The following is a 98,135-nucleotide window of genomic DNA, read 5'->3' on the forward strand; positions in this document are numbered from 1 at the left end:
AGCGGGGGTAGGCTCGGAATCGCGCCGGTGCACCGTTCGTCACCGGGAACAGACATGTGGAGAGGAGCCCTGACCCACGGTGAGCACCAAGCCGACGACCACAGAGCTCGAATGGACCGAACTGGACCAGCGGGCCGTCGACACCGCCCGCATCCTGGCCGCCGACGCGGTCCAGAAGGTCGGTAACGGCCACCCCGGCACGGCCATGAGCCTCGCCCCCGCCGCGTACACCCTCTTCCAGAAGGTCATGCGGCACGACCCGGCGGACCCGGAATGGGTTGGCCGTGACCGTTTCGTGCTTTCCGCGGGTCACTCCTCCCTGACCCTCTACACCCAGCTCTACCTCGGCGGCTTCGGCCTGGAGCTGGACGACCTCAAGGCGTTCCGCACGTGGGGCTCGAAGACCCCCGGCCACCCGGAGTACGGCCACACGGCCGGCGTCGAGACCACCACCGGCCCGCTCGGCCAGGGTGTCGCCAACGCGGTGGGCATGGCCATGGCCGCCCGCTACGAGCGCGGCCTGTTCGACCCGGAGGCCGCCCCGGGCACCTCCCCCTTCGACCACATGGTCTACGCCATCGCCGGCGACGGCTGCCTCCAGGAGGGCATCTCCGCCGAGGCCTCCTCCCTCGCGGGCCACCAGAAGCTCGGCAACCTGGTGCTGCTGTGGGACGACAACCACATCTCCATCGAGGGCGACACCGAGACGGCCGTCTCCGAGGACACCCTCAAGCGCTACGAGGCGTACGGCTGGCACGTCCAGCGCATCGCCCAGCAGCCCAACGGCGACATCGACCCCAAGGCCCTGTACGCGGCGCTGGCCGCCGCCAAGGCCGAGACCGAGCGCCCCTCCTTCATCGCGATGCGCTCGATCATCGCCTGGCCGGCCCCGCACGCCCAGGGCACCGAGGCCTCGCACGGCTCGGCCCTCGGCGACGACGAGGTCGCGGCCACCAAGCGCGTCCTCGGCTTCGACCCCGAGCAGACCTTCGAGGTCTCCGAGGAGGTTATCGCCCACACCCGCAAGGCCCTCGACCGCGGCCGCGAGGCCAAGGCCGCCTGGGAGAAGGACTTCTCCGCCTGGCGCACCGCCAACCCCGAGCGGGCCGCCGCCTTCGACCGCATCCAGGCCAACGAGCTGCCCGAGGGCTGGGAGGACAAGCTCCCCGTCTTCGAGCCCGGCACGGGCGTCGCCACCCGCGCGGCCTCCGGCAAGGTGCTCCAGGCCCTCGGCGCGGTCATCCCGGAGCTGTGGGGCGGCTCGGCCGACCTGGCCGGCTCCAACAACACCACCATCGACAAGAACTCCTCGTTCCTGCCGAAGGGCAACCCGCTGCCGGAGGCCGACCCGTACGGCCGCACCGTGCACTACGGCATCCGCGAGCACGCCATGGCCGCGGCCATGAACGGCATCGCCCTGCACGGCCACACCCGTATCTACGGCGGCACGTTCCTGGTGTTCTCCGACTACATGCGCAACGCCGTGCGCCTGTCGGCCCTGATGCACCTGCCCGTGACGTACGTGTGGACGCACGACTCCATCGGCCTCGGCGAGGACGGCCCGACGCACCAGCCGGTCGAGCACCTGGCCTCGCTGCGCGCCATCCCGGGCCTGAACGTGGTCCGCCCGGCCGACGCGAACGAGACCGCCATCGCCTGGCGCGAGATCCTGCGCCGCCACACCAAGGTCTTCGGCAAGGGCGCCCCGCACGGCCTGGCGCTGACCCGCCAGGGCGTGCCGACGTACGAGCGCAACGAGGACGCGGCCAAGGGCGGCTACGTGCTGTTCGAGGCGACGGGCCCCCAGGGCGAGACCGCCGACGCGCAGGTCGTCCTCATCGGCACCGGCTCCGAGGTCCAGCTCGCCGTCGCCGCGCGCGAGGCGCTGCAGGCCGAGGGCATCCCGGCCCGGGTCGTCTCGATGCCGTCCGTCGAGTGGTTCGAGGAGCAGGACCAGGCGTACAAGGACAGCGTGCTGCCGCCGTCGGTGAAGGCGCGCGTCGCGGTCGAGGCCGGCATCGGCCTGACCTGGCACCGGTACGTCGGCGACGCGGGCCGGATCGTCTCGCTGGAGCACTTCGGCGCCTCGGCCGATGCGAAGGTCCTCTTCCGCGAGTTCGGCTTCACCGCCGAGGCCGTGACCGCCGCCGCCAAGGAATCCCTCGAAGCCGCCGCGCGCTGACGCCGGTACGCAACCAAGTAGGAGATGCAATTCCCATGACAGACGCACTCAAGCGCCTCTCCGACGAGGGCGTGGCGATCTGGCTGGACGACCTGTCCCGCAAGCGCATCACGTCGGGCAACCTGGCCGAGCTCATCGACCAGTCCCACGTGGTCGGTGTCACCACCAACCCGTCGATCTTCCAGAAGGCGATCAGCAGCGGTGACGGCTACGAGCAGCAGCTCGCCGACCTCGCCGCCCGCAAGGTCACCGTCGACGAGGCCATCCGCATGATCACGACGGCGGACGTCCGCGACGCCGCCGACATCCTGCGCCCGGTCTTCGACCGGACCGACGGCCAGGACGGCCGCGTGTCCATCGAGGTCGACCCGCGCCTGGCCCACGACACGGTGGCCACGGTCGCCGAGGCCAAGCAGCTCGCCTGGCTGGTGGACCGCCCGAACACGCTGATCAAGATCCCGGCGACCAAGGCCGGCCTGCCGGCGATCGCCGAGGTCATCGGCAAGGGGATCAGCGTCAACGTCACGCTGATCTTCTCCCTGGAGCGCTACCGCGCGGTCATGGACGCGTACCTGACGGGCCTGGAGAAGGCCCGGGCCGCGGGCCTGGACCTGTCCGAGATCCACTCCGTCGCCTCCTTCTTCGTGTCCCGCGTGGACACCGAGATCGACAAGCGCCTGGACGGCATCGGCACCGACGAGGCGAAGGCCCTCAAGGGCAAGGCGGCCCTCGCCAACGCCCGACTGGCCTACGAGGCGTACGAGGAGGTCTTCTCCTCCGACCGCTGGGCCGCCCTGGAGCGCCAGGGTGCCAACAAGCAGCGCCCGCTGTGGGCCTCGACCGGCGTCAAGGACCCGGCGTACAAGGACACCCTGTACGTGGTCGACCTGGTCGCCCCGAACACGGTGAACACCATGCCGGAGGCCACCCTGGAGGCCACCGCCGACCACGGCGAGGTCACGGGCGACACCGTGCGCGGCACCTACGGGCAGGCGCGCGCCGAGCTCGATGCGGTCGCGAAGCTGGGCATCTCGTACGACGATGTGGTGCAGCTGCTCGAGGACGAGGGCGTCGAGAAGTTCGAGGCGTCCTGGAACGACCTGCTGAAGTCGACCGAGGCGGAGCTTGAGCGCCTCGCACCCACGGAAGGCTGAGTGCGCCTTGCTTGTTAACGGAGCGAACCCGCTTCGTGACGCACAGGACCGGCGGCTCCCGCGCATCGCGGGGCCGTCCGGCCTGGTCATTTTCGGCGTTACGGGTGACCTGTCGCGCAAGAAGCTGATGCCCGCGGTCTACGACCTGGCCAACCGGGGCCTGCTTCCGCCGGGCTTCTCGCTGATCGGCTTCGCCCGCCGGGAGTGGGAGCACGAGGACTTCGCCCAGGAGGTGTACGAGGCCGTCAAGGAGCACTCGCGCACCCCGTTCCGCGAGGAGGTCTGGCAGCAGCTGGTGCAGGGCTGCCGGTTCGTGCAGGGCGACTTCGGCGACGACCAGGCGTTCGAGACGCTGAAGGCGACGATCGAGGAGCTCGACAAGCAGCAGGGAACGGGCGGCAACTTCGCCTTCTACCTGTCGGTCCCGCCGAAGTTCTTCCCCAAGGTGGTCCAGCAGCTCAAGGACCACGGTCTGGCGCAGAAGCCCGGCTCCTGGCGGCGTGCCGTCATCGAGAAGCCCTTCGGGCACGACCTGAAGAGCGCGCAGGAGCTGAACCAGGTCGTCCACGAGGTCTTCCCCCGGGACGAGGTCTTCCGCATCGACCACTACCTGGGCAAGGAGACCGTCCAGAACATCCTGGCGCTCCGCTTCGCGAACACGATGTTCGAGCCGATCTGGAACCGGTCGTACGTGGACCACGTGCAGATCACCATGGCCGAGGACATCGGCATCGGCGGCCGGGCCGGCTACTACGACGGCATCGGCGCGGCCCGCGACGTCATCCAGAACCACCTGCTCCAGCTGCTCGCGCTGACCGCGATGGAGGAGCCCGGCTCCTTCCACCCCAAGGCGCTGGTGGCGGAGAAGCTGAAGGTGCTCAGCGCCGTCCAGATCCCCGAGGAGCTGGGCAAGCACACCGTGCGCGGCCAGTACGCGGCGGCCTGGCAGGGTGGCGAGAAGGTCGTCGGGTACCTCGAAGAGGACGGCATCGACCCCAAGTCGAAGACCGACACCTACGCGGCCATCCGCCTGGAGATCAACAACCGCCGCTGGGCGGGCGTCCCGTTCTATCTGCGCACGGGCAAGCGCCTGGGCCGCCGGGTGACCGAGATCGCGGTCGTCTTCAAGCGGGCCCCCTACCTGCCGTTCGAGTCCGGCGCGACCGAGGAGCTGGGGCAGAACGCCCTGGTCATCCGGGTCCAGCCGGACGAGGGCGTCACGGTGCGCTTCGGCTCCAAGGTCCCGGGCACCTCCATGGAGGTCCGGGACGTGACGATGGACTTCGCGTACGGCGAGTCCTTCACGGAGTCGAGCCCCGAGGCGTACGAGCGGCTGATCCTCGACGTCCTGCTGGGTGACGCGAACCTCTTCCCGCGCCACCAGGAGGTCGAGCTCTCCTGGAACATCCTCGACCCGATCGAGGAGTACTGGGACAAGCACGGCAAGCCCGCGCAGTACCCGGCGGGAACCTGGGGACCGGTCGAGGCGGACGAGATGCTCGCACGAGACGGACGGAGCTGGCGCCGGCCATGAAGATCGACCTCACGGAGACCACCTCCAGCAAGATCAACTCTGCGCTGGTGCAGGCGCGCCGGGACATCGGCACGCCGGCCATCGGCATGGTGCTCACGCTGGTGATCGTGACCGACGAGGAGAACGCGTACGACGCGCTCAAGTCGGCGAACGACGCGTCCCACGAACACCCTTCGCGGATCATCGTCGTCATCAAGCGGGTCAGCCGCTCGCCGCGCAGCCGCCGCGACGCCCGCCTCGACGCGGAAGTACGCGTCGGTGCGGACGCCGGCAGCGGCGAGACGGTCGTGCTCCGCCTCCACGGTGAACTGGTCGACCACGCCCAGTCGGTGGTTCTCCCGCTGCTCCTGCCGGACGCACCCGTGGTCGTCTGGTGGCCGGAAGGCGCCCCTGCGGACCTGGCGGGCGACCCGCTCGGTGCGCTCGGGCAGCGCCGGATCACCGACACCTACTCCTGCGAGGAGCCCACCGGGGCGCTCGGCGAGCGGGCGGCGACGTACGCGCCCGGCGACACCGACCTGTCCTGGACCCGGATCACGCCGTGGCGCTCCATGCTCGCGGCGGCCCTGGACCAGCAGCCGGTCAAGGTGACCTCGGCGGTCGTCGAGGGCGAGGACGAGAACCCGAGCTGCGAGCTGCTGGCCATGTGGCTGGCGGACCGCCTCGGCGTCCCCGTCCAGCGCACCCTGTCCTCGGGCCCCGGCCTGACGGCGGTCCGCCTGGAGACCAAGGACGGCGAGATCGTCCTGGACCGGGCGGACGGCCTGCTGGCCACGCTGTCCATGCCGGGCCAGCCCGACCGTGCGGTGGCGCTCAAGCGCCGCGAGACGGCCGAGCTGCTGGCGGAGGAGCTGCGCCGGCTCGACCCGGACAACATCTACGCCGAGGCGCTGAAGTTCGGCGTGGCGAAGCTGGAACAGGTGAAGTCGCCGCAGGCCGAGCCGGCTGCGGCAGCGGAGCCGGCCGAGCAGGCGGCGCCCGCTGCGGCGGCGCCGAAGCCGGGCGCGAAGGCGGCCGGCAAGAAGTCCTCGACCCCGGCCAAGCAGTGACGCGCTGACGCAGTGACACGGTGACACGATGACACCGTGAAGCATCCTGGCCGCCGGCCGGCTCCGCACCCCTCCCGGGTCCGGGCCGACCGGCGGCCGAGCCATTTCCCGACCAAGAAGGCGGCAACAACATGGGTATGACGACTCCTCAGGTCGTCGTCCACCGGGACAAGGAGCTGATGGCCCAGTCCGCGGCGGCCCGGCTCATCACGAAGATCGTGGACGCGCAGGCCGCCCGGGGCAGCGCCTCGGTCGTCCTCACCGGCGGCCGCAACGGCAACGGGCTGCTCGCCGCGCTGGCCGCCGCGCCGGCCCGCGACGCGATCGACTGGGCCCGGCTGGACCTGTGGTGGGGCGACGAGCGCTACGTCCCGGCGGACGACCCCGAGCGCAACCACGTCCAGGCGCGGGAGGCGCTGCTGGACTCCGTCCCGGTGGACCCGGCGCGGGTGCACGTGATGCCGGCCTCGGACGGGCCGTACGGGGCCGACGCGGACGCGGCGGCCGAGGCGTACGCGGCGGAGCTGCGCAAGGCGGCCGGGCCGGAGGACCACGGGCCGGTGCCGCGGTTCGACGTGCTGATGCTGGGCGTCGGGCCCGACACCCACGTGGCCTCGCTCTTCCCGGAGCACCCGGCGGCGCGGGAGACCGAGCGCACGGTCGTCGGCGTCCACGGGGCCCCGAAGCCGCCGCCCACCCGTATCTCCCTCACCCTGCCAGCGATCCGCGCGGCCCGCGAGGTCTGGCTCCTCGCGGCGGGCGAGGACAAGGCCGGCGCCGTGGCGATCGCCCTGGGGGGTGCCGGCGAGGTCCAGGCCCCTGCCGCTGCGGCGTACGGCCGGTCCCGGACGCTGTGGCTCCTGGACCGCGCCGCAGCCGCCAAACTCCCCCCGGCCCTGTACCCCCCGGCCTCGGCCTGACCGTCCCGCCCCACGGGCCCGCGCTCACCCGAGCGCGGGCCCGTTGCCGCTGCGCGGAGCCGTTTCCCCCACCCCGCCCCTTCCCGATACGCCTCAAACGCCGGCGAGGCTGGAAGATCCAGCCTCGCCGGCGTTGGAGCACCGGGCGCGCAGCGGAACAGGGCAGGCCCCACGCGGCGGCGGCGCACAGGGCGGGCCGCCGCCCGGGCGGGTCAGCTGCGGCCGCGCAGGGTGCGGTACGTGGAGACCAGGGCCGCGGTGGAGGCGTCGAGGCCTCCCACCTCGGCCCCCGACACGAGCGCCGGCTCGATCCGCTTGGCGAGGACCTTGCCGAGCTCGACGCCCCACTGGTCGAAGGAGTCGATGTTCCACACCGCGCCCTGGACGAACACCTTGTGCTCGTAGAGGGCGATCAGCTGGCCGAGGACCGAGGGGGTCAGCTCCGCCGCCAGGACCGTGGTCGTCGGGTGGTTACCCCGGAAGGTCTTGTGGGGGACCAGCTCCTCCGCCACGCCCTCCGCCCGGACCTCCTCCGCCGTCTTGCCGAAGGCCAGCGCCTGCGTCTGGGCGAAGAAGTTGGCCATCAGCAGGTCGTGCTGGGCGGCCAGCCGCGGCGAGAGCTCGCCCACCGGCCGGGCGAAGCCGATGAAGTCCGCCGGGATCACCTTGGTGCCCTGGTGGATCAACTGGTAGTACGCGTGCTGCCCGTTGGTGCCGGGAGTGCCCCACACCACCGGCCCGGTCTGCCAGTCCACCGGCCGCCCGTCGCGGTCCACCGACTTGCCGTTGGACTCCATGTCCAGCTGCTGGAGGTACGCCGTGAACCGCGAGAGGTAGTGGCTGTAGGGCAGCACGGCGTGCGACTGCGCGTCGTGGAAGCCCCCGTACCAGATCCCGAGGAGCCCCATCAGCAGCGGCGCGTTCCGCTCGGCCGGCGCGGTGCGGAAGTGCTCGTCCATCAGCCGGAAGCCGCGCAGGAGTTCGCGGAAGGCGTCCGGTCCGATCGCGATCATCAGGGACAGGCCGATGGCCGAGTCGAAGGAGTAGCGGCCGCCGACCCAGTCCCAGAACTCGAACATGTTGGCCGGGTCGATGCCGAAGTCGGCGACCTTCTCCGCGTTGGTCGACAGGGCGACGAAGTGCCGTGCGACGGCGGCCTGGTCGCCTCCGAGGCCCGCGAGGAGCCAGGCGCGCGCCGACTCGGCGTTGGTGATGGTCTCGATGGTGGTGAAGGTCTTGGAGGCGATGATGAACAGCGTCCGCGCCGGGTCGAGGTCGCGGACCGCCTCGTGCAGGTCGGCGCCGTCCACGTTGGAGACGAACCGCACCGTCAGGCCGCGGTCGGTGAAGGCCCGCAGCGCGTCGTAGGCCATGGCGGGGCCGAGGTCGGAACCGCCGATGCCGATGTTGACGACGTTGGTGATGCGCTCGCCGGTGAAGCCGGTCCACTCCCCCGAGCGGATCCGCTCGCTGAAGTCGGCCATCTTATCCAGGACCGCGTGCACGGCGGGGACGACGTTCTCCCCGTCGACCTCGACGACGGCGTCCGGCGCCGCCCGCAGCGCGGTGTGCAGGACCGCCCTGTCCTCGGTGGTGTTGATCTTCTCGCCGCGGAACATCGCCTCGCGCAGCCCGGCGACGTCCGTCGCCTCGGCCAGCTCGCGCAGCAGCGTCAGCGTCTCGTCCGTCACGAGGTGCTTGGAGTAGTCGATGTGAAGGTCCCCGACTTCCAGCGTGTACCGCGTGGCCCGCTGCGGATCCGTCTCGAACAGCTCGCGCAGGTGCGTCTGTCCCAGCTCCTCCCGGTGCTTGCCGAGGGCAAGCCACTCGGGGGTCCGGTTGAGCCTCACACGGCCGTCTGCGTTCATCTCGGACATCAACCCGTTTCTTCCGTCCTGTCGTGCCCCGCCGATCACCAACTTAAGGGATGGGACGGGCACACCGTACGCAAAGGGGCCCGGCCCGCGGAGAGTACTCCTGCGGGCCGGGCCCTTCGTCACGCGTCGCGCGGTCGCCCCGCGCGTGGTCAGATCTCGCCGCGCAGCTTGGCGAGCGCCTCGGCGAGGATCGCCTCGCCGTCGGCGTCGGTGCGCCGCTCGCGCACGTACGCCAGGTGCGTCTTGTACGGCTCGGTGCGGGGCGGCGCCGGGGGGTTGTCCCGGTCCTGGCCGGCCGGGAACCCGCAGCGCGGGCAGTCCCAGGTGTCCGGGACCTGCGCGTCGCTGGCGAAGCTCGGCTGCGTCTCGTGCCCGTTCGAGCACCAGAAGGAGATGCGCAGGCGGGGCGCGGACTCGCCGCGCTCGGCCTCGCCCATCGGCCCCGCTCCGACCCGGCTACCACGGATCGCGTTGCCACTTGCCACGGTCGTAACTCCCTGCGTGATGGTGCCGCGAAGCGTGAGTGGATTTCCGTCGCGGGCGCCCCAGTCTACGTAAGGCCCAACGTACGTCCAGCAAATGGAGTTACTCACTCCAGGGGCTGGACGCCGTTCCTCATGATAGGCAGGGCCGGGCCGGCCGGACGGCCCGATTGGCGAGAACCGTGGGCGGGGTCCGTCAGCTGCCGGACTTGGTCAGCAGGCCGAGCACGACGATGGACGCGAACCACAGCAGACCCACCACGACGGTGATGCGGTCCAGGTTCCGCTCCGCGACCGAGGAGCCGCCGACCGACGACTGCATGCCGCCGCCGAACATGTCCGAAAGGCCGCCGCCCTTGCCCTTGTGCATCAGCACGAGCAGCATCAGCAGGGCGCTGAAGACGATCAGGGCGATCGAGAACCCGATAACCACGCTGGTTCCTACTTTCTGGCTTCTCTGGCTTTCCGGCTGTGCTGGATGGCGCGGGGGCCAGCGGCTGCTGGTTCAGCCTCTGGCCCCCGCAAGGGTACGACGGATCCGCGCCGCCGCATACTCGCTGCCGCGAGCGTGCGGTCTACTGGTCGCGGAACCGGACGATCTTGACGAACTCGTCCGCGTCGAGGGCGGCGCCGCCGATCAGGGCGCCGTCGACGTCGGGCTGGGCCATGATCGCCGCGATGTTGCCGGCCTTGACCGAGCCGCCGTACTGGATGCGGACCTTGTCGGCCAGCTCCTGGGAGTACAGCTCGGCGAGGCGGCCGCGGATCGCCCCGCAGACCTCCTGCGCGTCCTCGGGGGTGGCGACCTCGCCGGTGCCGATCGCCCAGACGGGCTCGTACGCGATCACGATGGACTCGACCTGCTCGGCCGGGATGTCCTTCAGGCCCCCGTCGACCTGGGCGAGGGTGTGGGGGACCTGCTCGCCGGCCTTGCGGACGTCCAGGCCCTCGCCCACGCAGAGGATCGGGGTGAGCCCGTGCCGGTAGGCGGCCTTGACCTTGGCGTTGCACAGCTCGTCGGACTCGCCGTGGTACTGGCGGCGCTCGCTGTGGCCGACGGCCACGTACGTGCACTTCAGCTTGGCCAGCATCGCGCCGGAGATCTCGCCGGTGTACGCGCCGGAGTCCTGCGCCGAGAGGTCCTGGGCGCCGTACTTGATCTTCAGCTTGTCGCCGTCGACGAGGGTCTGCACGGAGCGCAGGTCGGTGAAGGGCGGCAGGACCGCGACCTCGACCGCGTCGTAGTCCTTGTCGTTGAGCGCGAAGGCGAGCTTCTGGACGTGCGCGATGGCCTCGAGGTGGTTGAGGTTCATCTTCCAGTTGCCCGCCATGAGCGGGGTGCGGGTGGTCATGCGGGTTCAGCCCTCCAGGGCGGCGAGGCCGGGGAGCGTCTTGCCCTCGAGGTATTCGAGGCTGGCGCCACCACCGGTGGAAATGTGGCCGAATGCGTTCTCGTCGAAGCCCAGGATGCGGACCGCGGCGGCGCTGTCGCCGCCGCCGACGACGGTGAACGCGTCGGAGTCGACGAGAGCCTGCGCGATGGCGCGGGTGCCGCCGGCGTAGTCGGGGTGCTCGAAGACGCCGACGGGGCCGTTCCAGAAGACGGTCTCCGCGTCCGCGATCTTCGACGCGTACAGCTCGCGGGTCTTCGGGCCGATGTCGAGGCCCTCCTTGTCGGCGGGGATCTTGTCCGCGTCGACGGTGGTGTACTCGGCCGGGGTCTTGCCCTTGAGGTCGGGGAAGTCCGCGGAGGCGAGGACGTCGACCGGGAGCACGAGCTCCACGCCGGTGGCCTCGGCGCGCGCCATGTACTCCTTGACCTTCTCCACCTGGTCCTTCTGGAGCAGGGAGATGCCGACCTCGTAGCCCTTGGCGTAGAGGAAGGTGTAGGCCATGCCGCCGCCGATCAGGATGCGGTCGGCCTTGCCGAGGAGCTCGTCGATGACGGCGAGCTTGTCGGAGACCTTGGCGCCGCCCAGGACGACCACGTAGGGCCGCTTGACCTCGGCGGTCAGCTGCTTGAGGACGCCGACCTCGGTGGCGATCAGGTAGCCGGCCACGTGCGGGAGGCGCGCGGGCAGGTCGAAGACCGAGGCGTGCTTGCGGTGGACGGCGCCGAAGCCGTCGCCGACGTAGAGGTCGGCGAGCTCCGCGAGCCGGTCGGCGAAGGCGCCGCGCTCGGCGTCGTCCTTGGAGGTCTCGCCGGCGTTGAAACGGAGGTTCTCCAGGACGGCGACCTGTCCGTCGGCGAGGGCGGCGACGGTCTCCTTGGCGGAGGAGCCGACGGTGTCCGTGGCGAACGCGACCTCGGCGCCCAGCAGTTCGCCGAGCCGCGCGGCGGCGGGGGCGAGGGAGAAGGCCGGGTCCGGCTCGCCCTTGGGGCGGCCCAGGTGCGAGGCGACGACCACGCGGGCGCCGGCCTCGGCGAGCTTCGCGATGGTCGGCTGGACGGCGCGGATGCGGCCGTCGTCGGTGATCTTGCCGTCGGCGAGCGGCACGTTGAGGTCCGCGCGGACGAAGACCCGCTTGCCGGCGACGCCCTCGGCGAGAAGTTCGTCGATCGTCTTCATGTGTATTTTGACTCCTTTGGCGCCCAAGTCGGGGCGAAGAACGACAGGAAAGCTACAGGGTCCGTTCGGCGCCTCGTCGCGCCGCCCGGACCCTGTGCTTCACATCGTGGTGTCTGCCCTGCTGATCAGAGCCGGCCGCCGACGAAGACCGTGAGGTCGACGAGGCGGTTGGAGTAGCCCCACTCGTTGTCGTACCAGCCGACGACCTTGACCTGCTTGCCCTGGACCATCGTCAGGGAGGAGTCGAAGGTGCAGGAGGCCGGCCAGTTCACGATGTCGGAGGAGACGATCGCGTCCTCGGTGTAGTCGAGGATGCCCTTGAGCTGGCCCTCGGAGGCCTTCTGGAAGGCGGCGTTGATCTCGTCCTTGGTGACCTCGCGGTCGAGCTCCAGGACGAGGTCGGTGACCGAGCCGGTCGGGACGGGGACGCGCATGGCGATGCCGTCCAGCTTGCCCTTGAGCTGCGGGAGGACCAGGGCGGTGGCCTTGGCGGCACCGGTCGAGGTCGGGATGATGTTCTCGGCGGCGGCGCGGGCGCGGCGCAGGTCCGAGTGCGGGAAGTCCAGGATGCGCTGGTCGTTCGTGTACGCGTGGACCGTGGTCATCATGCCCTTGACGATGCCGAAGCTCTCGTCGAGGACCTTGGCCATCGGCGCCACGCAGTTGGTGGTGCAGGAGGCGTTGGAGATGACGTGGTGGTTGGCCGCGTCGTACTTGTCCTGGTTGACGCCCATCACGATGGTGATGTCCTCGTCCTTGGCGGGGGCCGAGATGAGGACCTTCTTCGCGCCGGCCGCGAGGTGCTTGGCGGCGTCGGCCTTCTTCGTGAAGATGCCGGTCGACTCGATCACGATGTCGGCGCCCAGCTCGCCCCAGGGGAGGTTGGCGGGGTCGCGCTCGGCAAAGGTCTTGAAGGTGTTGCCGCCGACGGTGATGGTGTCGTCGGTGTGCGTCACCTCCTGCTGGAGGCGGCCGAGGATGGTGTCGTACTTCAGCAGGTGCACCAGGGTGGCGTTGTCCGTCAGGTCGTTGACCCCGACGACCTCGATGTCCGCCCCCTGCTCCAGGAGAGCTCGGAAGTAGTTGCGGCCAATGCGGCCAAAACCGTTGATTCCTACGCGGATCGTCACGAACCGATCTCCTCGTTGGTACGCCGGTCTGTGCGCCGGCGAGCTGTAAATGGGATGTCCCCGACCGCTTACGACCCTACCTCTCCGTGAGCTCGTGAGTGACATCGTCCGGACCGGACACACCCCGGGTCCCGCACCGGCGCGGCCGGTGCGGGACCTGTCGGGACCCGGTCCCCTTCACTCAGGGTGAGCGGCTGCGGGGCGTCTGATCAGCGGTTCAGCGCGCGCAGCGCCTTACCGACGAGTACGGCGCGGTCCTCGGCCCTCGCCAGGTGTTCCAGGCCGAAGCCGAGCAGGACGGTGTTACGCGTGGTGACCGACGCATAGGACCTGAACAGCTCGCCGGAGCGGGCCCAGTCACCGGGGATCTCGGGGCTTCCGGCCGGCGCGGGCTGCGCGGTCCACGCCCCCAGCGAGGTCTCGAAGCCCTCCGTGGTCTGGTCCACTCCCCCGACGGACAGGCGTGCCTCGTCCGCGAAGACGCCGCGTCCGCCGGCGCCCCCGTCCGTGACGTACGCCAGGGAGACCTCGACGGTGCGGCCCGCGTACGCGCTCAGGTCGAAGGAGACCTGCTTCCAGCCCTCGGAAGAGCCGGTGAAGCTGTTCCACGTGCCGCTGGTGCCCTGCGCGGAGCAGCCCGCGCTGCCCACGGTCAGGTAGTGGCGCAGGAACGGGTGGCCGTTCACGTAGAACCCGGCCTCGCACTCCGCCGGGACGTCCGTGCTGCTCAGGCCGCCCGCCTCGGGGAGCGTGGTCCAGTCCTCGGCACCCGTGGTGCGGGCCTCCAGGAGCGCGTGGTCGTAGCCCTGCTCGGTGTCCCAGTTGAGGGCCATTTTCAGCTGCGGCCGGTCGGCAGCGGTGACCTTGGTCAGGTCCAGGGTGCGGGTCAGGCGCTTGTAGTCGTTGTCCGCGTGCAGGGCCGCGGCCATGCCGGCGCCGGCGTAGGGGGCGTACGGGTTGGCGATCCCGGCGTACGAACCGCCCTGCGCGCTCTTGAACTGCGGGAACTGCGCCGGGGGCAGGGCCTCGGAGGTCAGCGCGAAGGACCCGGGCGTATCGAGCGGATTGCCCTCCGCGCCGCCCAGGGCGCCGCCGGCTCCGGCCAGCGCGCCGGTGCCGGTGAAGCCGGTGGCGCCGCGGGCGGTGGTGCGGCCGTAGGCGCCGAGCCAGTACTGGCTGAAGTCGTCGGTCACGGCGGGCCCGACCCTGGCGTTGCCGCCGGCGAGCTCGCCGGCCTCGATCAGCTTGCCGCCCTCGTTGAGGAAGTCGCGCAGGGCGAGCTGGGTGGGTCCGCCGGGGGCGGCGGCTCCGGTGGAGTGGACGGCCGTACGGAAGTGCGAGAGCACGCCGAGGTGGTGCGGGGCGCCCTGGACGGCGACGTCCCAGACGGCGGCCGACGTGCCGTTGGCGCGCAGGGCGTCGACGTACTCCTGCGCGTGCTTGGCCTGTGCGCCCTCCTCGGCGATCACGAGGACGTCGGCTCGGGGCCGCTGGGCGACCGTGTACGTGAAGTGCTCGCTGGAGACCTCCTTGCCGGCGCCGTCGCGGCCGGTGAACCAGGCCTCGACCCGGTCGCCGGGGCGGGCGCCGTCCACCTTCGCGCGGTACTCGTCGAACCAGTTGTTGTCGTCGCCGCCGTAGACGGACCCGCCCTTCCAGGGCTTCAGGCCCTCGTCGTGGGTGCGGCCGCCGTTGATGCGGAACCTGAGCCTCTTGTCCTTCAGGGCCTTGCGGGCCGTGACGGAGACGGTCTGGTCCTCGCCCTTGGCCGCGTACGAGGTGGTGAAGGGGTCGACGGTGAAGTCGGCGGCCTTCAGGCCGACCGGGGAGACCGGCCGGTCCGGGTGGGCGGCGCTCTCGCCGACGGCGAGCGCGAAGGGGACGTTCTTGGCGAACTCGGCCTGGATCAGCTTCTCGTCGTCCGGGAAGTTGAAGCCGGAGCGGCAGTCCTCGGGCTTCCAGCGGTCGTTCGGGTCGATCGCCGAGGCCGTCTGGCAGGTCGTCATCTCCGGCGTGAACATCATGATGCCGTTGACGTTGGACGCGTGGCCGTCGGCCTCGCCGTTGGTGGTGTACAGCTCCGAGGAGACCTGCGGGTGGTAGCCCGGGACGGCCGGGTTCTCCGGGGTGCCGGCGAGCGCCTTGTAGGCGATGTCGTCCGGGGTGGGGGTGGCCACCTGCCAGCCGACGCCGTAGAGCAGCAGCTCCGCCGCGGAGTGGTAGTTGACGGCGTACCGGAAGCCGATGCGCTTCTCGAAGCGGTCGAGGGCGACGGTCTCGGGCTCGGAGGAGGCGGCGGGGCCCCGGTAGGTCTCGCTCGACGGGTCCGGGGAGGAACCCTCGTCGTCGTAGCCCCACTTGTAGGCGAAGTTGCGGTTGAGGTCGACGCCGTCGCCGGCGGTGATCTTCCCGTCGCCGTTGTTGTCGCGCAGGTTCTTGCGCCACAGCCGGTTGCCGTCCGCGGCGTGCGTGTAGTCGTAGCCGTCGGGGTTGGCGGAGAGCAGGAACCACAGCTCGGTGGAGTCCACGAGGCCGGTGATCCGGGGGTCCTTGCCGTAGTTGTCCAGGGTGTGGTGCATCAGCCGCCGGGTCATCTCGGGGGTGATCCACTCGCGGGCGTGCTGGTTGGACATGTAGAGCACGGCCGGCTTCCCGCCGTCGCGGGTGGTGCGGGCGTTCTTGGTGACCTTCAGCGCGAGGATGTCCTTGCCCTGGACCGTCTTGCCGATGGAGACGACCTTGGCCAGGCCCGGGTGGTCCCGGGCGGTCTTGAGGATCTCCTCCTGCAGGCCCCCCTTGCCGCTGTACGGGCGGAACACCCCGTCGCCGGGCGCCTGGGTCCGGGCACCCTCGCGGACCCGGCGCTCGGCGAGCTTCACGCCGCGGGCGGCGAGGGCGTCCGCCTGGGCGCCGGTGAGGATCAGCTCGACCCTGGCGGTGCCGTTCTGCGGGGCGCGCTCGGTCAGTTCGTGGGCGTCCTGGCCGGCGGCGAGGACGAGCGGGACCTGTTCCCTGGTGATCTCCGCGTCGTAGACCCGTACCTCGTCGGCGTCGGCGCCGGATGCGGCGCCTCCGGCGGGGCGGGCGTGGGCCGTCGCCGGAAGGGCGGCGGCAGTGGTTCCGATGAGCAGTGCAGTGGCGGCGAGGATCAGTCTCGCGCGGTGCCTCATGTGCCCCCCTGGGCGTCGACTGCCACGAAAGCGTTGCACGACAGGCTCACGATCACCCCGTGTCCATGTCAATGGGGCGGTACCGGGAACCGGTCGCCGGGCGGCCGCAGCGGAAAGGGGCCCGCACGCGGCGCGCTGCTGCGCCGTGTGCGGGCCCCCCTGTGCGGCGTACGGTGCCGCGGCCCGGCCGCTGCGGGCCGCCGGCCGACCGAGGAGCGGACGGCGGGCGGCCGTCAGGCAACCGTCAGCCGACCATGTTGTCGGCCATCTCCTCGCTGAGGTTCGATTCCGTGCCCGGGATGCCGAGGTCCTGGGCCCGCTTGTCGGCCATCGCCAGCAGGCGCCTGATCCGGCCGGCGACCGCGTCCTTGGTCAGCGGCGGGTCGGCCAGGGCGCCCAGCTCCTCCAGGGAGGCCTGCTTGTGCTCCATGCGCAGCCGGCCGGCGGCCGCCAGGTGCTCGGGAACCTCCTCGCCGAGGATCTCCAGGGCGCGCTGGACGCGGGCCCCCGCGGCCACCGCGGCCCGGGCCGAGCGGCGCAGGTTCGCGTCGTCGAAGTTGGCCAGGCGGTTGGCGGTGGCGCGCACCTCGCGCCGCATCCGCCGCTCCTCCCACGCCAGTACCGACTCGTGGGCGCCGAGCCGGGTCAGCAGCGCGCCGATCGCGTCGCCGTCGCGGACCACGACGCGGTCCACCCCGCGGACCTCGCGCGCCTTGGCGGCGATGGAGAGCCGACGGGCGGCGCCCACCAGGGCCAGGGCCGCCTCCGGACCGGGGCAGGTGACCTCCAGGGAGGAGGACCGGCCCGGCTCGGTGAGCGAGCCGTGGGCCAGGAAGGCGCCGCGCCAGGCCGCCTCGGCGTCACAGGTGGCCCCGGAGACCACCTGCGGGGGAAGACCGCGGATGGGGCGGCCGCGGCCGTCCACGAGCCCCGTCTGGCGCGCCAGCTGGTCGCCTCCGGCCACGACCCGGACCACGTAGCGGCTGCCGCGGCGCAGCCCGCCGGGCGCCATGACCACCAGGTCCGAGGAGTGTCCGAAAATCTCCAGGATGTCCTTGCGCAGGCGCCGGGCAGCGATCCCGGTGTCCAGCTCCGCCTCGATGACGATCCGGCCGCTCACCAGGTGCAGGCCGCCCGCGAACCGAAGGATCGCCGAGACCTCCGCCTTCCTGCAGCAGGTCCGGGTGACGGGGAGCCGGGAGATCTCATCCTTCACCGCTGGCGTCATCGCCATGGGCCGATCCTTCCATGCATCCGAAAAATACGGTCGTACGCGGCGGCGAGCAGCTCCGGGTCGTGCTTGGGCGAGCCGTCTTCCCTGGCCACCGGCGCCAGCTCGACCGCGGCGCCGAAGCGCTGGGCGGCATCGGCGAGGGACTCGCGGTCGGGCACGGCGGCCTGGTCGGCCAGCACCACGTCCAGGGCGAGTTTAGGGGCGTGTCGGGCCAAAACCTCCAAATGACGCTGCGGAGAGAAGCCCTCGGTTTCGCCGGGCTGCGGGGCCAGGTTCAACGACAGGACCCGCCGGGCCTTGGTCTCCATCAGCGCATCGAGGAGTTCCGGCACCAGCAGGTGCGGGATCACCGAGGAGAACCAGGACCCGGGACCGAGCACCACCCAGTCGGCGTCCAGGACCGCGGCCACCGCCTCCGGCACCGCCGGCGGGTCGCCCGGCACGACGTGCACGGACAGCACCTCGCCGGGGGTGGTCGCCACGGTGGCCTGCCCGCGGACGGTGTCCACGTCTCCCGGGCGCGCCGGGTCGTGGCCGCGGACGAGGGCCTGCAGCTCCAGCGGCACCGCGGACATCGGCAGCACCCGGCCCTGCGCACCGAGCAGCCGGCCGACCAGGTCCAGGGCCTGGACCGGGTCGCCGAGCTGCTCCCACAGGGCCACGATCAGCAGGTTGCCCACGGCGTGCTCGTGCAGGGCGCCCGCCGACTGGAAGCGGTGCTGGATGACGCGCGCCCAGGTCTGGCCCCAGTCGTCGTCCCCGCACAGCGCGGCCAGAGCCTTGCGCAGGTCGCCGGGCGGGAGCACCCCGAGCTCCTCGCGCAGCCGGCCGCTGGAGCCGCCGTCGTCGGCGACGGTGACCACGGCGGTCAGCTCGCCGGTGATCCGGCGCAGGGCCGCCAGCGAGGCCGACAGGCCCATGCCGCCGCCGAGCGCGACGACCTTGGGCGCGGCCGCCTGGGGGGCTGCGCCGCGGCGCAGCCCGGTGCGTTCCGCGCCGTCCGCGGCCCGCCCCGAGGTGAGGCGGCGCAGGCGGCGCAGGCGCAGGGTCCGTCCGGTCACTCGCGCCCCATGTCCCGGTGGACCACGACGGTCTCGACTCCCTCGGAGGCGAGGCGGGCGGCCAGCTTCTCGGACATGGCGACGCTGCGGTGCTTGCCGCCGGTGCAGCCGACGGCGATGGTCACGTACCGCTTGCCCTCACGGCGGTAGCCGGTGGCGATGAGCTGGAGCAGCTCCGTGTACCGGTCCAGGAACTCCTTGGCGCCGGGCTGGCTGAAGACGTACCCCGAGACCTCCGGGTTCAGACCGGTGAAGGGGCGCAGCTCGGGGACCCAGTGCGGGTTCGGGATGAAGCGGCAGTCGACGACGAGGTCGGCGTCGACGGGCAGGCCGTACTTGTACCCGAAGGACATGACGGTGGCCCGCAGCTCGGGCTCCTCGTCGCCCGCGAACTGGGCGTCCATCTTGGCGCGCAGCTCGTGCACGTTCAGGCTGGAGGTGTCGATCACGAGGTCGGCGTCGCCGCGCAGCTCGCGCAGCAGGTCGCGCTCGGCGGCGATGCCGTCGACGATGCGCCCGTCGCCCTGGAGGGGGTGCGGGCGGCGCACCGACTCGAAGCGGCGCACCAGCGCGTCGTCGGAGGACTCCAGGAACACGATGCGCCGCGTGACGCCGCGCAGCTCCAGGTCGGCGAGGGACTCGCGCAGGGCGTCGAAGAACTGCCGGCCGCGGACGTCGACGACCACCGCGATGCGGGCCACGTTGCCCTGGGAGCGGGCGCCGAGCTCCACCATGGTGGGGATCAGCGCGGGCGGGAGGTTGTCGACGACGAACCAGCCGAGGTCCTCCAGACACTTGGCCGCCGTGCTGCGGCCGGCCCCGGACATCCCGGAGATGATCACCAGTTCGGGGATCGCGGCCTCGGCGCTCTCGCCGGGCTCCAGTGTCGTGCCCGTACTCACCTGTGCTCCGTCTCGGTCGTACTCGGTCTCGTGCTCGGTCATGGCGCGGTCCCCCGTTCGGACGACGTCCCCGCGGGTGCGGGGGTCTCATCCTCAATGATCTCTCCTGTCGCCGTGTTGACGGCAGGAGCGGCGGGGGCCGCCTGGGCGAGGGCCGCGGCCACGGTCTCGGCCGTCTTGCGTCCTATGCCCGGGACCTCGCAGATCTGGTCGATTGTCGCCTGTCTCAGCTTCTTCACCGAACCGAAGTGTTTGACCAGCGCCTGCTTGCGGCTCTCGCCGAGCCCGGGCACCTCGTCCAGCGGGCCGGCCTTGAGCCGCTTGCCGCGCTTGTTGCGCTGGTACTGGATGGCGAACCGGTGGGCCTCGTCACGGACCCGCTGGAGCAGGTACAGGCCCTCGCTGGTGCGGGGCAGCACCACCGGGTCGTCCTCGCCGGGCAGCCAGACCTCCTCCAGCCTCTTGGCCAGGCCGCACACGGCCACGTCGTCGATCCCGAGCTCCTGCAGGGCGCGCTGCGCGGCCGCCACCTGCGGCTGCCCGCCGTCGACCACCACGAGCTGCGGCGGGTACGCGAACCGCTTGGGCCGCCCGTCGTCGGCGGCCGCCTCGGCGGGAACCTCCCCGGAAACCCCCCCGTCGGCGTCCTGGGGCTCCCACTCCCCCGTCTTCAGCTTCTCCTGCAGATAGCGGCGGAAGCGCCGGGAGACCACCTCGTGCATGGAGCGGACGTCGTCCTGGCCCTCGAAGGACTTGATCTGGAAGCGCCGGTACTCGCTCTTGCGGGCGAGCCCGTCCTCGAAGACGACCATCGAGGCCACGACGTCCTCGCCCTGGAGGTGGGAGATGTCGAAGCACTCGATGCGCAGCGGCGCGCTGTCCAGGTCCAGGGCCTCGGCGATCTCCTCCAGGGCCCGGGAGCGGGTGGTGAGGTCGGCGGCCCGCTTGGTCTTGTGCAGGGCGAGGGACTGCTGGGCGTTGCGGTGGACGGTCTCCATCAGCGCCTTCTTGTCCCCGCGCTGCGGCACCCGCAGGCTGACCTGCGCCCCGCGCCGCCCGGCGAGCCACTGCCCGAGGGCGGCGGAGTCCTCCGGCACCACCGGGACCAGCACCTCCTTGGGCACGGACTCGCCGCTCTCCTCCCCGTACAGCTGTTGCAGGGCGTGCTCGACGAGTCCGGCGGTGTCGACCGCCTCGACCTTGTCGGTGACCCAGCCGCGCTGGCCGCGGACCCGGCCGCCGCGGACGTGGAAGATCTGCACCGCGGCCTCCAGCTCGTCCTCGGCCACGGCGATCAGGTCCGCGTCCGTGGCGTCGGCCAGCACGACCGCGTTCTTCTCCATGGCCCGGCGCAGGGCCCCTATGTCGTCGCGCAGCCGGGCGGCCTTCTCGTACTCCATCTCCTCGGCGGCGTCGTGCATCTGCCGCTCCAGGCGGGAGAGGTACGCACCCGTCCGGCCGGCCATGAAGTCGCAGAAGTCCTCGGCGAGTTCGCGGTGCTCCTCGGGGGTGACACGGCCCACGCAGGGCGCGGAGCACTTGCCGATGTAGCCGAGCAGGCAGGGGCGGCCGATCTGCGCCGACCGCTTGAACACCCCGGCGGAGCAGGTCCGCACCGGGAACACGCGCAGCATCAGGTCGACGGTCTCCCGGATGGCCCAGGCGTGCGCGTACGGCCCGAAGTACCGCACGCCCTTCTTCTTGGGCCCGCGCATGACCTGGACCCGGGGGTACTCCTCGTTCAGCGTCACGGCGAGGGACGGGTAGCTCTTGTCGTCCCGGTACTTCACGTTGAACCGGGGGTCGTACTCCTTGATCCAGGAGTACTCCAGCTGGAGCGCCTCGACCTCGGTGGACACCACCGTCCACTCGACCGAGGCCGCCGTGGTCACCATGGTGGCGGTACGGGGGTGCAGGCCGGCGATGTCCTGGAAGTAGTTGGCCAGGCGCTGGCGCAGGCTCTTGGCCTTCCCGACGTAGATCACCCGGCGGTGCTCGTCGCGGAAGCGGTAGACCCCCGGGGAGTCGGGGATCTGCCCCGGCTGGGGGCGGTAGCTGGAAGGGTCGGCCATGCCGCCCACCCTACTGTCGCCGACCGACAACAAGCCGCGTCCCCACCCCGCCCCGCACCTCCCCGCGCCCCTCACCGGCGGACCGCGGACGGTCGCCCGCGCAGTTCCCCGCACCCCTACCGGGGCCCACGCCGTCCCCCACCTGCGGACCGTGGGTGGCTGATCGCGCAGTTCCCCGCGCCCCTGGGGTACCACTGCGGTCCGCCGGGTGCGGCAATACGTGCGGTCCGGCAAGCCGGCGCAAGACGAGCGCCCCCGCCGGGGGCGCGAGGAACGGCGCGAGCAACCAGCAACAGCCCGTAGAGGACCGACAGACCAGCCCCGCAAGGGGCGCGAGGAACTGCGCGACCAGCCACCCACGACCCGCAGACGACCGACCACGCCGCCCCCCAGGGGCGCGAGGAACTGCGCGACCAGCCACCCACGACCCGCAGACGACCGACCACCCCACCCCCCAGGGGCGCGAGGAACTGCGCGACCAGCCACCCACGACCCGCAGACGACCGACCACCCCACCCGCCGGGGGCGCGAGGAACTGCGCGGCCAGCCACCCACGACCCGCAGACGACCGACCACGCCGCCCGCCAGGGGCGCGGGGAACTGCGCGGCCGGTCACCCACGGTCCGCAGGCGGCCGGAGACGGGCCGATGCCCCGGGGGCGCGGGGACTGTGGCGTCGGTGGACCGCGGACGCCGACCGCGCCGGGCCCGCCGGGGGCGCGGGCTGCGCGAGCCGGGTCCGCGGGGCCGGGGTCAGGCCGGGTGGCGGCGGGTGCGGCGGACGGCCGCGGCGCCGACCCCGGCCAGGGCAAGGGCAAGGGCGACGGCCGCGCCCCCGACCATCACCGGAGCCCCGCCCGCCGCAGCGGCCGGCACCCCCTCGGCATACCCCCCGGCCCGCCCCGCTTCGGCGTACGCCGACCCCGGCAGCTTGTCCCCGTACGCGGCGACCACCCGCGCCCGGTACCCGCCGAGACTGGTGCCCCCCGCACCCACGGCCCGCACCGCGTCCTCGTCCAGCGGCAGCACCCGCCCGCCCCCGGCGACGTACCACGCGTCGATCTGAGGCTCCCGGAACACCACGCCCCCCGGCAGCTTCTCGGCACCGAGCTGCGCGTAGCGGAACTCGTCGTCGCCGGTGGCGATGTTCACCACCTGCCAGCCCGCCTCGGTCCGGGCGGTCCACAGCGCGGCCACCTGCCCGTCGGAGGAGACGGCCTTGCTGGCGAGGAACTCCAGCCGCGCCACGTCCGCCCCCGCCTTGCCCGCGACGAAGTCGGGCGAGAGGTGGTGGACGGGAACGGCCTCGCCCTCGATCCGCGGCTGCGCGGCGGCCGCGCCGACCCTGCCCTCGCGGGCGAAGAACCGGGCCACCGTGGCCAGCGTCTCCGGCGTGCCGGCCGCCCGCGCGGCGGCGGCCCTGACCTCGGCGGTCGCCGCGGCCGGCTGCGGCACGGGCGCCGCCCCGGCCGACGGGGCCGGTACGAGAACGGCGGCGGCCGCCGCAAGGAGCACCGCACCGGCGGCAGCAGAGCGCTTCCTCGTCGCGGTCACGGCGTCACGCTCCGATCCGGTAGAGCGAGTGGGTCCAGGAGAAGGTGCTGTTGTCCACGTACCAGGCGTGCGAGGCCCAGTTGTAGCGGTCGCTGGAGGGCCAGGGGTCGCCCCAGTAGATCCAGCTGTTCGCGGTGTCGTAGCCGTAGACGACGTGCATGTGGCCCCCGCCGCCGGACCACTGGATCCGGGTCTCGACGGGCCGGTCGGCGTTGATCTCGCTCTGGACGGTGGAGTACCGCAGCCAGCCGTTCACGTACGAGCCGGGGTTGATGCCGGCCCAGTCCAGGGCGGTCTGGACGTTGCCGAGGGTGGCCTGGTTGTTGGGGCAGTCGTAGCCCTGCGGCCGGTCGAAGGCGGCGTTGCAGAACTGGTTCTGGGTGTAGGTGCGGCCGAACCAGGTGGCGATGGTGTTGCCGCCGGCGGCCCAGCACCAGTTGGTCTTCTGCTGGGCCTGCATGGTGATGCCCAGCCGCTTGTACGCCAGTGCGGCGCTGCCGGAGCTGCCGGAGCTGTCGGCGGTGACAGCAGCAGCGGCGGGGCCGGCGGCAGCGGCGGTGTCACCGGCATCCGCGGCGGTTGCGGTGCCGGTGGGCAGGGCGAAGAGCACGGCGATCACGACGGCGGCCGGGGACAGCCGCCGGTTTCGGTTGCGCATCGCGTTCCTCCCGTGGGGATGTGGGGATCGGAGGAGCGCGTCCGGACGCTGTGGAGGAGCATCAGGGTGTTGTCGCGACCAGGTCAACAGGCTTCAATACGCGGTGACATTGCAGTGTGAACGGCGGGATCGCAGTGTGAACGGCTGCCGTCCTTCGCACCTGGACTCACCCGGCCCCACCTGGCCTCCCCCGGCCCCCGCGGGCCACCCGCGAGCTCCCCCGCCCCACCACGCGTGAACGTTCACAGGAGGGAGCCGTCATGCCGTCGACCGGTCACAGCGCGCAGGAGCAGCTCCCCCGCCTGCTGCACTCGGGGCCCTTCCACCTCGCGCTGCGCGCCGCGCTCGCGGCGCGCGGCCTGCCCCTGCACCGCGTACAGCACCGGCTCGCCGCCCGCGGCATCCGGATCGGCGTCACCAGCCTCAGCTACTGGCAGCAGGGCGCCCGCCGGCCGCGCCGGCCCGAGTCCCTGCGGGCCGTGGTCGCCCTGGAGCAGATCCTGGAGCTGCCGCAGGGCACCCTGCTGCGGCTGCTGTCCGCGCCCGGGGGCCCCGGGGAGGGGGCGGCCCGCCCGCCGGCCCGCTCCTACCGGGCCCTGGTCAGCGTGGGTGCGGCCGTGGAGGAGCTGCTGGCCGGCATGGAGCTGCCCGCGGACGGCGGCCTGCACACGGTGGGCCACCACGAGCGGGTGCGGATCGGGGCGGGCGGGGAGCTGCTGGGCCGCGAGTCGCAGCACGTCGTACGGGCCCACCGCGACGGGGTGGACCGCTACGTGGCCGTCCACCACGGCGATCCGGGCTGCGACCCGGCCCGGGTCCGCGTCCGGGCGGTGGAGAACTGCCGCACCGGGCGCGTCCGGTGGCACCGGGAGGCCGAGGTGCTGGTGGCGGAGCTGCTGTTCGACGCGCGGTTACGGGCCGGGGAGACCTATGTCTTCGGCTACGGCTTCGAGGACGGCACCGGCGCCCGCTGCACCGAGTACGTCCGCGGGTTCAGCTACACCGGCGGCCAGTACGTCCTGCAGGTCCGCTTCGACGAGGCGGCGCTGCCGGTGCGCTGCCGGCGCTTCAGCAGATCCGGTCCGTCGGCGCCCCGCAGCGGTCTGGCGGACCTCACACCGAGCGGCCGCCACCGGGCGGTGCACCTGGTCGAACAGGCCGTCCACCGCGGCATTCTGGGCATCACCTGGGACTGGGCGTAGCCCCTCCCCGGCACCGGGGAGGGGCCCGCGCAGCCAGCCCGGTCCGGCAATCGGGGCACCGGGGGGCCCGGGCGGAGCCCCGGCAGCCCGGCCGGCCGGGTCAGCCCGCGATCAGCTTGCCGCCCTCGGCCCGCACCGGCACGGCCGGCAGCGGCTCGGCGGCCGGCCCGCGGAGCACCTTGCCGGTGTTCACGTCGAAGCGGCTGCCGTGGCAGGGGCAGTTGCCCTCCCCCTCGACGATCTTGTCCAGGACGCAGCCGGCGTGCGTGCACTGCGCGCTGAACGCCTTGTACTGCCCCGCCGCGGGGCAGCTCACGACGAGCTTCTGCTCCCGGTACAGCTTCGCGCCGCCCACCGGCACCTCGGACGCGGCTCCCAGCTCCACCGGCTGCTCCGGCACCGCGCGGCTGCCGGAGCCGCCCGCGGCCTCGGCGGAGCAGGCGGTGAGCGCCGTCCCGCCCCCGGCGGCGCCCACGATCGCGGCGGCGCCCTTGAGCACGGTACGGCGGGCGGCGGACTGCGGCGAGGACATGCGGGTTCTCCTGGCGTGTGACGGTGCTCCGCCGGCGGGCGCCGGGCGGCCCGACCGACGATACCCGCGCCCCGTGGGGTACCTTCCCCCGCGTGATCGTCGTCGGCGGAGAAGCCCTGATCGACCTGGTGCCCGTGGCGCAGCCGCCGGGCGCGCTGCTGCCGCGGCCGGGCGGAGGACCGTACAACACCGCGCTCGCGCTGGGCCGCCTCGGCGCCGAGACGGCCTTCTGCTCCCGCGTCTCCACGGACGGCTTCGGCGAGCAGCTGCTGGCCGGGCTCCGGGGGGCCGGGGTGGACCTGTCGCTGGTGCAGCGGGGCCCGGAGCCGACGACGCTGGCCGTGGCCTCGCTGGGCCCGGACGGCTCGGCGGCGTACGGCTTCTACGTGGAGGGCACGGCGGACCGCCTGTTCACCCTGCCCGACGCGCTGCCGCCGGAAGCCCGGGCCCTGGCGCTGGGCACCTGCTCGCTGGCGCTGGAGCCGGGCGCGAGCGCCTACGAGGCCCTGCTGCGCCGGGAGTCCGCGCGCGGGCTGCTGACCCTGCTGGACCCCAACATCCGCCCGGCGCTGATCGCCGATCCGGCGGCGTACCGGGCCCGCTTCCTCGGCTGGCTGCCCTCGGTGTCGGTGCTGAAGCTGTCGGAGGAGGACGCGGACTGGCTCGGCGGCCGGGTGGAGGACTGGCTGGCGGCGGGTCCGTCGGCGGTGGTCCTCACCCGGGGCGCTGCGGGGCTGACGGTGCGGACGCGGGAGGGCGCCGAGCACGCGGTGCCCGCGCCGGCGGTGGCCGTGGCGGACACGATCGGGGCGGGCGACACGGTCAACGCGGCGCTGCTGCACCGCCTCGCCGGACCGGACCGGGCGCCGGGCGGTGAGGTCGACTGGCCCGGGGTGCTGGCCTTCGCCGCCCGGGCGGCGGCACTGACCTGCACCCGCACCGGCGCGGAGCCTCCGTACGCGGCCGAGCTCAGCCGATAGCGGCCCAGAGGGTCCGGGCCACGGCGGGGGCGAACTCCTCGACCGGGGTGACCACGTCCTCGCCGGAGAAGTGCAGGAAGAACGCCCGCTGGAAGCAGGCGCCGAGGAGCAGGGCGGCGGCGGCCTCGGGATCGGCGCCGGGGCGCAGCCGTCCGGCGTCGAGCTGGCGGCGCAGGTGGCGGGCGAGGGCGTCGCGTACGACGTGCGGGCCGGTCCCGATCCGGCGGACGCCCTCGCGGTGGCGGGTCAGCAGCGCGGGCTCGGCGAAGAGCGAGGCGGCCAGGGGCATGGCGTCGGCGTAGAAGTGCGCGGCGTGCCGGGCGATGGCGGTCAGGCCCTCCGGCACGGGGCGCTCGGGGTGCTCGCCGGAGAGCTCGGCCATGAGGGGGCCGGCGTTGGGGGTGCGCTCCATGAGGACCCGGACGAAGAGCTCCTCCTTGTTGGCGTAGTGCTTGTAGAGCGCGGCCTCCGAGCAGCCTGCCTCGCGTGCGATGGCCTTGGTGGTCGTGTTGGCCAGGCCGACGGTGCGCATCAGCTTCTCGGCGGCGTCGAGGAGCCGCTCGGGCGTGGGCCGGCTTGACTTCGAGGTAAGCATTCACTCACCCTAAGGCACAGGAGGGTGAGTGAATACTCACCCACCCGCTTCACGGGGACGGGACGGATGAGGAGGTCGACGATGGCGGCGAGGGAATCCATGAGGCTGACGGTGTTCGGCGCCACGGGCGGGGTGGGCCGCGAGGTGGTGCGGCAGGCGCTGGAGGCAGGCCACGAGGTCACGGCCGTCGTCCGCGACCCGGCCCGGCTGGGCGTGCCGGCCCACGACCGGCTCCGGGTGGCGGTCGTGGCCGACCTGACCGACGCGGATGCGCTGGTGCCGGTCCTGGCGGGGCGGGACGCGGTCGTCTCGGCGCTGGGCGCCGCGAGCAACAGGCAGGCGCGGCTCAGCCCGGTGACGGGGCCGGCCGTGCAGGCCGTCCTGTCGGCCATGGACCGGGCCGGGGTGAGCCGCCTCGCGGCGGTGAGTGCGGCGCCGGTCGGACCGGACGTGCCGAGTGACGGCGTGGTGACCCGCAGGGTGTTCCTGCCGCTGCTGCGGCGGGCGCTGCGGGATCTGTACGCGGACCTGGAGGTCATGGAGGCGGAGCTCCGGGCGAGCGGGGCGCAGTGGACGGTGATCCGGCCGCCGCGGCTGCTGAACCGGCCCCGCACCGGGGCCTACCGGCGGGTCGTCGGTGCGAACGTCCCCCGGGGCCGGGTCATCGCCCGGGGCGATGTCGCGGACGCCCTCCTGGCGTCCCTGACCGACCCGGCCACCGCCCGCCGCGCGGTAGGCGTAGCCGCCTGACCTCGGCTCCGGCCATCCCGACTCCGCCGAGCCCCGGGCCCCGCCCAAACCCGCGCCTCAAACGCCGGCGGGGCTGGATGTGCCGACCCCGGCTCCGGGACGGGGGCGGAGCTCCAGAAATCCCGGCTCCGCCGAGCCCCGGGCCCCGCCCAGACCCGCGCCTCAAACGCCGGCGGGGCTGAACTTGCCGGACCTCGGCTTCGAACGCCAGCAAGGCTGCGTCCTGTCGCCCCCCGGCTTCGACGCCGACGAGGCGTGGACCGTGCCCGCCCGCCTTCGAAGCGGGGGTGGGACATTTCAGCCTCGCCGGCGTTTGAGGCGCGGGGTTTGGGGCGAAGCCCCAAGGAACCCGGCCCGCCGGGCACTGGGCTCCGCCCGGACGCGGGCCTCGCACACCGGCGGGGCTGGATGTGCCGGACCCCGGCTTCGAACGCAGGGCCCGAGGGCGGGGGCGGGGCCCCGAGGGCGGTGGCCCCAAGGGGTGGGTGCCCCCAGGGGTGGTGCTGCCCGCGGCCGGTGGCGCACCCGGGAGGGGCCCGGCCTGGCGGCGGGGGCCCTCCCGGGGCGGCGTCAGGCCTTGCGGGCCCGGGTCGCGGTCTTCTTCGGCGCGGCCGCCTTCTTGGCCGGGGTCTTCGCGGCAGCCGCCTTGCGCGCCGCCGTCTTGCGGGCCGGGGCCGGGACCAGGGCCGCCGCGTCCGAGATCCGGTCGGCGCCCAGGATGTCGCGCAGGAACTTGCCCGTGTGGCTGGCGCCCACCGCCGCGACCTGCTCCGGCGTGCCCTCGGCGACGACGAGGCCGCCCCCGTAGCCGCCTTCCGGGCCCATGTCGATGACCCAGTCCGCGGTCTTGATGACGTCGAGGTTGTGCTCGATGACGATCACCGAGTTGCCCTTGTCCACCAGCCCCGACAGGACCTTGATCAGCTTCGAGATGTCCTCGAAGTGCAGACCGGTCGTCGGCTCGTCCAGCACGTACACCGTGCGGCCCGTCGACCGCTTCTGGAGCTCGGAGGCCAGCTTCACGCGCTGCGCCTCACCGCCCGACAGCGTCGGCGCGGACTGCCCGAGGCGGACGTACCCCAGGCCGACCTCGGTCAGGGTCTTCAGGTGCCGGGAGATCGTCGGCACCGCCTCGAAGAACTCCAGCGCCTCCTCGATCGGCATGTTGAGGACGTCCGCGATGGACTTGCCCTTGTAGTGGACCTCCAGCGTCTCGCGGTTGTACCGGTCGCCGTGGCAGACCTCGCACGGGACGTAGACGTCCGGCAGGAAGTTCATCTCGATCTTGATGGTGCCGTCGCCGGAGCAGTTCTCGCAGCGGCCGCCCTTGACGTTGAAGGAGAAGCGGCCCGGCAGGTAGCCGCGGACCTTCGCCTCCATCGTCTCCGCGAAGAGCTTGCGGATGTTGTCGAAGACGCCCGTGTACGTGGCCGGGTTGGACCGCGGCGTCCGGCCGATCGGCGACTGGTCGACGTGGACCACCTTGTCGACCAGGTCGTCGCCGTCGACCCGGGTGTGGCGGCCCGGAACCGAGCGGGCACCGTTCAGCTCGCGCGCCAAGTGCGTGTACAGGATGTCGTTGACCAGCGTGGACTTGCCCGAGCCGGACACGCCCGTCACCGCCGTCAGCACGCCCAGCGGGAACGAGACGTCGATGTCGCGGAGGTTGTTCTCCTTGGCCCCGTGGACCGTGAGCTTGCGGTCCCCGTTGACGGGCCGGCGCATCTCCGGTACCGCGATGGACTTCTTGCCGGACAGGTACTGCCCGGTCATCGACTCGCCGTTCTTCAGCAGCTCCTTCAGCGAGCCGCTGTGCACGACCTTGCCGCCGTGCTCACCGGCGCCCGGGCCGATGTCGACGACCCAGTCCGCGACCTTGATGGTGTCCTCGTCGTGCTCGACCACGATCAGGGTGTTGCCCATGTCGCGCAGCCGCACCAGCGTCTCGATGAGGCGGTGGTTGTCGCGCTGGTGCAGGCCGATGGAGGGCTCGTCCAGCACGTACAGCACGCCGACCAGGCCGGAGCCGATCTGCGTGGCCAGCCGGATGCGCTGGGCCTCGCCGCCGGACAGGGTGCCCGCGGCACGGTTCAGCGAGAGGTAGTCCAGGCCGACGTCGACGAGGAAGCGGAGCCGCTCGTTGACCTCCTTCAGGACGCGCTCGGCGATCTTCTTGTCGCGGGCGTCGAGCCGCAGCTGCCCGAGGAACTCGGCGCACTCGCTGATCGACATCGCGGCGACCTCGGCGATGGACCGCTCCATCACCGTCACCGCGAGCACGATCGGCTTGAGCCTGGTCCCCTCACAGGTCGGGCAGGGCACCTCGCGCATGTAGCCCTCGAAGCGCTCGCGGCTGGCGTCGCTCTCGGACTCCGCGTGCCGGCGCTTGACGAACGGCACGGCGCCCTCGAAGGCGGTGGTGTAGGCCCGCTCGCGCCCGTACCGGTTGCGGTAGCGGACCTCGATCTGCGTCCGGTGCCCGTACAGCAGGGCTTTCTTCGCCCGCTGCGGCAGCCCGGCCCACGGGATGTCCGTACGGAAGCCCAGCTCCTCGGCGAGCGCGCCGATCAGCCGCTGGAAGTAGTCCTTGGTGTGGCCGAGCGACCACGGGGAGACCGCGCCCTCGTCGAGCGACTTCTCCTCGTCCGGGACGATCAGCTCCGGGTCGACCTCCATGCGCGTACCGATGCCGGTGCACTCGGGGCAGGCGCCGAACGGCGAGTTGAAGGAGAAGGAGCGCGGCTCCAGCTCCTCGAAGGAGAGGTCGTCGTACGGGCAGTACAGATGCTCGGAGTACATCCGCTCGCGCTCGGGGTCGTCCTCGGCGAGATCGACGAAGTCGAGGATGACCATGCCGCCGGAGAGGCCGAGGGCGGTCTCCACCGAGTCGGTCAGGCGGCGCTTGGCGCTGTCCTTGACGGTGAGGCGGTCGACGACCACCTCGATCGTGTGCTTCTCCTGCTTCTTCAGCACCGGCGGCTCGGAGAGCTGGACCGTCTGCCCGTCCACCCGGGCGCGGCTGTAGCCCTTGGTCTGGAGGTCGGCGAAGAGGTCGACGAACTCGCCCTTGCGCTCGCGGACCAGCGGCGAGAGCACCTGGAAGCGGCTGCCCTCGGGGAGCGAGAGCACCTTGTCGACGATGGCCTGCGGCGACTGCCGCGAGATCGGACGGCTGCACTCGGGGCAGTGGGGCTTGCCGATGCGCGCGAAGAGCAGGCGCAGGTAGTCGTAGACCTCGGTGATGGTGCCGACCGTGGAGCGCGGGTTGCGCGAGGTCGACTTCTGGTCGATCGAGACGGCCGGGGAGAGGCCCTCGATGAAGTCCACGTCGGGCTTGTCCATCTGCCCCAGGAACTGGCGGGCGTACGACGAGAGCGACTCGACGTAGCGGCGCTGGCCCTCGGCGAAGATCGTGTCGAAGGCCAGGGAGGACTTGCCCGACCCGGAGAGTCCGGTGAAGACGATGAGTGAGTCGCGGGGCAGGTCGAGCGAGACGTTCTTGAGGTTGTGCTCGCGAGCGCCACGAACGATGAGACGGTCGGTCACGCCGGTCCGCACCTTTCTTGAGAGAGCGGGGGGCACGGGCCCCCGTCCCAGGGTATGGGGGGCGCCTCTGCAATGGAGTGGAGCTGGACTTCCGAGCGTATAGCACGCGCATTCGATTTACGGCACTACGCCGTCCGCTTCACCCGTTCGTGTGGCCCCGGCGCCCGCCCACTAGGCTCGGCCGCATGACTGATCATGTGCACGACCTGCGATCTGTACGTGAAGCCACGGACCGGCTGCTGACCGCGGTCGCGAACCTGGACAACGCCGCCCTCGCCGAGGAGTCACTCCTCCCCGGCTGGACGCGGGGCCACGTCCTGGCCCACCTCGCCCGCAACGCCGACGCCCTCGTCAACGTGCTCGCCGGCCGGCCGATGTACGAGAGCGGCGAGGCCCGCGACGCGGACATCGAGCGCGACGCCCCGCGCCCGCTCGACGCCCAGCTCGCCGACCTGCGCGCCACCCACGAGGGCTTCCTCGCCGAGACGGACCGGGACCAGGACTGGTCCCGCACCGTCGAACTGCGCAACGGGGTCACCGACCTCGCCTCGAACGTGCCGTTCCGCCGCCTCGTCGAGGTCGAACTGCACCACGTCGACCTGAACATCGGCTACGGGCTCCACGACCTGCCGCAGGAGTTCACCGACCGGGAGATCGCCTTCCTCGCCGAGCGCTGGACCGGCCGCCCCGGCGTCCCGCCGGTCACGCTCAAGACGTCCGAGGGCGTGCCGGTCGCGCAGACCGGCGGCACCGAGGGGACCCCGGTCACCCTCAGCGGCCCCAAGGACGAGCTGCTCGGCTGGCTGGCCGGCCGCGGCGCGAAGGGCGCCCACCTCGCCGTCGAGGCCGGCGGCGGCCTGCCCGAGCTCCCCCCGCTCTAGGATCGGGACATGACGTACAGCGGAGCGGTGAAGGTCGGCGGTCCCGCCGACGTGCATGAACTCGCGGACCTGATGATTTCCAAGGTCGCCGTGGGCCCGATGGACAACAACGCCTACCTGCTGCGCTGCCGGGCCACCGGCGAGCAGCTGCTGATCGACGCGGCCGCCGAGGCGGACACGCTGCTGAACCTGATCGGGGACGACGGCATCGCGTCCGTCGTGACCACCCACCGCCACGGCGACCACTGGGGCGCGCTCCAGGCCGTGGTCGACGCGACCGGCGCGCGGACCTACGCGGGCGCCCTGGACGCCGAGGGCATCCCGGTCGCGACCGACGTGCCCGTCGCCGACGGGGACACGATCACGGTCGGGCGGGTCTCGCTGACCGCCCGCCACCTGGTCGGACACACCCCCGGCTCGATCGCCCTGATCTACGACGACCCGCACGGGCACCCGCACGTGTTCACCGGGGACTGCCTCTTCCCCGGCGGTCCTGGACGGACAACACAGCCGGAGGAGTTCAACTCCCTGATGGACGACTTGGAGGCCAAGGTGTTCGGCGTCCTGCCGGATGAGACCTGGGTCTACCCCGGCCACGGCAATGACACCACCCTCGGCAAGGAGCGGCCCCACCTCGCTGAGTGGCGCGCGCGAGGCTGGTAGCCACGGCACGTCCTGCACAGCCGACCGCACCCGTGCGCGTCGGCGTCCGCGGGAACGTCGGCGCAGCCGCTAGCCCCCTCACCCGTCCGGTGTGGGGGCGCGCGGCAAAGCTCCCGGCACCCCTCGATCGGCGACTGCCCGAGGGTCGGCCGCAGCCCCGGCGCAGCAGAGGACCCGTACGACCGCACAGGTCGGCGGATCCTCGGCTGTCACTACGATTTCCGGGCTTTTCTGCCCATGGATGGCCTGAACGCTGATTCAGGACCGTTTGGGCAGAAATCCAGCCAGAGGCACAACTCCCCGTGACGGCGCATGTGCTGTCCGCATAGGTTCAGCCGTGGTTCGGGCGCTCCACAGCGGCCCGAGCCGAAGGCCCATTCACCGGACCGAAGGGGGAAGTCGCATGGCTGACATCGATCTCGGAGTGGCGACGGATTGGGACGAGGGGGACACCCACGGCCGCATCAAGCTGCGGCAGAACCAGGTCTACCCGAACTCGCCCAAGAAGGACGTGCTCATCAGCTCCCCCGTGAGCATCGAGCTGTCCGTGAACTCGAACTACTCCTCCTCGCAGGAGGCGGACAAGATCTACTTCACGACCCATCACGGCTCGACGAAGAAGATCATCGCGGTGCTCGACTCCGACGGAAACCTGCACATCGCCGGGCGCCTGATCACCGAGCAGAAGGACCTCCGCTACTAGCGGCTGCCCTCCCCCCGCGGCGGGCGACGAGGCGGGCCCCCGGGTGAGCCGACCCGTCCCCCTCCGCACAGTACAAGGGCCCGTACGACCCGAGACCGGTCGTGCGGGCCCTTTCCGGTCTGGAGACCAGTCGCGGCCTGCACGACAGACGGCCCGGTAGCCACTTCCGCTCCGCTACCTCCGAGGCCCGCGCCCGCAGGGCGGGCCCAGCTCAGCCTGCCCTTGCGGCCCCGCCCGTGCCGCCTCGGTGGAGGTTGACACGGAAGCGCTCGTTCCCGGGCGGCATCGGCAACACGCGGGGCGACGCGAAGGCCTTCGCGAGCCTCATCGACGACGTGGAGACCAAGCTGTTCGCGCCGCTGCCCGACGAGACCTGGGTCTACCCGGGGCACGGCAACGACACCACCCTCGGCGCCGAGCGGCCGCATCTGGCCGAGTGGCGCGAGCGCGGCTGGTAGGTCTCGGTCATCTCCGGGGCGCCGTGCACTCGTTCCGGTCGAAGATGACCGAACGCACGTCCCGGGGCCGCGGGGAGGGGTAACTGCTGCACCATGCAACACGACCCCTCCCCGCCCCCGTCCCCGACCTCTCCTCCCGCTCCTCCCGCCGCCACGGCCTCCTCCCCGTCCGGCGCGGCCCCCTCCTCCCCCGCCGGCGCAGGCTCCCCCGCCTCCCCCGCCGGACCCTCGATGCTGCGGCTGGCGTCGGCCTCGCTCGCCGGGACCGCCATCGAGTTCTACGACTTCTTCGTCTACGGCACGGCCGCCGCACTCGTCCTCGGCCCGCTGTTCTTCCCGTCCTTCTCCCCGCTCGCCGGAACCCTCGCCGCCTTCGGCACCTTCGGCGTCGGCTTCCTCGCCCGGCCGCTGGGCTCCGCGCTCTTCGGGCACATCGGCGACCGCTACGGCCGCCGCCCCGTGCTGCTGGCCTCGCTGCTGCTCACGGGCTTGGCCACGGTGGCCGTCGGCTTCGTGCCCACGTACGCCTCGATCGGCCTGGCCGCGCCGGTCCTGCTGCTCGTGCTGCGCTTCCTGCAGGGCCTCGGCCTCGGCGGCGAGTGGGGCGGCGCGGTCCTGCTGACCGCCGAGCACGCCCCGGAGGGCCGGCGCGGGCTGTGGGCGAGCTTCCCGCAGGTCGGCCCCTCGGTGGGCTTCCTGCTGGCCAACGGCATGACCCTCACCCTGTCGGCGACGCTGACGGAGGCACAGTTCGCCTCCTGGGGCTGGCGCCTGCCCTTCTGGGCGGCGGGCGTGCTGGCCCTGGGCGGGCTGTGGCTGCGCCGCTCGGTCGAGGAGACCCCGCACTTCCGCGCGCTCACCGAGACGGATCGGCGGGCCGACGCCCCGCTGGCGGAGGTGGTCCGGGGGCACTGGCGGCTGCTCCTGCTGACCGGCGGGGCGCTGGCCGCCGCGTACGCGGTCTTCTACGGGGTCACCACCTGGGCCCTGGCGTTCGCAACCGAGCACCTGCGCATGGAGCGCACCACCATGCTGGCCTGCGTGCTGACCGGGGTCGGGATCATGGCCCTGTGGACCCCGGTGGCCGCGGTCCTCGGCGACCGCTTCGGCCGGCGCCCGCTGTGCCTGGCGGGCTGTGCGCTGTGCGCGGTGTGGATGTTCCCGTTCGTCGGGCTGCTCGGCACGGCGCGTCCGCTCCTGGTGGCCGTGGGCGCGGTGGGTGCGCTGCTGTGCATCGGCACGGTGCTGTCGGTGATCGGCGCGTACCTGCCCGAGCTGTACGCCCCGCGGATCCGCTGCACCGGTGCGGCCGTCGGCTACAACCTGGGCGGGGTCCTCGGCGGGGCGCTGACCCCGATCGTGGCGACGGCGCTGGCGGACGGCTCCGGACCGCCGTGGGGGGTGGCCGCGTACCTCACCGGGGTGGCGGTGGTGAGCCTGGGCTGCTTCGCGCTGCTGCCGGAGACCCATCCGGGGCTCTCCCGCCGGCCGGCGGACGCGGCGGGAGCGGACGCCGAGGCGGGGGCGGCCGGGGCGACCGCCCCCGTGTAGCACCGCGGCCCTGCGGGGCCGGCGGAGCCAAGTACGCCGGTTACGCCTCGACGCTCTGCGGGCGGGCGGCGGCCTCGGCCGCCGCCTGCTTCTTCGAGGCGATCAGGCTGGTGATCGTGGTGATCGCCAGGACGCCGCAGATGACGCCCAGGGAGACCGGGACGGAGATCTGCGGGACGTGGACGCCCGACTCGTGCAGGGCGTGCAGGACCAGCTTGACGCCGATGAAGCCGAGGATGACGGACAGGCCGTAGCTGAGGTGGACCAGCTTCTTGAGCAGGCCGCCGATGAGGAAGTACAGCTGGCGCAGGCCCATCAGGGCGAAGGCGTTGGCGGTGAAGACGATGTACGGGTCCTGGGTGAGCCCGAAGATCGCGGGGATCGAGTCCAGCGCGAAGAGCACGTCGGTGGTGCCGATGGCGAGCATGACGACCATCAGCGGGGTCAGGACGCGCTTGCCGTTGGTGCGCAGGAAGAGCTTGGTGCCGTGGTACCTGTCGGCGACGCCGAACTTCTTCTCGATGGACTTCAGGAGGCGGTTCTCCTCGAACTCCTCTTCCTCCTCGCCGGCGCGGGCCTCCTGGATCAGCTTCCAGGCGGTGTAGATCAGGAACGCGCCGAAGAGGTAGAAGACCCACGAGAAGGTGGTGATGATCGCGGCGCCGGCGGCGATGAAGACCGCCCGCAGCACCAAGGCGATGAGGACGCCGACGAGCAGGACGCGCTGCTGGAGGTGGGAGGGCACCGAGAACTTCGCCATGATGAGGACGAAGACGAAGAGGTTGTCGACGCTGAGCGACTTCTCGGTGATGAAGCCGGCGAAGAACTCCTGCGAGGCCTGGCCGTGGCCGGAGACCAGCAGGCCCAGTCCGAAGAGCGCGGCGAGGACGATCCAGACGACGGTCCAGATGCCCGCTTCCTTGACCGATACGTCGTGCGGCTTGCGGCCGATGACGAAGTCGGCGCCGATGAGGATGCACAGACCGAGAACGGTCAGCACCCACAGGTTCAGGGAAACATCCATGGTTTGGCCTCCGGCAGATGGCTCAGCACACAGGTCAGCGTCATCGCTGCCGGAGGTCTCTTCCACCCCGGGCGGCCTGGAGGCCGGGGGCCGGCGCCCCGGGACCGCAGTGGTCCGTACTGACGGGAACGCCGTAGCAGGAAAGCAGGAATACTCCCCTCCGCGGTCACCAGGGTACCCGTCAGAGGCGGAAAAGGTAAAGGGAAGACCAAGAGTCGGTCATGGGCGGGCATGGCGGCGGGCCCGGGCGGCCCGCTCCAGCGCCTCCTCCAGCGCCAGGCCGCCCGGCGGCGGCAGGTCCGGGGAGAAGGTCCAGGCGTGCCCGACCCACGGGTCGGCGAGGTGGTCGTCGGGCACCGGGGAGAGCCGCATCAGCGAGCGCCAGAGCGGATCGAGCAGCGGCCCGTACGCGGAGGCCTCCTCGCGGTCGGCGACCATCAGCAGGTGGACCCCAACCGCCGGGCCCTCGTCGGCCAGGTAGCGCAGCTGGGTGACCGCGCGGTCGTCGAAGCCGTGCGGGAAGTCGTGCACGATCAGCAGCTGCTCGGCCGTGTCCAGGTCGGGCGGCAGGTCCTCGGGCGCGCCGGCCCGCACCGCCATCTGTACGAGGTCCACCCGGCGGGTCAGCCGCGCGAGGGTCTCGGCGACCCCGGCGGCCCCCACGGCCGGCGGGGCGGCCAGCACCCCGGCGTGGACGAGCGGGGCCAGGGCTGCGGCACCGGCCCCGGCCGCGTCGATGACGTGGACGGAGAACCGGCCGGGCGGGTGCACGGCGAGCATCCGCGCCGCATGGGCGACGGCCGTGTCCATGGCGGCCCGGCGCAGCCGGTCGGTGTCCATGGCCATCGCCGCCTCCGAACCGGTGCGGCCGTTGTCGATCCACAGGCCCCGCTCCAGCGGGAGCCGCACCAGCATGGGGATCCGCAGCCCGGGCCGCTCCGGAAGGTGCAGGTCGCCCAGGCGCAGGGCCATGGGGGCCTCCTCGGGCACCCGGTGGCCCTGCCAGACCGGGGCCGCCCAGCGGGCGTACGCGGCCGGCAGCGCGGGCTCGACCACCTCGGCCTCGGCGGCCAGCTGGGCGAGGTCCCGGTCGAGCGCGGCCCGGGCCTGGGCGACGAGCTCCTCGCGGCGGGCCCGGGCGGTGGCACGGGCGGCGTCGCCGGAGCCGGCCAGGCGGTGGCGGTGGTCGGAGAGGACCTCGTCGAGCTCGCGCTCGAGGCGGGAGTCGGCGAAGTCGCACGCGCTGCGGTAGGCGGCGACGGTGCGGGCCAGGTCCTCGAACATGCCCCAGACCTGGTTGTAGAGCCGCTCGTCCATGGACCAGCCGGTGGCGTCCCCCGCGACGCGGGCGGGCGGCTCCCCGGGCGCCGGCGGCGCTGCGGCCGCCGGGGCGGGCTCGGGCGGCTCGGAGGTGGTGCGGCGGCGGCGCGGGTGCACGTAGTCGACGGTCGGCGGGCCGCCGGCGGCGTCCGCGGGCGCGGGGCCGGGCGTACCGGGGTACGGGACGCCCGGGACGGGTACCGGGCCCGGCTCCGCGACGGGCTCCGGCGGGCCGGCGGGGGCCGGGGTCCCGGCGGGTGGCGTGGGCTGCGCGGCCGCGGGCGCGGGCCCGGCATCCCGCGGGCCGGGCAGCGCCTGCGTGGCGCCCGTCGCGGCGGCGGCCGGGACGGGGGCGAGGCCGTGCCCCTCGCGCGCGGCGCCACCCGACACGGCCGCGGCGAGCGCCGTCGCGTCCGCGGCGGGCAGGCCCGCGTCGGCGAGCAGGGCGGCGAGCCCGTCGGCGTACCCCTGGCCGACGGCGCGGACCTTCCAGGCGCCCTGGCGCCGGTACAGCTCCAGGGAGACGAGCGCGGTCTCGGCATCCAGCCCGGTCAGCGTGTACCCGGCGAGCTCGGCGCCCTCCGGGTCGGCCACGGCCAGGCGTGGGGCGGGTACGGCGCCGAAGCGCGCCGGGCCGCCGGGCGGCAGCACGAGCACCACCCGGACCTGCTGCACGGCCGGCCCGACGGCGTCGAGGTCGACGGCGAAGCGGTGCTCGGCCGCCGCCGCCCCCGGCACCGTGAGCCCGGGCAGGGCCGGGGCGGCGGGATGGGCCAGCGCGTCGGGGCCGGTCAGCCGGCCCTCGTCGTCGCAGGCGCAGGCCAGGGCGAGCACGTCGGTGCCCGCCGAGACCCTGATCTCCACCCTGCTCAGGGACAGGGGGTGGTTCTGCCCCCGGACCAGTTCGGCCGTCATCGTGCAGCCCTCCCCCGTGGCCTTGCCGCGCCGTGCGCTGCTGTGCCGTGTGCTGCTGCTTGTTTCTCTTCCTGCGGTCCCGCGCCGGGCCTACAGGTGCGGCAGGATCGCCGGCATCAGGTCCTGGAAGGTCCGGCCGTTGGCCGGGGTGCCCAGGGCCGTCATCTGCCAGCCGGCGCCGGCGCGCGAGACCTTCGCCATGATCTGGGCGGTGTACTGGCCGCCGCCGTCGAGGGTGTAGCGGGCGAGCTCCTGGCCGTTGGTCTCGTCGACGAGGCGGCAGAACGCGTTCTGCACCTCCTGGAACGTCTGGCCGGTGAAGGAGTTCACCGTGAAGACGATCTGGTCGATGTGGACCGGCACCCGCTGGAGGTCGACGAGGATCGACTCGTCGTCACCACCCTGCCCGGCGCCGCCGATCAGGTTGTCGCCGGTGTGCCGCACGGAGCCGTCGTCGCTCTGCAGGTGCCGGAAGAAGACCACGTCCACGGGCTGCTTCTCGGCGAACAGCACCGCCGAGGCGTCCAGGTCGATCTCCCGGGTCCGCGAGCCGAACAGCCCGCGGCGCTTGGCCGCCTGCCAGCCGAGCCCCATGCGGACGGAGGTCAGCGTCCCCCCGTCGCCCTTCTGCAGACTGATGGCCTGCCCCTTGGACAAGTTGACCGTCACGCGCTGTCCCCTTTCATAGCCACCCCCAGGCAGCGTGTACCTGCGGCTGCCGCCAACCCTACTGACCGGCCCCCGGGTCAGGCGAGGCCCGCCTCCTTCATCTGACGCAGCTCCTTCTTGAGCTCGCTCACCTCGTCCCGGATCCGGGCCGCGACCTCGAACTGGAGCTCGGCGGCGGCCCCCCGCATCCGCTCGGTCATCTGCTCGATGAGCGCGGCCAGTTCCTCGGCCGGGCGGTCGGTGGCCACCACGGCCGCCTTGGCCCCCTTGGCCGCCTTTCCGCCCTTGGCCGCCTTTCCGCCCGCCGGGGGCTGAACGGCCGCGGAGCGCGCCCCGGTGAGCGCGGGCACGGGCGCCTTGGCCCCCTTGCCGTCCTTCCCCTGCCGGTAGCCGGTGCCGAGCAGCTGTTCGGTGTCGAGCTCCTCCCGGGCGATGGTGGCGACGATGTCGTTGATCTTCTTGCGCAGCGGCTGCGGGTCGATCCCGTTGGCCGTGTTGTACGCGATCTGCTTCTCCCGGCGCCGGTTGGTCTCCTCGATGGCCCGCTCCATCGCCGGGGTCATCTTGTCCGCGTACATGTGGACCTGGCCGGAGACGTTGCGCGCGGCGCGGCCGATGGTCTGGATCAGCGAGGTGCCCGAGCGCAGGAAGCCCTCCTTGTCGGCGTCGAGGATGGCCACCAGCGACACCTCCGGCAGGTCGAGGCCCTCGCGGAGCAGGTTGATGCCGACCAGGACGTCGTACTCGCCGGCGCGCAGCTCGCGCAGCAGCTCGATGCGGCGCAGGGTGTCGACGTCGCTGTGCAGGTAGCGGACGGCGATGCCGAGCTCCAGGAAGTAGTCGGTGAGGTCCTCGGCCATCTTCTTGGTGAGGGTGGTGACGAGGACGCGCTCGTCCTTCTCCACCCGCTGCCGGATCTCGTGCACCAGGTCGTCGATCTGGCCCTCGGTCGGCTTGACGACGACCTCGGGGTCGACGAGGCCGGTGGGGCGGATGATCTGCTCGACGAAGCCGTCGCTGCGCGAGAGCTCGTACGGGCCGGGGGTCGCCGACAGGTAGACCGTCTGGCCGACCCGCTCCAGGAACTCCTCCCACTTCAGCGGCCGGTTGTCCAGCGCGGACGGCAGGCGGAAGCCGTGGTCGACCAGGGTCCGCTTGCGCGAGGCGTCGCCCTCGTACATGGCGCCGATCTGCGGGACGGTGACGTGCGACTCGTCGATGACCAGGAGGAAGTCCTCCGGGAAGTAGTCGATGAGGGTGTTGGGCGCCGACCCGCGCTCGCGGCCGTCCATGTGGAGCGAGTAGTTCTCGATGCCCGAGCAGGAGCCGATCTGCCGCATCATCTCCAGGTCGTACGTGGTGCGCATGCGCAGGCGCTGGGCCTCCAGCAGCTTGCCCTGCTTCTCCAGCTCGGCGAGGCGCTCGGCCAGCTCGGCCTCGATGCCGCGGATCGCGCTCTCCATGCGCTCCGGGCCGGCGACGTAGTGGCTGGCGGGGAAGACATACAGCTCGCGGTCCTCGCTGATCACCTCGCCGGTCAGCGGGTGCAGGGTGGACAGGGCCTCGATCTCGTCGCCGAACATCTCGATGCGGACGGCCAGTTCCTCGTAGACGGGGAAGATCTCGATCGTGTCGCCGCGCACCCGGAAGGTGCCGCGGGTGAAGGCCACGTCGTTGCGGGTGTACTGGATGTCGACGAAGCGGCGCAGCAGCTGGTCCCGGTCGATCTCCTCGCCGACCTTGAGCGGCACCATGCGGTCGACGTACTCCTGCGGCGTACCGAGGCCGTAGATGCAGGACACGGAGGCGACCACGACGACGTCGCGCCGGGTGAGCAGCGAGTTCGTCGCGGAGTGGCGCAGCCGCTCGACCTCCTCGTTGATCGAGGAGTCCTTCTCGATGTACGTGTCGGACTGCGGGACGTACGCCTCGGGCTGATAGTAGTCGTAGTACGAGACGAAGTACTCGACCGCGTTGTTCGGCAGGAGCTCGCGGAACTCGTTCGCCAGCTGGGCGGCGAGCGTCTTGTTCGGCGCCATCACCAGGGTGGGGCGCTGGAGCTTCTCGATCATCCACGCGGTGGTCGCCGACTTGCCGGTGCCGGTCGCACCGAGCAGGACGACATCCTTCTCACCTGCACGGATGCGCTTCTCCAGCTCGGCGATGGCCGTGGGCTGGTCGCCGCTGGGCCGGTAGGGGCTGACGACCTCGAAGGGCGCCACCGTGCGTTCGATCTTGGATACAGGCCGCATGACTCCACCGTACGACCCCGCACCGACACTCACGCTCCCGCAGGGTGGGGCGCTGCCCGGGCGGCTCCGGCGGGGCCCCGCGGGTCTTCCCCCTTTCTGGTCCGTTTGTCGTAGTTCGGTGGCGGCCCGGTGATCTTCGAGCCCATGATCGCGGTAACGGACACCGTGAAGTGCATCGCGGCAAGGTCTGCCGTTCTGCGCCCGCTTGACGCAGGACCAGGGTTCACGACCCGAGGAGAACGCACATGTACGTCCGACCCGCCGCAGCGGCCGCCGCCGCCTTCCTGGGCCTGACCCTCACCGCGCTCAGCGGGACGGCGCAGGCCGCCGCTGCCGATCCCGGCGCCCCCGGCGCACCGGGGCTGCCGGGCCCCGTCGTGTACGCCCACCGGGGGGCCTCGGCGTACGCCCCGGAGAACACCCTGGCCTCGATCGACCTGGCGATGCGCCTCGGGTTCGACTGGGTCGAGAACGACGTCCAGCGCACCAAGGACGGCGAGCTGGTCGTGATCCACGACGACACCCTGGCCCGTACCACCGACGTGGAGCAGGCCTTCCCGGACCGCAAGCCGTGGAGGGTGAAGGACTTCACCGCGGCGGAGATCGCCACGCTGGACGCGGGCAGCTGGTTCGACGCCTCCTTCGCGGGCGCCCGGGTGCCGACCCTGCGGGAGTACCTCGACCGGGTACAGCGCAACCGGCAGCGGCTGCTGCTGGAGATCAAGAAGCCGGAGCTCTACCCCGGGATCGAGGAGCAGACCCTGCACGTGCTGGACGAGGAGGGCTGGCTCGACCGGGACCACGTGCGGCGCCGCCTGGTCGTGCAGAGCTTCAGCACCGACTCCGTCCGCACCGTGCACGGCCTGCGGCCGGACCTGGTGACGGCCTTCCTGGGCACCCCGGCGGTCGCGGACCTGCCGAAGTACGCGGCCTTCACCGACCGCATCAACCCCTGGCACACCACCATCTCCGCCGACTGGGTGTCGGCCGTGCACGGGCTGCGGGGGGCCCACGGCAGGGCCATGGAGGTGGACACCTGGATCGTGGACGACGCGGTGACCGCCCGGAAGGTCCAGGGGATGGGCGTGGACGGCATCATCACCAACGCCCCCGACGTCGTGCAGCGGGCGGTGATCGGGATCGGGCTCGGGCTCGGGGCGTTCGCCCGCTGAGCCGGCCGGGATGTCGGTGGCGGCCCGTACGGTGGGGGGATGGACACCACCGATCTGCCGGCCGGGCCGCACCTGGAGTGGACCGTCGCCGCCAGCGACATCGGCCCGCTGCTGCTGGCCGCGACCGGGGAGGGACTGGTCCGGGTCGGGTTCCACGCCGGTCCGGACCGGGCCGAGGAGATGGCCCGCCGGCTGGTCGAGCGGCTCGGCGCGGACGCCTGGCGGCCGCCCCCCGGCGAGGAGGTGCTGCTCGCCGAGCCGCTGCGCCAGCTCGCCGCCTACTTCGCGGGGGCGCTGCGGCGCTTCGAGCTGCCGCTGGACTGGCGGTTCAGCTCCGGCTTCCACCGCAGGGTGCTGCAGGAGCTGGACCGCTCGGTGCCGTACGGGACCGTCGTCGGGTACGGGGAGCTGGCCGCCCGCGTCGGGCAGCCGGGCGCGGCCCAGGCCGTCGGGCATGCGATGGGGTCGAATCCCCTTCCCCTCGTCGTGCCGTGCCATCGGGTGGTGGAGAACGACGGGGGAATCGGGGGCTTCGGCGGCGGCGTCGAGACCAAGCGCACCCTGCTGGCCCTGGAGGGCGTCCTGCCCCGCCCCTTGTTCTGACCCGTACCGGTGGCACCGCTGCGCGCAGCGGCAGCGGCCCGTTCCGCCGGTTCCGCCGTGCGGTAAGGGCTGCGACACTGCTGCGGTGACTACTTCCGCTGCACCAGCCCCCGCCGCCCCCCACCCACCCGCGCCGGGGGTGTCCGGCGTGAGCGCCATACCCGGCACGGGCACGGACACCGGCACGGCCCGCCCCACCCCCGACCGCGCCACCCCCGACCCGGCGGAACTGCCCCGGCTGCGCCGCCGCACCTCCGCCGTGCTGATCGCCTCCCAGATGCTGGGCGGCCTCGGGGTCCCCATCAGCATCGCCCTGGCCCCCGCCCTCGCGACCGAGATCAGCGGCACCGAGGCCCTGTCGGGCTTCGCCTCCACCGCCGCCGTCATCGGCACCGCCGCCGTCTCCCTGCCCCTCGCCGCCTTGATGACCCGCAGGGGCCGCCGCCCCGGGCTGGTCCTCGCGTACGGGATCGGCGCCGCCGGCGCGGCCCTGGTGGTGCTGGCCGCCGCGGTCAAGAGCTTCCCGCTGCTGATGCTCGGCATGGCCGCCTTCGGAGCCGCCTCCTCGGCCAACCTCCAGGCCCGGTTCGCCGCCGCCGACCTCGCCGCCCCGGACCACCGGGCCCGGGCCATCTCCGTGGTGGTGTGGGCCTCCACCCTGGGCGCGGTGCTGGGCCCCAACCTCTCGGCTCCGGCCAGCCGCAGCTTCGCCGGGACCTCCGTGCCCGAGACGGCGGGGCCCTTCGTGTGGGCCGGCGCCGTCTTCGTCCTCACCGGCACCCTGATCGCCGTCCTGCTGCGGCCCGACCCGCTGCTGACGGCCCGGGCCCTGGCCTCCCCCGCCGAGCAGGGCCGCGCCGGGCACTCGCTGGGCGCCGGGCTCGCGGCCGTCAAGGCGTCCCCGCGCGCCCGCCTCGCGCTGGCCACCGTCGCCGTGTCGCACACCACCATGGTCTCGATCATGGTGATGACCCCGGTCGACCTCGGCCACCACGGCGCCGGGCTCCAGCTGATCGGCCTGGTGATCAGCGGGCACATCGCCGGCATGTTCGCCTTCTCGCCCGTCATGGGCTGGCTCGCGGACCGACTGGGCCGGCTGTCGGTGATCGGGCTCGCGGCCGGCCTGCTGTCGCTGGCCGCGCTGCTCGCCGGCACGGCCGGGCCGGACCACGGCCAGAGCGCGCTGGGGCTGTTCCTGCTCGGCCTCGGCTGGTCGGCCGGCATGGTCTCCGGCTCGGCGCTGCTCACCGACTCGGTGCCCTCCGGGGCCCGGGCCGCCGTGCAGGGCCTGAGCGACCTCACGATGAACACCTGCGCGGGGGTGGGCGGTGCCTGCGCCGGCGTGGTGATGTCCCAGGCCGGCTACGGCTGGCTGAACGCGATCGGAGCCGCCCTGCTGCTGCCGCTGGCGGCGCTGGCGCTGGTCACCTCGCGCCGCCACCCGGCGGTCAGCAGCTGATGTGGTAGGCCTTGCGCAGCGTCTCGTGCACCGTCCAGGTGGTCCTGTCGCCCTCCCGGAGCACGCACGCCGAGCCGGGGCCGACCTCCAGGGTCGCGCCGCCCTCGACCTCGATGGTGGCGCGGCCGCTGACCACCACGAACAGCTCGTCCGCCTCCACGTCGGTGACGACGCCGGGGGTGATCTGCCAGATCCCGCGGATCTGCTTGCCGTCCGGGGACTCCCACAGCACCTTGCCGGTCACGACGGGCGCGCCGGAGAGGACCTGCCCCGGGTCGAGGTCCTCCGGCTCCAGTGCGGCGTCCGGGACGTCCGGGACGCAGACGGCGAAGGAGGCGGGGGCCGCCGCTGCGGCGGAGTGATCACTGGTGCTCATGGGGCGCCAGCGTAGTGCTGCGGGGCCGCGCCCCGGAGTGGCCACAGCGTCCAGGTTCCGCCCGCCGCAGGAGGCATCCTGTCCAGCGGGGCACCGGCGGGTTTCGGCCGGTGTGGTGCGTACGGGGCGCCCGTGAGCGGTCGTGTTCGGACGGGCGGGCGGGGAGGGCGTTTCGGGGGGCACCCTGCGTGCCATGGATGGGGACATGCCACAGCACACAGCATCCGCGTCCCCGTGCCGGTCCGCGTCCGACGGGCCCGTCGTCCTGTCCGAGGAGGTCCGCGAGGCCCTCGAACAGGGGCGGCCCGTCGTCGCACTGGAGTCCACGATCATCACCCACGGCCTGCCGAGCCCGCGCAACCTGGCGGTGGCCGCCGAACTGGAGGGGCTGGTCCGCGTCGAGGGGGCCGTCCCGGCGACGATCGCGGTGCTCGACGGCGTGGCCCACGCGGGCCTGGACAAGGAGCAGCTGGAGCGGATCGCCGGGGGTGAGGGCGTGCGCAAGCTGGGCCACCGCGATCTGGCGCCCGCTTTCGCCGCCGGTGCGACCGGGGCGACGACGGTGTCGGCGACGGCGTTCCTGGCCGCGCGGGCCGGGCTGCGCGTCTTCGCCACGGGCGGGCTGGGCGGTGTGCACCGGGAGTTCGCGCAGACCCAGGACGAGTCGGCGGACCTGGCGCTGCTGGCGCGGACCCGGATCACGGTGGTGTGCGCCGGGGTGAAGTCGATCCTGGACGTGCCGGCCACGCTGCAGCGGCTGGAGACGCTCGGGGTGACGGTCCTCGGGTACGGAACGGAACGTTTCCCCGGCTTCTACCTGGCCAGTTCGGGAGAGCCGGTGGACTGGACGGTGCACCGGCCGCAGGAGGTCGCGGCCGTGATGGCGGCCCAGGACGCGCTGGACGGCCCGGAGTCGGCGCTGCTGGTCGCCAACCCCGTCGACGAGGCGGAGCAGTTGGACCCGGCCCTGCACGACCGGGTCCTGGCCGAGGCCCTCGAGGAGTGCCGGCGGCAGGGGATCACGGGGCAGGCGGTGACCCCGTTCCTCCTGGGCTTCCTGGTACGGGCGACGGGCGGGGCCTCGCTGGAGGCCAACCTCGCGGCGGTGCGGGGCAACGTCACGCTGGGGGCCCGGATCGCGGGGGCCTGGGCGGAGCGGGCGTGACCGCGGGGGGCGGGAGTACGGGTACGCGTACGGGGGCGGGGGCGGGTTCCGGTCCCGCGGCCGGCCCGGGCGCGCTGCTGGTCGTCGGGGACGTGGTCACCGACGTCCTGGCGGTGCATCCGGAGCCGCTGGCACCGGCGACCGACACGGCCGCCCGCATCCGGACCCTGCCGGGCGGGGCCGGGGCCAACGTCGCCTGCTGGGCGGCCCGTTCCGGGGTGGCGGACGTGCGGCTGCTCGCGCGGGTGGGCACCGAAGCGGCGCAGTGGCACGAGCGGGCGCTCCTGGAGGCGGGAGTGCGGCCGCGGCTGGTGGTCGACGCGGTGGAGCCGACCGGGACGGTGGTGGCGCTGGTCGGCGAGGACGCCGAGCGGACGTTCCTGACCGACAGCGGCGCCGCCCTGCGGCTCTCCCCCGACGACTGGGCGCCGTCCCTGCTGGACGGGGCCGCCCACCTGCACCTCTCGGGCTACCTGTTCTTCGCCGACAGCAGCCGGGAGCTGGCGCAGGTCGCGCTGGCGGACGCCCGGGCCCGCGGGGTGCCGGTCAGCGTGGACCCGGCTTCCGCGGGGTTCCTGCTCACGCTCGGCCCGGGGCGCTTCCTCGATGCCGTGGCGGGGGCGGGCGTCCTGCTGCCCAACGAGGACGAGGCCCGGCTGCTGGCCGGGCTGCCGGAGCCGGCCGGGGCGGCCCGGGCGGCCGCGGTGCTGAGCGAGCGGGTGCCGCTGGTGGTGGTCACCCGGGGCGCTGCCGGGGCCCTGGTGGCGCAGGGCGGGCGGGTCACCGCCGAGGTCGCCGCGGAACCGGTGCGGGCGGTGGACTCCACCGGTGCCGGGGACGCCTTCGCCGGCGGGTTCCTGGCGGCCCGGCTCGCGGGTGCGGATCCGGAGGGGGCCGCCCGGGCGGGCTGCCGGGCAGCGGCCCTGGCGGTCACGCGGCTGGGCGGGCGGCCGTAGCGGCGGCGGGGGCGCGTACGGCACAGCCCCGGTTGCCGTGCCGGACGATCGGGCCGGCGTTGCCGCCTTCGGGCACCGGCCGGGACACGGCCGGATCCCGTTCGGCACCCGGCCGGGACCGGTCCGTTGCGGATCCTTGACGTCCGTTGCCGGACGGGGGCGCGCCGGTCAGCCGCCGAGGCCCGTCCAGGCGGGGTGGCGCGGGTCGTCGGCCCTGACGACGGTGTCGGCGAGGGCCGCGGGGTCGGTCTCGGCCTCGTAGCGGGCGAAGGCGGGCAGGGTCCAGCGGTCGGACTCCGCGGTGCGGCGCCGCAGCGCCCCCGGGGAGAGCCGGATGTGCACGCTGAGGTCGAAGGGGAACCAGCGCCCCAGCAGCAGCGGGCCGTGGACGATGACGACGCCGCCCGGCGGGAGTTCGGTGTACGGGCTGCGGGTGGCCCGGTCGGTCACCGGGTCCCACAGGTCGGGCAGGACGCGGCCGGTCCCGCCGGGGTCGGTCGGGCCGAACACCTCCCGCCACAGGGCTGCGGTGTCGTACCAGCCGCCGAGGTAGCTCTCCACGTCCTGCCGGCCGAACTCGTAGCGCAGGGAGGCGGGCCGCAGGAACCCCTCGGTCGCCACCACGAGCGCGGTGCGCCCGTTCAGCCGCAGGGCCTCGGCGAGTTGCCCGGCGAGGCCGCCGGTGTCCGCGGCCGGCGCGCCGTCGATGCCGACGCGCTGCCAGGCCCGGTCCGCGGGGTCGGGCCGGTGGTCGTCCAGGTGGCCTGCGAGCCGCTCGGCCATCCGCTGCCAGGTGATCGCTTCGAGGTGCACGGGCCCATTGTCAGTGGTCGCCCGTAGCGTTTTTCACGAGGGATCACCGGCGGGAGAGAGCCGTCGGGCCCGGCCTTGGGGAGGGGTCTGTCATGGCTCGCGAGACGACGTATCTGGAGCTGTCCCAGGAGGGCGGCGGCGCGCACAAGTTCTACGAGGTGACCGTGGACGGCACGGCCGTGACCGTGCGGTACGGGCGCATCGGCGCCGGCGGCCAGGTGCAGAGCTCGTCCTTCGCGAGCGCCGAGAAGGCCCGGGCGGCCGCCGCCAAGAAGATCGGGGAGAAGGTCCGCAAGGGGTACGCACCGGCGGTGCAGGGGCAGCGCGCGGCGCGGCCGGTGACGCGCCGGCAGGTGGCGTCCGCGCCGTCGACGGCGCGCGCGGCGGCCCCGGTGCTGTGGCGGTTCCGCACGGGCGCTGCGGCGTTCGGGATCCATGTGGACGAGGACCGCGCGTGGGTCGGCAACCAGGCGGGCGATGTGTACACGCTGAGCCACGGCGGCGAGGTGCTGGCCCGGTACTCGCTGCCGGACGGGGTGAAGTGCCTGGTCGCGGACGAGTTCTGGATCTATGCGGGCTGTGACGACGGCGCCGTGTACGACCTGTCGGCGAAGGTCCCGTTCAAGGCGTACGACATCGCGGAGGACGTGGACATCTTCTGGCTGGACATCCGCGAGGGCGTGCTCAACGTGTCGGATGCGCGCGGGGGTCTGACGGTCATCGACCACGAGGACGAGTTCCAGTGGTCGCGCCGGTCCGCCGGCTCCAACGCGTGGATGGTGCGGGCCGACGAGGACGCGGTCTACCACGGCCACACGCACGGGGTGACGGCGTACGCCCCGGACGGCAGCGGGGAGCTGTGGCACACCGCGACCAGCGGCGGGGTGCTGTTCGGCTGGCAGGAGGCCGATGCGGTCTTCGCCGGTACCGGGCGCAACGCGGTGCAGCGGCTGGCGAAGGGGACCGGGGCGATCGAGGCCACGTACCGCTGCGACGCGGCGGTGTACGCGTGCGCGACCTCGCCGGACGGGCAGCACGTCTTCGCCGGCGACTCCTCGTCGTCGGTGTACTGCTTCGCCGCGGACGGGACCCGCCTGTGGAAGCTCGGCACGGGCAGCGGCTCCGCCCTGTCGATGCAGTACCTGGACGAGCGGCTGTACCTGGTGACCACGGACGGCTCGCTGGTCTGTGTGGACGCGAGCGAGGCGGCGATCGCCGCGGCCCACCAGGGCACGGTGCCGGTGGCGGTGGACGTGAAGTCCGCGGCGGCCCTGCCGGTGGCCCGGCCGGCGGCTTCGGCCGCGGCGGTGGCGAGCGTCTCGGTGGCGGCGGCCCCCGCGGACGGCGTGGTGGTGGAGTGCGTGCAGCAGGGCGGCCGGCTGCGGGTGCAGGTCGTCTCGACCGGCTTCGAGCGCTCCTGGAACGTGCAGTTCCCGCGGGGGATCCGGGAGCCGGGTGCCCGGTACGTGGTGGACGGGCTGCATGCGGCGTCGGGCGGGTTCTACCGGGTGCGCGGGGAGATACGCCGCCTGGTCTGAGCCGGCGGCGGGCCGGCGGACGGGGGTGCGGCGGGCGGGGGTGCGGCGGGCGGAGGGTCGGCGGGTGGAGGGTCGGCGGGCAGGGAGAAGGGTTCGCCTTCGGCGAGGGTGCAGGTCACGTACAGCACGACGGGGACGGTGCCGAGGTTGCGGCCGAGGTGGACGTGGTGCAGGCCCGCGGGTTCGACGAAGCTGCTGCCGGGCCGGTGCACGACCACCGTGCGGTCGTGCAGGATGCGGGTCAGCGTCCCGGACTTGACCAGGGCGATGAGGGGGACGCGGTGGTAGTGCCAGCCGGTGCTGCCGCCGGGCTCGATGACCACCTCGCGGCCCGCGAGGTGTGCGGCGGCGTCGGCCGGCGCCGGTATCGGAGGGTGAGTCGTCGCCGTCGCGGCCTGCTGTCCACCCATGTCTTCCCCCTTCGTCACGGGCCTCACGGCCGTACCGCAGCCCCCGCAGCCACGGTAGAAGGACATCCGGACATCGAGGGAGAGTTGGCGGAACGTCAGGCGGCGCATCGAGAAAGGTGATAAAGGGGCCGGATGGCGGTATCACCAGGGCATGAGCCTGGTGGTGTTCGAGTCGGTGAAGCAGATCCACTGTGCCCGGTGCCGTCAGGGCCCGCTGCGGCTCCTGGTCCGCGAGGCCGGGGTACCGCGCTGTCTGGACTGTGCCGGTCTGGGGCACCTGGTGTACCTGCCGCGGGGTGATGCCGCTCTCACCCGGCGGGCGCGCGAGGGCAGTTCGCTGTCCGCGGTCGTCGTCCGCTTCAACCGGCGCCGCCGCCGCCACGAGCGCCAGGGCCTGCTGGTCGAGGACGCCGCCCTGGCGCGGGCGGAGCGCGCCTGTCTGGCGGATGCGGAGGCGCGGGCGCGGCGGCGGGAGCGGGACCGGGCGCGCCGCGCGGCGCAGGACGTCCGGTTCACGGCGGCCTTCGCGGCGGAGATACGCCGCCTGTTCCCCGGGTGCCCGCCGGAGCGGGCCCGGGACATCGCCGCGCACGCCTCGCTCCGCGGCAGCGGCCGGGTCGGGCGCACGGCGGCCGGCCGGGCGCTGGACGAGGCCGCGGTCTCGGTGGCGGTGCGGGCGGCGGTGCGGCACACCGACACCGAGTACGACGCACTGCTGATGGCCGGTGTCCCGCGCTTCGCGGCGCGCGCCCGCCTGGCCCCCCGCATCGACGCCGTCCTCGACGCCTGGCGCCTGCCCCCGCAGCCCCCGGCCCCCGAGCCGGAGCCCGGGTCGGGAGCCGCGGCTGCGGCCTGACCGGGGGCCGCTACTGGGTGCGGAAGCGGCGGTAGAGGAGGACGCCGCCGAGGAGGAGGGCGCCGCTGCCGGGCAGCAGGTAGCCGAGGCCCTCGGCGCCGGTGTGGGCGAGGGACGGGCCGGACTGCTGCGGCGCCGGCGGGGTGACCGGGCGCTGGGTGGCCGGGGGTCGGACCGGCTGCTGCTGCGGCGGCTGGGCCGTTGCGGGGGTCGGGGTCCGGCCGTTGACCGAGGTGTTGCCCGTGGCACTGTTGCCGACACCGACGACGCTCACCGCGTTGCCGCTGACGTTGACCGGGAGGTCGACGGGGAGCTGGATGCCGTTGCCGGACAGCACGCCGGGCGAATCCTTTCCGCTTCCTCCCGCGTGGGCGCCGCCCCCGTTGCCGGAGGCGGGTTGCGCGGGACGGGAGGGTCCCGACCCGGTGTGCGCCCCGCCCCCGCCCGCCCCGTTCGTACAGCGGTTCCCGGCGGCCGGGTTGAGCAGTCCGGCGACGCTCACCGTGTTGCCGCACACGTTCACCGGCACGTGCACCGGCAGCTGCACCAGGTTCCCGGACAGCAGACCGGGCGACCGCTCGGCCGTCCCGCCCGCGTCCGCGTCGGCGTACGCGAACGCGCCCACGCCCGCGACCGCGAGTCCGCCGCCCGCAACCACCGCTGCGATGAAGCCATTCCGGCGACTGTGACGCATCAGTTTTCCTGCTTTCCGGAGGAGTTCACGGGTGTTGCACCCGCACCGGAACCAACGCGGTAAGCCCATTCGGGTTATAGAGCAGATAGGCATTTCACTCCATCGTGTACTGGGTAGTGCCTCTTCCATGACCGATCGCCCGCTGCTCCTCCTCGACGTGGACGGCCCCCTCAACCCCTTCCGCTCCCGCCTCGCGGGGCTGCGCGGATACACCAGCCACCGGATGCACCCCTCGGTCTGGATGTCCTACCGGTCCCCCGGTTCGCGCAGGGCGCGGCGGGGGTTGCGGGTCCGCCTGCACCCCTCCCACGGCGCCCGGCTCCAGGCGCTGCCCTTCGAGCTGGCCTGGGCCACCACCTGGATGCACGAGGCCAACACCCTCATCGCCCCGCACATCGGACTCCCCGGCGATCTTCCTGTGATCGAGTGGCCGGAACTCTTCGCCCGCGATCCCGACGGACTGTCCTGGAAGACCCGGCCGCTGCTCGACTGGGCCGCGGGCCGCCCCTTCGCCTGGGTCGACGACATGATCAACCCGCGGGACCGGGCCTGGGTCGAGGCCCACCACCCGGCGCCCGCCCTGCTGCTGCGCATCCACCCCCGCCACGGGCTGCGCGCCCGCGACTTCGCGGCCCTGTCCGCCTGGGCGGCCGGCGTCAGCCCCGCAGGGCGGTGACCGGGTCCGGGGACGGGCTGCCGGTGGGCCACCAGTCCTCGGTGTCCGGACGCGACTCGTAGGCGTACCAGAGGTTGTCGCGGCCCAGCCGGAGCTGGCGGGTGCGCGCCGTGAGCCGGTTGCGCTCGGGGCGGAAGGGGCCGAGGGAGGCGGCCAGGAGCGCGGGACGGGCCCGGTCGAAGGGGCCGGCCGGCGGGTCCCAGGGCTCCTCCAGCGCGGCGAGCGCGGGGGGGCCGCCCTGCCGCCAGGCCGCCGCGGCGCGGGCCAGGTCGGTGGTGGTGCGGCCGGTGGCCCGGGCCAGGTCCCGGAACAGCGTGCGGGCCGCGCCGGTGAGGCCCGCCGTGTGGTGCGCGGAGGCCAGCCGGACGGCGTCCTGCCACAGCGTGAGCCCGCCGAGGGGGTCCTCCCCCGTGGTGAGCAGGGCGAAGGCCCGGGCCGCGGCATCGCCGGCGAGCTGGTCCAGGGCGAGCGGGTCCGGGGCGCCGCCGTCGCCGGGGTCACCCGGGCAGGCGGGCGGCAGCCCCGGGGACGCGGGCAGCGGGAGCGGCGCGGGCAGCGGCGGCAGCACCCTCCGCGCGAGCGCGGCACGCGCCGGGACACCGGGGAAGGCGTCGTCCGCGGCGGGCTGCTCCCGGGCGGCGTGCGCGGCGTTGCGGCGGGTCAGCTCGTCGAGGAGCTCCCGCTCGCCGCGGCCCCGCAGGAGCAGCAGCAGGAACGGGTCCTCGTCCAGGAGGCGGGCCGCCCGGTAGCAGAGGGCGGCGGCGTGCTTGCACGGCGGCCGGGCCGTGTCCGGGCAGGAGCAGCGCGGGACGAGCTCGCCCGCCCTCGGCAGGACCGTCCCGGCCAGCGCCTGGGGGACCTCCCGCTCCAGCAGCGCGGCCAGCGCCGCCGGGTCGCCGGCCACGGCCTCCAGCAGCCCGTCCCACTCGGCGCCGTCCAGGGGGGCCAGGAGCAGTTCGGTGCGGTACGGGCGGGCCCGGCTGCCCCGCACGTATGCCACGAGCCGGCCGGGCGTGACGGTGACCGCGTCGACGTGCCCCTCGGCGGCGTAGGCGCGCCCGCGGGCCAGCCGGGCCGCATCGCCGGCGGCGGCCTCGAGGGCCGAAACCCAGGCCCGGCCCCACCAGCTGGCGGCCTCCGCGCCGGCGGGCACGGTCTCGAAGGTGCGGCGGCGGTCGTCCCGCGCGGTGATCATGCGGGCCTCCGCAGCGAGACGAGGTCGGCCAGCTCGCGGTCGGTCAGCTCGGTCAGGGCCGCCTCCCCCGCGCCGAGGACGGCTTCGGCCAGCGCCCGCTTGGCCTCCAGCAGCTCGGCGATCCGGTCCTCCACGGTGCCCTCGGCGATGATCCGGTGGACCTGGACGGGCTGGTCCTGCCCGATGCGGTAGGCGCGGTCGGTGGCCTGCTCCTCCACGGCCGGGTTCCACCACCGGTCGAAGTGGATCACATGCCCGGCCCGGGTCAGGTTCAACCCCGTCCCGGCGGCCTTCAGCGACAGCAGGAAGACGGGGACCTCGCCGGACTGGAAGCGGTCCACGAGCTCCTCCCGTCGCGCGACCGGGGTCCCGCCGTGCAGGAACTGGTGGGAGATGCCCCGCGCCGACAGGTGCCGCTCGATGATCCGCGCCATCGTCACGTACTGGGTGAACACCAGCACCGAGCCGTCCTCCGCGAGGATCGTGTCCAGCAGCTCGTCCAGCAGGGCGAGCTTGCCCGAGCGGTGCGCGATCCGCGGCTGCTCCTCCTTCAGGTACTGCGCCGGGTGGTTGCATATCTGCTTCAGCGACGCCAGCAGCTTCATGATCATGCCGCGCCGCGCCATGCCCTCGCTGCCCTCGATCACGGCCATCGCCTCGTCCACGGCGGCCTGGTACAGGGAGGCCTGCTCGCGGGTGAGGGCCACCGGATGGTCGGTCTCGGTCTTCGGGGGCAGTTCGGGCGCGATGCCCGGGTCGGACTTCCGGCGCCGCAGCAGGAACGGCCGCACGAGCGCCGCCAGCCGGGCGACCGCCGCCTCGTTCCCGCCGTCCTCCTCCTGCTGGTGCTCCACCGGGCGGGCGTGGCGGGCCCGGAAGGTGGTCAGCGGGCCCAGCAGACCGGGCGTGGTCCAGTCGAGCAGCGCCCACAGCTCCGAGAGGTTGTTCTCCACCGGGGTCCCGGTCAGCGCCACCCGCGCCGGCGCCGGGATGGTGCGCAGCGCCTTCGCGGTGGCCGAGTGCGGGTTCTTCACGTGCTGCGCCTCGTCGGCGACGACCATGCCCCAGGGCTGTGCGGCCAGCCGGGCGGCGCTGGCGCGCATCGTCCCGTACGTGGTGAGCACGAAGCCCCCGGCCAGTCCGTCGAGGCTGCGGCCGCCGCCGTGGAAGCGGCGCACCGGGACTCCGGGCGCGAACCTCTCGATCTCCCGCTGCCAGTTGCCCAGCAGCGAGGCCGGGCAGACGACGAGGGTCGGCTCGGGCCGGTCGCGGTGCAGGTGGAGCGCGATGAGGGTGACGGTCTTGCCCAGGCCCATGTCGTCGGCGAGGCAGCCGCCGAGGCCGAGCGAGGTCATCAGGTCCAGCCAGGCCAGGCCGCGGGCCTGGTAGTCGCGCAAGGTCGCCTTGAGCGCGGCGGGCTGCGGCAGCGGGGCGAGTTCACCGGTCAGCCGCTCCCGCAGCGCGGCCAGCGCGCCGACCGGGACCGCCTCCACCTGCTCGCCGTCGACCTCTGCGGCGCCCGTCAGTACGGTCGCCAGCGCGTCCACCGGGTCCAGCAGGCCCAGGTCCCGCCGGCGCGCCTTGCGCACCAGCTCGGGGTCGACGCGGACCCACTGGTCGCGCAGCCGCACGATCGGCCGGTGGGCCTGGGCGAGCGCGTCCATCTCGCCCGGGGTCAGCCGGTCGCCGCCGAGTGCGAGCTCCCAGGAGAACGCGAACAGCCGGCCGGAGTCGAAGAAGGCGGTGCCGTCGGTGGCCGAGCCGGGTGCGGTGGAACGGACGACGGCGGTCGCGGACAGGCTGCGGGCGAGCTCGCGGGGCCAGTGCACCGGGACCCCGGCGGCGGCCAGCCGCGTCGCCGCCGTGCCCAGCAGCTCTTCGAGCTCCGGGTCGGACAGGGCGAGGACGTCGGGGACCGGCCGGTCCAGCAGGCGCATCAGCGGGGGCCAGACCCGGGCGGCGCGGCGCAGGGCGAGCACCGCGTCGATGCGGGCGCGCGGCCCGAAGCCGGTGGGCGCGGCGCCGGCCCACAGCAGGGAGGCGTCGGTGAGCAGGGTCGGATCGGCGAGGCTGTGCACCTGGACGACGGCGGCACCGGCCCGCCGCAGCTCCGCTCCCGCCTGCGCGCCCTCGGCCCCGCCCCCGGCGCCGGTCCGGTCGGTGCCGGCGTCGCCGCTTCCTCCGTCGCCGTCGCCGTCACTGTCGAAGAGGCGGAACGAGGACAGGTCGAGCCTCAGCGAGATCCCGACGCCCGCATCGGCGCCGGCGGCCACCTGGGCGGCCCAGTCCCGCATCTGCGGCACCCGCTGCGGCTCCTGCGCGGCGAACGGCAGCCCGGCGGCGACGGGTGCGGCTGGAGTGCGGGGCAGGCAGTCGGCGACGGCGTCGAGGAACGCCCGCACCAGCGTCTCCGGTTCCGGCAGCTGTAGCGGACGGCGGCCCGGCAGGGGCGTGGCGTACCCCTCGTGGGGCAGGGCGGCGGCCACCGCGCGCAGGTGCCCGACGTCGGCCGGGTCGAGGGGGCCCGCCCGCCAGGCGTCCACGTCCCCGGCGGTGAGCCCGGGCAGCAGGCGGCCGCGCGCGAGGAGGGAGAGGGCGTGCACGGCGGCGGCGCCCCAGGCGCGGGTGGCCGGGTGCGCGGCGGCGCCCTGCCCGGCACGGGCCAGCAGCGCCACGGCGTCGCCCACGGCCAGGGTCACGGCGGGGACGGTCCGGGTCCGCCCCGCGCTGCCGTACGGGCGCACCACGTCGATCCGGGCCGCGGTCCCGCCCGGCACCTCGGGCAGCGGTCCGCCGTCCTCCGCCCAGAAGGCGATGCGGCCCCGGCGCGGGACGGGGTCGGGCAGGAAGACGGCCGGGTGCCGCAGCAGGGCGTGCGGGGCGGGCTGCGCGGGGGCGAGCGGCGCGTGCTGCGGCGGCTGCAACGGCTGTGCTGGCACCATGCCCCCTTCGCTTTCCTCTCGCTGGCTGCCGGCTGCCTTCCCGGCGGCGGTCGGACGTACCCCGCCTCCCCGTCGAGTCTAGGCGCGGGCTCTGACAACCGGCGCTGAGCTGCGCGTTCGAGGGCTTCGGGGCGCCGGTGGGACCATGGGGGGAGGGGCTGGACGGAGGCGATGAGGCCATGCGTTCCGGGAACGAGCCGGTGACCGCCCGCAGTGCGCTGCGGCTGCGGTTCTGGCTGAGTGTGTGGGGGCTGCTGTGGGCGGCCCTGGGCACCGCGCTGTTCTCCCTGACGGACCACCCCGGGTGGGCCGCGGCCTGCGGGGCGCTCGCGGTGCTCGCGACCGTGGACCTGGGGGTGGTGCTCCACCACATCCACCAGGGCCCGCACTACCAGCCCGGCCCTGACGTCCCCCCGTACGAGCCGCCCCGGCACTGACCGGCTCCCCGGCTCCGGGCGTCCCGGCAGCCGATGCGCCGCTATGCGTCGAAGCGTGCGGCCGCGACGTAGTCGGGCTGGGGGTCGAGCGCCGCGGCGAGGCGGAAGTGCCGGCGTGCCCGGTCGGGCCGGCCGGAGCGCTCGTGGGTGCGGGCCAGCGCGAAGTGCGCGAACGCGTTGTCCGGCTCGCGCTCCAGTACGAGCTCGAACTCCGCGGCAGCCGACCGCAGTTGGGCCGAGGCGAAGAACGCGCGGGCGCGCAGCAGCCGGGCCGACATGCTCTCGGGGTGGGCGGCTATGACCGAGTCGAGCAGCTTCAGGGCGCCGCGGGGGTCGCGCGCGGCCAGCAACTGCTCTGCGGCGCGGAAGTCGATGACGTGCGTCGCCGGGGAGGCACCGGGGGACGGCGCCTGCGGGGTGGTGTCGGACACGGTCTGCTCCTTCCCTTTTCCCGGCGCGTTCAACGCACCGGCCCGGGCTCGCTATTCCACGGGGCGCCGCGCCCGGCCGGTGCACCGTGACCGCCCCGCGTACCGCCCCGCGTACCGGCCCGCCCACGCGGCGTGGCGAGCGCGCGCACGCCCCGTGACAAGCGGGCGTACGCCCCGTACCCCCCGGACTGCCCCTGTCCGTCAGGCCTGCGGGGCAGCGGTGGCCGCCCGCGCGATGAGTTCCTTCCACACCGCGCGCACCTGCGGCTCCAGGGCCTCCAGCGGCCCGTCGTTGTCGATCACGAGGGTGGCCACGGCGAGGCGCTGCTCGCGGGTGGCCTGGGCGGCCATCCGGGCCCGGGCCTCGTGCTCCGGCATCCCGCGCAGCGCGGTCAGCCGGGCGAGCTGGGTCTGCGGCGATGCGTCGACCACGACGACCAGGTCGTACAGCGGCGCCAGTCCGTTCTCGGCGAGCAGCGGCACGTCGTGTACGACGATCGCCCCGTCCCCGGCGGCGGCCTCCAGCTCGGCGGAGCGGGCCCGGACCAGCGGGTGCACGATCGCGTTGAGGGTCTTCAGCTTCTCCTGGTCGGCGAAGACGATCGACCCGAGCCGGGGCCGGTCGAGCGCCCCCTCGGGGGTCAGGACGGACTCCCCGAACGCCTCCACCACGGCCGTGAGGCCGGGCGTGCCGGGCTCCACGACCTCCCGTGCGATGCGGTCGGAGTCCACGACGACCGCCCCGTACCCTGCCAGCAGCCGCGAGACCTCGCTCTTGCCGGCACCGATTCCGCCTGTCAGGCCCACCCTCAGCATGCCCAGCAGACTAGACCCTGCTCCCGGGGCCCGGTACGGCCGGGGCGCCGAACGACAAGCCCCGGCTCCCGGGGCCCCGGCCCTACCCCTCGCCCTCCCGCTCGGCGAGGAACCGCTCGAACTCGCGGCCGATCTCGTCCGCGGAGGGGATCTCCGCCGGCTCGGCGATCATGTTGCCCCGCGTCTCGGCCCCGGCGGCCGCGTCGTACTGGTGCTCCAGGCCCTGGACCAGGGAGACGAGCTCGTCGTCGCCCTCCCGGATCTGCCGGTCGATCTCCGTCTGGGTGCGGTACGCCTCGGTGCGCAGTGCGTGCGCCACGCCCGGCAGGACCAGGCCGGTCGCCGCCGTGATCGCCTCCAGCACGGTGAGGGCCGCGTCCGGGTACGGGGAGCGGGCGATGTAGTGCGGTACGTGCGCCGCGACGCCCAGCACGTCGTGTCCGGCCTGGGCCAGGCGGAACTCGACGAGTGATTCGGCGCTGCCGGGCACCTGGGCCTCGTCGAACGGGCTGCGGTGGCCCGGCATGAGGTCGGTGCGGTTGCCGTGCGGGGTGATGCCCACGGGGCGGGTGTGCGGGACGCCCATGGGGATGCCGTGGAAGTTGACCGAGAGGCGGACGCCGAGGCGTTCGACGATCTGCCGGACGGCGACGGCGAAGCGCTCCCACTCGACGTCGGGCTCGGGACCGGACAGCAGCAGGAACGGTGCGCCGGTGGCGTCCTGCACGAGGCGGACCTCCAGGCGGGGCTCCTCGAACTCGGTCCAGTGGTCGCGCCGGAAGGTCAGCAGCGGGCGCCGGGCCCGGTAGTCGACGAGGCGGTCGGCGTCGAAGCGGGCCACCACCTGGTGGGGCAGGGTGTCGAGGAGCCGCTCGACGATCTGCTCCCCGGTCTCACCGGCGTCGATGTACCCCTCGAAGTGGTAGAGCATGACCAGCCCGGCCGAGTCCTGGGCGAGCGCCAGGTCCGCCACTGCCAGGCCCTTGGCGTCCCATTCGTACAAACCCTGTGGATCAAGCACCGTCACCACTCCTCCTCGCCGTGATCTCTCCGGAGAACGTGCGAGGGGGCCGGGCCATTCCCCGTTCGGCGGCATTCACAGGAACGCGGCCCGTGCGCCGCGCACGCCGCACCGTGCGAACGCGGCAAGGCCCCCCTGAACGCAGCAAGGCCCGCCCCCTTGCGGGGACGGGCCTTGCGTTCAGCTCAGCTCACACCGGAGTGCGAGTGGTGCTGCGGTCCTGCGATCAGCTCTGGCCGCCGGCCAGCTTCTCGCGGAGCGCGGCCAGGGCCTCGTCGGAGGCCAGGGCGCCCGAGGTCTCGTCCGACTCCGAGGAGTAGGAACCACCCGAGATGCCCGCACCGGCGTTGCCGGCGGCCGGGGCGGACTCGCCCGCGGCAGCGGCGGCCTCGTCGGCCTCGCGGCTCTTGATGACCTGGGCCTGGTGCTGCTCGAAGCGGACCTGCGCCTCGGCGTACTGGCGCTCCCACGTCTCGCGCTGGGTCTCGTAGCCCTCGAGCCAGTCGTTGGTCTCGGGGTCGAAGCCCTCGGGGTAGATGTAGTTGCCCTGGTCGTCGTAGGACGCGGCCATGCCGTACAGGGTCGGGTCGAACTCGACCGACGCCGGGTCGGCACCGAAGGACTCGTTGGCCTGCTTGAGGGACAGCGAGATCCGGCGACGCTCGAGGTCGATGTCGATGACCTTGACGAAGATCTCGTCGTTGACCTGGACGACCTGCTCCGGGATCTCCACGTGGCGCTCGGCCAGCTCGGAGATGTGGACCAGACCCTCGATGCCCTCGTCCACGCGGACGAACGCACCGAACGGAACCAGCTTGGTGACCTTACCCGGAACGACCTGGCCGATCTGGTGGGTACGGGCGAACTGCTGCCACGGGTCCTCCTGCGTCGCCTTCAGCGACAGGGAGACACGCTCGCGGTCCATGTCGACGTCGAGGACCTCGACGGTGACCTCCTGGCCGACCTCGACGACCTCGGACGGGTGGTCGATGTGCTTCCAGGACAGCTCGGAGACGTGGACCAGACCGTCGACGCCACCCAGGTCCACGAAGGCACCGAAGTTGACGATCGAGGAGACGACGCCGGAGCGGACCTGACCCTTCTGCAGGGTGGTGAGGAACGTCTGGCGGACCTCGGACTGGGTCTGCTCGAGCCAGGCACGGCGGGACAGGACCACGTTGTTGCGGTTCTTGTCCAGCTCGATGATCTTGGCCTCGAGCTCCTTGCCCACGTAGGGCTGGAGGTCGCGGACGCGGCGCATCTCGACCAGGGAGGCCGGGAGGAAGCCGCGGAGGCCGATGTCGAGGATGAGACCACCCTTGACGACCTCGATGACGGTACCGGTGACGATGCCGTCCTCTTCCTTGATCTTCTCGATGGTGCCCCAGGCACGCTCGTACTGGGCGCGCTTCTTCGAGAGGATCAGGCGGCCTTCCTTGTCCTCCTTCTGGAGGACCAGGGCCTCGATCTCGTCGCCGACCTTGACGACCTCGTTCGGGTCGACGTCGTGCTTGATCGAGAGCTCACGGCTCGGGATGACGCCTTCGGTCTTGTAACCGATGTCGAGCAGGACCTCGTCCCGGTCGACCTTCACGATGACGCCGTCGACGATGTCGCCGTCGTTGAAGTACTTGATCGTCTCGTCGATCGCGGCGAGGAAGGCTTCCTCGTTACCGATGTCGTTGACCGCAACCTGCGGAGTGGTGGCGGTGGTCTCGGTGCTGCTCGTCATGTGGGAAAGGGCTCCGGTACGGACATTGAAGTCGTAGGTACTGCTACGCCGGGAGCCCTTATCGGCATCTGCCGAAGAAGCCGGACAGCCAAGGAAGCCCCAAGCCGCCGGAAGCAGCAGGGCCTCGAGAACCGAGGGGACATCAACAGATGCAAGCGCAGCCTGCTAGGTCTGAGGAGCACAGGCTCGCAGCGCAACTTGTAGCATACGGGGGCAGCCGGACACGGTCAATGCGCGAAGGCGCACACCGCGGGCGGATCACCGCACAACCGGCACAATTCATGGGCGGGGGGACCCTGATGGCCCTCCGACCTCTTCCGCAGACTACGACGACGGGCCCCATGAACCAAGAGGACTACGTCCCCGAAGACGCGTACGACGCCCTCGGCGGCCCCGCCGGGGCCGAGGACGACGCCGAGGCCACGCGCCGTGACGCCGACGACGCGGAGAGCAGCCGCGCCAACCGCGGGTGGTGGGACCGCAACGCCGACGAGTACCAGAGCGAGCACGGCGCCTTCCTCGGCGACGACCGCTTCGTCTGGGGCCCCGAGGGCCTGGACGAGGCCGAGGCCGGCCTCCTCGGCCCGGCCGACTCCCTCAAGGGCAAGGACGTCCTGGAGATCGGCGCCGGCGCCGCCCAGTGCTCCCGCTGGCTCGCCGCCCGCGGCGCCCGCCCCGTCGCCCTGGACCTCTCCCACCGCCAGCTCCAGCACGCCCTGCGCATCGACGGCGGCGCCGTGCCGCTGGTCGAGGCCGACGCCGGGCGGCTGCCCTTCCGCGACGGCTCCTTCGACCTCGCCTGCTCCGCCTACGGCGCCGTCCCCTTCGTCGCCGACCCGGTGAACGTGATGCGAGAGGTCCACCGGGTGCTGCGCCCCGGCGGGCGGTGGGTCTTCTCCGTCACCCACCCCATCCGCTGGGCGTTCCCCGACGAGCCCGGCCCGGAGGGGCTCTCCGTCTCCGCCTCCTACTTCGACCGGACCCCGTACGTGGAGCAGGACGAGCAGGGGCGCGCCGTGTACGTGGAGCACCACCGCACCCTCGGCGACCGGGTCCGCGACGTGGTCGCCGGCGGCTTCCGGCTGCTGGACCTGGTCGAGCCGGAGTGGCCCGCCTGGAACCGCCAGGAGTGGGGCGGCTGGTCCCCGCTGCGGGGCCGGCTGATCCCCGGCACCGCGATCTTCGTGTGCGAGCGGGCGGACGGGGTCTGAGCCGTGGCCGGCCCCCTGCGCACCGCCGCCCTGGACGCCCTTCCCGTACGGGAGGCGGTGCCCGCGCTGCTGTCCGCGCTGGACGGCCACGGGACCGCTGTTCTGTGCGCCCCGCCCGGCACCGGCAAGACCACGCTGGTGCCGCTGGTCCTGGCGGGGCTCGTCGGCGACGGCCCGCGCCGCCGGGTGGTCGTCGCCGAGCCGCGACGGATCGCCGCCCGGGCCGCGGCGCGGCGGATGGCGTGGCTGCTGGGCGAGCAGGTGGGCGGCCGGGTCGGCTTCACGGTGCGCGGCGAGCGGAAGGCCGGGCCCGGCACGGTGGTCGAGGTGGTCACCACCGGGGTGCTGCTGCAGCGGCTGCAGCGGGACCAGGAGCTGGCCGGGGTCGACGTGGTCGTCCTCGACGAGTGCCACGAGCGGCATCTGGACGCCGACACCGCGGCCGCCTTCCTGCTGGACGTACGGGAGGCCCTGCGGCCGGAGCTGCGGCTGGTCGCGGCGTCGGCGACCACCGACGCGGCGGGCTGGGCCCGGCTGCTCGGCGGGGCTCCGGTGGTCGAGGCCTCCGGGGTGTCGTACCCGGTGGAGACCGTCTGGGCCCCGCCGGCCCGGCCCGTGCGCCCGCCGCACGGGATGCGCGTGGACCCCGCGCAGCTGGCGCACGTGGCCGCGGTGGTGCGGCGGGCGCTGGCGGAGCGGGCGGGGGACGTGCTGTGCTTCCTGCCCGGCGTGGGGGAGATCGCGCGGGTCGCCGCCCTGCTGGGCGGCGTGGCCGGTGCGGCCGGTGCGTCGGGTGAGTCCGGTGAGTCCGGTGATTCCGGTGAGGGTGCCGTCGACCTTCTCCAGGTCCACGGCCGGGCGCCGGCCGCGGTCCAGGACGCCGCGCTCACGCCCCCGGCCCCGGGCCGCCGGCGGGTCATCCTCGCCACCGCCGTCGCCGAGTCCAGCCTGACCGTGCCCGGGGTGCGGGTGGTGGTGGACTCCGGGCTCGCGCGCGAGCCGCGGACCGACCATGCGCGGGGGCTCGGGACGCTGACCACCGTACGGGCCTCGCGGGCCGCCGCCCGGCAGCGGGCCGGAAGGGCCGGGCGGGAGGCCCCGGGCGTGGTGTACCGGTGCTGGGCCGAGGCCGAGCACGACCGCCTGCCGGCCTTCCCCGCGCCCGAGATCAAGCTGGCGGACCTGACCGCCTTCGCGCTGCACTCCGCCTGCTGGGGGGACCCCGACGCATCGGGCCTGGCTCTGCTGGACGCGCCGCCGGCGGGGGCGATGGCCGCAGCGCGGTCGGTGCTGGCCTCGATCGGTGCGGTGGACGCGGCCGGGCGGGTCACGCCGCGCGGGACCGTGATGTCCCGCCTGGGCCTCCACCCCCGCCTCTCCCGGGCGCTCCTGGACGGCACGTCCGCCCTGTCGGCGGCCGCCGACCCCGCCGGGGTGGCGCGGCGGGTGGCCGAGGTGGTGGCGCTGCTGAGCGAGGAGACGCCGCGGGCGTACGGGGACGACCTCGTCGCGGCGTGGCGGGCGGCGCGGGCGGGGGGCGATGCGTATGCAGCGCGGTGGCGGGCCGAGGCCAAGCGGCTGGCCGCGGCGCTGGCCGGCGCCGAGCCGTCCCCCACCCCGCCCCTTCCCGAAACCGGGGATCGCGGCCCCGGCCGCCGCCCGTCGGCGGGCGCTGCGCGCCCGACCCCCCGGGGCTCCGCCCCGGACCCCGCTCCTCAAACGCCGGAGGGGCTGATTTTCCCCGCCCCGGCACTCGAACCCCCAGGTCACAACCGTTCAGCCCACCCGGTCCACCCAGCCCCGCCGGCGTTTGAGGCGCGGGGGTACGGGGGCGGAGACCCCGGAACGGGGCCGGGCGGAGTCCGGGGAACGCGGGAAGGGCGGGGCGGGGAGCATCAGGCCCCGGCCGGCGAAGCCGGGCGGCACGGTCCGGCCGACGACCACGTCGCCGGTGTCGTCGCCGCGCTCGCGTTCCCGGAGCGCGTGGCGCGGCGCCGCGGCCCCGGCCAGTACCTCATGGCCTCGGGGACGGGGGCCGGCCTCGCCGAGGGCTCCCGGCTCGGCGACGCCCCCTGGCTGGCCGTCGCGGTCGCCGACCGCGGAACGGGGGCCGGCTCCGCCGACGCCCGCATCCGGCTCGCCGCCGTCCTCGACGAGCAGACGGCCCTGGCGGCGGCCGAGCACCTGCGGACCTCCGCGGAGGAGGTCCACTGGGAGGCCGGCGACGTGGTGGCCCGCGCAGCGGACCGCCTCGGCGCCATCCCCCTGCGCACGCGCCCCCTGCCCTCCCCCGCCCCGGCCCTGGTCCGCGCCGCCCTCCTGGAGGGCCTCGCCGCCGAGGGCCCGGCCGCGCTGCTGCGCTGGCCTCCGGACGCCGTCGCGCTGCGCGAGCGCCTCGCCTTCCTGCACCGCACCCTCGGCACGCCCTGGCCGGACGTCTCCGACGAGGCCCTGCTCGCCCGCCCGGAGGACTGGCTGGAGCCGGAGCTCTCCACCGCCCGCCGCCGCGCCGACCTCGCCCGGCTGGACGCCGGCCAGGCCCTGCGCCGCCTGCTGCCCTGGGCCACCGGCGAGGCCGCCCGCCTCGACGAGCTGGCCCCGGAGCGGATCGAGGTGCCGAGCGGCTCCCGCATCCGGCTGGACTACTCCGCGGACCAGCCGGTGCTCGCCGTGAAGCTCCAGGAGCTGTTCGGCCTGGCCGAGACCCCCCGGGTGGCGGGGGTGCCCGTCCTGGTGCACCTGCTATCGCCGGCCGGCCGTCCCGCCGCCGTCACCGCCGACCTGGCCTCCTTCTGGCAGGGCGGCTACCGGGCGGTCCGCGCCGAGCTCCGCGGCCGCTACCCCAGGCACCCCTGGCCGGAGGACCCCTCGACGGCCGAGCCGACCCGGCACACCAACGCCCGCCTCAGGCGGTAGGGCGGCGGCGGCCGCGCGCCTCCAGCCACAGCGCCAGCCCCAGCAGGACGAGCCCGCCGGCCGCCAGTGCGGCGGGCGCGTACGTGTGCAGGGCGAGCACCTTCGTCCGGTTGGACTTCACCAGCGCGACGGTGTGCCGGCTGTAGTCCTCCCGCATGGTCACGTGCCCGGCGAACACGGTCAGCCGCCCCTCCGGCGCCCCGGCCGCGATGCCGCCGCGCATCTCCTGCTCGATGACCTGCTCGGCGTTGACGGGCGCCCCGGTCACCGGGTCGACCCAGAACATCGCCTTGGTCCGGTACCAGAGGCTCGTGCCGGTGCTCTGCTCGAAGGTCGCCGGGTCGATGCCCTCGATCGGCATCTTCTTCGGCAGGGACACCTTCGTCCAGGGCACGTCCTGCTCGTAGTAGTAGACGTCCATCCCCCGGAAGCGGCGCGGCCCGACGTAGTGGACGGGTGCGGAGGTGCGGGTCTGCGCGTCGAAGTAGAGGTAGTCGCGGGGCTCGGTGAAGAAGGGCCACTTGAACTCGATGCCCTCGCGCCGGACCGGGTCCCCGTCCACCGACTCCCCGGTGGCGTGGATCGGGGCCTGGGTGTGGGCGTCGAAGACGTAGCGTTCGGGGATCTGGGAGACCATCTTCCCGTCCGGGCCGACGATGTGGGTCAGGGTGTCCCACACCACCACGTCCCGGCCGGCGCTCGCCTCGATCTCCCGAGACGCCTCGACGTTGCCCTTGAGGGTCTGGATGATCGTCACCTTGTCGACCTTCTTCGGCTGCATGCCGCCGGTGTAGTCGAGCAGGGTCGCGTCCTTGGCCTCCAGGACCACTTCCTGGTACTGGTTCGGCGGGATCTTGGCGAGCCGCGGGTAGGCGTACCAGCGCAGCAGCGGCGCGAGGGCCGCGCAGAACACCGCCGCGGCGAGGAGGACCAGGCTCGCTCTGCGTCGCACGGCCGGGCCCCCTACTCCTGTCCGGGCGCGGTGGGCGCGGTGGTGAGCAGCGGCTTGGGCGAGGTCGCGCCTTCGGGCGCCCCGAGCGCCGTGACGGCGAGGACGAGGGCGAGCGCGGCGGCCAGCCCGATCGCGGCGGCGGCGAATGCGCGCATGCCGGTACCTCCTGATCTGATGGGGCGTCAGGCGGGGGCACCGTAGCAATGCGCGGCCGAGATGAGAACCGTTCGCCTACGGCGTTCGCAGGGAGGCGGCCGGCGCCGGCACCCCACCGCCCGCACCTGGGCTGGGCTTCGCGCTCGGCCCCGTGCTCGGACTCCCGCTGGGCTTCGGCGTGGGGGTGGGAGTGGGCTTGGGGCTCGGCGTCGGTGTCGGCGTGGGCTTCGGGCTCGGCGTGGGGGTCGGCGTCGGACTCGGCTTCGGCGTGGGACTCGGCGTCGGGCTCGGCTTCGGCGCAGGGCTCGGAGTCGGAGTCGGCGTCGGCGTCGGCGTCGGCGTCGGGCTCGGCTTCGCCGGGGTGCCCGGGCCGGTCCCGTCCGGGATCTCGTGCGCGCCCGTGAGGTAGTACGCGTACCAGGACCGCACCGTCCTCAGGTACTCCGCGGACCGGTTGTACGAGAGCACCGCCCGGTCCAGGTCCGCGCCCGCCCGGAGGTCCCGGGTGCCGGCGCACAGATAGCGCCCGGCCGCGAGCGCCGCGTCGTGGACGTTGTTCGGGTTGCGCCGTCCGTCGCCGTCGGCGTCCTGGCCCCACGCCGCCCAGGTGGACGGGATGAACTGCATCGGCCCGACGGCCCGGTCGTGGACCGTGTCCCCGTCGTAGGCACCGCCGTCGGTGTCGCGGATGGCGGCGAAGCCGTTGCCGTCGAGGACGGGGCCCAGGATCGGCCGCAGCGTGGTCCCGGCGGCGTCGACCCGGCCGCCGCCCGCGTGCCCGGACTCGACCTTCCCAATCGCCGCGAGCAGTTGCCAGCGCAGCCCGCACCCCGGATCGCTCTGCCCGGTCCGCCGCTCCGCCAGCCGGTACGCGGCCAGCACGGTCGCGGGGATCCCCTGCGCCCCTTCCTCCCCGCCCATGGCGACGGGCTGGTGGGCGGCTGCGGCGCCTGCGGCGGACGGCTCGCTCCCGGCCCCGTCGGGAAGCGGTGACGCGGACGGCTCGAGGCCGGCCGGCGGCGGGAGTTCGGCGGACCAGGCACCGGCCCCGCCGGCTGCGCCCACCGGGGCCGGGGCGGCCTGCGTGCCGGCGCCGCTCTCGCCGGCCGCAGCGATCCGGTCGGGGAACGGGCCCTGAGAGGCCGTCAGCGCGGCGGCCACGACCGCCGACACCACGGCGGTCGCCGCGCCCCTGGCGAGCACACGCACGCCACGCTTCGATATCCGAGCCGACATGGAGCCGGGTCCCCTCCCCCTCGACGTCGGCGTGACCCTACGTCAGCTCCCTTCACCCTGCCACCGCTCGGCGCCCAGGCTTCACCACTTCCCCACGCCTCGTGCAGCTCACGCATACTGTCGGGACCGTTCGGGGCGCATTGGCCCGAAGTAAGGGAAGCGTGACCCGACTTCCTCCGACCGTCTCCGAGTTCCCCGCGAGGTGCCGTGCCGTTCACTCTCAGCCATGCCGCCGCAGTCCTGCCGGCGGTCCGCCGGTCCGGGCGGGCGCGCGGTCCTCTGATCGCGTCGGCGCTCGTCCTCGGCTCGTTCGCGCCGGACACCTGCTACTTCGGGGACGCCGTGGTCTCCGGCGTCATGCGGTACGGGGCGTTCACGCACTCCCTGGCCGGCGTGTTCACCGCCGACGCCGTGCTGACGGCCGGGCTCGCGGCCTGCTGGCTGCTGCTGCGCGAGCCGCTGGTGGCGCTGGTGCCGCGGGCCCGCCAGGGCCGCGTCCACGCCCTGGTCCGCGGCGAGCGCTGGCACGGCGGCCGCCGCAGGCCGGCCGTGCTCGCGCTGTGGTTCTACCTGTCGGCGGTGGCGGGCTCCCTGACCCACGTGGTGTGGGACAGCTTCACGCACATGGACCGGTGGGGGACGAACGCGCTGCCGTGGCTGGGCGAGCCGATCGCCTTCGGCCTGCCGCTGTACACGTACGTGCAGTACGGGTCGTCGGCGCTGGCGGCCGGGGTGCTGCTCTGGTTCTCGGTGACGGCCCTGCGCCGGCAGCCCGACCGGCCGGCGCCCGCGGCCGTGCCGGTCCTCGGGCGTGCGGGGATCCTGTACGCGGTCGCCCTGCTCGCGGCGGGCATGGCGGTCGGGACCACGCTGCGGGTGATGCGGTTCTTCACCTTCTACGACCGGATCCGCTCGCCGCTCGACATCATCCCCACCGTCTGCTTCGGCGCGGGCGCCGGCCTCGCCGTGGCCCTGGTCCTGTACGGGGTCCTGGTCCGGCTCCGCCACCGGGGCGCCGGCCGCCCGGCGGCCGAGGAATCCCGGACGCCCGTCCCCGCCCCTTGACGCGGCCGACCCCCGCCGGGCCCGGGTGCCGGGCCCGACGGGGGTCGGGTGCGGGTCGCGGGCGGCCGTCAGTGGGCCGCGGACTCCCAGTCGGGGCCGACGCCCACCGAGACGTCCAGCGGGGCGCGCAGTTCGACGGCGTGGGCCATCTCGTGGCGGACCAGCTCCTCCACCCGCTCGCGCTCGCCGGGGGCGATCTCCAGGACGATTTCGTCGTGGACCTGGAGCAGCATCCGCGAGGCCAGGCCGGCGTCGGCGATGGCCTTGTCGACGCGGAGCATGGCGACCTTGACGATGTCGGCGGCGGTGCCCTGGATCGGCGCGTTCAGCGCCATCCGCTCGGCGGCCTCACGGCGCTGGCGGTTGTCGCTGTTGAGGTCGGGCAGGTAGCGGCGGCGGCCGAAGATCGTCGCCGTGTACCCGGTGGCGCGGGCCTCGTCGACCACCCGCTGCAGGTAGTCGCGCACTCCGCCGAACCGCTCGAAGAAGGTCTCCATCAGGCCGCGCGCCTCGGCGGGCTCCACGCCCAGCTGCTGGGCGAGGCCGAAGGCGGAGAGCCCGTAGGCGAGCCCGTACGACATTGCCTTGATCTTGCGGCGCATCTCGGCGTCGACCTCGGAGCGCTCCACCGAGAACACCTGGGAGGCGACGGTGGTGTGCAGGTCCTCGCCGGAGGCGAAGGCCTCGATCAGGCCCTCGTCCTCGGAGAGGTGCGCCATGACGCGCAGCTCGATCTGGCTGTAGTCGGCGGTCATCAGCGACTCGTACCCCTCGCCGACGACGAAGCCGCGGCGGATGGCGCGGCCCTCGTCGGTGCGCACCGGCACGTTCTGCAGGTTGGGGTCGGTGGAGGACAGGCGGCCGGTCGCGGCGACGGTCTGGCTGAAGCTGGTGTGCACCCGGCCGTCGGCGGCGATCGTCTTGACCAGGCCCTCGACGGTGACGCGCAGCTTGGCCTGCTCCCGGTGGCGCAGCATGATCACCGGCAGTTCGTGGTCGGTCTGGGTCGCGAGCCAGGCCAGGGCGTCGGCGTCGGTGGTGTAGCCGGTCTTGGTCTTCTTCGTCTTCGGCAGGTCCAGCTCGCCGAAGAAGACCTCCTGGAGCTGCTTGGGCGAGCCGAGGTTGAACTCGTGGCCCACCGCCGCGTGCGCCTCCTTCACCGCCTGCTGCACGGCGCCCGCGAACTGCTGCTCCATGGCCTCCAGGTGGTCGCGGTCGGCACCGATGCCGGCCCGCTCCATCCGGGCCAGCAGCTCGGACGTCGGCAGCTCCATGTCGTGGAGCAGCTCGGCGGCGCCCACCTCGGCGAGCTTGCCGGTGAAGGCCTCGCCGAGGTCGAGGACGGCGCGGGCCTGCGCCATCAGCGCATCGGCCTCGGCGCTGTCGTCGGCGCCGAAGGCGAGCTGGCCGGCGGCGGCCGGCGGCTGCAGCTCACGGCCCAGGTACTCCACCGACAGCACGTCCAGGGCGAAGGAGCGGCGGCCCGGCTTGACCAGGTAGGCGGCGAGCGCGGTGTCCATGGTGACGCCGGCCAGGCTCCAGCCGTGCTCGGGGAAGACCCGCATCAGGCCCTTGGCGTTGTGCACGGTCTTGGGCCGGGCCGGGTCGGCGGCCCAGGCCGCGAAGGCCCTCTCGTCGGCCTCGTCCAGCTCGGACGGGTCGAACCAGGCGGCCGCCCCGCCGGCCGCGGCCAGTGCGACCTCGCTCACACTGCCCTGTCCCAGCGCCCAGCTGTCCACCGTGGAGACGCCGAGCGGGCCGCCCGCGTGGGCCTCCAGCCACGGCGCGAGCTCGCCCGCGCCCAGCACCGTGCCGTCGACCTCGACGCCGGCCGCCGGGGCCGGGGCCTGCTCCTGCTCCGCGCCCGGGTCCACCGCGAGCAGCCGCTCGCGCAGCGAGGCGTTGCGGATCTCCAGCACGTCCAGCACGCCCGTCAGCGCGGAGCGGTCGTACGGGGCGCGGACCAGGTCGGCGGGGGTCTTGGGCAGCTCGACGTCCTTGACCATCTCGGTCAGGACCCGGTTGAGCTTCACGGCCTCCAGGTGGTCGCGGAAGTTCTGCCCGGCCTTGCCCTTGACCTCCTCGGCCCGCTCCACCAGCTGCGCGAACGACCCGAACTGGGTGATCCACTTGGCGGCGGTCTTCTCGCCGACGCCCGGGATGCCGGGCAGGTTGTCGGACGGGTCGCCGCGCAGCGCCGCGAAGTCCGGGTACTGCTGCGGGGTCAGCCCGTACTTCTCCTCGACCTTCTCCGGCGTGAAGCGGGTCAGCTCCGAGACGCCCTTGGTCGGGTACAGCACGGTGGTGTGCTCGGAGACCAGCTGGAAGGAGTCCCGGTCCCCGGTGACGATGAGCACCTCGAAGCCGAGCGCCTCCGCCTGCGTGGCGAGCGTCGCGATCACGTCGTCGGCCTCGAAGCCGTCGACGGCGAACCGCGGCACGTTCATCGCGTCCAGGAGCTCGCCGATCAGCTCCACCTGCCCCTTGAACTCGTCGGGGGTCTTGGAGCGGTTCGCCTTGTACTCGGGGAACTCCGTCGAGCGCCACGTCTTGCGGGAGACGTCGAACGCCACCGCGAAGTGCGTGGGCGCCTCGTCGCGCAGCGTGTTCGCGAGCATGGACGCGAAGCCGTAGATCGCGTTCGTCGTCTGCCCGGAGGCCGTGGTGAAGTTCTCCGCGGGCAGCGCGAAGAACGCCCGGTACGCCAGGGAGTGCCCGTCCATGAGCATCAGGCGGGGGCGGTCCGCTGCGGTCGTCTGGTCGGTCTTCTTCGATGCGTTCTCTGCCACGCCCCCGATCCTAGGCGGCCCCGCCGACAATTCCGGCGTCGGCGATGTCCCGGCAGGCGTGACAGGATCGGACGCGTACGCGGATGCGCGCCGGCCCGGGCCGGCGCGCACTGTTTCGACTGCTCGAAGGGGAGCGACATGGCCACCAAGCCGCCCGCAGGTGATCCCGTCCAGGACGCGCCGCAGGTGACGCCTCCCCGGCATGCAGCCGCCGGCCTCCCGGCGATCAAGCACACCCTGCAGATCGCGCAGGCGCAGATGGGCCTGGCCCGCACCGCCCGCACCCTGCTCAAGGTCAACCAGAAGGACGGCTTCGACTGCCCCGGCTGCGCCTGGCCCGAGGGAGACAAGCGGCACACCGCCGAGTTCTGCGAGAACGGGGCGAAGGCCGTCGCCGAGGAGGCCACCCTGCGCCGCGTCACCCCGGACTTCTTCGCCGCGCACCCGGTGTCCGACCTGGCCGGACGCTCCGGGTACTGGCTCGGCCAGCAGGGCCGCATCACCCAGCCCATGTACCTGGCCGAGGGCGCCGAGCACTACGAGGCGGTCAGCTGGGAGCGGGCCTTCGCGATCATCGCCGAGGAGCTGCGCGCCCTGGCCTCCCCCGACGAGGCCCTCTTCTACACCTCGGGCCGCACCAGCAACGAGGCCGCGTTCCTCTTCCAGCTGTTCGCCCGCGAATTCGGCACCAACAACCTGCCCGACTGCTCCAACATGTGCCACGAGTCCTCCGGCTCGGCCCTGAACGAGACCATCGGCATCGGCAAGGGCAGCGTCACCCTGGAGGACCTCCACCAGGCCGACCTGATCATCGTCGCCGGGCAGAACCCGGGCACCAACCACCCGCGCATGCTCTCCGCCCTGGAGAAGGCCAAGGCGGGCGGAGCGAAGATCATCTCGGTGAATCCGCTGCCCGAGGCCGGCATGGAGCGGTTCAAGAACCCGCAGACCCCGCTCGGCATGCTCCGCGGCACCGCCCTCAACGACCTGTTCCTGCAGATCCGCATCGGCGGCGACCAGGCCCTCTTCCGCCTGCTGAACAAGCTGGTCATCGAGACCGAAGGCGCCCTCGACGAGGAGTTCATCGCCGAGCACACCCACGGCTTCGACGCCCTGCGCGCCGCCGCCGCCGAGGCCGACTGGCACGAGACCCTCACCGCCACCGGCCTGACCCGCCCCGAGATCGAGCGCGCCCTGGCCATGATCCTGGCCTCGAAGCGCACCATCGTCTGCTGGGCGATGGGCCTGACCCAGCACAAGCACGGCGTCGCCACCATCCGCGAGGTCGTCAACCTGCTCCTGCTGCGCGGCAACATCGGCCGCCCCGGCGCCGGCGTCTGCCCCGTGCGCGGCCACTCCAACGTCCAGGGCGACCGCACCATGGGCATCTTCGAGCGCCCCGCCCCCGCCTTCCTCGACGCCCTGGACCGCGAGTTCGGCATCACCTCGCCCCGCCACCACGGCTACGACGTGGTCCGCTCCATCGAGGCCCTGCGCGACGGCAGGGCCAAGGTCCTCTTCGCCATGGGCGGCAACTTCGTCGGCGCGACCCCCGACACCGAGGTCACCGAGGCCGCGATCCGCCGCGCCTCCCTGACGGTGCACGTCTCCACCAAGCTCAACCGCTCCCACGCGGTCACCGGCCGGCGCGCCCTGATCCTGCCGACCCTGGGGCGCACCGACAAGGACGTCCAGGCCACGGGCCGGCAGTTCGTCACCGTCGAGGACTCCATGGGCATGGTCCACGCCTCCCGCGGCAACCTCGCCCCCGCCTCCCCGCACCTGCTCTCCGAGCCGGCGATCGTGGCCCGCATGGCGCGCGCCGTCCTCGGCGAGGCCTCCGCCACCCCGTGGGAGGAGTTCGAGCGCGACTACGGCGCCATCCGCGACCGCATCGCCCGCGTCGTCCCCGGCTTCGAGGACTTCAACGCCCGCGCCGCCCGCCCCGAGGGCTTCCGCCTCCCGCACGCCCCGCGCGACGAGCGCCGCTTCCCCACCAAGACCGGCAAGGCGAACTTCACCGCCGCACCCGTGGAGTACCCCGAGCTCCCCGAGGGCCGGCTGCTGCTGCAGACCCTGCGCAGCCACGACCAGTACAACACCACCATCTACGGCCTCGACGACCGCTACCGCGGCATCACCGGCGGCCGCCGCGTCGTCCTGGTCCACCCCGAGGACGCGGCCCTGCTCGGGCTCGCCGACGGCGCGTACACCGACCTGGTCGGCGAGTGGAAGGACGGCGTCGAGCGGCGCGCCCCCGGCTTCCGCGTCGTGCACTACCCCACCGCCCGCGGCTGCGCCGCCGCCTACTACCCCGAGACCAACGTGCTGGTCCCGCTGGACTCCACCGCGGACACCAGCAACACCCCTGCGAGCAAGTCCGTCGTCGTGCGCTTCGAACCGGCCTGATAGAACGACATCAGGACAAGAAGGTTAACGAGCGTTGACGAACGGAGCCGGCCCATGGGCGAGCAGCACGCTGTGAAGTTCCCGCAGGAGGTCCTCGAGGAGTACGCGGCCCTGGGCATCGACCTGCCCGCGCTGTTCTCGGCGGGCCACCTCGGCGAGCGGATGGACATCCGCATCCTGGAGGCCTCCGCGGACCGGGTGGTCGGCACCATGCCGGTCGAGGGCAACACCCAGCCCTACGGACTGCTGCACGGCGGGGCCTCCGCCGTCCTGGCCGAGACGCTCGGCTCGGTCGGCGCGATGCTCCACGGCGGCATCGGCAAGATCGCCGTCGGCGTGGACCTCAACTGCACCCACCACCGCGGGGTCCGCTCCGGCCTGGTCACCGGCACCGCCACGCCCGTCCACCGCGGCCGCTCCACCGCCACGTACGAGATCGTCATCACGGACGAGCAGGACCGCCGGGTGTGCAGCGCCCGCCTGACCTGCCTGCTGCGCGACGGCGGCGCCGCGGCCCCGGCCTCCGGGGCCTGACCCGCCCGGCGCCCGGCACCCCGCCCCGCGCACCGTGCCCTCGGCACCGCCCTGGGCACCGCGCCCTGCGCGCCCACACGCCGCGCCCGCCGCAGTGCTCCGGCCGGACGCCCGCCCCGGCCCGCCCGGACCCGCAGGCCCGGACCCCGCCCCGCCGCCGCGGGCGGGGTCCGGGCCTGACGCGCTCCCCGCGCCGCGCCCCGGCCCGTGCGCAACCGCCCGGAATCCGCCAGTCCGCACCCGGTCCCGTCCCGGCCGTTGTGTCACCCAAGGTGACGGCCTACCGTCCCCGACATGGCTACGCAGTCACGCAGCACGGCCCGCCACGGCGCCGCCGCCCTCGTCGCGGCGCTCGCCCTGTCCGCAGGAACCTCCTGCACCGCACCCGCCCCCGGCTCTACCGCGGAAACGGCACCCAGCCCGTCCTCTCCTGCCCAGATATGCACGAATCTGGTCGCCTACTGGGCGAAAGAGACCCTGAAGGGCAGTAAGTGGGCCGGCCTCGACTGGGAGCAGAAGGGCATGTCGAACGAGCAGTACGCGATCCACGAGGACGCCGTCACCGCAGGCCGCGCGGAGGAGCGAACTCACGGGTTGGACAAGGCACTTGAGCTCGTGGACCGGTTCGTGGCGCAGCGCTGCGCCGAGCAGAACGGGGCCACCTGGAGCTCGGAGAACTGGCGGCCGCCGAGCCCGGCCGGGTGACCGGAATCCCGCGCGCCGTGTCCGCCTTCCGGGCACCGGGCGCGGCGGGGCACCCGCGCAGGTCGGGGGCGTTCCGGACCCGCCGGCCAAGATCCAATCGTACGAAGTGGATCAAGAAGCGTCTTTACCCTCAGTAATGCCCACGCCCCACAGAATCCCCTTTTTCCCGCGTGGAATGCCACCCGGGGGATTGTTTCGGACACGGGCTGCGACATTGGACCGGTTTTGATCGGTGACAGGAGCATGAGGCCCTCAAGCCCCTTAGAGATCCGGGGAATTCTCGCGATGTGGACGTTCTCCGACGTCGCCAAACGTCCGATCTGTCCGAACTCTCACGACGCATTCTTGTCTTTGGCATAACAAGACAGTCACATCCTCCTTTGCCCGCTCCCCGCGCTCGCCACCTCGGGCCTAGAGTCACGGCCAGTCACCGCGCCAATCGGCGCAACCCAGCACGGCCGTGGAACTCCCAGTGCGGCCCGGCGACCCATCGGCACCTCAACTGAGGCGGCCGCGCCAGGGAAAGGAAGAATCGTGCGACACCGTTCTCTGCTTGTCCTCACCACCGTGATCACCACGGGAGCACTGACCCTCACCGCCTGCGGATCGCGCGACGCGGGGAAGACCGGGGACAAGGCCGACGGTTCCAAGACCGTCGTCGTCATCGGCGTGGACGCCCCCCTGACCGGTTCCCTCTCGGCCCTCGGCCAGGGCATCAAGAACTCGGTCGACCTCGCGGCAAAGACCGCCAACAAGAACAATGAGGTCCCCGGCGTCGAATTCAAGGTCGAAGCGCTCGACGACCAGGCAGTTCCTGCGTCCGGACAGGCAAATGCCACCAAGCTCGTAGGCAACAAGGACGTTCTCGGCGTCGTCGGCCCCCTGAACTCCGGCGTCGCCCAGCAGATGCAGGGCGTCTTCGCCTCCGCCAACCTCGCGCAGGTCTCCCCCGCCAACACCAACCCCGCCCTCAGCCAGGGCGACAACTGGGGCAAGGGCGAGTTCAAGCGCCCCTTCAAGACCTACTTCCGCACCGCCGCCACCGACGTCGTCCAGGGCAAGTTCGCCGCCCAGTACCTCTTCAAGGACGCCGGCAAGAAGAAGGTCTTCGTCGTCGACGACAAGCAGACCTACGGCGCCGGCCTCGCCGGCATCTTCTCCGAGGAGTTCAAGAAGCTCGGCGGCGAGGTCGTCGGCACCGACCACGTCACCGTGAAGGAGACCGACTTCTCCTCCACCGCCGACAAGGTCAAGTCCTCCGGCGCCGACTCCGTCTACTTCGGCGGCCAGTACCCCGAGGGCGGCCTCCTCTCCGACCAGATCAAGAAGACCGGCGCCAACGTCCCGCTCTTCGGCGGCGACGGCATCTACGACCCCGCCTTCATCTCCGCCTCCGCCGAGGCCAACGACGGCGACCTCGCCACCTCCATCGGCGCCCCCGTCGAGAAGCTCGACACCGCCAAGAAGTTCATCGAGGACTACAAGGCCGGCGGCTACAAGGACCCCTACGCCGCCTACGGCGGTTACTCCTACGACGCCGGCTGGGCCGTCATCCAGGCCGTCAAGGCCGTCGTCGCCGCCAACGGCGGCAAGGTCCCGACCGACGCCCGCGCCAAGGTCGTCGACGCCCTCGGCAAGGTCTCCTTCGACGGCGTGACCGGCAAGGTCTCCTTCGACGAGAACGGCGACACCACCAACAAGCAGCTCACGGTCTACAAGGTCGAGGGCGGCAAGTGGATCGACGTCAAGAGCGACACCTTCAACCAGTAGTCGCCACGCCTGACGGCGGCCACACCTGACCCACCCCAAGAACCAAGCCGCGCGAGGGCGCAAACAGCGCCCTCGCGCGGACTCTTATCCGACACGCACATCGGAGGCCCTGCGGTGCACGAACTGCCGCAACAGCTGGCCAACGGCCTGTCCCTCGGTGCCCTTTACGGCCTCATCGCCATCGGGTACACCATGGTCTACGGCATAGTCCAGCTCATCAACTTCGCCCACGGCGAGATCTTCATGATCGGGGGCTTCGGCGCCCTCACCACCTACACCGCACTCCCGAGCGGAACCTCGCTCCTGGTGGCGATACCCCTCATGATCCTCGGAGGCGCACTCGCCTCCGTCGCCGTGGCGACCGCTGCCGAACGCTTCGCCTACCGCCCCCTGCGCAGCGCCCCCCGGCTGGCACCCCTCATCACCGCCATCGGCCTCTCGATCGCGCTCCAGCAACTCGTCTGGCAGTTCTACCCGAACGCCAAGAAGGCCGTGACCTTCCCCGAGTTCACCGGCAAGGCCTTCCAGATCACCGACAACCTCGCCATCCAGCGCTCGGACGCCTTCGTCCTGGCCCTGGCCCCCCTCTGCATGCTCGCCCTCGGCCTCTTCGTCGCCAAGAGCCGCAGCGGCCGCGCCATGCAGGCCACCGCCCAGGACCCCGACACCGCCAAGCTGATGGGCATCAACACCGACCGCATCATCGTCATGGCCTTCGCCATCGGTGCCGCGTTCGCCGCCGTCGCCGCCGTCGCCTACGGCCTCGACAAGGGCCAGATCAACTTCGAGATGGGCTTCATCCTCGGACTCAAGGCCTTCACCGCAGCCGTCCTCGGCGGCATCGGCAACATCTACGGAGCCATGGTCGGCGGCGTCGTCCTCGGCCTCGCCGAGTCCCTCTCGATCGCCTACATCGAGGACATCCCGGGCATGCAGCAGCTCGGCGGCGGCGCCTGGTCCAACGTCTGGGCCTTCGTACTCCTCATCGTCGTCCTCCTCGTGCGGCCGCAAGGCCTGCTCGGCGAACGCGTCGCGGATCGGGCGTGAGAACCATGACCACCAACGAAGCCACCCTGGAACCCGGCATCGCCGAGGAGACCGACAACAGCACCGCCATGCTGTACGCCATCACCGGCGGCTCGCTCCTCACCATCGTCAGCGCCTTCACCGCCTGGACCTGGACCGCCGCCTTCCCCGGCGACCTCACCATCTACGGCAACCCGGCGCCGCTCCAGCTCCTCAGCCTCTTCGGCGCCCTCCTCACCGGCCTGTACGCCCTCAGCGCCCTCGGCGTCAAGGGCCTCGGCTGGCTCGCCCCCAAGGGCACCCGCAACGCCCTGCGGTTCCTCGCCCTCGGTGCCGCCGCCACCACCTGGTTCACCGCCATCGCCATCTCGGTCGAACTCGGCGGCGTCGTCAACCTCGAACCCGGCGCCTACCTCGCCCTCGTCGGCTCCCTGATCCCGGCCGTCGCCGCGTTCAGGCTCCCCGACGACACCCGCAAGGCCACCGCCGCCCGGAAGCTGCCCTCCTGGGCCGAAATCCTGATCATCGTCGGCGTCTACGCCTTCGCCCTGTACGTGATCACCTTCGGCATCGACACCGACGACAAGGAACCCCAGCTCTTCATCGCGTACCTGATCACGGTCAGCCTCGCCGCCACCGGACTCCTCAAGTCCGGCGTCACCGACCGCTTCGCCGAGATCACCGCGAACAACCGCCAGGTCACGCTCATCGCGACCACGGCCGCCTTCATCGCCTTCCCCTTCATCCAGCAGAGCGGCGACACCTACACCCTCATCGCGGTCAACATCCTGATCTTCGCGACCGTCGCCCTCGGCCTCAACGTCGTCGTCGGCCTCGCCGGCCTCCTCGACCTCGGCTACGTCGCCTTCCTCGGCGTCGGCGCCTACACCGCCGCCCTGGTCTCCGGAAGCACCGCCTCCGCCTTCGGCCTCCACCTCCCCTTCTGGGCCGCGGTCATCGTCGGCGCCCTCGCCTCCCTGGTCTTCGGCGTCGTCATCGGCGCCCCGACCCTCCGCCTGCGCGGCGACTACCTCGCCATCGTCACCCTCGGCTTCGGAGAAATCTTCCGCATCGCCATGGGCAACCTCGACGGCACCTCCGGCCCCCAGGTCACCAACGGCCCCAACGGCATCCCGAACATCCCCCACCTCGAACTCTTCGGCTGGAACTTCGGCGAAGCCCACAACGTCCTCGGCATCACCCTCGGCGCCTACGCCAACTACTACCTCCTGATGCTGCTGGTCATGGCCCTGGTCATCCTGGTCTTCGCCCGCGCCGGCAACAGCCGCATCGGACGCGCCTGGGTCGCCATCCGCGAGGACGAGACCGCCGCCGAAGCCATGGGCATCAACGGCTTCCGCGTCAAGCTCATCGCCTTCGCCCTCGGCGCCACCCTCGCCGGCCTCGCCGGCACCGTCCAGGCCCACGTCAACACCACCGTCGTCCCCGAGAACTACGTCTTCGCCGGACCCGTCCCGCCGAACTCCGCGTTCCTCCTCGCCGCCGTCATCCTCGGCGGCATGGGCACCATCCGCGGCCCCATCCTCGGCTCGGCGCTCCTCTTCCTCATCCCCGCGAAGCTCCAGTTCCTCCAGGACTACCAGCTCCTCGGCTTCGGCATCGCCCTCATCCTGCTCATGCGCCTGCGCCCCGAAGGCCTCATCGCCGACAAGCGTGCACAGCTCGAGTTCCACGACGAAACCGCTGACCAGGCCCCCACCGACCTGGCCACCGCCAAGGCGGGTGCGTGAACACCATGACCACCAGCACCGACACCACCACCAAGCCCGCCGCCACCCCGGCCGGCGAAACCGTCCTCGAAGCCAAGGGCGTCACCATGCGCTTCGGCGGCCTCACCGCCGTCAAGGGCGTCGACCTCCACGTCAACTCGGGCGAGATCGTCGGACTCATCGGCCCCAACGGCGCCGGCAAGACCACCTTCTTCAACTGCCTGACCGGCCTGTACGTCCCCACCGAGGGCACCGTCAGCTACAAGGGCACCGTCCTGCCGCCCAAGCCCCACCTCGTCACCAAGGCAGGCATCGCCCGCACCTTCCAGAACATCCGGCTCTTCGCCAACATGACGGTGATGGAGAACGTCCTCGTCGGACGCCACACCCGCACCAAGGAAGGCCTCTGGTCCGCCCTCCTGCGCGGCCCCGGCTTCAAGAAGGCCGAAGCCGCCTCCGAAGCCCGCGCCATGGAACTCCTCGAGTTCATCGGCCTGGAGCACAAGGCCCAGCACCTCGCGAAGAACCTCCCCTACGGCGAACAGCGCAAGCTGGAAATCGCCCGCGCCCTCGCGAGCGACCCCGGCCTGCTGCTCCTCGACGAGCCCACCGCCGGCATGAACCCGCAGGAAACCCGCGCGGCCGAGGAGCTCATCTTCGCCATCCGCGACATGGGCATCGCCGTCCTCGTCATCGAGCACGACATGCGCTTCATCTTCAACCTCTGCGACCGCGTCGCCTGCCTCGTCCAGGGCGAGAAGCTCATCGAGGGCACCGCCGGCGAGGTCCAGGGCGACGAGCGCGTCATCGCCGCCTACCTCGGCGAGCCCTTCGAAGGCGACCCGGGCGCGGCGGAGGCCGCGGATGTCGAGGCCGCCGAGGCCGCCGCCGCCGAGGCCGATGCGGAGCCCGCCGAGGCCGACGACACCCCCGACGCCGACGCCCCGAAGGCCGACGCCCCCGAGGCTGCCGCCCCCGAGGCCGACGCCCCGGAGGCGGCAGCCGCGGACGCGGACGCCACCGGCGCCGAGGCCGACACCGCGGCCGCGGACGCCGAGGCCGCGGACGCCGAGGCCGCGGACGCCGAGGCCACCGACGCCGAGGCCACCGACGCCGACCCCGAGGCCACCGAGGCCGCGGACACGGCACCGGCGGACAGCACCACCAGCAAGGACGGAGAAGCCAAGTGACCGCACTCCTCGAGGTCAACGACCTCAAGGTCGCCTACGGCAAGATCGAGGCCGTCAAGGGCATCTCCTTCACCGTCGAAGAAGGCCAGATCGTCTGCCTCGTCGGCACCAACGGCGCCGGCAAGACCACCACCCTGCGCACGCTCTCCGGACTCATCAAGCCCCGCTCCGGAAGCATCACCTTCGACGGCCAGCCCCTCGGCACCGTGCCCGCGCACAAGATCGTCTCCCTGGGCCTCGCCCACTCCCCCGAGGGACGCCACATCTTCCCCCGGCTGACGATCGCCGAGAACCTCCAGCTCGGAGCCTTCCTGCGCTCCGACAAGGACGGCATCGAGAAGGACATCCAGCGCGCCTACGAGCTCTTCCCCATCCTGGGCGAACGCCGCAAGCAGGCCGCGGGCACCCTCTCGGGCGGCGAGCAGCAGATGCTCGCCATGGGCCGGGCCCTCATGTCCCAGCCCAAGCTGCTCATGCTGGACGAGCCCTCCATGGGCCTGTCCCCGCTGATGATGCAGAAGATCATGTCCACCATCGCCGAGCTCAAGTCCACGGGCATGACCATCCTGCTCGTCGAGCAGAACGCCCAGGCGGCGCTCTCGCTGGCCGACCAGGCCCACGTGATGGAGATCGGCAAGATCGTGCTCTCCGGCACCGGCCGGGACCTCCTCCACAACGAGGACGTCCGCAAGGCCTACCTCGGCGAGGACTGACCCTCCCGAACGCCACGAGGCCCGCCACCGAACCGGTGGCGGGCCTCACGCGTACCTCGGACGCATCGGACGCCGGAAAGGGGCAGCTACCCCTTGGCGGCGTTCTTCTTCTCCTCGGCGTCCTCGATGACCGCCTCGGCGACCTGCTGCATCGACATGCGGCGGTCCATCGACGTCTTCTGGATCCAGCGGAACGCCGCCGGCTCCGTCAGCCCGTACTGCGTCTGCAGGATGCTCTTGGCCCGGTCCACCAGCTTGCGCGTCTCCAGGCGCTGCGAGAGGTCCGCGACCTCCTTCTCCAGCGCCCGCAGCTCCGCGAAGCGGGACACGGCCATCTCGATGGCCGGCACCACGTCGCTCTTGCTGAACGGCTTCACCAGGTACGCCATGGCCCCGGCATCCCGGGCCCGCTCGACCAGGTCGCGCTGCGAGAACGCGGTGAGCATCAGCACCGGGGCGATGGACTCCTCCGCGATCTTCTCCGCGGCCGAGATGCCGTCGAGCACGGGCATCTTCACGTCCAGGATCACCAGATCGGGCCGGTGCTCGCGGGCCAGCTCGACGGCGCTCTGCCCGTCCCCGGCCTCGCCGACCACGGAGTAGCCCTCCTCCTCGAGCATCTCTTTGAGGTCGAGACGGATGAGCGCCTCGTCCTCGGCGATGACGACGCGGGTCGTCAGCGGCGGAACGTGCGACTGGTCGGCGTCGGGCATGGGCGTCGACTCGTGCTCGGCGGTCACGGGTGCTCCTTCTTGCGGGGCATAACAAGCTCCCCCGAGCCTACCTAGCTACGGTATGGTGGTGTCCCGTAGGGCTCCCCCAAGCCTTCGTTTCTTAGGCCCCAGTACTCCAACTGGTTAGAGAGGCCGCTCTCAAACAGCGGACAGTGTGGGTTCGAATCCCACCTGGGGCACTTTTCTTAGATTCCATGGTCACGCGATATCGCGTGACCATCACTCGTTTCGGGGGAAGTCCGGGAAAAATCGGCAAGTCGCCCCCTCACCTGATCCAATCTCGCGCGCATGTACGACATGGCAACACGGCGCCGGGCCTTGGACCTGGTCAGACAAGGCCGCAGCTTGAACTCGGTCAGCCTCGAGACCGGAATATCGCGGTCCGCACTCCGTGCGTGGCAGGCGCGGATCGAACCGTCGCCCCGCATGAAGGCCGGCTCCTCCTGCGCGGGCCCGGCGGATCCGCTGGCCTACGCCTACTTGCTGGGCCTCTACCTGGGCGACGGCTGCATCAGCGCGCACCCGCGAGGCGGCCACCTCCTACGGATCGCCTGCGCCGACGAATGGCCCGGACTGATCGAGCAGTGCCGCGCGGCGATAACGGCGGTACGGCCGCAGGAGAAGGTCTACCTACTGCAGCGCCAGGGCTGCGTGGCCGTCACCAGCTACGGGCGGCACTGGCCCTGCCTGTTCCCCCAGCACGGGCCGGGCAAGAAGCACGAGCGCCGCATCGCGCTCGAACCCTGGCAGCAGGAGATCGTCGACGCGCACCCCTGGGAGTTCGTCCGGGGGCTGATCCACTCGGACGGTTGCCGGATCACCAACTGGTCCACTCGCACCGTCGGCGGGGTCAAGAAGCGCTACGAGTACCCCCGGTACTTCTTCACCAACAAGTCGGCCGACATCACCGGCCTGCTGACCTCCACCCTGGACCGCCTCGGCGTTGCCTGGACCCAGGCCAACCGTCAGAACACCTCGGTCGCCCGAAAGGAATCCGTGGCATTGATGGATCTCCACGTAGGGCCTAAGTACTAGGGGAGCACATGGGACAACACAGTCTGTCGGTGCGGGAATCGGCCATCACCCTGCTGCGCGGCGGCACGCCGAATGCAGAGGTGGCTGCCGCCTCGGGGTTCCGGTGGGGACGATCGGCTACTGGAAGCACATGGGACCGGGCCAAGCGCGGCGAGTGCCCACTAGGCGGCCGGCGGAGTCAGGGGCGGGCGTAGGAGCCGAGGCCGATCAGGCAGTAGACGTATTCGTTGATGGGGACGCCGTTGCGGGTGTAGCGGTGGGAGAAGGCGTACTGGGTGTCCTGGTTGGCGTTGCAGCGGTTCATGTCCGAGGTGAAGGAGAAGCGCTGGATGACGCGGTAGTGGGCGTCCGAGGCGGAGCAGGGGACTTCCTTCACGCCGGTGACGCGGGTGGCGGTGGTGGAGTCGGGGAGGGTGCCGTTGAGGCAGGTGCCCTCGTCGTAGGGGCTGGGTTCGGGGGCGGCGGTGGTGGGGTCGAGGTTGAGGTCCAGGGAGGGGAGGGGGGCCGGGGAGTAGGAGAAGGTGGGGATGGCGGTGGGGCGCTTGTGGTCATCGTCGTCGTTGTTACTGAGGGCGACGATGCCGGCGATGACGGCGATGGCTATGACCAGGCCGAGGAGGCAGCCGAGGGGGTTGGTCTTGGTGGGGGCCGGGTTGGGGGCGCCGGACACCCGGACGCGGAGGAGGACTTCGCGGTCGCCGATGCGGGCGCGGACGAGGTCGCCGTTGCGGGCGGGCGGGATGCGCAGGGTGGCGTTGGTGCCGTCGGGGAGGGGGAGGGTGATGACGACGCCGGTGGCGGCTTGTTGGGGGGTGAGGGATATCGGGGTTTCCGGCGGGTTCTGCGGTCCGTCAGGTCCCTGGCCCTGCGTTTCGTGCGACGACACCGGCTGCTCCAAGTGGGGTGGGGTGGGGCGGGTGTTTCGGGCTCGGCTCCCTGGATTGTGCCGTGGGGCGGGAGGGTGACGCAGGTATTCCGGTCCGGTGCACCGGCGGTGCACGACGGCGCCCCCGGCCGGTGTGTGGTCCGGGCGGGGGCGTGCTGTGCGCTGCGGGGTGGTGCGGGGGGGGTCGGTCAGCGGACCGCGTCGCCGATGTGGTGGACGCGGACGAGGTTGGTGGAGCCGGTGACTCCGGGCGGGGAGCCGGCGGTGATGACGACGACGTCGCCGGGGACGCAGCGGCCGATCCGCAGGAGTTCTTCCTCGACTTGGGCGACCATGGCGTCGGTGGAGTCGACGTGGGGTCCGAGGAAGGTTTCCACGCCCCAGGTGAGGTTGAGCTGGGAGCGGGTGGCGGGGTCGGGGGTGAAGGCGAGGAGGGGGATGGGTGAGCGGTAGCGGGAGAGCCGGCGGACGGTGTCGCCGCTCTGGGTGAAGGCGACGAGGAATTTGGCTCCGAGGAAGTCGCCCATTTCGGCGGCGGCGCGGGCGACGGCTCCGCCTTGGGTGCGGGGCTTGCTGCGTTCGGTGAGCGGGGGGAGGCCCTTGGCGAGGATGTCCTCTTCGGCGGCTTCGACGATGCGGGACATGGTTTTGACGGTGTCGACGGGGTATTTGCCGACGCTGGTTTCGCCGGAGAGCATGACGGCGTCGGTGCCGTCGATGACGGCGTTGGCGACGTCGGAGGCTTCGGCGCGGGTGGGGCGGGAGTTGTCGATCATCGAGTCGAGCATCTGGGTGGCGACGATGACCGGTTTGGCGTTGCGCTTGGCGAGTTTGATGGCGCGCTTTTGGACGATGGGGACCTGTTCGAGTGGCATTTCGACGCCGAGGTCGCCGCGGGCGACCATGATGCCGTCGAATGCGGCGACGATGTCGTCGATGTTCTCGACGGCCTGGGGTTTTTCGACCTTGGCGATGACGGGGAGGCGGCGGCCTTCCTCGTCCATGATGCGGTGGACGTCGTCGATGTCGCGGCCGCTGCGGACGAAGGAGAGGGCGATGACGTCGGCTCCGGTGCGCAGGGCCCAGCGGAGGTCGTCGATGTCCTTGTCGGAGAGGGCGGGGACGGAGACGGCGACTCCGGGGAGGTTGAGTCCCTTGTGGTCGGAGACCATGCCGCCTTCGATGACGCGGGTGTGGACGCGGGGGCCGTCGACGGCGGTGACTTCGAGGGTGACGCGGCCGTCGTCGACGAGGATGCGTTCGCCGGTGGTGACGTCGGCGGCGAGGCCCTTGTAGGTGGTGCCGCAGGTGTGGCGGTCGCCCGGGGCGTCTTCGACGGTGATGGTGAAGGTGTCGCCGCGTTCAAGGAGTACGGGGCCTTCGGTGAAGCGGCCGAGGCGGATCTTCGGGCCTTGAAGGTCGGCGAGGACGCCGACGCTGCGGCCGGTCTCGTCGGAGGCCTTGCGCACGCGCTGGTAGCGCTCCTCGTGTTCGGCGTAGGTGCCGTGGCTGAGGTTGAGGCGGGCGATGTCCATTCCGGCTTCGACCAGGGCTTTGATCTGGTCGTATGAGTCGGTTGCGGGGCCCAGGGTGCATACGATTTTTGCTCGGCGCATGGGGCGAGCGTATGCCCCTACCGATGGGTAGGTAATTGCTTCCGAGTGTCCTCTCAACAACCTTTGAGCGAAGGCTTGTTGACAATTGTTGAATGTGCGTGGGGGTGCTCCGATGAGCACCCCCACGGGTGGTTCAGAGCTGGGGCGGCGTCATGGTGAAGCGGGCGTTGACCTGGGCGAAAACGGTCTGCCGCTGGGGTTCGAGGTCGAGGGGCGGGGCGGCGGATTCGGCGTCGCCGGCGAAGGCCATGGAGCGCATGCCGCCGCCTCCGGGCCGCCCGGCGTAGGGGGTGGCGTTCTCGGCGCCGATGTCGGCGAGCTCGACGAGGGCGGCGAGTTCGGCCCCGAGGGCGGCGGCGTATTCGCGGGCGCGCTGGACGGCTTCGAGGACGGCCTGGCGGCGGGCTTCACCGTGGGCGGGCGAGGTGGGGCGCAGGGCCCACCAGGGGCCGTCGACGCTGGTGAGGTCGAGGTCGGCGAGGCGGGTGGTGAGTTCGCCGAGGGCGGTGAAGTCGCTGAGTTCGGCGGTGACGTGGACGCGGCCGTGGTAGGCGCGGATGCGTTCGGCGCGGCCGTGGCGGGTGAGTTCGGGGGTGATGGAGAAGGCGCCGGTCTCGAGTTTTTCGATGGCTTCGCCGTAGCTCTTGACGAGTTCGAGGACGGTGGTGTTGCGGCGGGTGAGGTCCTCGAGGGCGGTGCGGCGGTCGGTGCCGCGGGCGCTGACGGTGATGCCGATGCGGGCGATTTCGGGCTCGACTTCGAGGCGGGCCTCGCCGCGGACGGAGACGCGGGGCACCTCGGGGGTGCCGTAGGGCTGGTGGGGTGCGTCCTGGGTGGTCATGGGTTCACTGTCGCACTGCTGCGCGCTGCGGTGTGGTCATCGTTTCGAAACCTGGGTGGGGGTGTTGCCGCTTGTTACCCATCGGTCAGAATCTACGCGCGTTGTAACGGCTTCAACAGGGGAGATGTACATGGGGTTCGACCGCAGGACGTTTCTGGGCACCACGGCGGCCACCGGCGCGGCCGTGGCTCTGGCGGGGGCCGCGGCCGCCCCGGCCGCGGCGGCTGATGCACCTGCCGCTTCTGCTTCCGGCACCGGTTCCAGGGCGCCGCGGACGTACGCGTTCACGGTGATGGGGACGACCGATCTGCACGGGAACGTCTTCAACTGGGATTACTTCACGGACAAGGAGTTCGACGACAAGGCGCACAACGACGTCGGCCTGGCGAAGATCTCGACGCTGGTGGAGCGGGTGCGGGCGGAGAAGGGGCGCTGCAACACCCTGCTCATCGATGCGGGCGACACCATCCAGGGCACGCAGTTGTCGTACTACTACGCGAAGGTCGACCCGATCACGGCGCGGCGCGGTCCGGTGCACCCGATGGCGCAGGCGATGAACGCGATCGGCTATGACGCGGCGGCGCTCGGGAACCACGAGTTCAACTACGGCATCCCGGTGCTGCGCAAGTTCCAGGAGCAGTGCCGTTTCCCGCTGCTGGGGGCGAACGCGCTGGACGCGAAGACGCTGCAGCCGGCGTTCCCGCCGTACAGCATGCACCGGCTGCGCACGCCGCACGGGCCGGACGTGAAGGTGGCGGTGCTGGGGCTGACGAACCCGGGTATCGCGATCTGGGACAAGGCGAACGTGCAGGGGAAGATGACGTTCCCGGGGCTGGAGGAGCAGGCGGCGAAGTACGTGCCGCGGCTGCGGTCGATGGGCGCGGACGTGGTGATCGTGTCGGCGCACTCGGGGTCGAGCGGCACGTCGTCGTACGGTGACCAGCTGCCGTACATCGAGAACGCGGCGGGTCTGGTGGCGGAGCAGGTGCCGGGGATCGACGCGATCCTGGTGGGGCACGCGCACACGGAGATCCCGGAGTACCGGGTGAAGAACAAGGCGACCGGCAAGGACGTGGTGCTGTCGGAGCCGCTGAAGTGGGGTCAGCGGCTGACGCTGTTCGACTTCGAGCTGACGTGGGAGAAGGGCCGCTGGTCGGTGGCGAAGGTGTCGGCGCAGGTGTTGAACTCCAACACGGTGGACGAGGACCCGAAGATCGTGCGGCTGCTGTCGGACGAGCACCGCAAGGTGGTGGCGTACGTCAACCAGGTGATCGGCAGCTCCACGCAGGCCATGTCGTCGGCGGACGGTCCGGTGAAGGACGTGGCGATCATCGACCTGATCAACCACGTGCAGGCGGAGACGGTGAAGGGGGCGCTGGCCGGTACGGAGTGGGCGGCGCTGCCGGTGCTGTCGCAGGCGTCGTGCTTCTCGCGTACGGCTGCCATTCCGGCGGGGCAGGTGACGATCAAGGACGCGGCGGGCCTGTACCCGTTCGAGAACACCCTTGAGGCGCGGCTGCTGACGGGGGCGCAGCTGAAAGACTACCTGGAGTATTCGGCGAAGTACTTCGTGCAGACGGCTCCGGGTGAGGTGGTGGATCCGGCGAAGATCACGAATGCGGAGGCGACTCCGGACTACAACTACGACGCGGTGTACGGGCTGTCGTACGACATCGACATCGCGCAGCCGAAGGGTTCGCGGATCTCGGGGCTGTCGTTCCGGGGCAAGCCGGTGGATCCGGCGGCGCGGTTCGTGCTGGCGGTGAACAACTACCGGGCGTCGGGTGGCGGGGCGTTCCCGCACGTGGCGCAGGCGAAGCAGCTGTGGGCGAACTCGGACGAGATCCGGAACACGATCATCCAGTGGGTGAAGGCGAAGGGGACGATCGACCCGGCGCAGTTCGCTTCGGTGGACTGGCGTCTGACGCGGGCCGGGGTGCCGGTGTTCTAGTCCGTACGCGGGTGGGGGGGCGGGGTCTGCTGGGGCGGGCCCCGCCCTTGCGCGTTCAGGGGTGGTCGACGAGGGGGCGGATGTGGACGGCGGGGCGGGGGCGGGCGGGTTCGCGGTGTTCGAGGCCGAAGGTGGTGAAGGCGGTGCGGGTGGGTTCGGGGTAGGGGTTCCGGGCGGTGAGGGTGTTGAGGATGGCGGCGCTGCGCCAGGCGGCGAGGCCGAGGTCGGGGGCGCCGACGCCGTGGGTGTGGCGTTCGCCGTTCTGGACGAAAATGCTGCCGGTGATGCCGGGGTCGGTGACCATGCGGTGGCGTTCGTCGATGCGGGGGCGGCCCGAGGAGTCCTTGCGCAGGTACGGGTCGAGGCCGGCGAGGAGCCGGGTGAGGGGGCGTTCCCGGTAGCCGGTGGCGAGGACGACGGCGTCGGTGGTGAGGCGGGAGCGGGCGTTCTGGTCGGCGTGTTCGAGGTGGAGTTCGACCTTGGTGGTGGCGACGCGGCCGGCGGTGCGGACGGTGACGCCGGGGGTCAGGACGGCGTCGGGCCAGCCGCCGTGGAGGGTGCGGGTGTAGAGCTCGTGGTGGATGGCGGCGATGGTGTCGGCGTCGATGCCCTTGTGGAGCTGCCATTGCGCGGGGACGAGCCGGTCGCGGACGGGTTCGGGCAGGGAGTGGAAGTAGCGGGTGTAGTCGGGGGTGAAGTGTTCGAGGCCGAGCTTGCTGTACTCCATGGGGGCGAAGGAGGGGGTGCGGGCGAGCCAGGTCAGGCGTTCGCGGCCGGCGGGGCGGGCGCGCAGGAGGTCGAGGAAGATCTCCGCGCCGGACTGGCCGGATCCGATGACGGTGACGTGGTCGGCGCCGAGGATGCGGGCGCGGTGGTCGAGGTAGTCGGCGGAGTGGATGACGGGGACGGTGGGGGCCTCGACGAGGGGGCGCAGGGGTTCGGGGACGTACGGGGCGGTGCCGATGCCGAGGACGAGGTGGCGGGTGTGGGTGCGGCCGAGGGCTTCGGCTTCGCCGCCGGGGTCGAGCTGGGTGAAGTCGACTTCGAAGAGGTCGTGTTCGTGGTTCCAGCGGACGGCGTCGACCTGGTGGCCGAAGTGGAGTCCGGGGAGGCGGTCGGCGACCCAGCGGCAGTAGGCGTCGTACTCGGCGCGCTGGATGTGGAACTGCTGGGCGAAGTAGAAGGGGTAGAGGCGTTCCTTGTCCTTGAGGTAGTTGAGGAAGCTCCAGGGGCTGGCGGGGTCGGCGAGGGTGACGAGGTCGGCGAGGAAGGGGACCTGGAGGGTGGTCCCGTCGATCAGGAGCCCGGGGTGCCAGCGGAAGGTGCGGCGTTCGTCGTAGAAGGCGGTGTCCAGGGGGCCGGCGCCGTGGGCGGGCAGGCCGTGGGCGAGGGCGGCGAGGGAGAGGTTGAAGGGGCCGATGCCGATTCCGACGAGGTCGTGGGGTGCATCGAGGGGGGCGGTCATCGGCGGTCGCTGCCTTCCAGGAGGGTGACGAGGGTGTCCAGGTCCTGAGGGGTGGTGTGCGGGTTGAGGAGGGTGGCCTTGAGCCAGAGGCGGCCGTCGGCGGTGGCGCGGCCGAGGACGGCGTGGCCGGTGTGCAGGAGGGTGCGGCGCAGGTCGGCGAGGGTTTTGTCGTCGGCGTCGGTGGGGCGGAAGAGGACGGTGGTGAGGGTGGGTGGGGCGTGGAGTTCGAAGGCGGGGTGGGCGTCGAGGCGGGCGGCGAGGTGGCGGGCGAGGTCGCAGGTGCGGTCGATGAGGTGGGCGAGGCCGTCGCGGCCGAGGGCGCGCAGGGTGGCGGCGATCTTGAAGGCGTCGGGGCGGCGGGTGGTGCGCAGGGAGCGGCCGAGGAGGTCGGGGAGGCCCGCTTCGGTGTCGTCGGCGGCGTTGAGGTAGTCGGCGCGGTGGGCGAGGGGGGCCAGGAGGCGGGTGTCGGGGACGGCGAGGAGGCCGGCGGCGACGGGCTGCCAGCCGAGTTTGTGCAGGTCGACGGTGAGGGATTGGGCGCGGTGGAGGCCGGCCAGGCGCGGGCGGTGGCGGGGGCTGAGGGCGAGGAGGCCGCCGTAGGCGGCGTCGATGTGGAGCTCCGCGCCGTGCGCCGCGCAGAGGTCGGCGATGGCGTCGAGGGGGTCGATGAGGCCGGCGTCGGTGGTGCCGGCGGTGGCGGTGACGAGGGTGGGGCCGGGGGTGGCGGCGAGGGCTTCTGCGAGGCGGGCGGGGTCGAGGACGCCGGCCGGGGTGGGCAGGGCGGTGGCGGGGGGCAGTCCGAGGAGCCAGGCCGCGCGGGGGACGGAGTGGTGGGCGTTGGCGCCGTGCAGGACGGTGAGGGCGGGGCCGTGGGCTTCGCGGGCGAGGAGGACGGCGAGCTGGTTGGCTTCGGTGCCGCCGGTGGTGACGAGGGCGTCGGGGGCGGGTCCGTCCGGGTAGAACTCGGCGGCCAGGCCCCGGGTGACGAGGGCTTCGATCGCCGAGGCGGCGGGGGCCTGGTCCCAGGAGTCGAGGGAGGGGTTCAGGGCGCTCGCGGCGAGCTCGGCGGCGGTGGCGACGGCGAGGGGCGGGCCGTGCAGGTGGGCTGCGCACAGCGGCTCGGCGGGGTCGGCGGCGCCTTCGGCGAGGGTGCGGACGAGGGTGCGCAGGGCTTCGTGCGCGCCGGTGCCGTGGGCGGGGAGTACGTCGCCGAGCGCGGCGGTGACGCGGGCGGTGACGGTGTCGGGGCCGCCGGCGGGGAGCGGGCCGCCGCGGGCGGCGGCCCCGGTGGCGAGGGCGTCGAGGACGGTGTCCAGGAGGGGGCGCAGGGCGTCGGCGCCGGTGCGGCCGCCGGCGAGCGGGGGCGGCGGGGGCGGCGGGGGCGGGGCGGTCATGGTGTCCTCGGGGTGGGTCGGTGGCGGGGCCGGCCCTGTTGTGCGGGGCACCTGGCGGCGGGTGCGGTCGGCCGCGGTGGCGGCCGGGCACCCGCCGGGTACAACGACCCGACCCCGAACGGGGTAACCGCCGCCGGGGCTGCCGTCCGAGGGTGTCCGGGGGCGCGGCGTGCGAGGGGTCCGCTGCGCGGAGCCGGCTCCCCCGCCCCGCCCCTTCCCGAAACGTGCTCAATCGCCGGCGGGGCTGATTTGAGCCCGCGCGGCGTTTGAGCGCACCGGGCGCGCAGCGCCCTGGGGGTCCCCCCCCCGGACGGAGTCTGGGGGAGGGTCCGGGCGGAGCCCGGTTCGGGAAGGGGCGGGGAGGGGACAGGCTCCGCGCAGCGGAACAGCGGCAGCGGCGCCGGGTCAGGCGGTGGGCTGGTTCGGCGTGCGGATGCGCAGGGCGCGGGCGAGGTCGTCCAGCTGGTCGACGAGCCCCCGGCGCAGCCGCGGGGTCAGGTCGGGGTCGGCGAGGCAGGCCCGCCCGGCTTCGAGGTGCCCGGGGTCGATGGCGTACGCGGGGAACGCGTGGCGGGCCGCGGCTTCGGCGATGGCCGGGCCCCGCCGGGTGGCGAGGGCGGTGGCCTCGGGGTAGAAGCGGGGCACGTAGTCCCGTACGAGGTCGGCCTGTTCGGGCTGCCAGAAGCCCTGGGCGGTGGCGGTGAAGAGGTAGTTGGAGAGGCTGTCGTCGTGGAACAGGCGGGCCCAGGCGGCGGCCTTGGCCTCGGCGGTGGGCAGCGCGGCGCGGCAGCGGGCGGCGCCTTCCTCGCCGGTGGCGCTGGGGTCGGCGGCCAGGGCGGCGTCGATGTCGCGCTCGCCGACGGCGCCGAGGGCGCTGAGGCGGGCGAGGATGCGCCAGCGCAGCTCGGGGTCGAGTTCGGGGCCGCCGGGGACGGTGTCCTCGTCCAGCCAGGCGGTGAGGGTGTCGGGCTGGGTGGCGCTGTCGATGAGGGCCCGTACGGCGGCGAGCCGCATGCCGGGGTCGGTGCCGTCCTCGGTGCGGCGCAGCAGGGCGCGGGCGGTGGCGCTGAGGGTGGTGAGGGCAACGGTGCGTTCGCCGGGGGCGAGGTAGCGGTCGGCGATGTGGCGGCGGGCGAAGGCCAGGACGCCCTGGACGACGGCGAGGTCGGGCTCGTCGGGCAGGTGGGCTTCGGCGGTGGCGAGGTAGGCGGCGGGTTCGAGTTCGCCGTCGCGGACCATGTCGCGCAGGGAGTTCCAGACGACGGCGCGGGTGAGCGGGTCGGGGATGGCGGACAGGCTGCGCAGGGCGGTTTCGACGGAGGTGTCGTCGAGGCGGACCTTGGCGTAGCCGAGGTCGCCGTCGTTGAGGACGAGGAGGGCGGGGCGGGGGCCGTCGGCGGAGAGGACCTCGTCGGAGGGGACGTCGAGGGTGACGGGGCGGCGGGCGGCGAGGGTGCCGTCGGCGTCGCGGTCGTAGAGGCCGACGGCGATGTGGTGGGGACGGGTGCCCTTGTGGTCGACGGTGAGGGTCCAGCCGCCGTGGTCCTCCTCGATGCGGGGGGTGAGGGTGTCGACTCCGGTGGTGCGCAGCCAGGCGTCGGCCCAGGCGTGGACGTCGCGGTCGGTGTGGGCGGCGAGGGAGTCGACGAAGTCGGCGAGGGAGGCGTTGGCGAACTTGTGGCGGGCGAAGTGGGTGTTGATGCCGGCGAGGAAGTCCTTCTCGCCGAGCCAGGCGACGAGCTGGCGCAGGGCGGAGGCGCCCTTGGCGTAGGAGATGCCGTCGAAGTTGAGGAGGGCGGAGGCGGTGTCGGGGACGGCTTCGGCGTCGGGGGCGACGGGGTGGGTGGAGGGGCGCTGGTCGGCGTCGTATCCCCAGGGCTTGCGCTCCATGCCGAATTCGGTCCAGGTGCCGGTGAAGCGGGTGGCTTCGGCGAGGGTCTGGTAGCCCATGTACTCGGCGAAGGACTCGTTGAGCCAGATGTCGTCCCACCAGCGGAGGGTGACGAGGTCGCCGAACCACATGTGGGCCATCTCGTGGGCGATGACCATGCCGCGGCGCTGGCGTTCGGAGTCGGTGACGGCGGAGCGGAAGACGAATTCGTCGCGGAAGGTGACCAGGCCGGGGTTCTCCATGGCGCCGGCGTTGAACTCGGGGACGAAGGCCTGGTCGTAGGAGTCGAAGGGGTAGGGCTCGGTGAACTTCTCGTGGTAGCGGTCGTAGCAGGCGGTGGTGAGGGAGAGGATTTCGTCGGCGTCGGCGTCGAGGTGGGGGGCGAGGGACTTGCGGCAGTGGATGCCGAAGGGCAGGCCGGCGTGCTCGGTGCGGATGCTGTGCCAGGGGCCTGCGGCGACGGCGGCGAGGTAGGTGGAGATGACGGGGGTGGGGGCGGAGGTCCAGATGCCGGCGGCGGCACTGTCGCCGGTGGCGGGGCGGGTGCCGGTGCGGTGGGTGATGCCGTTGGCGAGGACGGTCCAGTGGGCGGGGGCGGTGACGGTGAAGGCGAAGACGGCCTTGAGGTCGGGCTGGTCGAAGGCCGCGAAGACGCGCTGGACGTCGTCCATGAACATCTGGGTGTAGACGTACGTCTCGCCGTCCGCGGGGTCGGTGAAGCGGTGCAGGCCTTCACCGGTGCGGGAGTAGCGCATGCGGGTGTCGACGCGCAGCTCGTGGGGGCCCTCGGTGAGGCCGGTGAGCGGGAGCCGGTTGCCGGTGAGGGCGGCCGGGTCGAGGGGGTGGCCGTCGAGGTGGGCGGAGCGCAGTTCGTCCGGTTTCAGCTCCACGAAGGTGTCGCCGGCGGTGCGGGCGGCGAACCGGATGACGGTGGTGGAGTCGAAGGTGTCGTCGCCGCCGGTGAGGTCGAGGGTGACCGCGTAGTGGTGGACGTCGAGGAGCCGGGCTCGGGTGTGCGCTTCGTTGCGCGTCAGTGCGGACATGGGCCCATGCTGCCCGAAGGGTGGGCCCGGGCCCTTCAGTCTTCGCGCGCAGCGATCGTCTCGTGGTGGCGGATGACCTCGGCAATGATGAAGTTGAGGAGCTTCTCGGCGAACGCGGGGTCGAGTTTGGCGTTCTCGGCGAGCTGGCGCAGACGGGCGATCTGGCTGGCCTCGCGCTGGGGGTCGGCGGGGGGCAGGTGGTGCTTGGCCTTCAGGTGGCCTACCTGCTGCGTGCACTTGAAGCGTTCGGCGAGCATGTGGACCACGGCGGCGTCGATGTTGTCGATGCTGTCGCGCAGGCGGGCGAGTTCTGCGGTGACGTTCTCGTCGGGGGCGTCGGGGTGGCTGTTGTTCATGGTGGTTGAGCTTACGTGGGAGGCGGGGGGCTGGGAGGGGGCAGCCGTCCTGTGAGACGCCATGAGCCATTTCCGGCCGCCCCGCCACCCCGACTCCACCCGCCCCGCTACCCCGACTCCACCCGCCCCGCCGCCCCGCCCCGGCCGCCACGAGCCGGTCCCCCGCCCCGGCCGCCACGAGCCGGTCCCGCCTCGGGGCCGCCGGGCCCGCCCTGGCCGTGGCCCGGCTCCACCCCGGTCCCGCCTGAGCCTTGGCCCGCCCTGGTCCCGCTCTACGGGCCTCTCTGGCCCGGGCACGCCGTGGTCCGGGCCCGCCGTGGTCCGGGCCCGCTGTGTCCGGGCCCGGTCCGCCCGCCGGATCTCTCCCGGGATCACAGGCGCGGGGTCCTCCCGCCCGCGCCGCGGGCGCCGTCCTCCTCCCCCCCGGCCGCGGCCGCGGCAGCCTCCGCGGCGTCCGCTGTCGCCCCGCCTCGCGGCTCGGGCTTCCTCGGGGGCCGGGACCGGTCAACCGGGGGCGTGGGGGTGGCGTCCTTCAGGGCGGGGGCGGATGCTTCGGCTTGGAGCGCCGCGTGGACGTGCCCGTCGAGGCCGAAGGTGGTGGCGATCACGATGCGAGGGGTGTGGTGGCCGGAGCGGCTCTTGGCCCCGGCGGTCCCGCCGTCGGCGGGTCACGGTGGCGCCGCCGCACCGCCACTACCGCCTGCTCGGACACACGGCCGCCAAAGGGCGGCAGGCCCGGCCCCGGACCGCCTGCCGAGCCGGGTACCAGTGTCGGAGCGGGTGCCTGGCTTGCGGCCGGACCGGGTGCTGAACCGAGTGCCGGCCAGCATGTCGGACCGGGTGCCGGGCCCTATGTCGGACCAAGCGCCGATGCCAGAGCTGGTACCGCACCCGGTATCGAGCCGGGGGCCGGACACGGGGCGCAGGCCGGTATCGAGCTTGGTGCCGGATCCCGTGTCCAGGCCGGTGCCGGACCGGGGGCCGGGCCCAACGCCGGACCAAGCGCCGCGGCCGATGCCGGCCCGGAAGCCGAACACAGGGCTCAGGCCGGCACCCAGGCCCGGGCCAGACCCCGTTTCGAAGCCGGACCGGGGGCCCGGCCCAACGGCGGAGCAACCGCCGGGGCAGGGGCCTGCTCAGGAGCCGAACACCGGCCTGAGGCCGGTGGCGAGCCCGGAGCCCGACCCCATGTCCAGCCCGGACGGGGTGCCGGGTCCAAGGGCGGACCGAGCGCCGGAGCCGGTGCGAGGGCTGGGGCAGGCCAAGGAGCCGACCACCGGGCCGGTGGCGAGCCCGGGGCCCGGCCCCGTGTCCCGGCCAGGCCGGGCTCCCGGCCCGGGGTCGGGCCGGGAGCCGGGGCCGGGGTCGGGCCGGGAGCCGGGGCCGGGGTCGGGCCGGGAGCCGGGGTCGGGCCGGGGGCCGGGTGGCGGGCGCCGGACGGTCGCGAGTTCGGCGCCGGAGCGGGTGTCCAGGCCGGACCGGGGGCTGGCTCCGATGCCCCGGCCCGGGTCCGGGGCGGCTGGGGAGCCGGCGTCGGCCCGAGGTCAGGGTTTCGGGCTCGGGCGGTGGTCAGAGGGTGGCTGCGGCCGCCTTGATGTCCGCGGCGAAGGTGGACACCTCGGTGTAGACGCCCGGGTAGCCGGCCCGTGCGCAGCCCTCGCCCCAGCTGACGATGCCGACCTGGATCCAGGCGTTGGTGTCGTCGCGGCGGAACATGGGGCCGCCGGAGTCGCCCTGGCAGGTGTCGACGCCGCCCTGGTCGTAGCCGGCGCAGATCTCCTCGGCGGGGACGAGGGAGCTGCCGTACGCGCTCTGGCAGGCGGCGTCGGAGACGAAGGGGACGGTGGCCTTGAGCAGGTAGCGCTGCTGGCCGCCGCCTTCGCGGGCGGCGCCCCAGCCGGCGACGGTGAAGGTGCCGTTGTCGTAGGCCTTGGTGTCCGCGATCTTGAGCGTGGGCAGGTTGACCGGCTTGGCGAGCTTGATCAGGGCCCAGTCCTTGCCCTGTCCGTTGTAGCCGGGGGCCTGGAGGACCTTGGTGGACTTGACCTTGATGGCGCTGGAGCTCTGGAGGTCGACGACTCCGGCGGTGGCGGTGATGGAGGTGTTGCTGCCGGAGCCGTTCACGCAGTGGGCGGCGGTGAGGACGATCTGCTGAGTGTAGAGGGCGCCGCCGCAGCCCATGGAGAGCCGGACCATGAAGGGGAACTCGCCCTGCGCGGCGCGCGTGCCGCCGACGACGGGGGCGGGGGCGGCGCCCGCGCTGCCGGGCTGGAGGCTGACGGCGGCGAGGGCGACGGCGCCGACGGCGAGGGCGCGCTTGAGGAGGGTGCCAAGGGTGGACACGGTCAACACACTGCCTTTCGTGGGGGGTTGGGCGGTGCATCGCGTCATCGGGTGAATGACTCGACTGACTTGTACATGTCATACCCGTGCCTGACGGGGGCTCAAGAACTCCTTTTCGGACAACCTGGCGCCGCCTGCCGTACGAGGGGGCGTGCGCGGTGAGGCGCCCGTCCGCCCGACGCCGGGGCGGGCCCGGGCCGGGGCCCGTCGAGCACGGCTTCCCGCACCTGGCGACCGTCCGCGCCGCGATCCCCGCCCTGCTGCGGCGGCTGCCGCCCGACGGGCTGCGCTCCTACGCCGCGCCGCTCTCCCCCGCCGACGCCGCCTTCACCGCCGCCGACGACCTCCACCTCGGCGCGCACCGCGTGGCCTCGGCGGTCGCGGCCGCCCTGCGGCTGCCCGACGCCAGGATGGTGGTCGCGTTCCGCGACATGCCGGAGGCGGCCACCGTCGAACTCGCCGCGGGCCCCGAGTACTTCGTCGAGGTCAACGACCGCTTCCGCACCCACCGCCGTGATCTGGCGGCCGCCCTGGCCCACGAGGCCACGCACGTCCTGCTGCACCGGCTGGGCCTGCGCTTCCCCGACACCGCCGGCAACGAGCTCCTCACCGACACCGCCGCCGCCTACCTGGGTGTCGGCTGGCTGCTCCTGGACGCCTACCGCGAGGACCGCCACAGCAGCCAGAAGCTCGGCTACCTCACCCCGGAGGAGTTCGGCTACGTCCTCGGCAAGCGCGCCCTGCTGCTCGGCGAGGACCTGTCCGCCTGGTTCACCGGCCCGCAGGCGTACGAGGCCTACGTGCGCGGGCGCGCGCTCGCGGAGCGGGACCTGCGCCGGGCCCCGCTCGCCGCCGCGGACCGCGCGCAGCGGCGCCGCTACCTGCACGACCGCGCCGCCGGGGCCGCCTCGCCCGGGGCCGGATACCGCTTCGAGCGGGACGGCGGCGGGCGGCTGCGGGTGAGCTTCTGCTGCCCGGTGTGCGAACAGCGGCTCCGCGTACCGGTCGCAGGACCCCTGCGGGCCCGGTGCGGACTGTGCCGCACGGTCCTGGACTGCGACACGTAGCAACTCGCGGCAGGAGCGCGGTTGAGCCGGTGGCCGGGGTGGGTAGTGATACCCCATCGCAGCGATGCCGGGCCGGTCCCGACCCCTCGCCAGGGGGCCGGGGCCGTTTCGCGTCCCGGCGGCCGGGGGCGTCTAGGCCGTCTCTTCCGGATCTTGCCTGACCCGCGCCGCCCGGCACCGCACCTCGCCGCGTTGGCGGTGCACCCGAGTACGTCCAGTACAAGGGCGCC

Annotated in this window: 79 protein-coding genes, 1 tRNA gene and 2 pseudogenes; 38 read left to right on the forward strand and 44 right to left on the reverse strand. The window is 73.0% G+C overall.

Annotation, left to right across the window (positions count from 1 at the left end; all coding sequences use genetic code 11):
- The first annotated feature begins 79 nt into the window (after positions 1-79).
- The 5 genes from tkt (at position 80) to pgl (ending at position 6,839) form a co-directional block, all read left to right on the forward strand.
- Positions 80-2,182: a transketolase gene (gene tkt / locus AB0953_RS19455; RefSeq protein ID WP_366860728.1), complete on the forward strand. Its 2,103-nt coding sequence runs from the start codon at positions 80-82 to the stop codon at positions 2,180-2,182.
- 35 nt (positions 2,183-2,217) lie between these two features.
- Positions 2,218-3,336, forward strand: coding sequence for a transaldolase (gene tal, locus AB0953_RS19460; protein WP_366860729.1), 1,119 nt, complete (start codon positions 2,218-2,220; stop codon positions 3,334-3,336).
- Positions 3,337-3,343: 7 nt separating this feature from the next.
- Positions 3,344-4,870: a glucose-6-phosphate dehydrogenase gene (zwf, locus tag AB0953_RS19465; RefSeq protein WP_366860730.1), complete on the forward strand. Its 1,527-nt coding sequence runs from the start codon at positions 3,344-3,346 to the stop codon at positions 4,868-4,870.
- Positions 4,867-5,919 carry a glucose-6-phosphate dehydrogenase assembly protein OpcA gene (opcA, locus tag AB0953_RS19470; RefSeq protein ID WP_366860731.1) on the forward strand — a complete coding sequence of 351 codons (1,053 nt, stop codon included), beginning with the start codon at positions 4,867-4,869 and terminating at the stop codon, positions 5,917-5,919. The genes zwf and opcA overlap by 4 nt, the downstream gene beginning before the upstream one ends.
- A 137-nt stretch (positions 5,920-6,056) precedes the next feature.
- Complete coding sequence (pgl, locus tag AB0953_RS19475) at positions 6,057-6,839, forward strand: 6-phosphogluconolactonase (RefSeq protein ID WP_366860732.1); 783 nt, start codon at positions 6,057-6,059, stop codon at positions 6,837-6,839.
- 212 nt (positions 6,840-7,051) lie between these two features.
- On the opposite strand, the gene pgi is transcribed toward pgl, so the two are convergent.
- The 13 genes from pgi to AB0953_RS19540 all read right to left on the reverse strand — a co-directional run bounded on the left by pgi (position 7,052) and on the right by AB0953_RS19540 (position 23,548).
- Positions 7,052-8,707, reverse strand: a complete 1,656-nt coding sequence (gene pgi, locus AB0953_RS19480) for a glucose-6-phosphate isomerase (RefSeq protein ID WP_366860802.1) — start codon at positions 8,705-8,707, stop codon at positions 7,052-7,054.
- A 158-nt stretch (positions 8,708-8,865) separates the two neighbouring features.
- Positions 8,866-9,201, reverse strand: a complete 336-nt coding sequence (locus AB0953_RS19485) for an RNA polymerase-binding protein RbpA (protein ID WP_007263454.1) — start codon at positions 9,199-9,201, stop codon at positions 8,866-8,868.
- 193 nt (positions 9,202-9,394) lie between these two features.
- Positions 9,395-9,631, reverse strand: a complete 237-nt coding sequence (secG, locus tag AB0953_RS19490; protein WP_361902189.1) for a preprotein translocase subunit SecG — start codon at positions 9,629-9,631, stop codon at positions 9,395-9,397.
- Positions 9,632-9,773: 142 nt separating this feature from the next.
- On the reverse strand, positions 9,774-10,550 hold the full coding sequence (gene tpiA / locus AB0953_RS19495) for a triose-phosphate isomerase (RefSeq protein WP_366860733.1): 777 nt from the start codon (positions 10,548-10,550) through the stop codon (positions 9,774-9,776).
- Positions 10,551-10,556: 6 nt separating this feature from the next.
- Positions 10,557-11,768: a phosphoglycerate kinase gene (locus AB0953_RS19500; RefSeq protein WP_366860734.1), complete on the reverse strand. Its 1,212-nt coding sequence runs from the start codon at positions 11,766-11,768 to the stop codon at positions 10,557-10,559.
- A gap of 125 nt (positions 11,769-11,893) precedes the next feature.
- The gene (gene gap, locus AB0953_RS19505; protein ID WP_366860735.1) at positions 11,894-12,898 is read right to left on the reverse strand and encodes a type I glyceraldehyde-3-phosphate dehydrogenase; all 1,005 of its coding nucleotides are present in this window, start codon (positions 12,896-12,898) and stop codon (positions 11,894-11,896) included.
- 209 nt (positions 12,899-13,107) lie between these two features.
- The gene (locus tag AB0953_RS19510) at positions 13,108-16,068 is read right to left on the reverse strand and encodes a M14 family zinc carboxypeptidase (RefSeq protein ID WP_366860736.1); all 2,961 of its coding nucleotides are present in this window, start codon (positions 16,066-16,068) and stop codon (positions 13,108-13,110) included.
- 244 nt (positions 16,069-16,312) lie between these two features.
- A complete protein-coding gene (whiA, locus tag AB0953_RS19515; RefSeq protein WP_356873931.1) occupies positions 16,313-17,302 on the reverse strand; it encodes a DNA-binding protein WhiA in 990 nt (329 codons plus the stop codon).
- Positions 17,293-18,363 carry a uridine diphosphate-N-acetylglucosamine-binding protein YvcK gene (gene yvcK / locus AB0953_RS19520; RefSeq protein ID WP_366860737.1) on the reverse strand — a complete coding sequence of 357 codons (1,071 nt, stop codon included), beginning with the start codon at positions 18,361-18,363 and terminating at the stop codon, positions 17,293-17,295. The genes whiA and yvcK overlap by 10 nt, the downstream gene beginning before the upstream one ends.
- Positions 18,360-19,307, reverse strand: coding sequence for an RNase adapter RapZ (rapZ, locus tag AB0953_RS19525; RefSeq protein ID WP_362171138.1), 948 nt, complete (start codon positions 19,305-19,307; stop codon positions 18,360-18,362). Before rapZ ends, yvcK begins: the two co-directional genes overlap by 4 nt.
- The gene (gene uvrC / locus AB0953_RS19530) at positions 19,304-21,337 is read right to left on the reverse strand and encodes an excinuclease ABC subunit UvrC (RefSeq protein WP_366860738.1); all 2,034 of its coding nucleotides are present in this window, start codon (positions 21,335-21,337) and stop codon (positions 19,304-19,306) included. The genes rapZ and uvrC overlap by 4 nt, the downstream gene beginning before the upstream one ends.
- A 752-nt stretch (positions 21,338-22,089) precedes the next feature.
- Positions 22,090-22,890: a hypothetical protein gene (locus tag AB0953_RS19535; RefSeq protein WP_366860739.1), complete on the reverse strand. Its 801-nt coding sequence runs from the start codon at positions 22,888-22,890 to the stop codon at positions 22,090-22,092.
- A 4-nt stretch (positions 22,891-22,894) separates the two neighbouring features.
- Complete coding sequence (locus tag AB0953_RS19540) at positions 22,895-23,548, reverse strand: papain-like cysteine protease family protein (protein WP_366860740.1); 654 nt, start codon at positions 23,546-23,548, stop codon at positions 22,895-22,897.
- 260 nt (positions 23,549-23,808) lie between these two features.
- On the opposite strand from AB0953_RS19540, the gene AB0953_RS19545 reads away from it, so the two are divergent.
- Positions 23,809-24,750, forward strand: coding sequence for a hypothetical protein (locus AB0953_RS19545; protein ID WP_366860741.1), 942 nt, complete (start codon positions 23,809-23,811; stop codon positions 24,748-24,750).
- Positions 24,751-24,850: 100 nt separating this feature from the next.
- Here AB0953_RS19545 and AB0953_RS19550 read toward each other — a convergent pair whose 3' ends face one another.
- Positions 24,851-25,282: a Rieske (2Fe-2S) protein gene (locus AB0953_RS19550; protein WP_366860742.1), complete on the reverse strand. Its 432-nt coding sequence runs from the start codon at positions 25,280-25,282 to the stop codon at positions 24,851-24,853.
- A gap of 92 nt (positions 25,283-25,374) precedes the next feature.
- Between AB0953_RS19550 and AB0953_RS19555 the strand changes: the two genes are divergently transcribed.
- Positions 25,375-26,262, forward strand: a complete 888-nt coding sequence (locus tag AB0953_RS19555; RefSeq protein ID WP_366860743.1) for a carbohydrate kinase — start codon at positions 25,375-25,377, stop codon at positions 26,260-26,262.
- On the opposite strand, the gene AB0953_RS19560 is transcribed toward AB0953_RS19555, so the two are convergent.
- A complete protein-coding gene (locus AB0953_RS19560; RefSeq protein WP_366860744.1) occupies positions 26,252-26,857 on the reverse strand; it encodes a TetR/AcrR family transcriptional regulator in 606 nt (201 codons plus the stop codon). The genes AB0953_RS19555 and AB0953_RS19560 overlap by 11 nt on opposite strands.
- Before the next feature lie 99 nt (positions 26,858-26,956).
- On the opposite strand from AB0953_RS19560, the gene AB0953_RS19565 reads away from it, so the two are divergent.
- A complete protein-coding gene (locus AB0953_RS19565) occupies positions 26,957-27,607 on the forward strand; it encodes an NAD(P)H-binding protein (RefSeq protein WP_366860803.1) in 651 nt (216 codons plus the stop codon).
- Positions 27,608-28,177: 570 nt separating this feature from the next.
- Here AB0953_RS19565 and uvrA read toward each other — a convergent pair.
- The gene (gene uvrA / locus AB0953_RS19570) at positions 28,178-31,153 is read right to left on the reverse strand and encodes an excinuclease ABC subunit UvrA (RefSeq protein WP_366860745.1); all 2,976 of its coding nucleotides are present in this window, start codon (positions 31,151-31,153) and stop codon (positions 28,178-28,180) included.
- A gap of 185 nt (positions 31,154-31,338) precedes the next feature.
- Between uvrA and AB0953_RS19575 the strand changes: the two genes are divergently transcribed.
- The 5 genes and pseudogenes from AB0953_RS19575 (at position 31,339) to AB0953_RS19595 (ending at position 35,409) form a co-directional block, all read left to right on the forward strand.
- A complete protein-coding gene (locus tag AB0953_RS19575; protein WP_366860746.1) occupies positions 31,339-32,034 on the forward strand; it encodes a maleylpyruvate isomerase family mycothiol-dependent enzyme in 696 nt (231 codons plus the stop codon).
- A 9-nt stretch (positions 32,035-32,043) separates the two neighbouring features.
- Positions 32,044-32,697: an MBL fold metallo-hydrolase gene (locus AB0953_RS19580; RefSeq protein WP_366860747.1), complete on the forward strand. Its 654-nt coding sequence runs from the start codon at positions 32,044-32,046 to the stop codon at positions 32,695-32,697.
- 403 nt (positions 32,698-33,100) lie between these two features.
- Positions 33,101-33,400, forward strand: coding sequence for a DUF6342 family protein (locus tag AB0953_RS19585; RefSeq protein WP_366860748.1), 300 nt, complete (start codon positions 33,101-33,103; stop codon positions 33,398-33,400).
- Positions 33,401-33,672: 272 nt separating this feature from the next.
- A pseudogene (locus tag AB0953_RS19590) lies at positions 33,673-33,858 on the forward strand (MBL fold metallo-hydrolase); the annotation flags it as partial.
- Positions 33,859-34,089: 231 nt separating this feature from the next.
- A complete protein-coding gene (locus tag AB0953_RS19595) occupies positions 34,090-35,409 on the forward strand; it encodes an MFS transporter (protein WP_366860804.1) in 1,320 nt (439 codons plus the stop codon).
- A 40-nt stretch (positions 35,410-35,449) separates the two neighbouring features.
- Here the strand turns inward: AB0953_RS19595 and AB0953_RS19600 are convergent, their stop codons facing one another.
- The 4 genes from AB0953_RS19600 to uvrB form a co-directional block, all read right to left on the reverse strand.
- A complete protein-coding gene (locus AB0953_RS19600; protein WP_366860749.1) occupies positions 35,450-36,433 on the reverse strand; it encodes a TerC family protein in 984 nt (327 codons plus the stop codon).
- Between the two features lie 219 nt (positions 36,434-36,652).
- A complete protein-coding gene (locus AB0953_RS19605) occupies positions 36,653-38,668 on the reverse strand; it encodes a TerD family protein (RefSeq protein ID WP_366860750.1) in 2,016 nt (671 codons plus the stop codon).
- A 90-nt stretch (positions 38,669-38,758) separates the two neighbouring features.
- Positions 38,759-39,337, reverse strand: a complete 579-nt coding sequence (locus AB0953_RS19610) for a TerD family protein (protein WP_366860751.1) — start codon at positions 39,335-39,337, stop codon at positions 38,759-38,761.
- A gap of 77 nt (positions 39,338-39,414) precedes the next feature.
- Complete coding sequence (gene uvrB, locus AB0953_RS19615) at positions 39,415-41,589, reverse strand: excinuclease ABC subunit UvrB (protein WP_366860752.1); 2,175 nt, start codon at positions 41,587-41,589, stop codon at positions 39,415-39,417.
- Positions 41,590-41,834: 245 nt separating this feature from the next.
- Between uvrB and AB0953_RS19620 the strand changes: the two genes are divergently transcribed.
- The 3 genes from AB0953_RS19620 to AB0953_RS19630 all read left to right on the forward strand — a co-directional run bounded on the left by AB0953_RS19620 (position 41,835) and on the right by AB0953_RS19630 (position 44,823).
- The gene (locus AB0953_RS19620; protein ID WP_366860753.1) at positions 41,835-42,761 is read left to right on the forward strand and encodes a glycerophosphodiester phosphodiesterase family protein; all 927 of its coding nucleotides are present in this window, start codon (positions 41,835-41,837) and stop codon (positions 42,759-42,761) included.
- A gap of 39 nt (positions 42,762-42,800) precedes the next feature.
- Positions 42,801-43,364 carry a methylated-DNA--[protein]-cysteine S-methyltransferase gene (locus tag AB0953_RS19625; protein WP_366860754.1) on the forward strand — a complete coding sequence of 188 codons (564 nt, stop codon included), beginning with the start codon at positions 42,801-42,803 and terminating at the stop codon, positions 43,362-43,364.
- Between the two features lie 229 nt (positions 43,365-43,593).
- Positions 43,594-44,823 (forward strand): MFS transporter, encoded by a 1,230-nt coding sequence (locus AB0953_RS19630; RefSeq protein ID WP_366860805.1) that lies wholly within the window; start codon positions 43,594-43,596, stop codon positions 44,821-44,823.
- On the opposite strand, the gene AB0953_RS19635 is transcribed toward AB0953_RS19630, so the two are convergent.
- Entirely contained in the window at positions 44,813-45,199 is a 387-nt protein-coding gene (locus AB0953_RS19635) for a cupin domain-containing protein (RefSeq protein ID WP_366860755.1), read from the reverse strand. The genes AB0953_RS19630 and AB0953_RS19635 overlap by 11 nt on opposite strands.
- Positions 45,200-45,404: 205 nt before the next feature.
- On the opposite strand from AB0953_RS19635, the gene AB0953_RS19640 reads away from it, so the two are divergent.
- Positions 45,405-46,364, forward strand: a complete 960-nt coding sequence (locus AB0953_RS19640) for a pseudouridine-5'-phosphate glycosidase (RefSeq protein WP_366860756.1) — start codon at positions 45,405-45,407, stop codon at positions 46,362-46,364.
- 74 nt (positions 46,365-46,438) lie between these two features.
- Complete coding sequence (locus AB0953_RS19645; RefSeq protein WP_366860806.1) at positions 46,439-47,320, forward strand: sugar kinase; 882 nt, start codon at positions 46,439-46,441, stop codon at positions 47,318-47,320.
- Positions 47,321-47,488: 168 nt separating this feature from the next.
- Here the strand turns inward: AB0953_RS19645 and AB0953_RS19650 are convergent, their stop codons facing one another.
- Entirely contained in the window at positions 47,489-48,133 is a 645-nt protein-coding gene (locus AB0953_RS19650; RefSeq protein ID WP_366860757.1) for a uridine kinase, read from the reverse strand.
- A gap of 92 nt (positions 48,134-48,225) precedes the next feature.
- Between AB0953_RS19650 and AB0953_RS19655 the strand changes: the two genes are divergently transcribed.
- The gene (locus tag AB0953_RS19655; protein WP_366860758.1) at positions 48,226-49,671 is read left to right on the forward strand and encodes a WGR domain-containing protein; all 1,446 of its coding nucleotides are present in this window, start codon (positions 48,226-48,228) and stop codon (positions 49,669-49,671) included.
- On the opposite strand, the gene AB0953_RS19660 is transcribed toward AB0953_RS19655, so the two are convergent.
- Positions 49,635-50,081 (reverse strand): cupin domain-containing protein, encoded by a 447-nt coding sequence (locus AB0953_RS19660; RefSeq protein ID WP_366860759.1) that lies wholly within the window; start codon positions 50,079-50,081, stop codon positions 49,635-49,637. The genes AB0953_RS19655 and AB0953_RS19660 overlap by 37 nt on opposite strands.
- Before the next feature lie 151 nt (positions 50,082-50,232).
- Here AB0953_RS19660 and AB0953_RS19665 point away from each other — a divergent pair, with 151 nt between their 5' ends.
- Positions 50,233-50,937 carry a DUF2293 domain-containing protein gene (locus tag AB0953_RS19665; RefSeq protein WP_366860760.1) on the forward strand — a complete coding sequence of 235 codons (705 nt, stop codon included), beginning with the start codon at positions 50,233-50,235 and terminating at the stop codon, positions 50,935-50,937.
- A 10-nt stretch (positions 50,938-50,947) separates the two neighbouring features.
- Here the strand turns inward: AB0953_RS19665 and AB0953_RS19670 are convergent, their stop codons facing one another.
- Positions 50,948-51,631: a chaplin gene (locus tag AB0953_RS19670; RefSeq protein ID WP_366860761.1), complete on the reverse strand. Its 684-nt coding sequence runs from the start codon at positions 51,629-51,631 to the stop codon at positions 50,948-50,950.
- 127 nt (positions 51,632-51,758) lie between these two features.
- On the opposite strand from AB0953_RS19670, the gene AB0953_RS19675 reads away from it, so the two are divergent.
- Entirely contained in the window at positions 51,759-52,307 is a 549-nt protein-coding gene (locus tag AB0953_RS19675; protein ID WP_366860762.1) for a hypothetical protein, read from the forward strand.
- Here the strand turns inward: AB0953_RS19675 and AB0953_RS19680 are convergent.
- Together AB0953_RS19680 and AB0953_RS19685 are read right to left on the reverse strand one after the other, a co-directional pair.
- Positions 52,288-53,502, reverse strand: a complete 1,215-nt coding sequence (locus AB0953_RS19680) for an SWIM zinc finger family protein (RefSeq protein ID WP_366860763.1) — start codon at positions 53,500-53,502, stop codon at positions 52,288-52,290. The genes AB0953_RS19675 and AB0953_RS19680 overlap by 20 nt on opposite strands.
- Positions 53,499-56,444, reverse strand: a complete 2,946-nt coding sequence (locus tag AB0953_RS19685; protein WP_366860764.1) for a DEAD/DEAH box helicase — start codon at positions 56,442-56,444, stop codon at positions 53,499-53,501. Before AB0953_RS19685 ends, AB0953_RS19680 begins: the two co-directional genes overlap by 4 nt.
- Before the next feature lie 179 nt (positions 56,445-56,623).
- Here AB0953_RS19685 and AB0953_RS19690 point away from each other — a divergent pair, with 179 nt between their 5' ends.
- Entirely contained in the window at positions 56,624-56,881 is a 258-nt protein-coding gene (locus tag AB0953_RS19690) for a DUF6343 family protein (protein WP_366860765.1), read from the forward strand.
- 41 nt (positions 56,882-56,922) lie between these two features.
- Here the strand turns inward: AB0953_RS19690 and AB0953_RS19695 are convergent, their stop codons facing one another.
- The 4 genes from AB0953_RS19695 to rpsA all read right to left on the reverse strand — a co-directional run bounded on the left by AB0953_RS19695 (position 56,923) and on the right by rpsA (position 60,881).
- Complete coding sequence (locus tag AB0953_RS19695) at positions 56,923-57,312, reverse strand: tetratricopeptide repeat protein (RefSeq protein ID WP_366860766.1); 390 nt, start codon at positions 57,310-57,312, stop codon at positions 56,923-56,925.
- A 201-nt stretch (positions 57,313-57,513) separates the two neighbouring features.
- The gene (coaE, locus tag AB0953_RS19700; protein ID WP_366860767.1) at positions 57,514-58,128 is read right to left on the reverse strand and encodes a dephospho-CoA kinase; all 615 of its coding nucleotides are present in this window, start codon (positions 58,126-58,128) and stop codon (positions 57,514-57,516) included.
- A gap of 82 nt (positions 58,129-58,210) precedes the next feature.
- On the reverse strand, positions 58,211-59,149 hold the full coding sequence (locus tag AB0953_RS19705) for a PAC2 family protein (protein ID WP_366860768.1): 939 nt from the start codon (positions 59,147-59,149) through the stop codon (positions 58,211-58,213).
- Between the two features lie 226 nt (positions 59,150-59,375).
- The gene (gene rpsA / locus AB0953_RS19710) at positions 59,376-60,881 is read right to left on the reverse strand and encodes a 30S ribosomal protein S1 (protein ID WP_361902070.1); all 1,506 of its coding nucleotides are present in this window, start codon (positions 60,879-60,881) and stop codon (positions 59,376-59,378) included.
- A 341-nt stretch (positions 60,882-61,222) separates the two neighbouring features.
- On the opposite strand from rpsA, the gene AB0953_RS19715 reads away from it, so the two are divergent.
- Both AB0953_RS19715 and AB0953_RS19720 read left to right on the forward strand, forming a co-directional pair.
- The gene (locus AB0953_RS19715) at positions 61,223-62,092 is read left to right on the forward strand and encodes a class I SAM-dependent methyltransferase (protein ID WP_366860769.1); all 870 of its coding nucleotides are present in this window, start codon (positions 61,223-61,225) and stop codon (positions 62,090-62,092) included.
- A 3-nt stretch (positions 62,093-62,095) separates the two neighbouring features.
- On the forward strand, positions 62,096-65,008 hold the full coding sequence (locus AB0953_RS19720) for an ATP-dependent helicase C-terminal domain-containing protein (RefSeq protein WP_366860770.1): 2,913 nt from the start codon (positions 62,096-62,098) through the stop codon (positions 65,006-65,008).
- On the opposite strand, the gene AB0953_RS19725 is transcribed toward AB0953_RS19720, so the two are convergent.
- The 3 genes from AB0953_RS19725 to AB0953_RS19735 form a co-directional block, all read right to left on the reverse strand.
- On the reverse strand, positions 64,998-65,960 hold the full coding sequence (locus AB0953_RS19725; protein ID WP_366860771.1) for a DUF3068 domain-containing protein: 963 nt from the start codon (positions 65,958-65,960) through the stop codon (positions 64,998-65,000). The two genes, AB0953_RS19720 and AB0953_RS19725, sit on opposite strands and share 11 nt — an antisense overlap.
- 11 nt (positions 65,961-65,971) lie before the next feature.
- Positions 65,972-66,115 (reverse strand): SPW_0924 family protein, encoded by a 144-nt coding sequence (locus tag AB0953_RS19730; protein WP_366860772.1) that lies wholly within the window; start codon positions 66,113-66,115, stop codon positions 65,972-65,974.
- 76 nt (positions 66,116-66,191) lie between these two features.
- Positions 66,192-67,325, reverse strand: a complete 1,134-nt coding sequence (locus AB0953_RS19735) for a lytic transglycosylase domain-containing protein (protein WP_366860773.1) — start codon at positions 67,323-67,325, stop codon at positions 66,192-66,194.
- Positions 67,326-67,559: 234 nt separating this feature from the next.
- On the opposite strand from AB0953_RS19735, the gene AB0953_RS19740 reads away from it, so the two are divergent.
- Positions 67,560-68,417, forward strand: a complete 858-nt coding sequence (locus tag AB0953_RS19740; protein ID WP_366860774.1) for a DUF4184 family protein — start codon at positions 67,560-67,562, stop codon at positions 68,415-68,417.
- A 68-nt stretch (positions 68,418-68,485) separates the two neighbouring features.
- Here the strand turns inward: AB0953_RS19740 and polA are convergent, their stop codons facing one another.
- Positions 68,486-71,206: a DNA polymerase I gene (gene polA, locus AB0953_RS19745; RefSeq protein ID WP_366860775.1), complete on the reverse strand. Its 2,721-nt coding sequence runs from the start codon at positions 71,204-71,206 to the stop codon at positions 68,486-68,488.
- A 138-nt stretch (positions 71,207-71,344) separates the two neighbouring features.
- Here polA and AB0953_RS19750 point away from each other — a divergent pair, with 138 nt between their 5' ends.
- The 8 genes from AB0953_RS19750 to AB0953_RS19785 all read left to right on the forward strand — a co-directional run bounded on the left by AB0953_RS19750 (position 71,345) and on the right by AB0953_RS19785 (position 81,283).
- The gene (locus tag AB0953_RS19750) at positions 71,345-73,615 is read left to right on the forward strand and encodes an FdhF/YdeP family oxidoreductase (protein ID WP_366860776.1); all 2,271 of its coding nucleotides are present in this window, start codon (positions 71,345-71,347) and stop codon (positions 73,613-73,615) included.
- 54 nt (positions 73,616-73,669) lie between these two features.
- Positions 73,670-74,149: a hotdog fold thioesterase gene (locus AB0953_RS19755; RefSeq protein WP_366860777.1), complete on the forward strand. Its 480-nt coding sequence runs from the start codon at positions 73,670-73,672 to the stop codon at positions 74,147-74,149.
- 294 nt (positions 74,150-74,443) lie between these two features.
- A complete protein-coding gene (locus AB0953_RS19760) occupies positions 74,444-74,854 on the forward strand; it encodes a hypothetical protein (RefSeq protein WP_366860778.1) in 411 nt (136 codons plus the stop codon).
- Positions 74,855-75,388: 534 nt separating this feature from the next.
- Positions 75,389-76,624: a branched-chain amino acid ABC transporter substrate-binding protein gene (locus AB0953_RS19765; RefSeq protein WP_366860779.1), complete on the forward strand. Its 1,236-nt coding sequence runs from the start codon at positions 75,389-75,391 to the stop codon at positions 76,622-76,624.
- Between the two features lie 114 nt (positions 76,625-76,738).
- A complete protein-coding gene (locus tag AB0953_RS19770) occupies positions 76,739-77,671 on the forward strand; it encodes a branched-chain amino acid ABC transporter permease (RefSeq protein ID WP_366860780.1) in 933 nt (310 codons plus the stop codon).
- A 68-nt stretch (positions 77,672-77,739) separates the two neighbouring features.
- Complete coding sequence (locus AB0953_RS19775) at positions 77,740-79,401, forward strand: branched-chain amino acid ABC transporter permease (protein ID WP_366860807.1); 1,662 nt, start codon at positions 77,740-77,742, stop codon at positions 79,399-79,401.
- A 5-nt stretch (positions 79,402-79,406) separates the two neighbouring features.
- Positions 79,407-80,570, forward strand: a complete 1,164-nt coding sequence (locus AB0953_RS19780; protein WP_366860808.1) for an ABC transporter ATP-binding protein — start codon at positions 79,407-79,409, stop codon at positions 80,568-80,570.
- Positions 80,567-81,283: an ABC transporter ATP-binding protein gene (locus AB0953_RS19785; protein ID WP_366860781.1), complete on the forward strand. Its 717-nt coding sequence runs from the start codon at positions 80,567-80,569 to the stop codon at positions 81,281-81,283. The genes AB0953_RS19780 and AB0953_RS19785 overlap by 4 nt, the downstream gene beginning before the upstream one ends.
- Positions 81,284-81,369: 86 nt before the next feature.
- On the opposite strand, the gene AB0953_RS19790 is transcribed toward AB0953_RS19785, so the two are convergent.
- A complete protein-coding gene (locus AB0953_RS19790) occupies positions 81,370-81,996 on the reverse strand; it encodes a response regulator (protein WP_362178859.1) in 627 nt (208 codons plus the stop codon).
- Positions 81,997-82,121: 125 nt separating this feature from the next.
- On the opposite strand from AB0953_RS19790, the gene AB0953_RS19795 reads away from it, so the two are divergent.
- The 3 genes and pseudogenes from AB0953_RS19795 to AB0953_RS19805 form a co-directional block, all read left to right on the forward strand.
- Positions 82,122-82,196, forward strand: a tRNA-Leu gene (locus AB0953_RS19795).
- Positions 82,197-82,305: 109 nt separating this feature from the next.
- Positions 82,306-83,052, forward strand: coding sequence for a transcriptional regulator (locus tag AB0953_RS19800; RefSeq protein WP_366860782.1), 747 nt, complete (start codon positions 82,306-82,308; stop codon positions 83,050-83,052).
- A gap of 8 nt (positions 83,053-83,060) precedes the next feature.
- Positions 83,061-83,182: pseudogene (locus tag AB0953_RS19805) on the forward strand (helix-turn-helix domain-containing protein); the annotation flags it as partial.
- A 48-nt stretch (positions 83,183-83,230) separates the two neighbouring features.
- Here AB0953_RS19805 and AB0953_RS19810 read toward each other — a convergent pair.
- The 3 genes from AB0953_RS19810 to AB0953_RS19820 all read right to left on the reverse strand — a co-directional run bounded on the left by AB0953_RS19810 (position 83,231) and on the right by AB0953_RS19820 (position 86,395).
- On the reverse strand, positions 83,231-83,938 hold the full coding sequence (locus tag AB0953_RS19810; protein WP_366860783.1) for a hypothetical protein: 708 nt from the start codon (positions 83,936-83,938) through the stop codon (positions 83,231-83,233).
- A gap of 188 nt (positions 83,939-84,126) precedes the next feature.
- Complete coding sequence (gene pyk / locus AB0953_RS19815) at positions 84,127-85,554, reverse strand: pyruvate kinase (protein WP_366860784.1); 1,428 nt, start codon at positions 85,552-85,554, stop codon at positions 84,127-84,129.
- Positions 85,555-85,687: 133 nt separating this feature from the next.
- Positions 85,688-86,395, reverse strand: a complete 708-nt coding sequence (locus AB0953_RS19820; RefSeq protein WP_366860785.1) for an SIMPL domain-containing protein — start codon at positions 86,393-86,395, stop codon at positions 85,688-85,690.
- 130 nt (positions 86,396-86,525) lie between these two features.
- Here AB0953_RS19820 and AB0953_RS19825 point away from each other — a divergent pair, with 130 nt between their 5' ends.
- The gene (locus AB0953_RS19825) at positions 86,526-88,346 is read left to right on the forward strand and encodes a 5'-nucleotidase C-terminal domain-containing protein (RefSeq protein WP_366860809.1); all 1,821 of its coding nucleotides are present in this window, start codon (positions 86,526-86,528) and stop codon (positions 88,344-88,346) included.
- A 55-nt stretch (positions 88,347-88,401) separates the two neighbouring features.
- Here the strand turns inward: AB0953_RS19825 and AB0953_RS19830 are convergent, their stop codons facing one another.
- The 6 genes from AB0953_RS19830 to AB0953_RS19855 form a co-directional block, all read right to left on the reverse strand.
- Entirely contained in the window at positions 88,402-89,811 is a 1,410-nt protein-coding gene (locus AB0953_RS19830; RefSeq protein WP_366860786.1) for a SidA/IucD/PvdA family monooxygenase, read from the reverse strand.
- Entirely contained in the window at positions 89,808-91,205 is a 1,398-nt protein-coding gene (locus tag AB0953_RS19835) for an aminotransferase class V-fold PLP-dependent enzyme (protein ID WP_366860787.1), read from the reverse strand. The genes AB0953_RS19830 and AB0953_RS19835 overlap by 4 nt, the downstream gene beginning before the upstream one ends.
- A 405-nt stretch (positions 91,206-91,610) precedes the next feature.
- Positions 91,611-94,139, reverse strand: a complete 2,529-nt coding sequence (pepN, locus tag AB0953_RS19840; protein WP_366860788.1) for an aminopeptidase N — start codon at positions 94,137-94,139, stop codon at positions 91,611-91,613.
- 35 nt (positions 94,140-94,174) lie between these two features.
- Positions 94,175-94,495, reverse strand: a complete 321-nt coding sequence (locus tag AB0953_RS19845) for a chorismate mutase (RefSeq protein WP_366860789.1) — start codon at positions 94,493-94,495, stop codon at positions 94,175-94,177.
- A gap of 371 nt (positions 94,496-94,866) precedes the next feature.
- The gene (locus AB0953_RS19850; RefSeq protein ID WP_366860790.1) at positions 94,867-95,103 is read right to left on the reverse strand and encodes a hypothetical protein; all 237 of its coding nucleotides are present in this window, start codon (positions 95,101-95,103) and stop codon (positions 94,867-94,869) included.
- 961 nt (positions 95,104-96,064) lie between these two features.
- Positions 96,065-96,847: a serine protease gene (locus AB0953_RS19855; RefSeq protein ID WP_366860791.1), complete on the reverse strand. Its 783-nt coding sequence runs from the start codon at positions 96,845-96,847 to the stop codon at positions 96,065-96,067.
- A 149-nt stretch (positions 96,848-96,996) separates the two neighbouring features.
- On the opposite strand from AB0953_RS19855, the gene AB0953_RS19860 reads away from it, so the two are divergent.
- Positions 96,997-97,905 (forward strand): hypothetical protein, encoded by a 909-nt coding sequence (locus tag AB0953_RS19860; protein ID WP_366860792.1) that lies wholly within the window; start codon positions 96,997-96,999, stop codon positions 97,903-97,905.
- Positions 97,906-98,135: the final 230 nt, after the last annotated feature.

This window comes from Streptomyces sp. NPDC046866 (genome assembly GCF_040704625.1).
Lineage (GTDB): Bacteria > Actinomycetota > Actinomycetes > Streptomycetales > Streptomycetaceae > Streptomyces.

Coding starts and splice junctions, on each gene's coding strand:
- tal (WP_366860729.1), top strand. CDS start 2,218: ATGACAGACGCACTCAAGCGCCTCTCCGACGAGGGCGTGGCGATCTGG.
- opcA (WP_366860731.1), top strand. CDS start 4,867: ATGAAGATCGACCTCACGGAGACCACCTCCAGCAAGATCAACTCTGCG.
- pgl (WP_366860732.1), top strand. CDS start 6,057: ATGACGACTCCTCAGGTCGTCGTCCACCGGGACAAGGAGCTGATGGCC.
- pgi (WP_366860802.1), bottom strand. CDS start 8,707: ATGAACGCAGACGGCCGTGTGAGGCTCAACCGGACCCCCGAGTGGCTT.
- tpiA (WP_366860733.1), bottom strand. CDS start 10,550: ATGACCACCCGCACCCCGCTCATGGCGGGCAACTGGAAGATGAACCTC.
- AB0953_RS19500 (WP_366860734.1), bottom strand. CDS start 11,768: ATGAAGACGATCGACGAACTTCTCGCCGAGGGCGTCGCCGGCAAGCGG.
- AB0953_RS19510 (WP_366860736.1), bottom strand. CDS start 16,068: ATGAGGCACCGCGCGAGACTGATCCTCGCCGCCACTGCACTGCTCATC.
- whiA (WP_356873931.1), bottom strand. CDS start 17,302: ATGGCGATGACGCCAGCGGTGAAGGATGAGATCTCCCGGCTCCCCGTC.
- rapZ (WP_362171138.1), bottom strand. CDS start 19,307: ATGACCGAGCACGAGACCGAGTACGACCGAGACGGAGCACAGGTGAGT.
- uvrC (WP_366860738.1), bottom strand. CDS start 21,337: ATGGCCGACCCTTCCAGCTACCGCCCCCAGCCGGGGCAGATCCCCGAC.
- AB0953_RS19540 (WP_366860740.1), bottom strand. CDS start 23,548: ATGCGCAACCGAAACCGGCGGCTGTCCCCGGCCGCCGTCGTGATCGCC.
- AB0953_RS19545 (WP_366860741.1), top strand. CDS start 23,809: ATGCCGTCGACCGGTCACAGCGCGCAGGAGCAGCTCCCCCGCCTGCTG.
- AB0953_RS19550 (WP_366860742.1), bottom strand. CDS start 25,282: ATGTCCTCGCCGCAGTCCGCCGCCCGCCGTACCGTGCTCAAGGGCGCC.
- AB0953_RS19560 (WP_366860744.1), bottom strand. CDS start 26,857: ATGCTTACCTCGAAGTCAAGCCGGCCCACGCCCGAGCGGCTCCTCGAC.
- AB0953_RS19565 (WP_366860803.1), top strand. CDS start 26,957: ATGAGGCTGACGGTGTTCGGCGCCACGGGCGGGGTGGGCCGCGAGGTG.
- AB0953_RS19575 (WP_366860746.1), top strand. CDS start 31,339: ATGACTGATCATGTGCACGACCTGCGATCTGTACGTGAAGCCACGGAC.
- AB0953_RS19580 (WP_366860747.1), top strand. CDS start 32,044: ATGACGTACAGCGGAGCGGTGAAGGTCGGCGGTCCCGCCGACGTGCAT.
- AB0953_RS19585 (WP_366860748.1), top strand. CDS start 33,101: ATGGCTGACATCGATCTCGGAGTGGCGACGGATTGGGACGAGGGGGAC.
- AB0953_RS19595 (WP_366860804.1), top strand. CDS start 34,090: ATGCTGCGGCTGGCGTCGGCCTCGCTCGCCGGGACCGCCATCGAGTTC.
- AB0953_RS19600 (WP_366860749.1), bottom strand. CDS start 36,433: ATGGATGTTTCCCTGAACCTGTGGGTGCTGACCGTTCTCGGTCTGTGC.
- AB0953_RS19605 (WP_366860750.1), bottom strand. CDS start 38,668: ATGACGGCCGAACTGGTCCGGGGGCAGAACCACCCCCTGTCCCTGAGC.
- uvrB (WP_366860752.1), bottom strand. CDS start 41,589: ATGCGGCCTGTATCCAAGATCGAACGCACGGTGGCGCCCTTCGAGGTC.
- AB0953_RS19620 (WP_366860753.1), top strand. CDS start 41,835: ATGTACGTCCGACCCGCCGCAGCGGCCGCCGCCGCCTTCCTGGGCCTG.
- AB0953_RS19625 (WP_366860754.1), top strand. CDS start 42,801: ATGGACACCACCGATCTGCCGGCCGGGCCGCACCTGGAGTGGACCGTC.
- AB0953_RS19635 (WP_366860755.1), bottom strand. CDS start 45,199: ATGAGCACCAGTGATCACTCCGCCGCAGCGGCGGCCCCCGCCTCCTTC.
- AB0953_RS19640 (WP_366860756.1), top strand. CDS start 45,405: ATGCCACAGCACACAGCATCCGCGTCCCCGTGCCGGTCCGCGTCCGAC.
- AB0953_RS19655 (WP_366860758.1), top strand. CDS start 48,226: ATGGCTCGCGAGACGACGTATCTGGAGCTGTCCCAGGAGGGCGGCGGC.
- AB0953_RS19660 (WP_366860759.1), bottom strand. CDS start 50,081: ATGGGTGGACAGCAGGCCGCGACGGCGACGACTCACCCTCCGATACCG.
- AB0953_RS19665 (WP_366860760.1), top strand. CDS start 50,233: ATGAGCCTGGTGGTGTTCGAGTCGGTGAAGCAGATCCACTGTGCCCGG.
- AB0953_RS19670 (WP_366860761.1), bottom strand. CDS start 51,631: ATGCGTCACAGTCGCCGGAATGGCTTCATCGCAGCGGTGGTTGCGGGC.
- AB0953_RS19675 (WP_366860762.1), top strand. CDS start 51,759: ATGACCGATCGCCCGCTGCTCCTCCTCGACGTGGACGGCCCCCTCAAC.
- AB0953_RS19680 (WP_366860763.1), bottom strand. CDS start 53,502: ATGATCACCGCGCGGGACGACCGCCGCCGCACCTTCGAGACCGTGCCC.
- AB0953_RS19685 (WP_366860764.1), bottom strand. CDS start 56,444: ATGGTGCCAGCACAGCCGTTGCAGCCGCCGCAGCACGCGCCGCTCGCC.
- AB0953_RS19690 (WP_366860765.1), top strand. CDS start 56,624: ATGCGTTCCGGGAACGAGCCGGTGACCGCCCGCAGTGCGCTGCGGCTG.
- coaE (WP_366860767.1), bottom strand. CDS start 58,128: ATGCTGAGGGTGGGCCTGACAGGCGGAATCGGTGCCGGCAAGAGCGAG.
- rpsA (WP_361902070.1), bottom strand. CDS start 60,881: ATGACGAGCAGCACCGAGACCACCGCCACCACTCCGCAGGTTGCGGTC.
- AB0953_RS19715 (WP_366860769.1), top strand. CDS start 61,223: ATGAACCAAGAGGACTACGTCCCCGAAGACGCGTACGACGCCCTCGGC.
- AB0953_RS19730 (WP_366860772.1), bottom strand. CDS start 66,115: ATGCGCGCATTCGCCGCCGCCGCGATCGGGCTGGCCGCCGCGCTCGCC.
- AB0953_RS19750 (WP_366860776.1), top strand. CDS start 71,345: ATGGCCACCAAGCCGCCCGCAGGTGATCCCGTCCAGGACGCGCCGCAG.
- AB0953_RS19755 (WP_366860777.1), top strand. CDS start 73,670: ATGGGCGAGCAGCACGCTGTGAAGTTCCCGCAGGAGGTCCTCGAGGAG.
- AB0953_RS19760 (WP_366860778.1), top strand. CDS start 74,444: ATGGCTACGCAGTCACGCAGCACGGCCCGCCACGGCGCCGCCGCCCTC.
- AB0953_RS19775 (WP_366860807.1), top strand. CDS start 77,740: ATGCTGTACGCCATCACCGGCGGCTCGCTCCTCACCATCGTCAGCGCC.
- AB0953_RS19780 (WP_366860808.1), top strand. CDS start 79,407: ATGACCACCAGCACCGACACCACCACCAAGCCCGCCGCCACCCCGGCC.
- AB0953_RS19790 (WP_362178859.1), bottom strand. CDS start 81,996: ATGCCCGACGCCGACCAGTCGCACGTTCCGCCGCTGACGACCCGCGTC.
- AB0953_RS19800 (WP_366860782.1), top strand. CDS start 82,306: ATGTACGACATGGCAACACGGCGCCGGGCCTTGGACCTGGTCAGACAA.
- pyk (WP_366860784.1), bottom strand. CDS start 85,554: ATGCGCCGAGCAAAAATCGTATGCACCCTGGGCCCCGCAACCGACTCA.
- AB0953_RS19820 (WP_366860785.1), bottom strand. CDS start 86,395: ATGACCACCCAGGACGCACCCCACCAGCCCTACGGCACCCCCGAGGTG.
- AB0953_RS19825 (WP_366860809.1), top strand. CDS start 86,526: ATGGGGTTCGACCGCAGGACGTTTCTGGGCACCACGGCGGCCACCGGC.
- AB0953_RS19830 (WP_366860786.1), bottom strand. CDS start 89,811: ATGACCGCCCCCCTCGATGCACCCCACGACCTCGTCGGAATCGGCATC.
- AB0953_RS19835 (WP_366860787.1), bottom strand. CDS start 91,205: ATGACCGCCCCGCCCCCGCCGCCCCCGCCGCCCCCGCTCGCCGGCGGC.
- pepN (WP_366860788.1), bottom strand. CDS start 94,139: ATGTCCGCACTGACGCGCAACGAAGCGCACACCCGAGCCCGGCTCCTC.
- AB0953_RS19845 (WP_366860789.1), bottom strand. CDS start 94,495: ATGAACAACAGCCACCCCGACGCCCCCGACGAGAACGTCACCGCAGAA.